Raw genomic sequence first — 115343 nt, forward strand, 5'->3', positions numbered from 1 at the left:
CCGCGTCGACCAGGGCGGCGGCTGACCTCGTTCGGTCCTAGCCTGCCCGCCATGAACCGGACGATCGACTGGAACACCGAGCTCGGCGAGCAGCTGACGTTCCACTGGGAACAGCTGCTCCGCCCCCGGCTCGCCGGGCTCACCGACGACGAGTACCTCTGGGAGCCCGTGCCCGGCATGTGGAGCGTGCGCCCCCGGGGCTCCTCGGTGACCCCGCCGGGGGCCGGCTCCGGCGACCGGGTGATCGACTTCGCCTACCCGGTGCCGGAACCGCCCCCGGTCACGACGATCGCCTGGCGGCTGGTGCACGTGATCGTCGGTGTGCTCGGCATGCGGGTGCACGCGCACTTCGACGGCCCACCGGTCGACTACGACTCGCACACCTGCGCCGGGACCGCCGATCTGGCCCTCGCCCAGCTCGACGACGCCTACCGCCGATGGACGGCCGGTGTCGCGGCGCTGGGCACCGCGGGCCTGGCCCGGCCGTGCGGGCCCGCCGAGGGCCCCTACGCCGACGCGCCGATGGCCACGCTGGTCCTGCACATCCACCGCGAGGTCATCCACCACGGCGCCGAGATCGCCCTGCTGCGGGACCTGTACGCGGCCGCGCCGCCGGTACGTGGCTGACCCGGCCGCCGGGCGCCACGCACCGCGTGCATTGTCACCAGTTCCAGTTACGCATGTCGCGCTCCTTTCCCGAATGTGTTCCGACGTTCTCCGCACACGGTCACCAGTTCCAGTTGCGCATGTACCCGATCCCCTTTCGGTGCGTGCCTGCATCCACCCGTTCCCGGGCATTCGTCACCAGTTCCAGTTGCGCATTCCGAGTCACCTCCCCGCGAACGGACCGGGAGCCCCACCCGGTGTCCCGGCGGCCCGGGACGCCGCCGACCGTCACTGTCCGCAGCGTCGACACTCGTCTGGGTGAGGTCCGTGAACAAGGGTAAACACGACTTCGCCATGTCAGGCACACTGTTGATCTTCAGCGGCCGGTTCGCCGCACCGGCCGGACCCACCCGCGGGCCGAGTCCGGCCCCGCTGACCAGCGCCGAGTCCGGGGCCCCGGCCGCTATGCTCGACAAGAGAAACGATCAGAGGTTCGGCACCGTTGTCTGGAGATCCGTCGGCATCCGGCGCCCGGGTACCGGGTTCCGGCGACGCGCCGCGCCGCCCGTCGTTCCGGGGGCTGCCACTGCGTGTACGCGGGCTGCTCGTGGCGGTCGAGCTCACCGCCGTACTGCTGCTGGCGGGCGAGATCGCGCTGCGCGGCCCGGAACTGCTCGAACCGCGATCGTGGATCGTCGTGGCGGCACTTCTCGTGGCGGCCGCGCTGCACGCGGAGCTCTCGCTCGGCGCGGAACGGATGCGCCGCCGGATAGCGGACACCCGCTACATCGACCTGAGCTCGGTGTGGACCTTCGCCGCCGCGCTGGTGCTGCCCGCCGCGCTGGCCGCGGCCACCGTCGTGGCCCTCTACACGCACCTGTACTTCCGGGTGTTCCGCCCGGCCGGGACACCCCCGCACCGGCAGCTGTACTCGACGTCGACCGTCGTGCTCGCGGTGTACCTGGTCGCGATGCTGCGCGGGCTGACCGGGGTGGGCGACGACTACGCCTCGGTCGCCGGCGCCGCCACCCTGGCCGGCTGCCTGCTGGCCTACACGCTGACGAACACCCTGCTGGTGGTCGCGGTGATCCGGCTGTCGCAGCCGCGGTCGTCGTTCCTGGCGATCCTGGCCGGCGGCGAGATCGCGCTCGAGCTGGCGACGCTCAGCCTGGGTGCGCTGGTCGCCGTGGTGGTGCTGCCGGACCACTGGCCGCTGGTCGTCCTGCTGGTGCCGTTGCTGCTGCTGCTCGAACAGACGACGCTGGTCCGCCAGCTGGAGGACAAGGCGAACACCGACCCGAAGACCGGCCTGCTCAACGCCGACGCCTGGCGGGCCCGGGCCACCCGGCTGCTCGCCGGCGCCCGCCGGGACCGGGTCGCCGCCGGGGTGCTGATCCTCGATCTCGACCACTTCAAGGACGTCAACGACCGGCACGGCCACCTGGTCGGGGACGCCGTGCTGGCCTCCATGGCCGAGGTGCTGACCGGTGAGGTCCGCGGCGCCGACGTGGTCGGCCGGTTCGGCGGCGAGGAGTTCGTGGTCGCGATGGGCACGATGAAGCAGGACCCGGCGGCCGGCGCGACCGCGGTGCACGAGATGTGCGAGCGGATCCGGCGCCGGGTGGAGTCGCTCAGCGTGGACGTGCCCTCGCCGACCGGCGACGTGCGGATCGACCGGCTCAGCGTGTCGGTCGGGGCCGCCGTCGCGCCCGGTGCGGGCACCGAGCTCGATCGGCTGCTCGCCGCCGCGGACGAAGCGCTCTACACCGCGAAACGGGCCGGCCGGAACCGGGTCCGGGTGCGCGCGAACGGCGCCGGGCAGGCCGGCCCGGCGCGCTGAGCGGGGCGCGCGGCTACCGCTCCCGGCTGATCCGCTTGAGCACCGGCGGGAGCTCGCCGGAGTGCAGCACGCCGAGCCGCTGGGTGGCCCGGGTGATCGCCACGTAGAGGTCGCTGAGGCCGCGCGGCGACTCGGTGAGCATCTCCTGCGGCTCGACGACGAGCACGGCGTCGAACTCCAGGCCCTTCGATCCGGTCACCGCGAGCACGACGACCGCGGTGTCCAGCTCGTCCGGGTCGGTCGCGGCGTCGATGATCCCGGCGGCGACCAGCGCGTCCCGGGTCTGCTGCAGCCGCGCGGCCGGGACGAGCACCGCCGTCCGGCCCTCGCCGACCGCGTCCCGCTCGGCGACGACCCGGTCGGCCAGCACCCGGTCCCGCTCGGCACCGGCGACCGGCAGCGGCGCCGCCCACGGCGGCACCCCGGTCGAGCGGACCGACGACGGCGGCTGCAGCGACGGGTCGATCTCGGCGAGCACGTCGTCGGCGACGTCGGCGATCTCGGCGGGCGTCCGGTAGTTGACGGTCAGCTGTTCCAGCCGCCAGCGCCGGGCCACGAACGGCGACAGCACCTCGTTCCACGATCCGGCGCCGCCCCGGTCGCCGGTCTGCGCGATGTCCCCGACCAGGGTCATCGACCGGGCGGGCGCCCGGCGCATGACCATCCGCCAGGCCATCGCGGACAGCTCCTGCGCCTCGTCGACGATCACGTGCCCGTAGGTCCACTCGCGGTCCGCGGCGGCCCGCTCGGCGGTGGAGTCGTAGCGGGCGACCTGCATCCGCTCGGCGAGCCGGTCGGCGTCGATGATGTCGGTGGCGCGCAGCAGCTCCGGATCGAGGTCCTCCTCGAGATCGAGCACGTCCAGCACGCCCTGCGCGTACTCGACCTCCTCGCGCAGCGCGGCGGCCTCGGCCGCGGCCTGCGCGGCGCCGTCGTCGCCGAGCAGCTCGGCGGCCTCGTCGAGCAGCGCCACGTCCGCCGCCGACCAGCGCTGCTCGTAGGGCACGTCGGGACCGGGCGCGTCACGCTCCAGCAGCACCCGCTCGTCGGCCGGGATCCGCCGGGCCACCGAGTTCAGCCGCCTGCGGTCGGCGAACAGGTCGGTGAGCAGCTGCTCGGGCGACAGCGTCGGCCACAGCTGCTCCAGCTCCTGCTGCAGCGCCGGCGACTCGGTGAGCTCGTCGCGGATGTCGTCGACGTCGAGCCGGTCCAGCAGCTCCGCGCCGACCCGCCGGGCGACCTGCTGGGCGAGCAGCCGCAGCAGCTCCTTGCGGAACGTCCGGCGGGCCTCGTTGTGCGGCTTGCGGGAGCGCCGCGCGCGGGTCCTGGCCTGGGTGACGGTGTCCCGGTCCAGCACCACCCGCTGCTGCTCGACGACCAGCTCGATCGGCTTGCGCGGCACCTGCTGGCGGTCCCGCACGGCGGCCGCGACGACGGCCGCCATGTCCGCGCGGCCCTTGAGCTCCGCGGTCGCCGGGTCCTCCGGGCGGCGCGCGTCCAGGCCGGGATAGAGCTGGGCGACGGTGCCCAGCACCACCGAGGTCTCCCCCAGCGACGGCAGCACCTGCCCGATGTAGCGCAGGAACGTCGGGTTCGGCCCGACGACGAGCACGCCGCGCCGGGCGAGCCGGTCGCGGTGGGTGTAGAGCAGGTAGGCGGCACGGTGCAGGGCCACCGCCGTCTTGCCGGTGCCCGGCCCGCCCTGCACGACCAGCACCCCGGACGGCTTGGACCGGATGATCCGGTCCTGCTCGCCCTGGATGGTGGCGACGATGTCGCCCATCCGGCCGGTGCGCGCCTCGGACACCGCGGCCAGCAGCGCCGCCTCGCTGGTCAGCCCGGCCCCGGCGCGGGCCCGCTCGTCGTCGTCCATCTCGGCGAGGTTGAGCGGCTCGTCGTCGATCGCGACGACCTGGCGGAGCCGGGTCCGCAGGTGCCTGCGCCGGCGCATGCCCTCCGGGTTCGCCGCCGTCGCGGTGTAGAACGGCCGGGCCGCCGGCGCCCGCCAGTCCATCAGCAGCGGCTCGTACTCGTTCTGCTCGTCGAGCAGGCCGATCCGGCCGACGTAGCGGATCTCGCCGTCGTCGGAGTCCAGCCGGCCGAACGCGAGGCCGTGCTCGGCGGCCCGCAGCGCGGCCAGCCGGTCGGCCAGCAGCGCCGCGGCCGCGTCCCGCTGGGTCAGCGCCTGCGGGGTGCCGACGGTCTCCTCGCGCAGCGTGTCGGCGAGCCGCCGCGCGGTGTCCCGGCGGCGGTCCTCGAGCTGCTCGTAGAGCATGCCGACGTAGGTCTGCTCGTGGAGCAGCTCCGGATCGGTTCCGGCATCGGCCCCCTGGTCGGCGGGAGGACCGACGGACGGGTCGGGCGTGGGTTCGGGCACGGCGCGGGGATCCTCCACCGAGGGGACGAGCACGGTCGCGACGCCTGCCGGTGCGGGCTCCTCCGTGGACCCTGCACCCGTCGGGCGGCGCGACGTATCAACGTACCAGCGCATAGCCGACGACCTGTGGCGGTTCCACCGGTGTCAGCTCACGGCAGTCGCGCCTCGATCCCGTCGAGCACGGTCGTGATCATCGTCCGGTAGTAGTGCACGAACGCCCGCTCGGCGGCGTCCGCGGAGCCGGTGTAGCGGTCGACGTACTCCCCCAGGCCGGTGCCGAAGGCGCTGTCCGGGCCGCGGTCGCGCAGGTTCTGCCGCAGTGCGGCGTGTCCGGCCGCGCCCCCGCCGGGGCTGGTCACCCGGTCGTCCGCGATCGCGATGGTGGTCAGGACCGAGTTCATGAGCAGGGCGAAGACCAGCCCCGCGTCGTCCCCGAAGCCCGCGTCGCGCAGCATCGTGAAGACCGCGTCCATCTGGTCGGCGGCATCGGCGGTGCCGGGGGCCGGCACCCCGTGCCGCAGGATCCACCAGGCGACGCCCGGGTACTCGCGCAGTCGCGCCTCGAGCGGCAGCAGCACCTCGGTGAACCAGCTGCGCCAGTGCGCCCCGGGCGGGACCGGGGCGTCCCGGAACGGCAGCACCCGCAGCACGACCCGCCCGCAGACGGCGTGCCGGTCGCCGATCCGGTGGTAGACCACCGACGGCGAGGTCCCGACCTCGGCGACCAGCTCGCGCATCGTCCAGCCGTGCAGCCCGCGGCTCCGGGTCAGCCGGACGGCGGCGTCCACGATCGCCGCCTCGGGTATGCCCACCCGGTACTTCCTGGCCACCCGGCCCACCTCCGTTCGCCTCGACCGGACCGGTCGGTCCCGGACGGCACGGGACCGATCATGCACTCCGGTGCCGACTGTGCCGCAGATCACTCCGTCCGGCCGGGCAGGTCATGCCACCCTCACAACTCCTAACGTTGTTACAAGCTGGGGGGACGCATGGCCACGGTGCGCGAGCTGGTCGCCCCGGTCCGGGCCCGGCTGGTGCTCGGCGCCGCGCTCGGTGGGCTCGGCGCGGTGGTCGGGGTGCTCCCCGCGATCGCGGTCGCCGAGATCGCCCGGGGGCTGCTGTCCGGCACGACGGCCCTCCTCTGGCCGTGGGCGGTGACGGCCGTCCTGGCGGTACCCGCCGGATCGCTGCTGACGTTCGCCGGGATCGGCGTCACCCACCGGGCCGACGCCCGGTTCCGGCTGCTCACCCGGCGCCGGATCGTGCAGCATCTCGCGCGGCTGCCGCTGGGCTGGTTCGGGCAGCACGGCTCCGGCGCGGTGAAGAAGGCGGTCGCCGACGACGTCCTGCGGATGCACACCCTGGTCGCACACACCACGGTCGACGCGGTGGCCGCCGTCGTCGGGCCGCTGACCGCGCTCGGGTACCTGGCCTGGCTGGACTGGCGGTTCACGGTGCTCGTCCTGCTGTACCTCGCCGGGGTCGTCGCCGCACTGACCCCGGCCTTCCGCCGCGCGGGCCGGGAGCACGCCGAGGACCACGAGCGGGCGACCACCCGGCTGGGGGCGGCCGCCGTCGAGCTCGGCGACGGCGTCGAGGTGGTCAAGACCTACGGCAGCGGCTCCGGCGTGTTCCGCCGGTTCACCGACGCCGTCGATCGCGTCTCCGAGGTCACGCTGCGTTGGATGTCGATCATCGGCGTGCCCTACACGGCGCTGACGATCCTGTTGTCCCCCGCCGCACTGCTGCTCTGGATCACCTCGACCGGAACGCTGTTCGTGCTGCTGGGCTGGGCGTCCGCCGGGACCGTCGCCGGCGTGCTGGCCGTGGCGATCGGGCTGCCGTCCGGGATCGAGCAGCTGATCCGGCTCGGCTACCACGTCGACGACGCCCGCCGCGGAGCCGCCGAGATCGGCCGGGTGCTCGACCAGCCGCCGCTCCCCGAGCCCGCCGACCCGCGGCCCCCGGGCGACGGCCGGGTCGAGTTCCGCGACGTCGGCCTCGTCCACGACGACGGCACCCGCGCCCTGGACGGCGTCTCGCTCGTCCTGGAACCCGGCACCTGCACCGCCGTGGTCGGCGCCTCGGGCGCGGGGAAGAGCAGCCTGGCCGGGCTGCTGCCGCGGTTCCGGGACGTGACCGAGGGCGCCGTCCTGATCGGCGGGGTGGACGTCCGGGAGATCGCCGCCCGGGACCTGCTCGGCTCGGTCTCGTTCGTCTTCCAGGACACGGTCCTGCTGCGCGACACGGTGCGCGCGAACATCCGGCTCGGGCGGCCCGGCGCGGACGACGCCGACGTCGAGACCGCGGCCCGGGCGGCCCTGATCCACGACCGGATCGTCCGGCTGCCGCAGGGCTACGACACGGTGCTCGACGGCCGTGGCGGCGGGCTCTCCGGCGGTGAGGCGCAGCGGGTCGCCGTGGCCAGGGCGATCCTGCAGGACGCACCGCTGGTCGTGCTCGACGAGGCCACCGCGCACGCCGACCCGCAGAGCGAGGCGGCCGTGCAGGAGGCGCTGCGCCGGCTCGTCCGCGGCCGCACCGCCCTGGTCATCGCGCACCGGCTGCACACGATCACCTCCGCGGACCGGATCGTGCTGCTCGACGCCGGCCGGATCGCCGAGCAGGGCACCCACGCCGAGCTGCTCGCCCGGGACGGCCGCTACGCCCGGATGTGGCGGCTCGCGCGGCGACCCGCCGTCCTCGGGAGCGCCGGATGAGCACCGTGAGCAGGCTCGAGGAGCTCACCGGTCCCACCGGACTGCGCCGGCAGATCGCCGGGTACGCCGTCGCCGGGTTGCTGCAGGGCACCGCGATCGCCGCCCTCGTCCCGATCCTGCGCGCGCTCGGCTCCGCCGACCCGGCCGCCGCCGTGGCGTGGCTGGCCGGATCGGCGGCGGCCTTCACCGGGTACGCCGTGGTGCTCGCCCGGACGAACCGGCGCGGTGACCGGATCGGCGTGTACACCGTCAGCGACCGGCTGGCGAAGCTGCTCGCCGCCCGCGTCGTGCAGCTCCCGCTGGGCTGGTTCGGTGCCGACCGCACCGGCTCGCTCGCGGTGCGCGTCCGGGCCGCGCAGGAGATCGGCGGTTACCCGGCCATGGTGCTCCAGCAGGTCACCGGTGCACTCAGCACACCGCTGCCGGTGCTCGTCGCCGCCGCCGTCGTCGACTGGCGGGCCGCGCTCGCGTTCGTCGTGCTCACCCCGCTCGGGCTGCTCGCGTTCCGCTGGATCCGGCGCAGCACCCGACCAGCCCGGGAGGAGGAGGCCGCGGCACTGACCGAGGTGGCCGACCGGGTGCTGGAGTTCGCCAGGGCCCAGCCGGTGCTGCGGGCGACCGGCAGCACCGGCACCGGCCTGGCCAACCTGGACGCCGGCCTGCGCGCCGACCGGCACGCGACGCTGCGGGTGCTCTCCCGGCAGAGCCACCCCGGTCTGGCCTACGCGCTCGTCGTGCAGACCGGGCTCGCGCTGGGTGTGCTCGTCGCCTGCCTGCTGCTCACCGCCGGGACGATCGACCCGGCGGCCGGTGCCGCGCTGCTGGTGCTCGCCGTGCGGTTCGCCGAGCCGCTGACCCTCGCCGGCTTCTACGGCACCGGGCTCCAGGTCGCCGCGAACGGGCTGCGCGGCATCCGGGAGGTGGTCGGGACCCCGGCCCTGCCCGAGCCGGAGTGTCCGCGGGAACCGGCGGGCGCCGGGATCGAGTTCTCCGACGTCACGTTCGGCTATCCCGGCGGGGATCCGGTGCTGCGCGGCTTCTCGCTGGTCTGTGCACCCGGCACGATGACCGCGCTGGTGGGCCCCTCGGGCGCCGGGAAGACCACGGTGACCCGGCTGGTCGCCCGCTTCTTCGACGTCGACGCCGGTGCCGTCCGGATCGGCGGGACCGACGTCCGGGACATGACCACCGCGACCCTGATGCGCCAGGTCGCCATGGTGTTCCAGGACGTCTACCTGTTCGACGCGACGATCGAGGAGAACGTCCGGCTCGGCCGGCCGGACGCGACCGACGCCGAGGTCCGGGCCGCCGCCCGGGCGGCCCGGCTCGACGAGGTCGTCGAGCGGCTCCCGCTGGGCTGGGCCACCACCGTCGGCGAGGCGGGTGGGCGGCTCTCCGGCGGGGAGCGGCAGCGCGTCTCGATCGCCCGCGCCCTGCTCAAGGACGCGCCGGTGGTGCTGCTCGACGAGATCACCGCGGCGCTCGACGTGGAGAACGTGGCCGCCGTCGCCGAGGCGCTCGGCCGGCTGGCCGGGGACCGCACCGTGCTGGTGGTCGCGCACCGGCTCACGACGATCGCGGCGGCCGACCGGATCGCCGTGCTCGCCGACGGCGGGATCGCCGAGCTCGGCACGCACTCGGAGCTGGCCGCCGCCGGCGGTCGCTACGCCGGCTACCTGGCCCCGGCCGTCCCGGCGCACCCCGCGGAGGACCCCCGGTGACCGGCAGCGGGCCCGGGTGCGGGCGCCGCGGCCGGCCTCAGCCGCGCTGGCGCGGCGCCCGCCCGGCCGGCTGCTCCACCGGCTCCACCCACTCGGTGGTCGGCGTCGGGGCGGTCACCGGGCCCTCGCCGTCCAGCGCGATCGGCTCGTCGTGGTGCCGCAACCGCATCGGCGCGCCGTCGAGCAGCTGGTACTCGACCTCGTCCGGGGTGATCGTGACCCGGAGCCTGCGGCCCTGCCACTTGAGCCCGAACGAGATCCGGGACAGCGACGGCGGGAGCACCGGCGCGAACGACAGGCCGTCGGCCTCGCAGCGCATCCCGCCGAAGCCCAGCACCACCGCCGACCAGGTGCCCGCCATGGACGCGATGTGCATGCCGTGGTCGGTGTTGCCGGCCAGGTCCTGCAGGTCGACCAGGGCCGCCTCGGCGAGGTACTGGTGGGCCAGCTCCAGGTGCCCGGTGCGGGCGGCGAGCACCGCCTGGGTGCACGCCGACAGCGACGAGTCCCGCACCGTGATCGCCTCGTAGTAGGCGAAGTTGCGGCGCTTCTGCTCCTCGGTGAACTCGTCCGGGAAGATCTGCATCGCCAGCACGAGATCGGCCTGCTTGACGACCTGCTTGCGGTACAGGTCGAAGTACGGGTAGTTCAGCAGCAGCGGGTACCGCTCGGCCGGGGTGTCGTCGAAGTTCCACCGCTGGTGGTCGGTGAAGCCCTCGGACTGCGGGTGCACGCCGAGCCGGGAGTCGAACGGGATCAGCATCGCGGTCGCCGCGTCCCGCCAGGAGGCGATCTCCTCGGAGTCGACGCCCAGCCGGGCCGCCGACCGCGGGTGCTTGGCCGCGACCTCCGCGGCGTAGCGCAGGTTCTGCCGGGCCATCAGGTTGGTGTAGACGTTGTTGTCGGCGATCGAGGAGTACTCGTCCGGCCCGGTCACGCCGTCGATCCGGAAGTTCCCGGCCGAGTCGTGGTGGCCCAGCGAGCGCCACAGCCGCGCGGTCGCGACCAGCAGCTCCAGCCCGACCTCCAGCTCGAACTTGGTGTCGCCGGTCGCCGCGACGTGCCGCTTCACCGCGTCCGCGATGTCGGCGTTGATGTGGAACGCCGCGGTGCCGGCCGGCCAGTAGCCCGAGCACTCGTGCCCGCGGATCGTCCGCCACGGGAACGCGGCGCCCTTGAGGCCGAGCGTCTCGGCCCGCTCGAACGCCTGCGGCAGGATCGAGCGGCGCCAGCGCAGCGCGTCCGCCGCCGCGTCCGGCGCGACGAACGACAGCACCTGCAGGCAGAACGTCTCGGTGTCCCAGAAGGTGTGGCCGTCGTAGCCGTCGCCGGTCAGGCCCTTGGCCGGGATGCAGCGCCGCTCGGCGCGGGCACCGGCCTGCAGGATGTGGAACGTCGCGAGCCGCACCGCCTGCTGCAGCTCGGCGTCGCCGTCGATCTCGACGTCGGCGGTGGCCCAGAAGTCGTCGAGGTACTCGCGCTGCTCGCGGACCAGGCCGTCCCAGCCGGTGTAGCGGGCCGCGGCGATGGCCGCCCGGACCTGGTCGTAGACCGCGGGCAGGCTGCGCCGCGACGACCAGCCGTAGGACAGGTACTTGACGACGCGCAGCGTCTCCCCCGGCCGGACCCGGGCGATGATCGTGGTGCGGGCCAGGTCCTCGTTCGCGTCGGTGCTGACCTGGATGCCCTCCGGGCCGCTGACCTCGTGCTCCATCGCGGCGCCGCAGCGCAGGCCGGACTTGCGGGTGGAGTGCACCAGGGTCGCGCCGGCGTCACCGGCCCGGGACTGCTCGGGCTCCAGGACGTTGTCCAGCGCGGTGTCCAGCCGCGGATCGTCGGCGTCGCGGCCGGGGAGCTGCTCGTTGGCGACCAGCTCGGACTGCAGCACCAGCAGCGCGCCGTCGTTCTCGTCGCCGGTGCCGTTGCTGACCAGCTCGACCTCGTAGCAGATCGCGGCGATCGCCCGCTGGGTCAGCGACACCAGCCGGGTCGAGCGCACCTTGACCGCGCGGCCGGCCGGCGACTCCCACTCGACGTCGCGCTCCAGGGTCCCGGCCTGCATGTCGAGCACCCGCTCGTGCCGGCGCAGGGTGCCGTAGCGCAGGTCGAACGGCTCGTCGTCGACCAGCAGCCGGATCAGCTTGCCGTTGGTGACGTTGACGATCGTCTGCCCGGACTCCGGGTAGCCGTAGCCGCCCTCGGCGTAGGGCAGCGGGCGCACCTCGTAGAACGAGTTCAGGTAGGTGCCGGGCAGCACGTGCGGCTCGCCCTCGTCGAGATTGCCGCGCAGGCCGATGTGCCCGTTGGACAGGGCGAACACCGACTCGGTCTGGCCCATCGCGTCCAGGTCGAGGCGCGGCTCACGGATCACCCACGGCTCGGTGGTGAACGTGGGCAGGTGGTCGGGCTTCACGAGCGCTCCAGCAGGTCGGCGAGATCGGTGACGACGACGTCCGCGCCGTGCTCACGCAGCGCGGCGGCCTGGTCGAGGCGGTCGACGCCGATGACGGCGCCGAAGCCTCCCGCGTGGCCGGCCTGCACGCCGGCCAGCGCGTCCTCGAACACCACGGCGGCGGACCGGTCGACGTCGAGGTCCGCGGCGGCGGCGATGAAGGTGTCGGGGGCCGGCTTGCCGGGCAGCCCGCGCTCCCGGGCGGTGACGCCGTCGACCCGGTGGTCGATGAACGTCTCCAGCCCGGTGACCCGCAGGATCTGCTCGGCGTTCGCCGACGAGGAGACGACGGCGGTGACCAGCCCGGCCTCCCGCACCGCCTCCAGGTAGCGGCGCGATCCGGGGTACACCCGGACGCCCTCGGTGATCTTGACCTGGACCAGGTCGTTCTTGCGGGTCGACAGGCCCCAGAGGGTCTCGGTGTCGGCGTCGTCGTCCGGGGTGCCCTCGGGCAGCGCCACCCCGCGCGAGGCGAGGAAGCTGCGGGTCCCCTCCAGGCGCGGCTTGCCGTCCACGTACGGGCCGTAGTCGGCGGCGACGTCGAACGGGGTGAAGTCCTCCCCGTCCCGGCGTCGCAGGTACTCGTCGAACATCTGCTTCCACGCCGCGGCGTGGACGCTCGCGGTGTCGGTCAGCACGCCGTCGAGATCGAACAGGCACGCGCGTGCGCCGTCGGGCAACCCCAGCATGGCGCGCACGCTATCCGGATCGATGAAGGTCCGTCGCCCCCGGGAGTGCCCCGGGTACCCGCGAATCGGAGATCACAACCCTGCCGGGGCGTCCAGCGGCAGGCTGAACAGGACGAACGGGGCACGGGTGGCGTGGGTGACCTCGATCCGGCAACCCGGTCCCTCCGGCGGGGTGACGAGCTGCACGTGCACCGCGCCGCCGCCGGGCACCGGCTCGATCTCCTCCTGCACGGCGCGGCGCACCGCGGCCAGCACGGACAGCGGCGGCACCGCGGCACCCGGGTCGACGCCCGCGGCGGCCGGGTCGTCGATCTCGGCGGTCAGCCGGGCGCCGAACCGGGTCCGCTCGATCTGCAGGTACGCCCGGACCGCGGCCAGCTCCTCGTCCAGCCGGATCGCGGGCTCCTCGGCCCGGTCGGCCGCCCGGGACAGGTCGGCGAAGCCGAGCAGCAGCTCGCGGGCCCGCGGCGGGTCGGTGCGCACCAGCGAGGCGATCGTGTTCAGCGTGTTGTAGACGAAGTGCTGCTCCAGCCGCCGGGACAGCGGGCCGTGCCAGGTGCCCGCGGGCCCGGGCTCGGCCCCGGGCTCGGTCCCGGCCGGCGCCGGCGCGGGCGCGGGCTCGGCGGGGGCGGCGGGGGCGGCCGGGACGGTCGCGGCTGCGGCCGGCACCTCGAACAGCTCGTCGTCCTGCTCGTCGGCCGGCACCAGCCCCCGCCAGGACGGCAGCGCGAGCAGCCCGGCCGCCGTCCGGCCGCGGTGCTCGACCGCGCAGGCCAGCCCGGGCGCCAGCCACCGGGCGTCCGCGGCGACGCCGTCCGGGACCCCGGCCGGCGGCGCGCCGGGCGCGGCGGCGCGGACGGTGCGCGCGTCGGCGTCCGCGGCGCCGATCCCGACCCGGCCGACGTACTGCGGGCCCTCCGGCCCGGGCAGCGCCAGCAGCACCGCGGCGATCCGGTCCGGCCGCCCGGGTGCGGGCACCCAGCCCGCGACCAGCGCCTGCCTGCGCCTGCGCAGCGGCACCCGCAGCCAGTTCCGGGTCCGCCTGCCCGGCTGGTACGGCACGTCGAGCCGCTTCAGGTGCAGCCCGTCCAGCCCGTACTGCTCGGCGGTGCGTACCACCAGGTCGGCCTCGTCCAGCCCGAACGACGGCGGCACCAGGATCGCCGGACCGGCCAGCGCCAGCTCCTCCAGCTCCGCCCGCCGGCGCCGGTAGGGCAGCTCCAGCACCCGCCGCCCGTCGCACCAGAGCAGGTCGGTCACCACGTAGCCGACCGGGACCTCGGCGCGCAGCGCGGCGTCCGGCGCGAGCGTCGCGGTGCGGCGCAGCAGCGGCCCGCGCGACGGGCGGCCCGCCTCGTCCAGGGCGACCACGGTGCCGTCGAGGACCAGCCCGCCCGGCGGCGCCTGAGCGGCCAGCACGCCGAGCTCGGGGAACGACCCGGTGACGCTGCGCGCCGTCGACGACAGCAACCGGACCCGCCCGCGGCTGACGTAGGCGACGCAGCGGTGGCCCTCCCAGCCGAACTCGACGGCCCACCGCGCGGGATCGGTCGCGTCGGACAGCTCGCCGGTCGCGGGCAGCATCGGCGGGACGAGTTCGGGCATGGTCGGGCGGGACCCGCCCGACACCCCACCCCCGGTCACGGGCCCACGGTAGTCGGGCCGACGGCGCCGGGTTCCAGCCGCGGTCGCCGCGTCCGGGCCACCAGGCACAATCGGGGCCATCATGACGCTCACCGACCGGCTCCCCCGCAGCTCCGGCCCCGACGACCCGATCGACCCCGCCGACCTGGTGGAGATCTTCGCCGACTGGGCGTTCGACGAGCGCGGGCTGTCGCTGTACCCGGCGCAGGAGGAGGCGCTGCTGGAGCTGGTGACCGGCGCGAACGTCATCCTGTCCACCCCGACCGGCTCCGGGAAGTCGCTGGTCGCGATGGGCGCGCACGCCGCGGCGCTGGCCCGCGGCGAGCGCACCTTCTACACCGCGCCGATCAAGGCGCTGGTCAGCGAGAAGTTCTTCGCGCTGTGCGAGGTGTTCGGCGCGGACAAGGTCGGCATGCTGACCGGCGACGCCGCGGTGAACGAGAAGGCACCGATCATCTGCTGCACCGCCGAGATCCTGGCGAACCTGGCGCTGCGTACCGGGTCCGGCGCCGACGTCGGCTCCGTGGTGATGGACGAGTTCCACTTCTACGCCGACCCGTCCCGCGGCTGGGCCTGGCAGGTGCCGATCGTGGAGCTCCCGCAGGCCCAGTTCCTGCTGATGAGCGCCACCCTGGGCGACACGTCGTTCTTCGCCGAGGACCTGACCCGGCGCACCGGCCGGGAGACCGCCGAGATCACCTCGGTGGACCGGCCGGTGCCGCTGCACTTCCGCTACGTCGTCGAGCCGCTGCACGAGACGATCGCCGAGCTGCTCGCCACCCGCGAGGCGCCGGTCTACATCGTCCACTTCACCCAGCAGGCCGCCGTCGAGCGGGCGCAGGCGCTGATGAGCGTCAACGTCACCTCCCGGGAGGACAAGGCGGCCATCGCCGAGACGATCGGCGCGTTCCGGTTCACCTCCGGGTTCGGCCGCACGCTGTCCCGGCTGGTCCGGCACGGCATCGGCGTGCACCACGCCGGGATGCTGCCCCGCTACCGGCGGCTCGTGGAGACCCTCGCCCAGGCCGGCCTGCTCAAGGTCATCTGCGGCACCGACACGCTCGGCGTCGGCATCAACGTGCCGATCCGCACGGTGCTGTTCACCGCGCTGTCCAAGTACGACGGCCGCCGGGTCCGCCCGCTCAAGGCCCGCGAGTTCCACCAGATCGCCGGCCGCGCCGGCCGCGCCGGGTACGACACCGTCGGCACCGTCGTCGCCCAGGCCCCCGAACACGACATCGAGAACGCGAAGGCGCTCGCCAAGGCGGGCGACGACCCGAAGAAGCGCCGGAAGGTCCAGCGCAAGCAGCCGCCGGAGGGCTTCGTCGGCTGGTCCCAGACGTCGTTCGAGAAGCTGCAGCAGGCCCGGCCCGAGCCGCTGACCAGCCACTTCGAGGTCACCCACGCGATGCTGCTGAACGTGATCTCGCGCGGCGGCGACACCTACGCCGCGATGCGGCACCTGCTCACCGACAACCACGAGCCGCGCCGCCGCCAGCTCCGGCACATGCTGCGGGCGATCGCGATCTACCGGGCGCTGCGCAGCGCGGGCGTCGTCGAGGAGTACACCGTGGAGGGCGCCGCCCGGCCCCGCGCCCGGGTCGTCGACGAGCTGCAGCTGGACTTCGCGCTCAACCAGCCGCTGTCGCCGTTCGCGCTCGCCGTGTTCGAGCTGCTCGACCAGGAGTCCCCGGACTACGCCCTGGACGTGCTGTCGGTCGTCGAGTCCACGCTGGACGACCCGCGCCAGATCCTGGCCGCCCAGCAGAACAAGGCCCGCGGCGAGGCGGTCGCGGCGATGAAGGCCGACGGCATCGAGTACGAGGAGCGGATGGCCCGGCTGGAGGAGGTCACCCACCCCAAGCCGCTCGACGAGATGCTGCACGCGGCGCTGGAGACCTACCGGCGCGGCGCACCGTGGGTGGCCGACGCCGTGCTCTCGCCGAAGTCCGTGGTGCGCGACATGAGCGAGCGGGCGATGACGTTCACCGAGTACGTCTCGCACTACCAGCTCGCCCGCTCCGAGGGGCTGGTGCTGCGCTACCTCGCCGACGCCTATCGGGCGCTGCGCCAGACCGTGCCCGAGCACGCCCGCACCGAGGAGCTCACCGACCTGATCGAGTGGCTCGGTGAGCTGGTCCGGCAGACCGACTCCTCGCTGCTCGACGAGTGGGAGAAGCTCGCCGCAGGCGCCGACACCGGGGACGGCGAGATCACCCCGCCCGGCGCGGACGTCGGGCTCGCCGCACCGGCCGGGGTCACCGGCAACGCGCGGGCGTTCCGGGTGCTGGTCCGCAACGCGCTGTTCCGCCGGGTGGAGCTGCTGGCGCTGGGCCGCTACGAGGAGCTCGGCGCGCTCGACGGCGAGGCGGGCTGGACGGCGCAGCGGTGGCGGGACGCGGTGGCGCCCTACTTCGCGGTGCACGACCGGATCGGCTTCGGGCCGGAGGCCCGCGGGCCCGCGCTGTTCGACCTCACCGAGGAGGCCGACCGCTGGCTGGTCCGCCAGGTGCTCGACGACCCGGCGGGCGACCGGGACTGGGCGATCACCGCCGAGATCGATCTCGCGGCCTCGGACGAGGCCGGGGAGGCCGTCGTCTGGGTGACGGGAGTGACCGACGGGTCACCGTCCGACGTGTACGACCCGCAGGCGTAACCCGGTCGGCCCCATCGGACGGGCCGCATCGGTTACGGTGTTCCACGATCGAGAGGGCAGTCCCTCCACCGGAGCGAACGGGGGTCGGTGGATGCAGCAGGCCGATGTCGCCGCTGCATGCGTCGACCACGGCCGGGCACTCGCCGCCGACGAGCTGCCCGCGCCCTCGGAGCTCGTGGCCGCCTGGACGGCCGCGCTGGCCCGCCGGTGCGCGCAGCCCGCCACCGAGCTGCGCCCGCTGCTGGAACGGCTGACCGGGCGGCTGCGGCGGGCCGCGACCGCCGAGATCCTCGATCCGGCCGAGGTCACCGAGGCGGGCCGCGAGCTGGTCCGCGCGCGGATCACCGACCCGGCCTGCCTGGAGGTCTCGATGACCGTGGTCGGCGCGCACCTGGAGCGGGCGGCGGGCACCGGCGACCGGGTCCGGCGGACCGCCGCGGTGCAGGCGTCGTTCGTCCGCGGCTTCACCGAGGCACTGCGGCTGCAGGTGCTCGCCGACCAGGAGCAGGTCACCCGGGCCGCGCTGGACGCCCGCCAGGTCGCCGAGCGGGCCCGCTGGGCGTCCGAGACCCGGTTCTCGGCGATGTTCGACTCGGCCGCGGTCGGCATCGTGATCTTCGACCCGCACGGCCGGTCGATCGAGGCGAACGACGCCGCCGCGGCGATGCTCGGCTACTCCCGCGAGCAGCTCACCGGGATGAGCGTCGGCGACTTCGTGTCCGTCCAGCAGGCCCCCGAGCTGTGGGCGGAACGGCCCCGGCTGCTCGACGGCTCGCTGGACCGGCTGCGCGTCGTGCGCCCGGTGCGCCGTGCCGACGACGCCGAGATCTGGATCGATGCGGTGGTCACCCCGCTGCGCGAGGACGACGGCGCGACCGACCACCTGGTCGCCGTGCTCAGCGACGTCACCGAGCAGCGCGAGCTGCAGCGGCGGCTGGAGCACCAGGCGTCGCACGATCCGCTGACCGGGCTGCCGAACCGCTCGCTGTTCTTCGGCCGGCTGGCCGCGGCGATCGCCGAGCCCCGCCCGGACGGCACCCGGCCGGGCATCTGCTATCTCGACCTGGACGGGTTCAAGGTCGTCAACGACACGCTCGGGCACCAGGCGGGCGACCGGCTGCTGGAGGTGCTCGCCGCCCGGCTGCGCGCCGCCCTGGAGCCGGAGGGGCATCTGGTCGCCCGGATGGGCGGCGACGAGTTCGTCGTGCTGGTGCCGCGGACGGCCGACCGGGCCGACCTGGAGGAGGTCGCCGGCCGGGCGCTGGGCACGGTCCGCAGGCCGGTCCGGATCGACGGCCGGGACATCGTGATCTCGGCGAGCGTCGGGGTGGTGCGGCACGACGGCGAGCTCGGCGCCGACGAGCTGCTGCAGGCCGCCGACACCACGCTGTACTCGGCCAAGCGGGCCGGCCGCGGCCGCTACCTGCACTACGACCGGGAGCGGCACCGCTCGGACGTCCGCCGGTTCGAGCTGTCGTCGCAGATGCCGGAGGCGCTGCGCCGCGACGACTTCGTGGTCGTCTACCAGCCGCTGGTCCGGCTCGCCGACGAGCAGACCGTCGGGGTCGAGGCGCTGGTGCGCTGGCAGCGCCCGGACGGCGAGCTGCTCGGCCCGGACCGGTTCATCCCGCTCGCCGAGGAGACCGGGCTGGTCGTCCCGCTGGGCAGGCGGGTGCTGGACGAGGCGTGCCGGCAGGGCCGGACCTGGGCCGACGCGCACCCGGAACGGCCGCTGCTGGTCAGCGTGAACGTCGCCGCCCGCCAGATCGTCGAGTCCGATCTGGTCTCGGACGTGGCGGCCACCCTGGACCGCTACGACTGGCCGGCCGAGCGGCTGCAGATCGAGCTGACCGAGTCCGATCTGATGGGCTCGCCGGGCGGGCCGCCCGCGACGCTGCGCGAGCTCGAGCGGATGGGCGTGCGGATCGCGATCGACGACTTCGGTACCGGCTACTCCAACCTCGCCTACCTGCGGCACCTGCCGGTGCACGTGCTGAAGCTGGCCGGTCACTTCGTGGCCGGCTCCGCCGAGCGCGACGACGTCATCCTGCGCACGCTCATCTCGCTGGCCTCCGCGCTGGACCTGGAGGTCACCGCGGAGGCCGTCGAGACGCGGGAGCAGGCGCTGCGGCTGCGCGAGTACGGCTGCGCGAACGCCCAGGGCTGGTACTACGCGCCCGCGGTCGTCCCGGAACGGATCCCGGACCTGCTCCGCGACCCGTTCCTGCGCGACGGCGGCTGAGCGGCGGGCCGGTCAGCCGTTGCGCTCGTCGCGCCAGGCGAGCCAGTCCTTCAGCCGGCTCAGGTCGTAGCCGCCCTGGCCGTCCTGGCCGACGGTGAACAGCCGCACGCCGGCGTCGTACAGGGCCGGGCCGAGCTCGTCGGGCCCGTGCTCGACGGCGACCGAGCGCTCGATCTCGGCCGGGTCGCGGCCGATGTCGCGGCAGTGCGCGTCCAGCACGCCGCACTTGTGGGCGACGGTCGCGACGTCGCCGAAGCCGTGCCAGATGGTGGCGTGCTCGGCGGTGTAGCGCAGCGTCTTCTTCTCGCCGCCGCCGCCGACGAGCACCGGGATGTCGCGGGTCGGCGCCGGGTTCAGCTTCGCCCAGCGGGCCCGGATCCGGGGCAGCGCCGCGGCGAGGTCGCGCAGCCGGTCCCCGGCGGTGCCGAACTCGTAGCCGTACTCGTCGTAGTCGCGTTCGAACCAGCCGGCACCGATGCCGAGGATCAGCCGGCCGTCGGAGATGTGGTCCACGGTGCGTGCCATGTCGGCGAGCAGCTCGGGATTGCGGTAGCTGTTGCAGGTCACCAGGGCGCCGATCTCCACCCGGGAGGTCGCCTCGGCCCAGGCGCCGAGCATCGTCCAGCACTCGAAGTGCCGGCCGTCGGGCTCGCCGTAGAGCGGGAAGAAGTGGTCCCAGTTGAAGACGACGTCGACGCCCGCCTCCTCGGCGGCCGCGACCGTTCGGCGGATGTCGGCGTAGTCGGTGTGCTGGGGCTGCAGCTGCAGCCCGACGCGGACGGGGCGCGGATCGGTCATGGGTCCATCCTGGCCGACCGGGCCGGGTCGCGCCGGGCGGATCCGGGGCCGGTGCCTGCCCGGTCCCGGATCAGAGGTTCCGCAGCCCGGAGAGCACCCGGTCCATCAGCGCCATGCTCGGCCCGTCCTCGGCCGAGGAGACGCCGTGCACGGTCAGCCTGCCCTCGCCGGCCAGGTCGTCGATGAGCACCCGCGCGACGCCGAGCGGGATCCCGGCCAGTGCGGCCACCTCGGACACCGACCGGGTCTGCGCGCAGAGGCTCAGCACGGCCGCCTGCTCGGTGCCGAGCACCGGTGCCGGGCCCGGCACCGGCCGGACCGAGACCAGGGTCTCCAGCCGCAGCTCCATCCGGACCCGGGTCCGGCCGCCGGTGATGACGTACGGGCGGACCGCGGTGAACGCGGCCTGCGGGGCGGGCTCGGCGGTACCGCCGAGGACCGGGAGCGGCGCGGTGTCGGACTCTGTGCCGAAACCGGCGTCGGGGTCCGGGCCGGAGCCGGTACCGGGGTGGGGATCGGGGCCGGTGCTGCTGCCGGCACCGGCAGCGCCCGCGTTCCCGGTCCGCTCCCGTTCGGCCGCCGCGGCGCGCTCCGCGGCGCGCTGCTTGCGGGTCTTGCGGCTCCGCTTGGCCGAGTGCCCGCCGAACCGCGCCCCGGTGACGCCGATCAGGTTCTCGTCGGCCTCCGGCTCCGGGGGCTCGGGCTCGGCCGCCTCGGCCGGGCGCCCGTGCGGGTGGTCCGGATCGGGGGCATGCCGGGACGGGCGGGCCCCGAACCGGGCACCCGTCCGCCCGATCTCCGACGGTGCCATCCACCCCTCCGCTCCCGAGCCGCCGGTGGCGGCGGCGTCGTGCTCTCGATCGCCGGGAGTGATCATCGCCGGGACGTGATCACTGTGGGCGATCAGGAAGACGCACAGGGTGCACCGACTTCGCTACCGAGCGGTGTCCAGCGTGTCACGGGCGTGTGACACGGACGAGGATCCGCAGGTCACGAACCCGAAAAAGCGCCCGATCGGAGCACGACACACCCCGGCCGTTCAGCCCAGCGGGCTGCGCGGGAGGAGCCGGTCGGCGATGATCTTCTTCTGGATCTCGCTGGTCCCCTCGAAGATCGTCGTGAGCCGGGCGTCCCGCCAGTGCCGCTCCACCTGGTGCTCGGTGGTGTACCCGTTGCCGCCGTGCAGCTGGATGCCGTCGGCGGTGACCTCGGCGGCCATCTCGGTCGCCACCAGCTTGGCCATCGCGGCCTCCCGGGCGCACGGTTCGCCCTGGTCGAGCCGGTGCGCGACGTGCTGGTAGAACGACCGCGCCTGCTCGACCCTGGCCGCCATCGTCGCGAGGGTGAACCGGACGGCCTGGAAGTCGCCGATCGGGTGCTCGAACTGCCGCCGCTGCTGCAGGTACCGCACGCAGTCCTCGACGGCCGCCCTGGCCAGCCCGACCGCGCGGGCGGCGGTGTGCACGCGGGCGATGTTCAGCCAGGCCTGCGCGTCGGCGAAGCCCTCGCCGCCGTCGCCGAGCTGGTTCGTGACCGGCACCCGCAGGCCGTCGAACTCGAGATCCCAGGTGACGAAGCCGTGGTAGCCGATCTTGTCGATCGGGCTGCCGGTGAGCCCGGCCGGGAAGCTGTCCCGCTCCTTCTCGACGACGACGGTGGCCAGCCCGGCCGAGCGCTTCTCCCCCGGCGCCGGGTCGTCGGTGCGGACCAGCACCTGGATGAAGTCGGCCGCCTTCGCGTTGCCGGTCCAGCGCTTCCGGCCGGTGATCACGAACTCGTCGCCGTCGCGGACGGCGCGGGTCTCCACCGCGGCGAGATCGGAGCCCGCGTCCGGCTCGGACAGCGCGATGGCGCCGATCCAGTCGCCGCGCGCGCTGCGCCGCAGCAGCTCGGCGCGCCGGTCCGGGTCCGCCACGGCGGTGCCGGCGCCCTGCGCCCTGGCGATGATCGACCCGACGCTCATCCAGGCCCTGGCCAGCTCCTCGGCGACCATGCAGTACTCGAAGGCGCCGAGGCCGAGGCCGCCGTGCTCGCGATCGACCGTGATCCCGAAGTAGCCGAGCTCACCCATCTCGTCGAGCAGGTCGCGCGGGATCTCGCCCCGGCGCGGATCGAGCTCGTTCGCCACCGGGAGCACCCGGGCCGTGGCGAACTCGCGGGCCTGCTTCTGCAGGGCCTCCCGCTCCGGCGTGTGGTGCGGCGCGGTCAGCACCGGGACGGGCGGCTCGCGGAGGTCGTCGGTCATCCGCGCAGTATCACCGCCGGGGCCGTGATCCGCTGCGGGCGCGGTCACTCCGGTGCGCCCCGTAGGTGCGCTGCACCCGTGCGCGATGCATCCAGCCATGCGCACGTCGGCATCCTGTGTCACGGTCGGGAACGGCGGCGCGGCCGGCGCGGGGGCGGCACCCGGGCGCGTCCGCCGGTTCCGGTCCGCGACCGCGGACCGCACCGATCGTGAGGGGAGCCAGTCTCATGCCCGACAACCGCGTGGTCGTCTACAAGTCTCCGGGTGAGGTCGCCGTCGAGTCGATCGACTACCCGAAGCTGGAGCTCCCGACGGACGTCGTGGACGGCCTGAAGATCAAGAAGAAGGCCCCGCACGCCGCGATCCTGAAGGTCGTCACCACCAACATCTGCGGTTCCGACCAGCACATGGTGCGCGGCCGCACGACCGCCCCGGCCGGCCAGACGCTCGGCCACGAGATCACCGGCGAGATCGTCGAGGTCGGTGACGACGTGCTGTTCGCCCGGCCGGGCGACATCTGCTCGGTGCCGTTCAACATCGCCTGCGGCCGCTGCCGGATGTGCAACGAGGGCAAGACCGGGGTGTGCCTCAACGTCAACCCGGCCCGGCCGGGCGCCGCCTACGGCTACGTCGACATGGGCGGCTGGATCGGCGGCCAGGCCGAGTACGTGATGGTGCCGTTCGCCGACTTCAACCTGCTGCGGTTCCCGGACCGCGACCAGGCGCTGGAGAAGATCCTCGACCTGACGATGCTGTCCGACATCTTCCCGACCGGCTACCACGGGGCGCTCACCGCGGGTGTGACGACCGGTTCGACCGTGTACGTGGCCGGTGCCGGGCCGGTCGGGCTGGCCGCGGCGCACGCCGCGCAGCTGCTCGGCGCGGCCACCGTGGTCGTCGGCGACATGGTCGCGTCCCGGCTGGAGCAGGCCCGCAGCTTCGGCTGCGAGACCGTCGATCTCACCGCCGGTGGCACCCTGCCCGAGCAGCTGGAGCAGCTGCTCGGCGAGCCGGAGGTGGACGCGGCCGTCGACGCCGTCGGGTTCGAGGCGCGCGGGCACGGCAAGGACGCCGACGAGGCGCCCGCGACGGTGCTGAACTCGGTCATGGAGGTGACCCGGGTGGGCGGCGCGCTCGGCATCCCCGGCCTGTACGTGACCGGCGACCCGGGCGCGGTCGACGACGGCGCGAAGGAGGGGACGCTCGGCGTCCGGATCGGGCTGGGCTGGGCGAAGTCGCACAGCTTCACCACCGGGCAGTGTCCGGTGAAGAAGTACAACCGGCAGCTGATGCAGGCGATCCTGTCCGGCCGGGCGGACATCGCGAAGGCGGTCAACGCCACCACGATCTCGCTCGACGACGCCCCGCAGGGCTACCGGGACTTCGACGGCGGCGCCTCGCGCAAGTACGTGATCGACCCGCACGGGTCGGTCGCAGCCTGATCCCCGCCCCGCCCCCGCCCCGCCGCACGGGCTGCGGCGGCTCGGGGGCCGGGGTTCAGGGCCGGTCGGCGGCCCGGCGGTACAGCTCGGCGGCGGCCCGCGAGAAGCCGTCCGGGACGTCCACCGCCGCGAACGCGGCCGCGGCCTCGTCCATCTCCCCCGCCCAGCGCCAGCCCTTCGCCGCGGCCTTCGCCCGGACGTCGGCCAGCGCCCCGTCGTGCTCGATCCCGCCGCGGGCCAGCTCGTCGTGCAGCGCGTCGGTCACCCCGAACCGGGCCGCCGCCTCGGCCATCGCCAGCCACAGCGTCGGCAGGGCCTTGCTCTGCAGCGCGAAGCACGCCTTGAGGCCGCTGGCGGCGCCGAGCCCGTCGAGCGTCCGGACGTCGAACGGACTGCCGTCGAACAGGCCCGCCAGCGCGTCCGCGCCGGGGCCGGAGAGCCACAGCACGGTCGTCCCGCGCTGCCACGCGGGCGGCCCGATCACCGCGCCGTCGCACACCACGGCCCGCTCGCCGAGCAGCTGCGCGATCGCCCGGACGGTGTCCGGCGCGATCGCGTTCGCCTCCAGGTAGACCGGCCGGTCGGTGCGGCCGGCGAGACCGGCCGCCACCTGCTCGGCCACCTCGCGGGCGGCGTGCGGCGGGCAGATCGAGACGATCACGTCGGACCGGGCGGCCAGCTCCGCGACGTCCGGCACGGCGACCAGGTCGGCGAGCTCGGCGCGCTTGGCCGTGGCGTGGCTGCGGCCGGCGTCGGCCCAGATCACCGCGCCCGCGCGGGCCTTGAGCGCCGACCCGATCGCGGCCCCCATCGCTCCGGGGTGCAGGATCCCGATCACCGGTCGGGGCGGCAGGCTCGTCGGCATGGGGATCATGATGCCCCGCACGACCCGCCGGTGGCGCATCGCGGCGCGGACGGGCACGGTCGGTCCATGAGCGTTCCCAGTACCGACCCGATGTTCACCGGCGACGCCGTCGGTGGCTGGCTGCAGCTGCCCTCCCCCGCGGTCGCCGAGATCGTCGGCTCGGCCGGGTTCGACAGCGTGTGCGTCGACACCCAGCACGGCCTGATCGGCGACGACAGCGTGCTCGGGATGCTGCAGGCACTCACCGCTTCCGGCACCCGGTCGCTGGTCCGGGTACCGGGCCACGGTGCGGAGGCGATCGGCCGGGCGCTCGACCGCGGCGCCGACGGCGTGATCGTCCCGCTGGTCGACACCGCCGAGCAGGCCGCCGCCGCGGTCGCCGCCTGCCGGTTCCCGCCGGCCGGGAACCGCAGCTTCGGTCCGGTCCGGCCGTCCTGGCTGGGGCGCGAGCCGCTGGCCGGTGGGCGCTGCGTGGTGATGGTGGAGACGGTCGCCGCGGTCGCGAACCTGGAGGAGATCCTCACCGTGGAGGGGCTCGACGCGGTCTTCGTCGGCCCGTCGGACCTCGCCCTGGCCTACGGGCTCCCGCTCGCCGCGCAGGCACCGGACGCGCCGGACGCGGCCCGCTACGGCGAGCTGATCGAGGGGATCACCTCGCGCTGCGCGGCGGCCGGGGTGCCGGTGGGGATCTACTGCAACTCCCCCGCGCACGCCCGCCGCTTCCGCGGGCTCGGCTGCACCTTCACCATGCTCGCCGCCGAGCAGGCCATCCTGCGGGCGGCCTGTGCGGAGCAGCTCGCCCAGGCCCGCGCGAGCTGAGCCCGCGACTCGCCGACGGCGGCAGCCGCGGCGTGGAGTGGCGGTGCGCGAGTTGCCGGCTCGCCGCGCGCGGCTCGCACCCCGGCGGCGGGGCCCCGCACCCCCAGCAGCTCGGTCTCGCACCCCAGCGGCTCGGTCTCGCACTCCCGGCGGCTCGGTCTCGCACCCCAGCGGCTCGGTCTCGCACCCCGGCGGCCCGGCCCGCACCCCCAGCTCTCCGCCGCACCGGTTCCAGCAGGTGCGCCGACGAGCGCGGGGTGCGGCACCCGAGGGGCGGGGTGCGGGCTCCGGCCGCGGTCCGGGCCGGATCGCGACCGGGGTGTCAGCGCAGCGCGTCCAGGATGGTCTGCGCGGCCAGGGTCGGGGTGAGCCCACCGGTCCGGACGTCGGTGGTGAGCGCGGGCAGCTTCTCCTGCAGGCCCGGGTCGTGCAGCAACCGGTCCATCAACCGGTCCCGCACCATCTGCCACATCCACTCGACCTGCTGGTCGGCCCGCCGGGTCGCCAGCTCACCGGCCTCGTCGAGGGCGGCCCGGTGCTCGCGGACCTTCTCCCAGACCGTGTCCAGGCCCATCCCGGTCTGGGCGGAGCAGGACAGCACCGGCGTCCGCCAGGTCGACGACGTCGGCGTCATCATGTGCAGCGCCCCGGCGAGCTCGCGGGCCGCGGCCCGGGCGTCCTGCTCGTGCCGCCCGTCGGCCTTGTTGACGGCGACGACGTCGGCGAGCTCCAGGATGCCCTTCTTGATCCCCTGCAGCGAGTCGCCGGTGCGCGCGATGGTCAGGAACAGGAAGGTGTCGACCATCCCGGCGACGGTCGTCTCGGACTGGCCGACACCGACCGTCTCGACCAGCACGACGTCGTACCCGGCGGCCTCCATCACCACCATCGTCTCCCGGGTGCGGCGGGCGACCCCGCCGAGCGTCCCGGCCGACGGGGACGGCCGGACGAACGCGTGCGGGTCGACGGCGAGCCGGGGCATCCGGGTCTTGTCGCCCAGGATCGACCCGCGGGTCCGCGTCGACGACGGGTCCACCGCCAGCACCGCGACCCGGTGCCCCTGCCCGGTCAGCCGGGTCCCCATCGCCTCGATGAACGTCGACTTGCCGACGCCGGGCACGCCGGAGATGCCGACCCGGACGGCGCCGCCGGACTTCGGGGTCAGCTCCAGCAGCAGCTCCTGCGCGGCGCGCTGGTGGTCGGGCCGGCTGGACTCGACGAGCGTGATCGCCCGGGCCAGCCGGGTGCGGTCGCCGGCCAGCACCCCGCGGGCGAGGTCCGCGGGATCGGGGACACGCGGGGCCATCAGGACCTCCGGTTCTCGGGGTTCGGGACGGGGCCGCACCCGGACAGGGGGGAACGGGGGCCGGCCCGGTCGTCGGGCACGTCCGGTCGTTCCCCCCTGCCGGGGATCAGTCCGCGTAGACGGTGCCGGTCCCGGCCGCCTCGTCGGGGTCGTCGTGGCCGAGCGCGGCCGAGAGCTTCCCGAGCAGGTCGACGGCCGCCTCGGCGATGACCGTGCCGGGCGGGAACACCGCTGCCGCACCCATCTTCAGCAGCTCCGGCACGTCGGCGGGCGGGATGACGCCGCCGACGACGACCATGATGTCCTCGCGGCCCAGCTCGGCCAGCTCGTGCCGCAGCTCCGGGACCAGCGTGAGGTGTCCGGCGGCCAGCGAGCTGGCGCCGATCACGTGCACGTCGGACTCGGCGGCCTGCTTCGCGACCTCGGCCGGGGTCTGGAACAGCGGGCCGACGTCGACGTCGAAGCCGATGTCGGCGAACGCCGTCGAGATGACCTTCTGGCCGCGGTCGTGGCCGTCCTGGCCCATCTTGGCGACCAGGATCCGGGGCTGGCGGCCCTCGGCGGCGGCGAAGGTGTCCACCAGCTCGCGGGCGCGGTCGATCGCCGGGTTCTTCCCGGCCTCCGAGGAGTACACACCGGAGATGATCCGGATCTGACCGGCGTGCCGCCCGAAGACCTTCTCCAGCGCGTCCGAGATCTCACCGACGGTGGCCTTGTTCCGGGCCGCGTCGACGGCCAGCCCGAGCAGGTTGTCGGCGTCGTCGCGCCGCCCGCCCTCGGCGATCTTCTCGGCGACCGCGGTGAGCCGGCGCAGCGACTCGTCGAGCGCCCGGTCGTCGCGCTCGGCCCGCAGCTTCTGCAGCTTCTCCAGCTGCTCGCGGCGCACCCCGGCGTTGTCGACCTTGAGCACGTCGATCTGCTCGTCGACGTCGACCACGTACTTGTTGACGCCGATCACCGGCTGCCGGCCGGAGTCGATCCGGGCCTGGGTGCGGGCCGCGGCCTCCTCGACGCGCATCTTCGGGATGCCCGCGTCGATCGCCTCGGCCATCCCGCCGGCCTTCTCGACCTCGTCGATGTGCGCCCACGCCCGGCGCGCCAGGTCGTAGGTGAGCTTCTCGACGTAGTAGCTGCCGCCCCACGGGTCGACGACGTTCGTCGTGCCCGACTCCTGCTGCAGCAGCAGCTGGGTGTTGCGGGCGATCCGCGCGGAGAAGTCGGTGGGCAGCGCGAGCGCCTCGTCGAGCGCGTTGGTGTGCAGCGACTGGGTGTGCCCCTGGGTGGCGGCCATCGCCTCGACGCAGGTGCGGACGACGTTGTTGTAGACGTCCTGCGCGGTCAGCGACCAGCCGGAGGTCTGCGAGTGCGTGCGCAGCGACAGCGACTTCGCGTTCTGCGGCTCGAACCGGTTCACCAGCTTCGACCAGAGCAGGCGCGCGGCCCGCATCTTGGCGACCTCCATGAAGAAGTTCATGCCGATCGCCCAGAAGAAGCTCAGCCGGGGGGCGAACTTGTCGATGTCGAGCCCCGCGTCGACGCCGGCCCGCAGGTACTCCACGCCGTCGGCGAGGGTGTAGGCGAGCTCCAGGTCGTTCGTCGCGCCGGCCTCCTGGATGTGGTACCCGGAGATCGAGATCGAGTTGAACTTCGGCATCTTCGCGCTGGTGAAGCCGAAGATGTCGGAGATGATCTGCATGGACGGCTGCGGCGGGTAGATGTAGGTGTTGCGGACCATGAACTCCTTCAGAATGTCGTTCTGAATGGTCCCGGTCAGCTTCTCCGGCGCGACGCCCTGCTCCTCGGCCGCGACGATGTAGAGCGCGAGCACCGGCAGCACGGCGCCGTTCATGGTCATCGACACCGACATCCTGTCCAGCGGGATGCCGTCGAACAGCTGGCGCATGTCCAGGATGGAGTCGATCGCGACGCCGGCCATGCCGACGTCGCCGGCGACCCGCGGATGGTCGGAGTCGTAGCCGCGGTGGGTCGCCAGGTCGAACGCGATCGACAGGCCCTTCTGCCCGGCGGCCAGGTTCCGGCGGTAGAACGCGTTCGACTCGGCGGCGGTGGAGAACCCGGCGTACTGGCGCACCGTCCACGGCTGGTTGGTGTACATCGTCGGGTACGGCCCGCGCAGGTACGGGGTGATGCCCGGGTAGGTGTGCAGGAAGTCGACGTCGGCCAGGTCGTCCGCGGTGTACAGCGGCTTGACGCCGATGCCCTCCGGGGCCTCCCAGGTGGGGGCGGATCCCGCCCAGGCCGACGACGGTGTGCTGCCCGAGTGCAGCGGCACGGAGCTGAAGTCGGGAATCCGGGTCACTTCGATCCCTCCAGCGAGGTGTGCACGTCGTCGATCACGGCCAGGGCGTCGCAGCCCGCGAACAGGTACCCGTCCACCCCGGGGACCTCCTCCTTCGGCTTCCCCGCCAGCAGGATGCGGGTCGCGCCCGCCGCGCGCAGCGCGGCGGCGGTGTCGGCGGCCCGCTCGGCGTAGAGCTCGTCCGACGAGCACAGCACGGCGACCGCCGGGCGGTCACCGGCCAGGTAGGCGTCGGCGACGGCCTGCGCGGTCTCGGTCGGCCCGGCCTCGGCGGCGTCGATCCCGCCGGCGCCGAGCAGGTTGCGGGTGAACCCGGCCCGCGCGGTGTGGACGGCCAGCGGGCCGATCGTGGCGAGGAAGACGGTGGGGCGGCGGCCGTCCCGCTCCAGCGCGGCGTCCGAGCGGTCCCGCTGGATCTCGTACGCCTCGGCGGGCCGGTAGAGCGGCAGGCCGCCGCGGGCCACCGGGGCCGGCAGCGGATCCCGGACGACCGGCTTCTCGTTCAGGTCGGGGAACTCGGAGACGCCGGTCAGCGGGGTCTTCCGGCGGGCGACGTCGGCCTCCCGCTTCGCCCGGACCTGCCCGACCCGCTCGGCCACCAGCCCGGAGTCGAGCGCGGCGACGGCGCCGCCCGCGCCCTCGATCTCCTGGAAGAACTCCCAGGCGACCCGGGCGAGATCGTCGGTGAGGTGCTCGACGTACCAGGAGCCGCCCGCCGGGTCGATGACGCGGGCCAGGTGCGACTCCTCGACCAGCAGGTTCTGGGTGTTGCGGGCGATCCGGCGGGAGAACGGCTCGGCGGCGCCGATCGCGGCGTCGAACGGCGGCACGGTGACCGCGTCCGCCCCGCCGACGCCGGCGGCGAAGCCGGCCACGGTGCCGCGCAGCATGTTCACCCACGGGTCGCGGCGGGAGAACAGCACCTCGCTGACGACCGCGTGCTGGCGCTGCGGGACGTCGGTGCTGCCGGCCGCCTCCAGCACCCGCGCCCACAGCCGGCGCGCGGCGCGCAGCTTCGCGATCGTCGGGAACTGCTCGGGGGTGGCGGCGTAGCGGAACTCCAGCACCCGGGCCGCGGCGGGCACGTCCAGCCCGCCGGTGGTGCCGTCCACCAGGGCGCGCAGGTAGGCGACGCCGGCGGCGAGCGACCAGCCCAGCTCCTGAGCGTCGGATCCGCCGGCCTCACGGATCACCCGGGCGTCCACGGTGACGGCGGTGACCTTCGGGAACGACCCGGCGACCCGGCGGGCCAGCTCGGCGACCGATCCGGTGTCCGGCCCGGACCCGGTGCGGGCGCGCAGGCCGATCGGGTCGGCGCCGAGCGAGCCCAGCAGCTCGGCGTCCTCGACGCCGTTGCGGGCGGCCAGGTCCAGGTACGCGCCGCCGGCCTCGACGGCGTCGGCGCCGGCGTCCAGCGCGACCGCGGCCAGGTCCAGGTAGACGCCGTCCACGGCGGCGGCGATCGCGTCGATCGGGATCCCGCCCTCGCCGACCCGCAGCCAGACCGAGTTGACGCCGCACTCCAGGTCGGCGAGCAGCGCCTCACGGACCGCGGCCGGATCGGTGCCGGTGTGCCGCTGGCGGATGTCCCAGCCGCCGGGGACGTGCCCGTCGGTCAGCGCACCGCGGGTGAAGGGCCACGCCCCGGGCACCCCGGTGGCGGGCAGCTCCGCCACGTCCTCGGACGCGTAGAGCGGGGCCACCCGGATGCCGTCGGCGCTGGTCCGGGTCAGCGCGGCGACCCCGGCCCCCGGTTCCGCGTCCTCGCCGATCCGGCCGGACCTCCGTACCACCGCGTCGACGGCGGCGGTCCACTGCTCGCGGGTCACCGGGTCGAACCCGCCCGCGAGGACCAGCTCGTCCGGCTCCGCCGGACCGTCACCTGCGTCGACCGCCGCCCGGTCGCTGCCCGTCATCCGCTCAGTTCTCCTCACCGGCCCGCGGGCGGCCTCGTTGCCCCGCCCGGCGCCGCCGTGATGACGCCGCCGAAGTGCAACGGAGTCTAGTGACGGCACCCGGCCGGGGGCATCGGCTGTGGTGAGACGCGCACGGCCTGTGACGCACCCGACGGCCTGGAACACAGCGGGCCGGTGCGGCATTGTGCCGTCCATGCCACCCGTGACCCGAGGCTTCGTCGGCAGGCGCAAGCGGGACCCGCGACTGCCTCCCGGCCAGTACGACGTCGGCGACCAGTGGCCGGTGCTGACCGCCGAGCCCGCGCCGAACCTGGACACCGCCCGCTGGACGTTCCGCATCGACGGCCTCGTCGAGCGCCCGGCCGAGTGGACCTGGGACGAGATCCGGGCGCTGCCCCGCGAACGCTGGGACGGCGACATCCACTGCGTCACCACCTGGACGAAGTTCGGGATGACCTGGGAGGGGATCCCGGTCGACACGCTGCTGGAGGCGGCCGGCCCGCTGCCGGGGGCCCGCTACGTGGTGGCGCACTCGCACACCGGGTACACCACGAACCTGCCGCTGGCCGACATCACCGGCGGCCGCGCCTGGCTCGCCTTCGCCGCGGGCACCGCGCCGGCGGCACCGGCCCCGCTCACCCGGGAGCACGGCGGCCCGGCCCGGCTGCTGGTGCCGCACCTCTACTTCTGGAAGAGCGCGAAGTGGGTGGCCGGGCTGCGGCTGCTCGCCGAGGACGAGCCGGGGTTCTGGGAGCGCAACGGCTACCACGACCGCGGCGACCCGTGGGCCGAGCAGCGATTCCAGGGGGACTGATGGAGACGACCTCCCGCCGGACCCTGCGCTGGCAGCTCGCGACCGTGCTGGAGATCCGCGACGAGGCGCCGAAGGTGCGCACCTTCCGGCTCGCGCTGGCCGAGCCGGCCACCCACCTGCCCGGCCAGTACTACGTGGTGCGGCTGACCGCCGAGGACGGCTACACCGCGCAGCGCTCCTACTCGGTGGCCTCGGCGCCGGACGGCCGCGCGGAGATCGAGCTGACCGTGGAACGGCTCGACGACGGCGAGGTGTCGGAGTTCCTGCACGACGTCGTCGTGCCCGGTGACGTGCTGGAGGTGCGCGGGCCGGTCGGCGGCTGGTTCGCCTGGGACGGCTCCGGGCCGGCGCTGCTCGTCGGCGGCGGCTCCGGGCAGGTGCCGCTGGTCGCGATGCTGCGGCACGCCCGGGCGCTGGGCCGGCCGGACCTGGTGCGGATGGTGCTGTCGGTGCGCACCCCGCGCGGCCTCTACTACGGCGACGAGCTGCGCGGCCCGGAGGTGCATCCGGTGTTCACCAAGGTCGCGCCGGAGGGCTCGGCGCGCCCCGCGGGGCGGTTGCGGCTCGACGACGTCGCACCGCTGGTCCGCGGCGGGGAGACCGCGTTCGTGTGCGGGAGCCCGGCGTTCGCCGACGCCGCGGCGGCGCTGCTCGCCGAGGCCGGCCTGCCCGCCGCGGCGATCCGGATCGAGCAGTTCGGCCCGACCGGCAGCTGATCCCCCCGGGCGACGCCTCGGCGTGACAGGCCGGGCGCGCTGCACCACCATGATCGGCGCGGCCGTGCCGGTGACCACCGGGCAGGACCGCCGGGCAGGACCACCAGCCAGGGAGCGCCGATGACCGTCACCCCCGTCGAGACGTCGTTCACCAGCGCCGGCACCCGGTGCGCGGCCTGGCACCTGACCGCGTCGTCGGACGCGCTGGCCGGGCGCCGGGGGCGGCCGTGCGTGGTGATGGCGCACGGCTTCGGCGCCACCCGGGACTCCGGGCTGCTGCCGTTCGCGCAGCGGTTCGCCGCGGCCGGCTGCGACGTGCTGCTGTTCGACTACCGCGGCTTCGGCACCAGCGACGGCACCACCGACCCGGCGCTCGCCCACGACGTGCACCACCTGCGGCACCGGGCCGACTACCACGCGGCGATCGCGCACGCCCGGACGCTGCCCGGGGTGGACCGGGAGCGGATCGTGCTGTGGGGCAGCTCGTACTCCGGCGGGCACGTCGTCCCGGTCGCCGCCCGGGACGGCCGGGTCGCCGCGGTGATCTCGCAGGGTGCGGCGATGGACGGCCTCGGCGCGCTGTGGGCGGTCGTGCGCCACGCCGGTCCCGGCGGGCTGCTCGCGCTCACCGGGCACGGGCTGCGCGATCTCGCCGGGTCGCTGCTGCGTCGCCCGCCGCACCGGATCGGGGTGTACGGCCCGCCCGGCTCGGTCGCCGCGATCACCGCGCCGGACGCCGAGGCCGGCTACTCGTCGATCACCGGGCCGTCGTTCCGCAACACCGTGCGGGCCCGCGCGGCGCTGCGCATCCCGGCCAACCGCCCGGTGACGGCCGCCCCGCGGCTGCGCGCGCCGATGCTGGTCGTGGTGGCCGCCCGGGACTCCATCGCGCCGCCCGCGGCGGCCCGGCGGGCGGCGGCCCGGGCGGGGGCGGGCGCCGAGGTGCTGGAGCTGCCGTGCGGGCACTTCGACATCTACACCGGCGCCCCGTTCGAACGCTCGGTGGCCGCCCAGGTGGACTTCCTCACCCGCACGCTCTCCCCGGCGCCCGCCGGCACCTGAGCCGGCCCGAGCCGGCCCGAGCCGGATCCCGGGAGAACCCGGCCGCCGTTCCCCCGGACGGCTCAGCGCAGGCCACCGACAGCGGCAGCGGAGCGGGCTCCGACTGCGCGCAGCGGGACAGCGTCACCCTGTCGGCGCAATTTCGCCGTAACATCGTCGCCCTCCGTCGTCGACATACCCGGTGCACCACGGCGTCCCGGCCGAGCGGCTCCCCGACCTCCCCTGCTCCGCGCCCGGTCCGGCGCGCCGTCGTCCGAGGGAGTTGACGGCACGTGACGATGTCCCCGCCCCGCGCGGGCCGCGCCACCCCGCGCACCGGCCCGCACACCGGACCGCACACCGGTCCGGGGCCGCAGCGGCATCCGGACCGGCTGCACCGGTTCTTCGAGGCCACTGTGGCCCGCACACCGGACGCGGTCGCGCTGCAGGACGGCGCGCTGGAGCTCAGCTACGCCGAGCTCGACGCCCGGGCCGCCCAGCTGGCCCGCTACCTGCGCAGGCACGGGGCCGGGCCGGGCGGCCGGATCGGGATCCTGCTGCACCGATCCTGGCGCACCTACGCCGTGCTGCTGGCCGTGCTGAAGACCGGCGCCGCGTTCGTCCCGATCGATCCGGCCGCGCCACCGGACCGGGTCGGCTACATCCGGTTCGACGCCGGCCTGGACCTGCTGGTCACCACCTCGGACCTGGCCGCCGAGCTGGACCGGGACCGGCTGGTGCAGCTCGACCTGTGCACCGCCGAGGTGGCCCGGCTCCCCCGGCACCCGGTCGAACCGGTCCCGCCCGGCGCCGATCCGCTCGCCTACATCATCTACACCTCGGGCTCCAGCGGGCGGCCCAAGGGCGTCGCCGTCGCGCACCCGAGCATCTGCAACTTCGTGCACGTGATCACCCGGGTCTACGACGTCCGCCCGCACGACCGCGTCTACCAGGGCATGACGATCTCGTTCGACTTCTCGATCGAGGAGATCTGGCCGACCTTCGCGGCCGGGGCGACGCTCGTCGTCGGGCCCACCGACTCCCGGCGGATCGGCGCCGAGCTCGGCGAGTTCCTGGCCGGCACCGGCGTGACGGTGCTGTGCTGCGTCCCGACCCTGCTCGCGACCATCCCGGTCGAGCTGCCCGCGCTGCGCACCCTGCTGGTCGGCGGCGAGGCGTGCCCGGCCGGGCTGGTCGAGCGCTGGGCCCGGCCCGGGCGCCGGATGCTGAACACCTACGGCCCGACCGAGGCCACCGTGACCGCGACCTGGGGCGAGCTGCGCCCCGGCCGGCCGGTGACGATCGGTGTCCCGGTGCCCACCTACTCGGTGGTGATCCTGGACGACGCGCTGCGCGAGGTGCCCCGCGGCGAGGTGGGCGAGATCTGCATCGGCGGGCCCGGCGTCGCCGTCGGCTACGTGAACCTCCCGGAGAAGACGGCCGACCGGTTCGTCCGGCACCGCGCCGCACCACCCAACGGCGACGGCCGGCTCTACCGGACCGGTGACCTCGGCCGGATCGACGACCGCGGCGAGATCGTCTACCTGGGCCGGGCCGACGACGAGGTGAAGATCCGCGGGCACCGGGTGGACCTCGGCGAGATCGAGAGCGTCGCACTGGAGCACCCGGGCGTGGAGAGCGCGGTCGCCGCGCTCAGCACGCCGGCCGACGGCACCGGCGAGGAGCTGACCGTCTACGTGGTGCCTGCCGGGCCGGCGCACCCGGACCGGGCCGCGCTGCACGGGCTGCTGCGCACCCGGCTGCCCGAGTACATGGTCCCCGGCTACCTGGAGGTCATCGACCGGCTGCCGATGATGCCCAGCGGCAAGGTCGACCGCCCGAAGCTGCCGCCGCCGTCCGGGCCGCGGATCGTGCTGTCCGCAGGCCCGGTGGTGGGGCCGGCGACCGGGCTGGAGACCCGGGTGCGCGACGTGCTCGCCGAGGTGCTGTCGCTGGAACCCGGCCAGGTGTCGGTGACCGCCGACTTCTTCGACGAGCTGGGCGGGCACTCGCTGCTCGCCGCCCGCGTGGTGACCCTGCTGCGGGAACGCGCCGTCGGGCGGACCGCCGCGGTGCGCGACCTCTACGACCATCCCACGGTCCGCGGGCTGGCCGGGGCGCTCGATCCGGCGGCCGGCCCCGCGGCGGACGCGGCCCCGCCGCCCCCGCCGCGGCCGCAGCCGCTGCGCCACTCGCGCGGCCGCTACTCGCGCGCCGGGACCGTCCAGGCCGCGGCACTGTTCGTGCTGCTGCTGGTGATGACGCTGCCCGCGGCGGCCGTCTACGCCTGGCACGGCGGCCGGGTCGCGCCGGACGTGCTGGCCCAGCTCGCCGTCGGCGCGACCGCGGTGTTCCTGCTGCAACGCTGGGTGCTCGCGCCGCTGGCGGTACGCGCGCTGACCGCGCGGGTGGCGCCGGGCCGGTACCCGATGTGGGGCGCGGTGCACCTGCGGCTGTGGGCGGCCGACCAGCTGCTGGCGATGTCGCCGCTGCCGGTGCTCTCCGGTGGCCCGCTGGCCGCGCCCTATCTGCGGATGCTCGGCGCCCGGATCGGCCGGGACACCCACCTCGGCACGTCGGTGCTGGCGCTGCCGCGGATGCTGCAGGTCGGCGACGGCGCCACCATCGGCTACGGGGCCGCGCTGCGGCCGTGGACGCTCGGCGACGGATGGGTCACGGTCGCGCCGATCGCGGTCGGCGAGGGCGCGCACGTGGGCGCCAGCGCCGTCGTCGAACCGGGGGCGGTGATCGGCGCCGACGCGGTGCTCGGCGAGCAGTCCGCGGTCGCCGCGGACCAGGTGGTGCCGCGCGGGGAGCACTGGGCCGGTTCGCCCTGCGTGCCCGACGCCGCCGACGCCGCGGTGGCCGAGCTGACCGAACGCGGGCCGGCGCCGTCCTGGACCCGGCCGCAGCTGGCCGCCGCCGTGGCCGGCGTGCTGGCCCTGGAGCTGGTCGCGCTGGCCTCGCTGGTCCCGGCGGTGCTGCTGGTGTGGACCTCGCTGCTGCTGTTCGGCAACGGACCGGCGCTCGCCGTCGCGGTGGCGGTGGGGCCGGTGTTCGTGCTGACCGTCTGCGCGCTGGTCGCGGTCGGCCGCCGGGTGGTCGCGCCGCGCACCGGGCCCGGGGTGTTCCCGGCCCGGTCCGCGCTGGGCCTGCGGAAGTGGTTCGGCGACAAGCTGCTCGAGATGAGCCTGACCTACACCAACGCGCTGTACTCGACGCTGTACACGGTCGGCTGGCTGCGGCTGCTCGGCGCGAAGGTGGGCCGCGGCGCCGAGGTGTCGACGGCGTCGCACATCGACCCGGAGATGCTCACGATCTCGCAGGGCAGCTTCGTCGCCGACATGGCGAGCGTGGGCAGCGCGACCTTCCACAACGGCTGGATGGTGCGCCGCCCGACACTGGTCGGCCGGCGGGCGTTCGTCGGGAACGCCGCCGTCGTACCGGCCGGTTCGACACTCGGTGACGAGTCGCTGATCGGGGTGGCGACGGTGCCGCCGCCCTCCGGTGTCCCGCAGGACAGCACCTGGCTCGGTTCACCCGCGATGCACCTACCGGTGCGGCAGGACTCAGGCGACCATCCGGAGTCGATGACGTTCCGGCCGTCCCGCGGCCGGGTCGCCGAGCGGCTGGGCATCGAGTTCCTGCGCGCCACGCTGCCCGCGTCGGCGATCTCGGTGTCGATCTACCTGTTCCTGCAGTGGCTCTCCGACGTCGCCCGCACGGCGCCGTCCTGGGTCGTGGTGCTCGCCGCGCCGGCACTCGCGCTCGGCACCGCGCTGCTGCTGGTGCTGCTGGTCGCGGCGGTGAAATGGCTGGTCGTCGGCGCGTACCGGGTGCGCACCGAGCCGCTGTGGAGCCGGTTCGTGCGCCGCTCCGAGTTCGTCACCGGGCTGTACGAGGCCGCGGCCGTGCCCGGTCTGCTGACGATGCTCTCCGGTTCGCCGATGCTCCCGCCGCTGCTGCGCCTGATGGGTGCCCGGATCGGCAGGCGCACCTGCGTGTCGACCACCTACCTGACCGAGTTCGACCTGGTCGACATCGGTGACGACGCCGTCGTCGGGCGGGACGTGTCGTTGCAGACGCACCTGTTCGAGGACCGGGTGATGAAGATGTCCACGGTGACCGTCGGGGCCGGGGCGACCGTCGGCGACCGGGCGATCGTGCTGTACGACGCGGTGGTCGGCGCCGGGGTGCGGCTGGAGCCGCTGTCGCTGGTGATGAAGGGCGAGCACCTGCCGCCCGGCACCCGCTGGCGCGGGATCACCGCCCAGCCGGTCTCCGACGCGGCGCCGCCCGTCCCGGCCCCGGCCGCGGGCCCGGGCCCGGTCGCGGTCGCGCAGGCGGAGCCGACCGTGCGGACCGCCGCGGTGGACGCGCAGCGGACGACCGTCCTCACCCGGGTCGGCCCGGCCGTCGATCCGGGTCGGACCGTGCGGATGCGCTCGGTGCAGGCGGCGCGTTCGGCGCCGCGCCCGTCCGGGCCGCCGACGTACCGGGTGCCGGCGCCCCGGCCCGGCGGCGCGCGGCACCGCAGGTCCGACCGGTGAGACTGCCCCGCCCGTTCCGGCGGCCGGGCCGTCGCGCGCGGCCCGGCGCACCGCTCGCCCTGGTCCGGCGCGGCCCGGACGCGGTGCCCGGCTGCGCGGAGTCGGTGGCGGCCCTGCTCGCGTCCTCCCGGCACGGGTTCGACGTGCGGTTCGCCGGGCGCGGCGAGGAGCTGGACCTGTCCGCGGGGACGCTCGCCGCGGCGGCGCTCTACGCCGAACCCGGCGGCGGCGACCTGGACGCGGCCTGGCCGGTGGTCCGCCGGGTCCGCGGCCCGGTCCGGGACCTGGTCGCCGGCGGCGGCCGCTACCTGGGCTTCTGCCTCGGCGGCTATCTCGCCGGGGCGACCCCCGGCTTCGGGCTGCTGCCCGGCGACACGGACCGCTGGATCGGCACCCGCGGCGCCACCGTCGAGCACGACGGCGACGCGCTGGTCCGGATCGACTGGCGCGGCCGGGAGCGCACCCTGTTCTTCCAGGACGGGCCGCGGTTCCTGCTCGATCCCGGCGCCGCGGGCGGCGTGCTGGCCCGCTACCCGAACGGCGAGATCGCCGCGGCGGTGCTGCCGTTCGGCGCCGGGCGGATCGGCGTGGTCGGCCCGCATCCCGAGGCCGGACCGGACTGGTTCGACGACGCCGGGCTCCCCCGGGCCGACGCCCGCGACCTCGGCCACCAGCTGATCGACGAGGTGATGGCATGACCCGACCGACCCCACCGCCGGGACCGCGGGTGCCCGCGCCCCGCATCGACGGGCCGACCGTGCGCACCGCGCCCGGCCGGATGCCCCCGCCCGCCCGGGTGCCCGCACCCCGCGGTCCGCGGCGCCCGGCCCACGGGGCGCCCGAACCACGACACCCGGTCCCGCGCCCCCGGTCCCGCACGGCACCCCCGGCCCTCCCGGTCACAGCACCGCCGGCCCGCCCGGTCACAGCCCCGCCCACCACAGCACTCCCCACCACGGCGCCGGCCACGGCACCGCCCACTGCACCGCCGCCCACTGCACCGCCGCCCACCACAGCACTCCCGGCCACAGCCCCGCCCACCACAGCACTCCCCACCACAGCACTCCCCACCACAGCACCGCCCACTGCACCGCCGCCCACCACAGCGCTCCCGACTGCAGCACTCCCCACCGCAGCGCCGCCCGGTGCAGCGCCACCCACCACGGCACTCCCTGCCGCAGCGCCGCCCACCACAGCCCCGCCCACCACAGCCCTCCCCACCACAGCACTCCCCACCGCAGCACCGCCGCCGGCTCCCCCACCCACCGGCACGTCCGGCCCGCCGGCCGCCACCGCCGAACCCCGCCGTCCCGCGCAGCGGTCCCGGCTGATCGGCGTGGACGCCGCCCGCGGCGTCGCGCTGCTCGGGATCATCGCCGTGCACGCGCTCGTCGAGACCACCGACGACGGCGTCTCCACCGCCAGCTACCTGATCTTCGGCGGCCGCTCGGCCGCGCTGTTCGCCGTGCTCGCCGGGGTGTCGTTCGCGTTCCTGACCGGCCGGGCCCGGGTCCGGCCCGGACCGGACCTGTGGTCGGCCGCCGCGATGCTCGCCACCAGGGCCGGCATGCTGATGCTGATCGGGCTGGCGCTGAGCTGGACCGATCCGACGATCGCCGCGCTGATCCTGCCGTACTACGCGATCGCCTTCCTGCTCGCGATCCCGCTCGTGGCGCTCCCGACGGCGGTGCTGGCACCGCTGGCGGCGGCGCTCTGCCTGGGCGTCCCGGTGCTCTCGCACCTGGTCCGCCCGGCCCTGCCGGTGCCCGACCTCGGCAATCCCTCGCTCACCGGCCTGGTCACCGATCCGCTGGGCCTGCTGTCCGAGCTGACCGTCACCGGCGCCTACCCGGGCGTCGTGTGGCTCGCCTACCTGGCGGTGGGGATCGTCGTCGGGCGGCTGCGGCTGTCCTCGGCGCGGACCGCGGCCGGGCTGCTGGTCGGCGGGACCACCGCCGCACTGGCCGCGACCGCGGCGTCGATCTGGCTGCTCGGGCCGGGCGGCGGCTACGCCGCGATCGCCGCGGCGGGCCCGCCGGAGCTGCTCGACTCGGCACCGACGATCGCCGACGCGGTCACCGGCTACCCGGACGGGGTCACCCCGACCACCACCTGGTGGTGGCTCGCGACGGTGGCGCCGCACTCGGGCACCCCGCTCGACGTCGTGCAGACCAGCGGATCGGCGCTCGCCGTGCTGGGCGCGATGCTGCTCCTGGCCGGGATCGGCACCCGCGGCGTGTCGACGGTGCTGGGGCACCTGCTGCGCCCGCTCGCCGCGGCCGGCTCGATGACATTGACGTTCTACGTCGCGTCCATCCTGTTCATGAACTCGCCGCTGGACACGTTCGGCCCGCTGGAGGGCTACCTGTGGCAGGTCGCCGTCGCGCTGGCGGCCGGGCAGGCCTGGCGGCGGGCGGTCGGACGCGGCCCGCTGGAGACGCTGGTGTCCGCCCCGGCGCACGCGGTGCGCGACCGGGTGCGCTCGGCGAGGCGCACCGGCACGCCGGCCGCCGCGGGCCGGCACCGGGGCTAGCCTCGTCGCATGATCGACCCGAGCGGCCGGTGGTACCGCGCGTTCGTCGTGCTCGCCGTGGTCCCGGCGGTGCTCGGCGGGTGCGCCGCCGCGGGGCCGGGTGCCGGGCGGGCCGCGCCGGACCCGGACCGGCCGGTCGTCGACGCCGCCCTGGACCTGGCCCCCGATCTCGGCTCGGCGACCGGCACCCAGTCCGTCCGGTTCACCCCGGACGACCGGACCTGCGAGCTGGTGTTCCGGCTGTGGGCGAACCGGCCGCCCACCGTCGCCGACGGCACGTCGTCCGAGATCACCCGGGCCGCCGTCGACGGCATCCCGGTCACCCCGGTGACCGAGCAGGCCGGCGCCCCCGAGGGCGCGCCGGGCACCCTGGTCGAGCTGCCGCTGCCGGCCTGCGTCGACGCGGGCACCCCGGTCACCGCCGAGCTCGGCTTCCGGATCACCCTGGGTGCGGACTCCGGGCAGCGGATCGGCCGGTCGCCCGCCGCCGGGACCGCCTGGCTGGGCTCCCCGCTGCCGCTGCTCGACCACGTGCGCGGCCGCGGCTGGGTCCGCGGGGACGCCGTGCCGCTGGCCGGTGAGACGGTGGTGTCGGAGGACTTCCGGCTCGCGTCGCTGGCCGTCACCGTCGACGACGACCAGCAGGTCGTCGGGGTCGGCACCCCGGCCGGCCGGACCGCGGCGGGCCCGGGCCGCAACACCCACACGTTCACCGCGGACGCGATCCGCGACGTCGCGATCGCGGCGGGCGACTACACGATCACCGGGTCCACCGTCGGGACCACCCGGGTGCGCGTCGCGCTCCCCGCCCCCGGCGGGCCCGGGGTCACGGACGGCACGGGCGGGCTGCGCGGCACCGCCGCCGACTGGACCGCCGCCGTCGCCGAGTACCTCCCCCGGCTGGAGGCGCTGCTCGGCCCGCACCCCTACCCGGACCTGTGGCTGACGATCGTGCCCACCCAGAGCGACGGCGTCGAGTTCCCCACCCACCTGCAGTTCGGCGACGTCGACGACGACACCCGATCCGCGCTCACCGCGCACGAGCTGGCGCACATGTGGTTCTACGCGCTCGTCGGCAACGACCAGGGCCGCGACCCGTGGCTGGACGAGTCGTTCGCCACCTGGGCCCAGGCCGTCGTCGCCGACCAGGCCGGGTACTACCGGCCGGAGCGGTACTCCCCCGCCGCGGACGGCCGGATCGGCGACCCGATGACGGCGTGGGACCGGCGCGGCGGCGGGTTCTCCGGGTACGTCACCGGCGTGTACGACCAGGGGGCCGCGGCGCTGCTGGAGGGCCGCCGCCGGGTCGGCGCGGACCGGTTCGACGCCGCCGTACGGGACCACATCGACCGCAACGCGCACCGCGTCGTCGAGCCGGCGGACGTGCGCGAGTCGTTCGCCGGGCTGCCCGAGGTGCTCGAGGTCCTGCGGGAGCACGGCGCGTTCGACGGGCGCTGAGCGAGCGGACCGGTGACCACCCGGGGGTGGCGCGCACACCACCCCCGGGCTGTCGCCGGGGATCCCGGGGCCGGGTCGGCGCTGGTCAGCGTTCGTCGACCACCCGGCGGGCCTTGAACGTGGTCTCCGGCAGCGTGCCGGGTGCGAGCAGCACCGCGGGCACCCGGATGCCGAGCACCCGGCTCAGGGCGGCCTCCAGCTCGGGCTGCAGCGCCGGGTCGCCCTCGGCCTCGACGGTCATCTCGTCCAGCGCGCCCGGCCGGGTCACCCGGATCCGGAACTCCGGGCCGAGGCCGGGCACCGAGCGCACCGCGGTGTCGACGGCGCTCGGGTAGATGTTGGCGCCGCGGATCACCAGCATGTCGTCCAGCCGGCCGAGCACGCCCTCCGGCAGCCGCGGGTAGGTGCGGCCGCAGGGGCACGGGTCGTCGGCGAGGTAGGACTCGTCGCCCGGGGCGAACCGGATCATCGGCTGGGAGTCCCGCCACAGGTGGGTGTAGACGACGGCGCCCCGGGTGCCCGCCGGGACGGCCGCGTTCGGGTCGTCGGCGTCGACGATCTCGGTGAACACCTCGTCGGTGAACAGGTGCGTCCCGGTGCCCGCCTCGCAGCCGACGTTGGTCTGGAACGGGTACATCTCCGACGTCGATCCGGCGTCCGCGACGACCGCACCCCAGCCGTCCTCGATCACCCGGCGGGTGCCCGGCAGCGAACCGCCCGGCTCGCCGCCGACCAGCAGGTGCGCGACGGTGTTGGCGCGCAGGTCGAAGCCGTGCTTCTCGGCGACCGAGAGCAGGTGCACCGCGTACGACGGGGTCGCCGAGAACACGGTGGACCCGAGCCGTTCGATCAGCTCCAGGTGCCGGACCGAGTCGGTGATCCCGATCGGGAACAGGGTCGCCCCGATCCGCTCGGCGCCCTGCACGACGCCCCAGCCGCCGAAGAACAGCCCGAACGGGAAGCCGACCTGCACGACGTCGTCCGGGCGCACCCCGGCGCACCACTGCGCCATCGCGTGCACCTCGCCGGCCCGGTCCCAGTCGCCGCGGGAGACCGCGTACATGGTCGGCGTCCCGGAGGTGCCGGACGAGCCGTGGATCCGGGCGATCCCGCCGGTCGGCCGCTCCGGGGTGTAGCTGCCGAACGGCGAGTGCTCGGCCTGGTCGGCCACCAGCATCGCCTTGGTGATCACCGGGACCTTCGCGGTGAAGTCGGCGAGCGAGCGGACCTGGTCGGGATGGAAGCCGTGCGCGTCGTAGTGCCGGCGGTAGAACGGCAGGCAGTGGTAGACGTAGCCGAGCTGGGCCTGCACCCGTTCCAGGATCAGCCCGTCGCGTTCCGCGGGATCGCGGGTCTCCCGCTCCGCGTCCCAGTACCGGGGCCAGTCCCGCCCGTCGGCATCGGCCATCAGGCGATGCCGAGGGCGACGTTCGCCATCCGCTGCCTGCGGTCGAGCCGCTCCCGCCGGGTGAACTGCGGGACGACGTAGCGGGCGAACAGCTCCAGCGAGCGGTTCCACTTGTCGGTGGTCACCCAGTCCCGGCAGTTGATCAGCAGCGTGCCGAAGCCGCCGACCTCCTCCTCCAGCTCCTTGAGCTGGCGGGTGCAGTCCTCCGGGCTGCCGATGATCCACGGGATGTTGTCGACCATCCAGTCCAGCGTGAGATCGGCGTCGGACATCTCCTCGCCGATCAGCATGAGGCCGCCGAGGCCGAGCCCGAACAGGTAGTCGTAGGACCGCTTGACGCCTTCCCGGATGTCGCGCAGCGCCTGGTCCCGGTCGTCGGTCACGTAGACCTCGCGGACGATCCGCCAGTTGTCCCGGGTGACGGCCGGGTCGATGCCGGACCGGGCGCCGGCCTCCAGCATCGCCGCGCCCATCGCGCGCAGGTCGGGGGCGTGCGGGTAGGTGCCGTTGTCGATCGGGGCGAAGTGCACCGACAGCGGCTTCCAGCCGCGCTCGCCGCACTTGGCGTAGTTGTGCACCCCGGTGAGCCCGGCGATCGCGAACGGCGGGACGTCCTGGTAGGGGCCGACCTGGAGCTGGCGGTTCTCGTACTTCCAGTACAGGCCCTCGTAGCTGACCGGGTCGTCGGAGGTCAGCAGCTGCCAGATGATCTCCAGCGCCTCGTTGGTCCGGGGGGCGGCCTCGGCAGGCTCCAGCCCGAACAGCGCCTTGTCGGTGGGCAGCCCGCCGCCGCCGAAGCCGTACTCGAGCCGGCCGTGCGTCAGGTGGTCGAGGAACGCCATCCGCTCGGCCACCATGAACGGGTCCTGGTAGGGCAGGTTGATGACGCCGGTCCCGAGCCGGATCCGGTGCGTCAGCGCGCTCGCCTTCGCGATCATGAACTCCGGCACCGGGACGTTCTCGAAGCCGCCGGTGTGGTGCTCGCCGATCCAGAACTCGTCGAACCCGAGCCGCTCGGCCTCCACGATCGCCGCGATGTCGCGGTCGTAGGACAGTGTCCAGTTCTCGATCGGCGGGTGCTCCGGCATGGTGAAGAAGCCGAACTTCATCGGTCGGGTCCTTTCGGGCGGTCCGCGGAGCGGCAGGTGGACAAACATATGTTTGGCGTCAGCGCTGCAACGAGCCTGTCGGGGATCAAGGTGACTGTCAATAATGCCTGCGGGGTCAAATGCCTGCCGTTGATAGTCGAACCACTGTTTGCTTTCATACGGCTGTGACCATCGTCGATCCCCGGCCCCGCATCGTCGCAGCACCGGACGGTGCCGGAGTCGTGGCCGGAGTCCGCTGCACCGACCACGAACGGTGCCCCGGCCGGGCGGCGTTCGACTGGCCCGCCTGCCCCAGCTGCGGCGGCACCGTCGAGCCCGCCGAGTTCGGGCCCGGCGGCACCGTGTGGAGCAGCACCGTCGTCCGGATCCAGGTGCCCGGCCGCACCCCGCCCTACGCACTCGCCTACGTCGATCTCGACGACGGCCCCCGGGTGCTCGCGCACACCGCCGAGCAGCAGCCGGTCGGTTCCCGGGTGCGGCTGCTCGGCCCCAGCACCCGGCACCTGATGGGCCACCCCTGCGACGGGGACGACGGGGACGTGCGCGCCGAGCCGTCCCCGTGAGCAGCCCGCCGATCGCCGCCGTCGAGGGGGTCGGCACCTCCCGGTTCGGCAGGCAACCCGGGACCGGGCTGGTCCGACTGGCGTTCCAGGCCGTCGACGAGGCGTTCCGGGACGCGGGCGGACCGCGCGCGGTCGACGCCGTCTGGGTCGGCTCGGTGTTCGCGCCGGCCGGCACCGCGCAGCGGGTGCTGCGGGCGATCGGGATCTCCGGCGTCCCGGTGCTGAGCGTGGAGAGCGCCTGCGCCAGCGGCACCTCGGCGTTCGCCGAGGGCTGCGAGGCGATCCGGACCGGCCGGTACCGGCGGGTGCTGGTGCTCGGGCTGGAGCAGATGAGCACCGCGTTCGACGGCGCGATCGTGCCCGAGCCGAGCGACCCGGAGGGCTGCTCCGGACTGGCCCTGCCCGCGCTCTACGCGATGGCCGCCACCCGCTGGCTGGCCGAGGACCGGGTCACCGCCGGGCAGCTCGCCGCGGTGTCGGTCAAGAACCACGCGCACGCCGTGCACAACCCGCGCGCCCAGTACTCCGGGCGGCACACCGTCGAGGAGGTGCTGGGCTCGCGGATGGTCGCCGATCCGCTGACCCTGCTGCAGTGCTGCCCGGTCTCCGACGGCGCCGCCGCGGCCGTGCTCGGACCGCCGGCCCCCGGCCGGGTCGGGGTCCGCGCCGTCGCCGCCCGGTCCGGGCGGCCGTGGGACCACACCTCGGACCGGGTGTGGGGGCACGACCTGGTCCGCGACACCGGCGCCGACGTGTGGGCGGCGACCGGCGTCGATCCGCGCGAGGTGGACCTGGCCGAGGTGCACGACGCGTTCACCATCGGCGAGCTGGTGACCGCCGAGGCGCTGGGGCTGAGCGCCCCCGGTGCGGCGGGCGCGGACGCCGCGGCCGGCCGGACCGCGCTCGGCGGGTCGCTCCCGGTGAACCCGTCCGGCGGGTTGCTCTCCCGCGGGCACCCGCTCGGCGCGACCGGGCTGGCCCAGGTGGCCGAGATCGTCTGGCAGCTGCGCGGCGCGGCGGGCGGGCGGCAGGTGCCCGGCGCCCGGCTGGGCCTGGTCGAGACGATGGGCGGCGGCGTCAGCGTGCTCGACGGCAACGCCTGCGTGGTCGCACTGCTGGAGCGCGGGTGAGCGCGCCCCCGGAGACCCTGGAACTGCTCGACGACGCCGCCGTCGCCGATCCGTACCCACTGCTCGCGCACTGGCGGGAGCACGATCCGGTGCGCTGGAGCGAGCGGTACCGGTCATGGTTCGTGACCCGCTACGCCGACGTCGACGCCGCCCTGCGCGATCCGCGCTTCTCCTCCGACCGGATCTCGCCGTACCGCCGGGCCCGCGGGCGCGCCCCCGGCGACCCGCGGGTGGAGGCCGCGTTCGCGGTGCTGGAGGACTGGATGGTGTTCCAGGACCCGCCCCGGCACGGCAGGCTGCGGCGGCTGCTCGGCCGGGCCTTCACCCCGCGCGCGGTGCAGCGGCTGCGGCCGCGGATCGCCGAGCTGACCGACCGGCTGCTCGACGACGTCGCCGCCGCCGGGTCGGCGGACCTGATCGCCGATCTCGCCTATCCGCTGACCGCGTCGGTGGTCGCCGAGCTGCTCGGCGTGCCCGCCGACGATCTCGACCGGTTCAAGTCCTGGTCGGACCGGATCACCGGCCTGGTGTTCGGCGGCCTGGGCGACCCGGACCGGCACACCGACGGCGCCGAGGGGATGGCCGAGCTCACCGGGTACCTGGCCGGGCTGGTCGAGCGGGACCGCACCGAACCGGCGGGCGGGCTGCTCGGCGCGCTGCTGCGGGCCCGCGACGGCGACGACACGCTCACCCACGACGAGGTCGTCGCGACCGGTGTGCTGCTGCTGTTCGCCGGGCACGAGACCACCACCAACCTGATCGGCAACGGGGTGCTGGCCCTGATCCGCCATCCCGGCCAGGCCCCGGACGCCCCCGGCACCGTCGAGGAGGTGCTCCGGTTCGACGGCCCGGCCAAGACGATCGCCCGGCTGATGATCGCCGACGTCGAGCTGGGCGGCCGGACGCTGCGCCGCGGCGACCGGGTGTTCCTCTGCCCGGCGGCGGCCAACCGCGATCCGGAGGTCTTCCCCGACCCGGACCGCTTCGACGTCACCCGCACCCCCGGCCGTCAGCTCGGGTTCGGGCTGGGCCTGCACTACTGCCTGGGTGCGCCGCTGGCCCGGCTGGAGGCGTCGATCGCGATCCCGGCGGTGTTCGACCGGCTCGGCAGCCCGGTCGTCGACGGCCCGCTGCGCTGGCAGCCGGTGCTGCTGTCCCGGGGGCTGGACCGGCTGCCGGTGCGGATCACCCCGGCGTGAGCGCTCAGCGCGCGCTCCACCCGCCGTCGACGGCCAGCGTCGTCCCGGTCAGGTAGGACCCGGCGTCGGAGGCGAGCAGCAGCAGCGGCCCGTCCAGCTCGTCGGGGCGGCCGATCCGGCCGAGCAGCGCGCAGTCCGCGATCCGCCGGGCGTGCCCGTCGGAGGCGAGCAGCGGGCCGGTCAGCTCGGAGGCGAACCAGCCGGGGGCCAGCGTGTTCACCCGGATCCCGTGCCGGGCCGACCACTGGGCGGCCAGGTCCCGGGTCAGGCCGGCGATCCCGGCCTTGGACGCCGAGTAGGCCGCCTCGGGCAGCGGGCCGGTGGCCGAGCCCAGCGCCGATCCGATGTTGACGATCGACCCGCCGCGCCCGCCGGCGATCATCGCCCGTCCGGCGTGCACGGCCATCCGGTAGGCGCCGAGCAGGTTGACCGCGAACAGCGCCGCGGCCCGGCCGGGATCGTCGTCGGACTCGGCCCGGGCCGCGTAGCCGGTCCCGGCGTTGTTCACCAGCACGTCGAGCCGGCCCAGCTCGCGCACCGCGGCGTCGGCCAGCCGGGCGCAGTCGCCGTCGTCGGTGACGTCGGTCGGGACCGCGACGCAGCGCCGGCCGGCCGCCCGGACCGCGTCCTGCGCGGCGGCGAGTCCGTCGGCGCGGCGGGCGCCCACCACCACGTCGGCGCCGGCCGCGGCGAGCACCCCGGCGAACCGCAGGCCCAGCCCGGACGACGCCCCGGTCACCACGGCCACCCGCCCGTCCAGCCGGAACGACGGGTTCGCCTGCGGGGTCACAGCCCGTGCTCGTCCCCGAAGGAGCGCGAGATCCCGAGCATCCCGGAGCCCGCCACCAGGCCGCCCAGCAGCTGCGCGAACAGCTGGTCGGCGAGCGCCCGGTCGGCCTCGGGGCCGCGCGGGACGAACCAGTGCTGCATCCAGCCCAGCGTGCCGACGACGACGTAGGCGGCGGTGCGCGGCTCGCCGGCCAGCGCGAGCTCGCCGGTCCGGACGCCCTCGGCGAGCAGCGCCTCCAGCGCGTCCATGTACTGCTCGTCCATCTCGCGGAACTCGGCGAACCGGGGCGAGGGCATCCGGCCGAGGTGCTGCAGGTAGACGAACGCGGCCGGATGGCAGTCGGCGAAGATCCGGACCTGCATCCGGATCAGCTCCCGCAACCGGACGGTGACGGTGCGGCCGGAGGAGGTGCGCAGCCGTTCCAGCTCGGCGAGCAGCTGCCGGGCCGGCTCCTCGACGACGGCCAGCAGCAGCTCCTCCTTGGAGGCGACGTAGTTGTAGATGCTGCCCTTCAGGATCCCGACCCGGGCGCCGATGCTCTCCAGCGTCGCGTTCTCGTAGCCGCGGTCGCGGAACTCCTCGCTGGCAGCGGCGACGATCTCCGACCAGCGGCTCGGGCGGGGCACCCGGACAGCCTAGTGCCACGGCGGCCGTGTCGGGGGCCACGCCACCCCGTCCACCATCGATCTTCTACTTCCGGTAGAACTACTACTGGACGTAGAACTTCGCGGAGACGAGGTCCGGATGGACGCGCTCGACCTGGCACGCTGGCAGTTCGGGATCACCACGGTCTACCACTTCCTGTTCGTGCCGCTGACCATCGGACTGTCGGTGATCGTCGCGTCGCTGCAGACCGCCTGGTACCGCACCGGCCGGACCGAGTACCTGCGCGCGACCAAGTTCTTCGGGAAGCTGTTCCTGATCAACTTCGCGATGGGCGTGGTCACCGGGATCGTCCAGGAGTTCCAGTTCGGGATGAACTGGAGCGCCTACTCCACCTTCGTCGGCGACGTCTTCGGCGCCCCGCTGGCGATGGAGGCGCTGATCGCGTTCTTCCTGGAGTCCACCTTCATCGGACTCTGGATCTTCGGCTGGGACCGGTTGCGCAAGGGGGTCCACCTGGCCTGCATCTGGGCCGCGGCGATCGGCTCGAACCTGTCCGCCTACTTCATCCTGGCCGCGAACGCCTGGATGCGGAACCCGGTCGGCTACGAGGTCGACGAGGCCACCGGACGGGCCCGGCTCACCGACATCGGCGCGGTGCTCACCAACCCGCAGGCCTGGTCCACCTACTTCCACGTGATCGCCGCGTCGTTCGTGATCGCCGGCCTGTTCGTCGCCGCGGTCAGCGCCTGGAAGCTGATGCGCGAGCGCTGGCCCGGCCCGCAGGACGGCGCCCCGCACCACACCGAGCACGAGCTGTTCCGCAAGAGCCTGCGCGCCGGGTTCCTGGTCACCGCGATCGCCGGTGCGCTGGTGGTGGCCTCCGGCGACCACCAGGCCAAGCTCGCCGCCACCTACGAGCCGATGAAGCTCGCCGCGGCCGAGGCGCTCTGGGAGAACGAGCAGTCCGCCGGCTTCTCGCTGTTCGCCGTCGGCGACGTCCAGGGCAGCCGCAACCACGTCAACGTCCAGATCCCGGGCGTGCTCAGCTTCCTCGCCACCGGCAGCCCGTGGGGTGAGGTGCAGGGCATCGAGAACGTCCAGGCCCAGTACGAGCAGCTCTACGGCCCCGGCGACTATCGGCCCAACATCGCCGTCCTGTACTGGTCGTTCCGGCTGATGATGGGGCTCGGGCTGGCCGGGGTGGCGGTCTCGGTGGCCGGGCTGTGGCTGACCCGCCGGGGCGCGCTGCCCGGCCGGCGGTGGATGTACCGGGTGGTCGTCGCCGCGCTGCCCGCCGCGCTGGCCGGGAACATCTTCGGCTGGATCCTCACCGAGATGGGCCGCCAGCCCTGGACGGTGCGCGGCGAGCTGCTCACCGCGGCGAGCGTCTCCCCCGGCGTGAGCCTGGGCCAGGTCGCCTTCTCGCTGGCGACGTTCACCCTGCTCTACGGCGTGCTCGCGGCGGTCGAGGCCGGCCTGCTGTTCCGCTACGTCAAGGCCGGGCCGGGCGCCGCGCTGCCCTACGAGCCCGATCCCGAACCGCAGGAACGCCGCGACCCGGCGTTCAGCTACTGACCGCACCGCACCCACGAGGAGATCCGGGATGGACCTGCCCACCGTCTGGTTCCTGGCCGTCGCCGTGCTGTGGACCGGCTATCTCGTCCTGGAGGGCTTCGACTTCGGGGTCGGGATGCTGCTGCGGGCGTTCGGCCGCACCGAGGACGACCGCGAGGTCGCCCTCGGCGCGATCGGCCCGGTCTGGGACGGCAACGAGGTCTGGCTGATCGCCGCCGTCGGCGCCATGTTCGCGGCGTTCCCGGCCTGGTACGCCGCCACCTTCTCCGGCTTCTACCTGCCGGTGCTGTTCGTGCTGCTGGCGCTGATCGTGCGCGGCGTCGGCCTGGAGTACCGGGCCAAGCGCGACGACGCCCCCTGGCGGGCCCGCTGGGACCTGATGATCGGGCTGGGCTCGCTGGTGCCGTCGTTCGTCTGGGGCATGGTGCTGGCCAACCTGGTCCGCGGCCTGCCGACCCGGGTCACCGAGCCGGGCAGCGGGGCGAACACCGTCGTCACCGCCTCCCCCGGCGGCCTGTTCAACGGCTACGCGGTGCTCGGCGGGGTGCTCACCACGGCGCTGTTCCTGCTGCACGGCGCGGTCTTCCTGGCGCTCAAGACGGACGGCCCGGTGCGGTACCGGGCCCGCCGGTTCGCCGTCCGGGCGGTGCTGCCGGTGCTGCTGGTGACGGTCGCCTTCCTGGCCGCCACGCTCGCCCTGCGCGACCCGTCCTGGACCACGCCGGTGGCCTGGGCGGCCGGGACGGCGCTGGCGGTGGCCGGGATCGCCCTGCTGCTGGGCCGCGAGGGCTGGGCGTTCACCGCCACCGCGACCGCGATCGGCGGCCTGTCGGTGGTGCTGTTCGGGCAGCTGTTCCCGGAGCTGCTGGTGTCGGCGACCGATCCGGCGCACACCCTGACCGTGGCGAACGCGGCGTCCGCCCCCTACACGCTGACCGTGATGAGCTGGGTGGCCGTGGTGTTCCTGCCGCTCGTGCTGGGCTACCAGGCCTGGAGCTACTGGGTCTTCCGCAGGCGGCTGGGGGGCGAACGGGTCGAACCGGGCGGGACCGACGGCCCTGCCGGGGCCGCGCTCCCGGCGCCACGATGAACGGCGTGACCCCGGCCGCCCCAGCCGCCCCACCGGCCGCCGCCGGACCACCGGTCGATCCCCGGCTGCTCCGCTCGGCGAGCGCGGTGCGGCTGCACCTGCTCGTGGCCGCGGGCTGCGGTGTCGCCGCGACCGCGCTGATCCTGGCCCAGGCCTGGCTGGTGTCCCGGGTGATCGCCGGCGCGACCCCGCAGTGGGGGCTCGACGGCAGCCCGATCGGCCCCGGTTCCGGCCTGGACACGCTGTTCTGGCTGGTCGTCGCCGTCGCCGGGATCGCGGTGGCGCGGGCCCTGCTCGCCTACGGCGCCGAGGCCGCCGCGCTGCGCAGCGCCGCCCGGGCGAAGTCGCAGCTGCGGATGCAGCTGGTGCGCAGGCTGGCGGCGGCCGGGCCGGACCCGGGGCGCTCCACCGGCACCACGGTCACCCTGGCCACCCGCGGGCTGGACGCGCTCGACGACTACTTCGCCCGCTACCTGCCGCAGCTGGTGCTCGCCGTGCTCGTCCCGGTGGCGGTGCTGGTCGTGGTCGCCGACGCGGACTGGATCTCGGCGGTCGTCATCGGGGTGACGCTGCCACTGATCCCGATCTTCATGGCGCTGGTCGGCATGCACACCCGGGCCCGCACCGAGCGGCAGTGGCGGATGCTGTCCCGGCTCGGCGGGCACTTCCTCGACGTCGTGCAGGGGCTCCCGACGCTGGCCCTGTTCCGGCGGGCCGGGATCGTCGCGGAGAAGGTCCGGGACACCACCGACGAGCACCGGCACGCGACGATGGGCACGCTGCGGGTGGCGTTCCTGTCGGCGTTCGTGCTGGAGCTGCTCGCGACGCTGGCGGTCGCGCTGGTCGCCGTCGAGGTCGGGCTGCGGCTGCTCTACGGCAACCTCGACTACGCCACCGCGCTGTTCGTGCTGATCCTGGCCCCGGAGGCGTACCTGCCGCTGCGCGAGGTCGGCGCCCGGTTCCACGCCAGCATGGAGGGCGTCGCCGCCGCCCGCCAGGTGTTCGACGAGCTGGACCGCCCGGCCGGTGGCCCGGCCGGCGGCACCGGCACGCCGCCGCCCGCGGCACCGGCCGGGCGCGGCCTGGCCGTGCACGACCTGCGGGTGCGCTACCCGGGGCCGGACGGCGGCCCCGGCGGCCCCGGCGGCACCGACGCGCTGTCCGGGCTGTCGCTGACCGTGCGGCCGGGCGAGTCGGTGCTGCTGCGCGGGCCGTCCGGGTCCGGGAAGTCGACGCTGCTCGGCGTGCTGCTCGGGTTCGTCGCCCCGGCCGCGGGCACCGTCCGGATCGACGGCCCCGGGGACGGGCCCGGGGACGGCACCCCGCTCGCCGGGCTCGATCTCGACGCCTGGCGGCGGACGGTCGCCTGGGTGCCGCAGCAGCCGCACCTGTTCGCCGGATCGGTCGCCGACAACGTCCGGCTCGGCGAACCGGACGCCCCGGACGCCGCGGTGCACGCCGCCGCCCGCCGGGCCGGGCTGGACGCCGTCGTCGCCCGGCTCCCGCAGGGCTGGGACACCCCGCTCGGCGAGGGCGGGGCCCGGCTGTCCTCGGGCGAGCGGCAGCGGGTCGCGCTGGCCAGGGCGTTCCTGCGGGACGCGCCGCTGGTGCTGCTCGACGAGCCGACCGCGCACCTCGACCCGGACTCGGCCGAGGCGGTCCGGGCCGCGGCCGCCGAGCTGCTGCGCGGGCGCACCGCGATCGTCGTCGCGCACGACGCGGGCTGGACCGAACACACCGACCGGACCGTCCGGATCGACCGGATCGACCGGCCGGCGGGTCCGGAGCCCGAGCCGGGGCCGGAGCGGGAGCCGGAGCCCGCCGGGGCGGCCCACCGGGAGGCGCACCGATGACCCGCGACACCACCGTCCCCGGCTCCCCCTGGGCGCTCGCCGGCACCGTGCTGCGCCCGCGGGCCCGTGGCATCGTCGGCGGCGCGCTGCTCGGCGCGCTCGCCACCGCCTGCGGCGCCGGGCTGCTCAGCCTCGCCGCCTGGCTGCTCGCCACCGCCGCGCAGCACCCGTCGGTGACCGCGCTGAGCATCGCCGTGGTGCTCACCCGCGCGCTCGGGGTGGGCCGCGGCGTCGCGCGCTACGCCGAACGGCTGGTCGGGCACGACGCGGCGCTGCGCGCGCTGGCCGACATGCGCAACCGGGTCTACGCCCGGCTCGCCGCCGCCGAGCCGATCCGCCGGTTCCGCTCGGGCGACCTGGTGTCCCGGCTGGTCAACGACACCGACTCGGTGCAGGACCTGGTGGTGCGCGGCGTGCTCCCGCCGGTCGCCGCGCTGGTCGCCGGGTCCGGCGCGGTGCTGCTGGCGACCGCGCTGCTGGTGCCCGGCGGCGCCCTGCTCGCGACCGGCCTGCTGCTCGCCGGGGTGGCGGTGCCCGCGGCCGCCGCGGCGCTGTCCCGGGGGCCCGCCGCGCGCTCGGCACGCGCCCGGTCGCGGCTCGCGACCGGCCTGGTGGACCTGCTCGACGGCGCCCCGGACCTGCTGGCGCACGGCGCCACCGGGCGGATGGTCGCCGAGGTCGAGCGGGCCGACGCGGAGCTGACCCGGGCCGCCCGCCGGGACGCCGGGCTGCTCGGCCTGAGCGCGGGCGCCGGCGCGCTGGTCGCCGGGCTGACGCTGGCCGGGATGCTGCTGCTCGGGGTCGCCGCGGTCGACGCCGGGACGCTCGGCTCGGTCCCGATGGCGGTGCTGGTGCTGACCGCGCTGGCCGCGTTCGAGATCGTCGCGCCGCTGCCGGCGGCGGCGGCGAAGCTGGCGGCCGTGCGGGCCGGTCTCGCCCGGCTGGTCCCGGTGCTGCGGGCGGAGCCCGCGGTCCGGCACCGCGAGCCCGGCGGCACGCCGCTGCCGGCCCGCGGCGACCTGCGGATCCGCGGGCTGACGGTGACCCACCCCGGTGCGCAGGACCCGGTGCTCGACGGCCTGGACCTGGACCTCGCCGACGGCGAGCACGTCGCGCTGGTCGGGGCGAGCGGCTCGGGCAAGTCGACGCTGGCGGCCGTGCTGTTCCGGTTCCTGGACCCGGTCGCCGGGTCGGTCACCCTGGGCGGCGAGGAGCTCACCACCCGCCCGCCGGACGAGGTCCGCGCGGTGGTGTCCGGGGTCCCCGCCGATCCGCACGTGTTCGACTCGACGGTGCGCGAGAACCTGCGCCTCGCCGCGCCGGGGGCCGGCGACGACGAGCTGGCCGCCGTCCTGCGCCGGGTCGGCCTGGGCGCTGATCTCGGCCTGGACGACGAGGTGGGCGCGCACGGCGCCCGGCTCTCCGGTGGCATGCGCCGCCGGCTCGCGCTGGCCAGGGCGCTGCTCGTCGATCCGGCCGTGCTGGTGCTCGACGAGCCGACCGCGCACCTGGACCCGGACACCCGCGACGCCGTGCTGGACGACCTGCTCGCCGCCGCGGCGGACCGGTCCGTCCTGCTGATCACCCACGATCCGGCCGTCCTGCACCGGCTCGACGCCGTGTACACGTTGCGTGACGGACGGTTGCACGCCCGCACGGGGGTTGTGGTCGGCGCGACCGAACCACGGCAATACCCTGATGCGAACGTCTGAGGGCGGTTGCCGCGGTTCCTGCTCTCAGTCGGGTCACAGGAGCCCACTGCAACCCTGGGGTCCGGCCCCCGGGTGACACGGTCTCGTCCGGTGGTCGTGAACCCCCCGTGTCAGCGACCGTGTCAGAACGTGAGGTCCCACCCCGTGCGAGCGTCCCGCCATCCATCCCCGACGTCCCCGGCGCGGTCCCTGCCGTCCGGCCCGTTCCGGATACGGCGGGTGCCCGCCCTGGCCGCCTTCGTCGTCGGCCTGCTCGCCGTGGCGTCCTGCACACCGGGTGACACCGGCACGACGGAGAACCCGCCGTCGACCTCCCTGGAGGCGTCCGCCCGCGCCGTCGACCTGGACGCGGGCTGGACCTGGGACCGCCAGCCCGGGCCGATGGAGCTGGGCGTCACGCACACCCAGAACAGCCTGGACGACACCGAGCCCGCCGAGGCCCGGCAGCGCGGCGTGGACATCCTGTCCAGCCTCGGCGAGGAGTACCAGAACCACCACCTGATGGGCTTCGGCACGCTGAACCCGGAGCCCTCGCCCGGCGAGTTCGAGTGGGGCTCGCTGGACCGCCGGATGGAGCTCACCGAGGAGACCGGCGGCAAGGCGATGCTCACGCTGTGCTGCTCGCCGGACTGGATGAAGGGCGGCCCGCCCGGCGTCACCTCCTGGGAGCGGATCGAGATGGCGCCGCTGCCCGAGTACTTCCGCGACTACGCGAACCTCGCCCGCGAGGCCGTGCAGCGCTACCCGCAGGTCGACCGGGTCCTCGTCTGGAACGAGCTCAAGGGCTTCTACAACGAGGAGGAGAACCGCTGGGACTACGAGGGCTACACGGCCTTCTACAACGAGGTCTACCAGGCGGTGAAGTCGGTCCGGCCGGACATCCTGGTCGGCGGGCCGTACGTGGTGATGAGCAGCCTGCCGGTGGACTCGCCGGACGCCTCGGACATCCGCGGCCCGTGGGGCGCGCTGGACCAGCGGCCGCTGGACGTCATCGAGTACTGGCTGGAGAACAACGTCGGCGCCGACTTCATGGTGGTCGACGGCGCGACCACCAACCGCGGCCAGCAGGACGCGATCTCCCCGGTCGACGTCGGCGCCGAGAAGTTCTCGGTGATCGACCGGTGGATCCAGGAGCGCACCCAGCTGCCGATCTGGTGGGCCGAGTTCTACGCCAACGTCCCGGCCGACTCCGAGGCCGGCTTCGGCACCGAGGCCAGCGCCGTCTCCACCCTCGCCGTGATCCAGGCGATGGCCCGCAGCGGCACCCAGGGTGCGCTGCTCTGGGGCCCGGAGGGCAGCGAGTCGCTGGACTACTCGTCGCTGTGGAGCCCGGCCACCGAGCCCGACGGCGGGCAGCCGACCCCGCTGACCGACGCCTGGCGCTGGCTGGTGCCGAAGATGCGCGACGGCGACGTCGAGCTGGGCCGCGCGCAGGGCGACTCCACGCTGGCCGCGTTCCGCACCGCGGACGGCTCGGTGCTGATGATGAACCTGGCCGCCGAGCCGGTCGCGGTGCCCGGCCAGGAGGACATCCCGGGCTGGGCGATCATCCCGATGGACAACTCCGCCTGACCGCCCGGGCGGGCCGGACCGGACCGGTCCGGCCCGCCACCGGGCCGGGGCGTCGTCAGGTCTTCGGGCCGCCCGCCACGTAGACGACCTGCCCGCTGACGAACGACGACCGCTCGTCGACGAAGAACGACACGGCGTTCGCGATGTCCTCCGGCGCGCCCGGCCGCTGCACCGGGATCTCGGCGGCGCGGGCCGCCTTGAACTCGTCCCAGTCCACGCCGAGCCGCTCGGCGGTCGCCTTGGTCATCTCCGAGGCGATGAACCCGGGCGCGATGCAGTTCGCGGTGACGCCGAACTTGCCCAGCTCGATCGCCAGGGTCTTGGTGAAGCCCTGCAGGCCGGCCTTCGCGGCGGAGTAGTTCGCCTGGCCGCGGTTGCCCAGCGCCGAGGTGGACGACAGGTTGACCACCCGTCCCCACTTCGCCTCGACCATGTACTTCTGCACGGCGCGGGTCATCAGGAACGAGCCCTTCAGGTGGACGCCCATCACCGCGTCCCAGTCGCCCTCGGACATCTTGAACAGCAGGTTGTCCTTGGTGATGCCGGCGTTGTTGACCAGGATCGTCGGGTTGCCGAGCTTCTCCACGACGGCCCCCACGGCGGCCTCGACGGCGGCCGCGTCGGCCACGTCGGCGCCGAACGCGGCCGCGGTGCCGCCCGCGCCCTCGATCGCCTCGACCGTCGCCTTCGCGGCCGACTCCTCCAGGTCGAGCACCGCGACCCGGTGCCCGTCGGCGGCCAGCCGGACCGCGGTGGCCGCCCCGATCCCGCGGGCGCCTCCGGTGACGATCGCGGTCCTCTGCTGCTGGGTCATGTCTCTCCTCGCGTGCGCGCGTGCCGCCGGTGCCCGGCGGGCCGGATTCCGGGTGGCCCCGGTTCGGCGCTCCGCCGGACGGACGTCCCGGGCACGGACATCCCTCAACACGGACATCCGGTACTCCGACATCACGGACACGGCGGCGGCGCCGGGTCGATCGTGTCACTCCGGCCCGCCCGGTGCGGCGCGGGCGGTGCGGTGTTGGTCACGCCGGACGGGGGGCGCCGGTTCGACTACCGTCGGAGGACCCGTTCCCGACCAGGAAGGTGCTTCTATGGCCGTCGAGCGTTCCGAACTCCCGTACCGGCTGGCCCTGCCGGAACCCACGGAGACCTACGAGCAGGACGTCGAGTACTGCGTTCTCGACACCGGCGAGGGCTGGCAGGAGTACCGCTTCCACGACTACGACGCGCTCTACCGGATCCCCGGGCTCTACGAGAAGCTGTTCTACGAGATCCTGCAGTGCCAGTCGCCACCGGTGGTGTGCGATCTGCTCGTCGAGCAGCTGCGGGCGCACCAGGTCGATCCGTCCGGGCTGCGGGTGCTCGACGTCGGCGCCGGCAACGGCATCGTCGCCGAGGAGCTGCGCACCCGTGGCCTGGGCAAGGTGGTCGGCGTCGACATCATCCCGGAGGCCCGGGAGGCCGCCGAGCGGGACCGGCCCGGCGTCTACGCCGACTACCACGTGGTGGACCTCACAACGCTCGACGAGGAGCAGAGCGAGTCCATCGCCTCCGGCGGGTTCGACGCGCTGACCTGCGTGGCGGCCCTCGGCTTCGGGGACATCCCGCCCGCCGCGTTCCGGGCCGCGTTCGACATGGTCGCGGTGGACGGCTTCGTGGCGATCACGATCCGCGACGACTTCCTCTCCGACGGCGACACCTCCGGCTTCGCCGGCCTGATCGGTGCGCTGCTCGACTCCGGCGAGCTCGAGCAGCTGGGCTCGACCGTCTACCGGCACCGGCTCGCGACCTCCCGCGATCCGCTGCTGTACCGGGCCGTGGTGGCCCGCAAGCGCCGCCCGCGCGGCTGATTCCGGCGCGCCCGCGTCGGGGAGCAACGAGGCGCTCGACGCGGGCGCGAGCAGCACAGGTAAGGCTGCGCTAATGTCCGGCCGTGATTCGAAAGATCCTTGTCCTTCCGGCCCTGCTCGCGCTGGTCGCCGGATGCTCGGCCGCCCCCGACGATCCCGCCGCCCCCGGCGGTGAGGCCGGCGGCTCCTTCCCGGTCGGCGTGGAACACGTGTTCGGGACCACCGAGATCCCCGAGCGCCCGGCCCGGGTGGTCGCGCTCGGCGTGACCGACGCCGATCCGGTCCTCGCGCTCGGCGTCACCCCGGTCGGGCTGGCCTCCTACACCTTCTACGAGGAGACCGGCGGGCTCGGCCCGTGGGCCCGTGATCTCGTGCAGGGCGAGCCGCCGGTGGTGCTGGCCGGCGAGCCGAACCTGGAGCAGATCGCCGCCCTCGCGCCGGACGTGATCCTTGCCGTCAGCGCGGGCATCGAGCAGCCGATGTACGACCAGCTGTCCGCGATCGCGCCGGTCGTGGCGCGGCCGGTCGGGACGATCGCCTACGGCGTCCCGCGCGACGAGCACACCCGGATCGTCGCGACCGCGCTCGGCGAGCCGGAGCGCGGCGAGGAGCTGATCCGGCAGGCCGACGCCGCCTTCACCGACGCCGTCGCGGCCAACCCGCAGTTCCAGGGCCGGACCGGGGCGACCGTGCTGCCCTTCGACGGCAAGTACGGCGCCTTCACCACCGCCGACAACCGCGGCCGGTTCATGACCGGGCTGGGCCTCGTGCAGCCGCCGCGGATCGACGAGCTGGACACCGGCGAGAGCTTCTACGTCGAGGTCGCCTCGGAGCAGGCCGGACTGCTCGACGGCGACGTGCTGGTGATGCTGGCCGACGAGGGCGCCGCCGCCGAGCAGGTCGCCCGGGACGCGGTGCTCGCGCAGGTCCCGGTCGTCGCCCAGGACCGGATGATCGTTCCGGACGCCGACACCCGCGGCGCGATGACCTACAACAGCGTGCTGTCCGCGCCGTTCGCGCTGGAGCGGCTGGTGCCCGAGCTGCAGGCCGCGCTCGGTTCCTGATCGCCTGCACGGGGGCGGCCCGGTTAGGGTCGCTCCCGTGAGCGTGATCGAACGATTCCGACTGGACGGCAAGGTCGCCGTCGTCACCGGTGCGTCCTCCGGGCTGGGCGTGGCCTTCGCCCGCGGCCTGGCCGAGGCGGGCGCCGACCTGGTGCTCGGTGCCCGGCGCACCGACAAGCTGGCCGACACCGTGAAGCTGGTGGAGGACGCCGGGCGCCGGGCCGTCGCCGTCGCCACCGACGTGGCCCGGCCCGAGGACTGCCGGGCGCTGGCCCAGGCCGCCGTCGACGAGTTCGGCCGGCTCGACGTGCTGGTGAACAACGCCGGGATCGGCACCGCCGTCCCGGCGCTCAAGGAGACCCCCGAGCAGTTCACCCAGGTCATCGACATCAACCTGAACGGCAGCTACTGGATGGCGCAGGCCTGCGCGGCACACATGGGCCCCGGGTCGAGCGTCGTCAACATCTCCAGCATCCTCGGCCTGACCACCGCGGCGCTGCCGCAGGCCGCCTACTCGGCGTCGAAGGCGGCCGTGATCGGGCTGACCCGGGACCTGGCCCAGCAGTGGTCCGGCCGCAAGGGCATCCGGGTGAACGCGATCGCCCCCGGCTTCTTCGCCTCCGAGATGACCGACCAGTACCAGCCCGGCTACCTGGAGAAGATGGCCGAGCGGATCCCGATGGGCCGCAAGGGCGACCCGGAGGAGCTGACCGCGGCGGTGCTGTTCCTGGCGTCCGACGCCGGGGGGTACGTCACCGGGCAGACCTGGGCGGTCGACGGCGGGCTCACCATCACCTGAGCCGCGCCGGCGCCTTCGCGATGGGGTGTTCGCAGTCGGTCACGAGGTGCTCGACGCCGACGTCCGGCCGGGCGCCGCCTTCGCCGCGCAACTCCCCCGAGGTCGTCGTGCACCTGGCCTCGGTCGTCACCCCGGGCCGGGACTCCGACCGGGCCCGGGGTGACGCCGTCGACGTCGACGGGTCCCGCAACGTCGTCGACGCCTGCCTGGCGCACGGCGTCCGCCGGATCGTGGTGTCCGCCAGCGGCGCCGCCTACGGCTACCACGCCGACAACCCGGTCCCGCTGCGCGAGGACGATCCGCCGCGCGGCAACCCGGAGTTCGCCTACAGCCACCACACACGCCTGGTCGAGGAGCTGCCGGCGGCCGCCCGCGACGCGCATCCGGAGCTGGAGCAGGTGGTGCTGCGGATCGGCACGATCCTCGGCGAGCGGGTCGACAACCAGATCACCGCCCTGGGTCGCCGCGCGCCTGCGTTCCGGCGCGCCGGTGACGGCCCGCCGTTCTAGGCTCCCGACGTGCCCGACATCACGACGCTGATCCTCGACGATCACGCCTGGTTCCGGCGCCGGTTCGCGGCGCTCGACGAGCTGCAGGCCCGGGCCGGCACCGATCCGCGGGAGCTGGCGCGGGTCTGGGACCCGCTCGCCGCCCGACTGGACGTGCACGCCGTCGCCGAGGAACGGATCTTCTACCCGCAGCTGCTGGCCCGCGGCGAGGACCCGCGGGAGGAGACCGTCGACGCGATCGGGGACCACAACGAGATCCGGGACGGGATCGCGCAGGCGCAGCGCAGTCCGGTCGGGTCCCGCGGCTGGTGGGACGGCGTGTGGAACGCCCGGCGGGCCAACGACGAGCACATGGGCGAGGAGGAGAACGAGGGGCTGGCGAACTTCCGGCTGCACGTCGCGCCGGAGCTGCGGGAGTCGCTCGGAGCCCGGTTCGCCGAGTTCATGGACGCCCATCCCGATCCCGCCGACCTCACCGGTCTCGACGGACCGGACGGCACCGACCTCGATCCCGAGGACTACGTCGAGGCCCGCCTCGACCAGCCCGACCAGGCCGGTCGCGGCCTGGGGATCGGCCACCTGAGAGGACAGAGCCAGTGACCGTGCAGGACCACCTTCTCCGCGACAAGGCCCCGATCCCGGTCACCGCCTGGAAGGCGATCGACGACGAGGCGCGCGAGCGGCTCACCCCGCTGCTGGCCGGGCGCCGGCTCGCCGACTGGGGCGGGACCGCGGGCTGGAACGCCTCGTCGGTCTCCACCGGCCGGTCGCACCGGCTGGACGGCCCGCCGCCCGGGGTCAAGGCGGACGGGTTCCGCGCCCGGCTGCGCGAGGTGCAGCCGCTGGCCGAGTTCCGGGTGCCGTTCACGGTCGCCCGCGACGAGATCGACGACATCCAGCGCGGCGCGCAGGATCCCGAGTTCGACGACCTGGCCCGGGCCGCCCGGGAGGCCGCCGAGGTCGAGAACCGGGCGCTGTTCCACGGCTGGCCGGACGCCGGCATCCGGGGCATCGCCGCCTCGACGCCGTACGACGTGCTGGCCCTCGGCGCCGAGCCCGACCACTATCCGGCGGTCGTCGCCCGGGCGGTGGACGTGCTGCGCCGCAACGGGATCGAGGGGCCGTTCGCGCTGGCGGTGGCGCCCGAGGGGTTCACCAGGATCGCCGAGACCGCCGAGCACGGCGGGTTCCCGCTGTTCGACCACCTGACCCGGATCCTGGGCGGGCAGATCCTGCGGGCGCCCGGGCTGGACGGGGCGCTGGTGGTGTCCCAGCGCGGTGGGGACTTCGTGCTCGACGTCGGGCAGGACCTGGCGATCGGCTACACCGACCACGACGCCGACGACGTCCACCTCTACCTGGAGGAGTCGTTCACCTTCCGGGTCACCGAGCCGGACGCGGCGGTGGTCCTGCGCTGAGCCGGACGCAGCAGCCGTCCTGCGCCGAGCCGGACACAGCAGCCGTCCTGCGCCGAGCCGGACACAGCAGCCCTCCTGCGCCGAGCCGGACACAGCAGCCCTCCTGCGCCGAGCCGGACACAGCAGCCCTCCTGCGCCGAGCCGGACACAGCAGCCCTCCTGCGCCGAGCCGGACACAGCAGCCGCACTGCGCCGAGCCGGACACAGCAGCCGCACTGCGCCGAGCCGGCCCCGGCCCCGGCGCCGGCCCGCCTCAGTCCAGCAGCACCGTGCGCAGGTCGAGCCGGCGCAGCACCCGATCGGCCGCGTGCGGGTCCACCCCGGGCTCCCGGCGGGCGGCGAGCACCTCGGCCCGGGCCGCGGCGAGCGCGGCGGCCTGCGCCTGCGCCACCTGACCGCGCACCGTCTGCAGTGCCGCGATCCGCTGCCGTTCCTCCTCCGACGGCGTCTCCCCGGACAGCACCGCCTCCAGCCGGTCGGCCCGCTCCCGCAGCGCGGCGCCGACCTCGTCGGGCAGCTCGCGGACCCGCTGCTCGAACTCGATCGTCGCCACCGCGGCCCGCCGGGCCCGCCGGACGATCTCCCGTTCGGCGCGTTCCTCGGCCTCCGCCTCGTCGTCGACGTCGAGCGCGCGGACCAGCGCCGGCAGCGTGAAGCCGGGCACCAGCAGCGTCACCAGCAGCACCGACACCGCGATCAGCACCAGCTCGGCGCGCGCCGGGAACGGCTCGCCCGAGGCGGTGACGACCGGCAGCGACAGGGCGAGGGCGAGCGTCGCGAGCCCGCGCATGCCGCACCAGGACAGCAGCACCGCCTCCCGTCCGGTGACCGGCGCCGCGCCCTCGTCGGCGGCGCCGGGCCTGCGACGCAGGATCCGCCAGGCGGCGGTCATCCACAGCACCCGCACCACGATCACGACCAGGCAGACGATCGCCGCGTGCCCGAGCATCCGGGGCAGGTCGTCGCCCGCGTCGGTCACCACCTGGCGCAGGTCCAGCCCGATCAGGCCGAACGCGAGGCCGGTGACCAGCAGTTCGACCACGTTCCACAGCGAGGTCTGGGTGAGCCGCTCGGCGGCCTCGTCGGCGTCGGCGCCGGCCCGCAGCTGCAGGGCGAGCACGACGACGGCGATCACCCCGGACGCGTGGATCTCCTCGGCGGCCAGGTAGGTCGCGAACGGCAGCACCAGGGTGAGCGCGCTGCGGCCGACCGTGTCGGTCAGCCGTCCGAGCACCCGGCGCGCCAGCCAGGCCACGCCCAGCCCGACGACGACCGCGCCGGCCGCCCCGGCCACGAACCGCACCCCGAGCCCGAGCGGGCTGAGCTCGTCGCCGGCGACCGTCGCGAGCACCGCCGCCTGGAAGATGACCAGCGCGGTGGCGTCGTTGAACAGGCCCTCGCTCTGCAGCACCGACACCAGCCGGCGCGGGATCCGGACCTGCCCGGCGACCGCCTCGACGGCGACCGGATCGGGCGGCGCCACCATCGCGCCCAGGGCGATCGCGGCGGTGAGCGCGATCCCGGGGACCAGCAGCCAGGCGGTACCGGCGACCGCCGTGGCGGTGACCAGGACCAGCCCGACGGCGAGCAGCGCGATCGTCCGCCACCGGGCCCGGAACAGCGCCCACGACGTCCGCTGCGCGGTCGCGAACAGCAGCGGTGGCAGGAACAGCGGCAGGATCAGGTCGGGCTCGACCCGGAACCCGTCCGGCAGGCCCGGGGTGACCGCGACGCCCGCCCCGAGCACCACCATCAGCGCCGGCCACGGGAGCCGCAGCCGCTCGCCCACCCCGACCAGCACGACCGTCGCCACCATCAGCCCGACGACCACCAGCAACATCTGCACGGCGGACAGACTCTCCCGCTCTCCGGCAGGACGGGTGGTGGCGCGCCGTGCCAGGATTCGGCGGACATCCACCCGAGACGAGGAGGACGCCCACGTGCCCCGCAATCCCTACGACGAGCTCCCCCCGGTCCCGTCGTTCGAGCTGACCAGCACCGACCTCAACGACGGCGCGGCGCTCGCCGCCCCGCAGCTGTCCGGCATCTTCGGTGCCGGCGGCGAGGACGTGTCCCCGCAGCTGTCCTGGTCCGGTGCGCCGGACGGCACGCAGTCCTACGTGGTGACCTGTTTCGACCCGGACGCGCCGACCGGCTCCGGGTTCTGGCACTGGGCGGTGCTGAACATCCCGGCGTCGGTGACGTCGCTGCCGTCCGGTGCGGGTGACGAGAGCGGCTCCGGGCTCCCCGAGGGTGCCGTGCAGCTGGCGAACGACGCCGGCCTGGCCCGGTACCTGGGTGCCGCGCCGCCGCCCGGACACGGGCCGCACCGCTACTACTTCGTGGTGCATGCGGTCGACGGCCCGTCGCTGGACGTCCCGGCGACCGCGACGCCGGCGTTCCTCGGGTTCAACCTGTTCGGCCACACCGTGGGCCGGGCGACCCTGGTCGGCACGCACGCCAACCTGAGCTGACGGACGCCCAGGTGGGCTCGGACCCGGACGGCGGCGCGGGCGACAACCCGGACGACGACCCGGGGGGCAACCCGGCCGACAGCCCGGACGGCGGCCCGGACGACGGCCCGGGTGCCCGCCCGGCCGACAACCCGGGGGGCAACCCGGCCGACAGCCCGGCCGGCGGCCTGGACGCCCGCCCGGGTGCCGGTGGTGCGCCGGCACCCGGGGCCGGCCCCGGCACGCCCGGCCCGGCCCGGGGGTCCGGTGCGCCGGCCGGTCCCGCGCCCGTCGTCGCCGAGGCCGCCGCGCGGTTGCAGCGGATCCCGCCGGAGGACTTCGTCGCCGAGCGGGACGCACTCGTCGCCGACGCCCGGGCCGCCGGGGACCGCGCCGCCGCGAAGGAGATCGCGTCGTTCAAACGGCCGACCCGGGCGGCCTGGCTGACCAACCTGCTCGTCGCCGAGGTCCCGGACGAGGTCGACGGCCTGCTCGGCCTCGCCGGCCCGCTCGCCGAGGCGCAGCAGTCACTGGACGGCGCGGCCCTGCGCCGGGTGTCGGCACAGCGGAGCACGCTCGTCGGTTCCCTCGCCCGGCGGGCCGCGCAGCTCGGCCGGGAGACCGGCCGCCGGATCGAGCCCGCGCTGGAGCGCGAGGTGCGGGTGGTGCTGGAGTCGGCGCTCGCCGACGAGGAGCTCGCCGAGCGCGTCCGCTCCGGGCGCCTGGTGCGGTTCGAGCGGCACAGCGGCTTCGGCCCGCTGGCAGCGTCGTCCGATCAGGACGGGCCGCAGATCTCCGGCAGCCACACCACACCCGACCAGGCAGCACCGTCCGACAGCCACACCAGACCCGACCAGCCACCCGCATCGGGCACGCCGGCCACCCCGGACCGACCGGGCGCGTCCCGCAGCCGCGCCATCCCGGACCAGGCAGCACCGTCCGGCAGCCACACCACCCCGGACCAGGCAGCACCATCCGGCAGCCACACCACCCCGGACCAGGCAGCACCATCCGGCAGCCACACCTCACCCGGCCAGCCACCGGAATCCGGCACGCCGGACCGGCGTACGGCATCCCGCAGCCGCCGCGCGACCCCGGACCGGCCCGCAGCGTCCGGCAGCAGGGCCACACCGGACCAACCGTCGTCAGGCGAACCCGGCGCGCTACGTCGACAGGAGCGGGCACAGGCAGAACGGGCGCGGCGGGAGAAGGCGGTCGCCGACGCCGAGGCCCTCCTCGAACAGGCCCGGCTCGCCGCACACGACGCGGCCCGGGAACGCGACGACGCCCGCGAACGTGCCGACGCGGCGGCCACGCGGCGCGACGACGCGCACCGCCGGGTCGAGGACCTGCGTGCCGAGCTCGACCGTGCGCGCAGCGCGGTCACGGCCGCCGAGCGGGAGGCCAGATCCGCGGAGCGGGCGGCCGGCGACGCGGACCGCCGGGCCCGGTCGTCCACAGCGGCGGTGGCCCGGGCAGAGCAGGCCGTCGAGGACGCCCGGGAGTCATGACCGGCCGCGGGTGTCCGGATGCGGCCATCGGCGTCTGACACCGTCGGGATCGCCGTCAACGCCGTCGCCGGTGCCGGTGTCGCCGGCACACACCCGCCGGCGGCCCGGCCAACCACGTGATGGTCGCGCAGCTGCCTCCACCGTGGAGCCGGCACCGGCAGGGGCAGGGGCCGGCCGGACCGAGGCCGGGCCCTCGCCGCCGTGGTCGCGAGCCGGCGCAGAAACTCGTTCACCATTGCAAACGATCATGGTCGGACGCTCGCGAGCACGACCCGGACCACCCTAGAATCGAATGCATGTTCGATCTCACGGACCCGACAGAGGTGGTACTCGACCGCCCACACTGGGCCGATCGCGAACCTCCCGACATCGAGCCAGAGTTCGATTCCGAGTTCGACCCAGAGTTCGACCCCGAGTTCGACCCAGAGTTCGGCCCCCAGTTCGAAGCCGAGGCCGACCCAGAGTTCGGACCCGGGGCCGATCCGGACCTCGCCGCCCACCAGCCGGCATCCGGCATCCCGGTCATCGATCCCGGCGACCCACCCGGGTCCCGCCTGGCTCTGCACATCGAGTACGCCGCCGCCGTGGCCGGCCAGCTCACCGACACCCAGCTGCTCGAAGTCGTCGCCGCGACCGCCCGCCACCGCAGCTGGCTCGCCGCCCTCGAGCACCGCATGATCGCCGCCTACGCCGACCGCCACCCCCGCGACAGCCACGCCACCCGCCCCTGCGCCGCCACAGCCACCCCCGTCGAACAGTGGGTGCCCGACGAACTCGGCCTCGTCCTGGCCATCAGCCGCGAACGCGCCCGCGGCATCATCGCCGATGCCCAACGCCTCACCCACGTCCTGCCCGCCACCCTCGACGCCCTCCAGACCGGGCTGCTCGACCAGAGCAAGGTCGACACCGTGCTCCGCGCCACCGACGTCCTCGACGACGACCAGGCCCACCAGGTCGAAACCATCGTGCTCGCCCGAGCCGCCGGAGCCACCCGCCGCCAGATCTACGACCGGCTCCGCCGCGCCGTGGCCAGGATCGACCCGGACGGCGCCGAACGCCGCCACCAACGATCCCTGGCCGACCGCCGGATCGGCCTGTCCAACGGCGAGGACGCCATGGCCACCCTCTGGCTCACCAGCTCCGCCCACGACACCCAGGCCTCCTGGCGCTCGCTCGATCGCCTCGCCCGCTCACTGGGCACCGACGACCCACGCACCCTCGAACAACGCCGCGTCGACCTCGCCCACCAACTCCTCCAAGGCACCCTCACCACCACCGACCTCGGCCAGGTCCACGCCGCCGTCGACAGCGTCCTCACCGCCGCCCGCACCTCTCTCGCCACTGCCGACACCTCCCCGGCCGGCACCTCCGTCGCCGACACATCCACCGCCGGCTGCGCTCTCTCCACCGCCCGCACCTCCCTCGCCACTGCCGACACCTCCGCCGCAGTTGCCGCCGGCACCACCACAGGCGCCGCAGCTGTCGTCGCCCCCGCCGCTGCGCCCGCCACACCCATCGCTCCCACCGCGGCGGCCGGCGACATCCCCACCGCCGGCACCCAGGTCGCACCCGAGGTGCTCGCCGAGGCCGTCATCCAGGCCCTGGCCCGGAAGCCCGATCCCAACAGCACCATCGGCCGCACCCCGCTGATCCAGGTGGTGGTCGCCCTCGACACCCTCATCGGCACCACCGACCGCCCCGCCGAACTCGCCGGTCACGGCCCGATCCCCGCCACGACGGCCCGTGCGCTCGCCGCCGGCGGCGTCTGGCAGCAACTCGTCACTCATCCCGCCACCGGCCGCATCCACAACGTCGGACGCACCCGCTACTCCCCGCCCGCCGCGATGGCCGACCACGTCCGCGCCCGGGACGGCCACTGCCGCGGCCCCGCCTGCGACCGCCCCATCCGCGACCTGGACCATCACATCCCCTGGGCACACGGCGGCCAGACCAGCACCGACAACCTGCACGGCTACTGCCGTGGCTGCCACACCCTCAAGGACCGGCCCGGCTGGCAGGTCCTCACCCACCCCGACGGCTCCGTCGAATGGATCAGTCCGCACGGCTGGACCAGCACATCCCAACCGCGCGACTACCGGGACCTCACCGATCCGTATCCGGCCCCCGACGTCGTCACCGCCTCCCTGCAGACGCCTCCGGCACCCACGTGTCCCGGCCGGGACCGGACGCCTGACGGCTCCACCGGATCGACCGTCCCCGGGTACGACGCGAGCGAGGATCCCGCGCCGTTCTGACCACCCGGACGGGACACACGACCTCGAACACCCGCCACAGCGGTCCGCCACCGGAAGCCACCGGCGGCACCGCCGATTCGATGACACACTGGACTGCGTACGCCGTACTGAGCTATTCCTCGACCGGCACCGACTCATGGAGGCCCCATGGACCGCACGTCCGATCCCCGCTCCCGGATCCGTGCCCCGCGCGAGCTCAAGGAGATGAACGACGAGCTCCTCGCCCAGCGCGAGGCCGGGACGCTCGGGTTCGCGCTCCCGGTGCTGACCGTGCCCGGACGACGGAGCGGCCGCCCCCGCCGGACGCCGTTGACCGTGTACGAGCGCGACGACGCCCGCTTCGTGGTGGGCGGGTTCCCGGCCGCCGACTGGATCGCGAACCTCCGAGCAGCGGGCGGCCGCGCGACCCTCAGCAGCGGGGCCTCGATGGCCACCGAGGACGTCGTCCTCACCGAGCTGCCGATCGACGAGGCCCGCCCGATCCTCGCGGCGTGGCCGGAGGTGACCCCGGACGGAGTCGAGATCATGGTTGCGAGCGGCATCGCAGCAGCACCGACCCCGAGGCGCTGGCGGACCTCGCCGGTACCTGCCCGGTCTTCCGGGTCGATCCCGGCTGAGCAGGCAGGAGCAAACCCTCCCACCCGAGCACGCCGGGACGCCGGGACGCCCGATCCCCGCCAGGTCGTTCGCTCACCGCAACGATCGTGGCCGGTCTCACCGTTGCACGCGGCACGGCGCGGGACCGTGCCGCATACGCTCGGTCCGTGATCGTGCGGTGACGGCGCTCCGGCGCCTGCGGAACGTCCCCTGGTGGCGGTGGCTGCTGCTCGCCGCCCTCACCGTGCTCGGCACGATCGGTCTCGGCGCCCTCGGCGTGCCCTCCCCCGCGCTGTTCGCCGGGCTGCTGGTCGCCACCGTGCTGGCCCTGTCCGGGCTCGGCCCGAGCCGGGTCGCGCGGCCGCTGACCGCGGGCGCGCAGGCGGTGATCGGCGTCGTCATCGGGCTGCTCGCCCGGCCCGACACGCTCGCCGCGATCGCCTCGAACTGGCTGCCGGTCCTGCTGATCAGCCTGGGGACACTCCTGGTCAGCATGGCCGCCGGCCTGCTCATGGGCCTGCAGCGCGGCGTCACCCCGCTCACCGGGATGCTCGCGCAGACGGCGGGTGGTGCCTCCGGGCTGGTCGCGATCAGCCGCGAGCTGGGCGGCGACGAACGCATGGTCGCCGTCATCCAGTACCTGCGGGTCGGCCTGGTGACGGCCACCATGCCGGTGGTCGCCGTCGCGCTCTACGGAGCGCAGCACGCCGCACCCGGCGCCGAACCGGACCCGGCCACGTCCGGGGCGCCGTGGTGGATCGGGCTCGGGGTGCTGGCGGTGTGCGTCGCCGTCGGCGTCCCGCTCGCCCGGCTCGCCCGGGTGCCGGCCGGCGCGCTGCTCGGCCCGATGGTGGTGGCGCTGGTGATCAGCCTCGCCGGGTTCTCGTTCGACGCGTCGGTGCCGCTGCCCATCGTCGACCTCGCCTACGCGCTGATCGGCTGGCAGGCCGGGCTGCGGTTCACCCGCCGGGCGCTCGCCACCGTGGCCCGGGTGCTCCCGCTGGCCACCGTACTGATCCTGGCCGTGGTCGCCCTGTGTGCCGGGCTCGGTCTGGTGCTGTCGCACTTCACCGGCATGACGCTGCTGGAGGGCTATCTCGCCACGACGCCCGGCGGGGTGTACGCGGTGCTGGCGACCGCGATCTCGTCCGGTGTCGACGTCACGTCGGTGGTCGCCGTCCAGGTGCTGCGGGTGGTGCTGATGCTGCTCGTCGCGCCGTGGATCGCCCGGTTCGTCGGCCGGTGGCTCGGGCCCGGCAGCCGGGCCGACGACGATGAGCCCGAGCCGGCCGGGCCTGCGGGGCCGGCAGGGCGGGCCGGGCCGGCAGCACAGGCAGGCCCGACCAGGGCCGGGACGGGCGGGGAGACCGGACCGGCGGGGCACGCCGAACCGGCGGGGCACGCCGAACCGGCGGACACCCCGGGCAGGGAGCGCCGCGGCAGGTAGGCCCGACCGCTCCGGTCCGACCTCGCCGACCCGGCCCGACCCCGGCGACCCGACCCCGCCGGTGCCGGACGTCCGCACGAGCGGCCGGCGCAGGCCCCGTTCAGCGGACCCGGGCGATCCGTCCCGCCGGCGGCTCCGGCACCGCACCCGGGTGCAGTGCGGCGGCGATCGCCTCGATCCCGTCCACCAGCCGCGGCCCGGCCCGCACCACGTACGACGCCGAGTCCAGCGCGTACACCGGGACCCGGGCCGGGAGCCGGTCCAGCACCGCGCGGGCCTGGGCCTGCGCACCCTGCTCCCCCGCCAGCCCGAATCCGCAGGGCGCGACCAGCACGACGTCGACCGGGCCGGGCAGCGCGTCCCATCCGGTCGCGACGCTGCGGCCACCGGCGATCGCGCCGACCGCCGTCCCGCCGGCCGCGGTCACCAGGTCCGGCACCCAGTGTCCGGGCAGGAACGGCGGGTCCGTCCATTCCAGCACCAGCACCCGTGGCGCCGGCCGGTCGTGCACCGCCGCGGCGACCGCGTCCAGTCGGGCGGTCAGCTCCCCGACCAGGGTGGCGGCCACCTCCGGCACCCCGGCCGCCGTCCCGACGGCGGTGATCACGTCCAGCACGTCGGGCAGCCGGTGCGGGTCCAGCGACAGTACCTGCGCGCGGGTCCCGATCGCCGCCTGCGCCTGCGCGACCGAGGATCCCGGCAGCGCGCACACCGCGCACAGGTCCTGGGTCAGGATCAGATCGGGATCGGCGGCGGCCAGCGTCGCCCGGTCCAGGTCGTAGAGCGGCAGCCCGGCCGCCGCCCGCTCGCGGACCACCGCGTCGATCTCGGCGGGCGTCCCGGACGCGGGCAGCGCCGTGTCGACCACCACCGGCACCCGGTCCCGCACCCCCACCGGGTCGTCGCACTCGAAGGTCACCCCGACCAGCCGGCCGGCCAGGCCGAGCCGCCCGGCGATCTCGGTACCGGCCGGCAGCAACGAGGCGATCCGCACGGACGAGAGCGTAGGTGCTGCCGACATCCCCGCCCATGCGGCAGGGTGGGCGGCGACCGCACTCCGGAAGGACAGGACATCCATGACCGTGCACGAGCGCGCCGGCACCCCGGCCCGCCCCGAGGACCTGGTGGACGTGCCCGCGCTGCTCGCGGCGTACCGGGACGTCCACCCGGACCCCAAGGTCGACCTCCAGCGGGTCGCGTTCGGCACCTCCGGCCACCGCGGGTCGGCGTTCACGGCCACCTTCAACGACGACCACATCGCCGCCACCAGCCAGGCGATCGTCGAGTACCGGGCGGCCCAGGGCATCGACGGGCCGCTGTTCCTGGGCCGGGACTCGCACGCGCTGTCCGAGCCGGCCTGGCGCACCGCGGCCGAGGTGTTCACCGCGAACGGCGTCGAGCTGGTCGTCGACTCCCGGGACGGCCTCACCCCGACCCCGGCGCTGTCGCACGCCATCCTGGTCGCCAACGCGGGAGCGGGTCGGCTCGCCGGCAGTGCCGGAACTGGTCGGCTCGCCGACGGTGCCGGAACTGGTCGGCTCGCCGACGGTGCCGGAACTGGTCGGCTCGCCGACGGTGTGATCGTCACCCCCTCGCACAATCCGCCCGCCGACGGCGGCTTCAAGTACAACCCGCCGGACGGCGGCCCGGCCGGCACCGACGCGACCAGCTGGATCGCGGAGCGGGCCAACGAGCTGCTCGAGGCCGGCCTGTCCGGGGTGCGCCGCACCGCGACGATCGATCCGGGCCGCTACGACTTCCTCGGCGAGTACGTCGCCCAGCTCGACCAGGTCCTCGACATGGACGCGATCCGGGACGCCGGCGTGACGATCGGGGCGGACCCGCTCGGCGGCGCCTCGGTCGACTACTGGGGCGCCATCGCCGAGCGCTACCGGCTGGACCTGACCGTGGTCAACCCGGACGTCGACCCGACGTTCGGGTTCATGCCGCTGGACTGGGACGGCAAGATCCGGATGGACTGCTCGTCGCCGTACGCGATGGCGTCACTGCGGAAACGTATGGAAGCCGGCAGTGCCGATGCGCGTTCCGCTGACGCTCCACGCACTGCCCCCTTCCGGATCGCCACCGGGAACGACGCCGACGCCGACCGGCACGGCATCGTCACCGCCGACGGCGGCCTGATGAACCCCAACCACTACCTGGCCGTCGCGATCGGCTACCTCTTCGCGCACCGCCCCGGCTGGCCGGCCGCCGCCGGGATCGGCAAGACCGCCGTCAGCTCGTCGATGATCGACCGGGTGGCCGCCGATCTCGGCCGCACGCTGGTCGAGGTGCCGGTCGGGTTCAAGTGGTTCGTGCCCGGCCTGCGCTCCGGGGAGATCGGCTTCGGCGGCGAGGAGAGCGCCGGCGCGTCGTTCCTGCGCCGGGACGGCTCCCCGTGGACCACCGACAAGGACGGCCTGCTGCTCGCCCTGCTCGCCGCCGAGATCACCGCGACCACCGGCCGCACCCCCAGCGAGCACTACCGCGACCTCACCGCCCGGTTCGGCGAGCCCGCCTACGCCCGCACCGACGTGGCCTGCACGCGCGCGGAGAAGGCGGCGCTGGGCCGGCTCGACGCGGACGCGGTCACCGCCACCGAGCTCGCCGGTGACCCGATCACCGCGAAGCTCACCCGGGCCCCCGGCAACGACGCCCCGATCGGCGGCCTCAAGGTCGTCACCGGGTCCGGCTGGTTCGCCGCCCGCCCGTCGGGCACCGAGGACGTCTACAAGGTCTACGCCGAGAGCTTCCGCGGGCCCGACCACCTGGCTCAGATCCAGGAACAGGCCCGCGACGTGGTGTCGGCCGCGCTGGCCGGCTGAGGGAGGATCGCCGACGTGAGCAAGAAGCACGAACACGGGTTCGGGATCGACATCGGCGGCTCCGGCATCAAGGGCGCCCCGGTGGACCTGGCGACCGGCAGGCTCGCCGGCGAGCGGGTCCGCATCCCCACCCCGCAACCGTCCACCCCGGAGGCGGTCGCCGCGACCGTCGCCGAGATCCTCGACGACTTCGGCTGGAAGGGGTCGTTCGGCTGCACCTTCCCCGCCGTCGTCCAGCACGGCGTCACCCGCACCGCCGCCAACGTCGACGACTCCTGGGTCGACTGCGACGCCGCCTCGGTGCTGCGCAAGGTCACCGGCCGGGACACGGTGCTGGTCAACGACGCCGACGCGGCCGGCGTCGCCGAGGTCGAGTTCGGCGCGGCCGGGGCGAAGTCCGGCGTGGTGCTGCTCGCGACGCTCGGCACCGGGATCGGCACGGCGGTGATCGCACACGGCCGTCTGGTGCCGAACACCGAGCTGGGCCACGTCGAGCTGGACGGGTACGACGCCGAGACCCGCGCCGCCGACTCCGCCCGCGAGCGCGACGGGCTCGGCTGGGAGGAGTGGGGCGAGCGGTTGACCCGCTACTTCCGGCACGTGGAGAACCTGCTGTGGCCGGACCTGATCGTCGTCGGCGGCGGGGTCAGCAAGAAGTTCGACAAGTGGTCGCCGTACGTGTCGACGCGGACCCCGATGGTCCCGGCGAAGCTGCTCAACGAGGCCGGGATCATCGGGGCGGCGCTGCTGGCGCACCGCTGAGCCGGGGCGTCACACCGGCGGGCCGTAGGTCATCCGGACCACGCCGTTGTCGTACGGCTCGGTCTCGATCAGCCGCAGCGGCACCTGCGGCCCGTCGGTGAACAGCTTCAGGCCCGATCCCAGCGCCACCGGGTAGACGAACAGGTTGAGCGTGTCGACCAGGCCGTCGGCGAGCAGCGCGCGGACCAGCGTGACGCTGCCGCTGACGTAGATGCCGCCGTCGACCGAGTCCTTCAGGTCCTGGATGCGCTTCGGGTCGTACGGCCCGAGCACGGTGGAGTTCTCCCACGCCAGCGGGTCGTCCAGGGTGGACGTCACGACGTGCTTCGGCGATCCGTTGAAGAACGCGCCGCCGGACTCGACGTCGTGCCCGCGCGCCGACCACGCCGGGTGGAACGCCTCGTAGGTGGTGCGGCCCAGCAGGATCGCCTGGTCGCAGAGCTTCCCGATGGCGTTGCCCATCGCCTCGGTGAAGCCGTACCCGGCGGTCCAGGACGGATCCTCGACGACGCCGTCCAGGCTGATGAACTCGTGCACGTCGATGGTTCCCATGGCGGTCTCCTGTCTGCGGCGGGCTTCCCCGGTGCTGACCGGCGGACCACCCGGAACTCATCGGCGCGGCCGCGGACCCACCGGCCCGGCGGCGGACCCACCGGCCCGGCCGCGGGCCCACCGCTCAGCCGAGATCGGCGACCGTCGCCGCGGCGCCGCGGGCGTACAGCGACTCCAGCGCGGTCCGGAACGCGGAGGAGAACCGCTCGTCGTCGGCCAGGTCGCCGAAGACCGCCCGGTGCCGCAGGAACGACAGCGGCTCGTCCCGCTCGCGCAGGGCAAGCGCGGTCAGCTCCGCGGCGAGCCGGTCCTGCTGCTCGATCGGCGTGCCCTGCTCGTCGGCCCCCTCGGCGTAACGGCACCATCCGGCGACGACGGCGGCGGCCCGCTGCACCGGGCCGCCCGCGGCGAGCTGCTCGCGCACCACCGGCAGCAGGAAGATCGAGATCCGGTCCGAGCTGCCGTAGTTGATCCGCATCAGGGTGTCGGCGACGCCGGCGTTGGCGAACCGCTCGATCAGCGTGTCCTTGTAGCCGTCGAGATCGATCCCCGGGACCGGGCGCAGGGTCGGGGTGGCCTCGTCGTCCATGTAGCCGCGCAGGAACGACGCGAACACCGGGTCCTGCGCGACCTCGTGCACGTACCGGTGGCCGGCCAGGTAGCCGAGGTAGCCGAGCGCCTGGTGGGTCGCGTTGAGCAGCCGCAGCTTCATGAACTCGTAGGGCACGACGTCGTCGACGAGCTGCACGCCGACCCGCTCGAAGTCCGGGCGGCCGGCGGCGAAGTCGTCCTCCAGCACCCACTGGGTGAACGGCTCGCAGACCACCGGCCAGCCGTCGCGCAGGCCGAAGCGGTCGGCGAGCGCCGCGCGGTCGGAGTCCGCGGTGGCCGGGGTGATCCGGTCGACCATCGAGTTCGGGAAGCTCACCCGGTCGGCGACCCAGGCGCCCAGCTCGGGATCGCGCAGCTGCGCGACGCCGGTGAACACCCGGCGCGCGGCGTCGCCGTTGCCCTGCATGTTGTCGCAGCTCATGATCGTGAGCGGGCCGGTGCCGCGGTCCCGGCGGCGGGCCAGCGCCTCCACCACCAGGCCGAACGCGCTCGACCCGTCCCGGACGCCGGGGAACTCGGGATCGAACTCGCCGGTCTTCTGGTCGATCGCGTAGCCGCCCTCGGTGATCGTCAGCGACACGATCCGGGTGTCGGCGTGCGCGATCCGCTCGATCACCGCCTCCGGGTCGTCCGGCGCGAACAGGTAGTCGACCAGCGAGCCGACGACGCGCGGCGCGAGCGACCCGTCCGGCTCCTTGCGGACCAGGGTGTACAGCCCGTCCTGGGCGGCCAGCACGTCGCGCATCCGGGCGTCGCCGGGCAGCACCCCGACCCCGCAGATCCCCCAGTCCCGGGCCTCCCCGGCGATCAGCAGCGAGTCGACGTACATGGCGAGGTGCGCGCGGTGGAACCCACCCACTCCGATGTGCACGATGCCGGTGCGGATGCCGGTCCGGTCGTAGCCGGGGACGTCCACCCCCGGCACGCCCTCGTTCCAGATCGCGGCCTCGTCCAGCGAGCGCATGGCTCCCTCTCCCCCGGGTCGACTCCGTACCGACGCGCGACCCTACCGGTGATCGCGACACCGGCCACCCGGTCCGGGAGCGCAAGCTGACCGGTGCGCCGGACAGGTCCCCGCAAGGGGCCTGTACGCAGCGCGGTCGATGATCAAACGTTGCGAAATACGCAAGTCTGGCACTACCGTGCTCCGCGATGACCGATCCCCGCTCCGTTCCCGCCGTGGCCGCACGGGTGCGTGAGCTGCTGGACCGGGACGGGTGGACGCAGCGCCGATTCGCGGCCGCGATCGGGCTGGACGAGACCAAGCTGTCGAAGTCGCTGGCCGGCCGCCGCCGGTTCGCCGCGGCCGAGCTGGTCGCGATCGCCGACGTCACCGGGGAGACGGTGAACCGGCTGCTGCACGGCCGCGACGACGCGCGCACGCACACCGCGGTGCCGGGCGGCGCCGCAGCCACGGTCGTCTCCACAGGCTCCACAGGCTCCACAGTCGCCGCAGCATCCGCGGCCTCCGGCGGCAGGCCGGACGGCACGGACGCCGGGACGCAGGGCGCCCGGCGGACCCGGCGCCGGATCCTGGACGCGGCCTGGCGGCTGATCGCCGACCACGGCTACCACCGGGTGCGGACGGCCGACGTGGCCCGCGAGTGCGGCACCAGCCCGGCGGCCATCCACTACCACTTCCCCACCCGCTCCCAGCTGCTGGACGAGGCGCTGCGGCACAACGTGAAGCTCGCGTTCGACCGGCAGGTCGCCGAGCTGGACGAGATCACCGACCCGCACCGGCGGCTGCTGCGGCTGATCGACCTGCAGCTGCCGCAGGGCGAGCTGCTGCGCCGCGAGTGGTCGATCTGGATCCAGGTGTGGGCGGAGTCGGCGATCGACCCGGCGCGCCGGGAGCTCTACTGGGACTCCTACGACCGCTGGTACCGCAGCGTGCTGATGACGCTGCAGGACGGCGCGTCCACCGGCGTGTTCGTCGCCGGCCGGGCCGAACCGCTGGCCCACCAGCTCACCGCGCTGATCGACGGCCTCGGCATCCAGGTCATGGCGGGCACCCCCGGCACCGGGGCCGCCGAGATGCGCGCGGTGCTGCACGACTTCATCGACCGGGCCGTGCTCGCGGCGCCGGAGGACACCCACCGGACGGAGACCGGATGAACCGTGACGTCATCATCACCTGCGCGGTGACCGGGGCCGGGGACACCGTGGGCCGCAGCCCGCACGTCCCCGTGACCCCGGCCGCGATCGCCGCCGACGCGATCGCGGCCGCCCGCGCGGGCGCCGCCGTCGTGCACATCCACGTGCGCGATCCCGAGACCGGCGACCCGTCCCGGGCCGTCGAGCTGTACCGCGACACGGTGACCCGGATCCGGGACGCCGGCGTCGACGTCGTGCTGAACCTGACCGCCGGCATGGGCGGTGACCTGGTGATCGACGCCGAGGACCCGCTCAAGCCGGTGGACGGCACCGACCTGGTCAACGCGCTCGAGCGGCTCCCGCACGTGGAGGAGCTGCTGCCCGACATCTGCACGCTCGACTGCGGCTCGCTGAACTTCGGCGAGGGCAACCAGCTCTACGTGTCCACCCCGGACATGCTGCGCACCGGCGCCAAGCGGGTGCAGGAGCTCGGCGTGAAGCCGGAGCTGGAGATCTTCGACACCGGCCAGCTGTGGTTCGCGTCCACGATGGTCGCCGAGGGCCTGATCGACGCGCCGCCGCTGTTCCAGCTGTGCATGGGCATCCCGTACGGCGCCCCCGCCGATCCGGGCGTACTCGCCGCGATGGTGAACCTGCTGCCGCCCGGCTCGAACTTCGCGTCCTTCTCGATCGGCCGCGACCAGCTGCCCTGGGTGGCGCAGTCGATGCTGCACGGCGGGCACGTCCGGGTCGGGCTGGAGGACAACCTCTATCTCGCCCGCGGGGTGAAGGCGACCAACGAGCAGCTGACCGAGCGGGCCGTCGAGATCGTGCAGAACCTCGGCGGGACGGTCGCGACGCCGGACCAGGCCCGCGAGAGCCTGGGACTGAAGGAGCGGGCCGGTGTCTGAGCGCCCGGTGAGCGGCATCCGCACCGTCGCCTGCATCGGCGCCGGGGTGATCGGCGGCGGCTGGGCCGCCTACTTCCTGGCCCGCGGGCTGCGGGTGCGCGCCTGGGACCCGGCGCCGGACGCCGGCGACCGGCTGCGCCGCACCATCGACGCCGCCTGGCCCGCGCTGACCGAGCTGGGCCTGGCGCCCGGCGCCGACCCGCACGCGCTGGAGCTGTTCCCGACCGCCGCCGAGGCCGTCGCGGGTGCCGACTTCGTGCAGGAGAGCGCCCCGGAGGACCTCACCCTGAAGCGGGCGCTGCTGGCCGAGCTGGCCGCCGCGGCCGGGCCGGACGTCGTCGTCGCCTCGTCGACCTCGGGTTTCCCGATGTCGGACATGGCGACCGAGGCCGCCGACCCGGGCCGGCTGGTCGTCGGGCACCCGTTCAACCCGCCCTACCTGATCCCGCTGGTCGAGGTGGTCGGCGGGAACGCGACCGAGCCCTGGGCGAGCGCGCGGGCGGCGGAGTTCTACCGGCACATCGGCAAGTCGGTGATCGAGATGGACCGGGAGCTGCCCGGCTTCATCGCGAACCGGCTGCAGGAGGCGATCTGGCGGGAGGCGCTGCACATGGTCGCCGAGGGCGAGGCCACCCCGGAGGAGATCGACCGTTCGATCACCGACGGGCCCGGCCTGCGCTGGCCGGTGCACGGCCCCTGCCTGACCTTCCACCTGGCCGGCGGCGAGGGCGGCATGGCGCACATGCTCGACCACTTCGGACCGTCGCTGAAGGCCCCGTGGACCCGGCTGGACGCCCCCGAGCTCACCTCCGCGCTGCGCGACGACATGGTGGCGGGTGCGCAGGTCAGCGCCGGTGGACGGCCGATGGCCGAGCTGGTCGCCGAGCGGGACCGGGCGGTCATCGCCGTCCGGCGCGCGGTCGAGGCGGCCCGCGCGGCCGGGGCGGCCGGGGGCGACCGTGGCTGAGCCGGCGGAGCCGCTGGTGCACACCGACACCGTGCGCCCGGAGTGGATCGACTACAACGGGCACCTCTCCGAGCCGTACTACGTGCTGGTGTTCGGCGACGCGACGACCGCGCTGATGGAGCGGACCGGGATGGACGCGGCCTACCGGGCGGCGACCGGCTGCTCGCTGTACACGGTGGAGGCGCACGTCCGGTACCTGGCCGAGATCGGTCCGGACGCGCCGCTGACCGTGCGCACCCGGGTGCTCGGCCGGGACGCCAAGCGGCTGCGGCTCTGGCACGAGCTGTACGTGGACCCGGCCGGCGCGCCCTCGGCGACCGAGGAGCTGATGTGCCTGCACGTCGGCCCGGACGGGACGCTGCCGTTCCCGGACCCGGTCGCCGCGGCACTGGACGCGCTCACCGGGGACGGGCCGCAGCCCACGCACGCCGGACGCGCGATCGCCCCGGTCGGCCCGGCCGGTGCCGAACCCGACGGGACGGTGGTGCGCCGGCCCCCGACCTGAGCCCGCGACCGCGGCCCCGGGGCAGGACTCCGGGGCCTTGCCCGGAGGAGAAGTTCATGATCAGCCCGACAGCGGCGCCGTTCTCGCGGCGCCGCCTGCTCGCCGGCGCGGCCGGCCTGGGGGCGGTGGCACTGCTCGCAGGCTGCGGCGGTCCCGCCGCGGCCCGGGACGCCGGGCCACCCCGCCGCGGCGGGGTCCTGCGGGTGGGGGTGACCGGCGGCGGAGCGTCGGACACCCTCGACCCGCACAGCCCGGCCACCAACCCGGACATCGCCCGCACGCTGAGCCTCTACGAGCCGCTGCTGCACTGGGACGACGCGTACACCCTGCAGCCGGCCGTCGCCGAGGCGGTCCGCCCCGAGCCGGGGGCGCGCGCCTGGACCGCGACGATCCGGGCCGGCATCACCTTCCACGACGGTCGTCCGGTCACCCCGGACGACGTCGTCGCCACCTTCCGCCGGATCACCGACCCGGACGACCCGAAGTCCGGGGCGTCCCAGCTCGGGGTGCTGGACGACATCGTCGTCGCGGGCGAGCGGGAGGTCCGGTTCGTGCTGAGCGAGCCGTCGCCGGTGTTCGACCAGTACCTCGGCGAGTACTCGTGCGGCATCGTGCCCGCGGACTTCGACGTGACGCGGCCGGTCGGGACGGGGGCGTTCCGGTTCGAGTCGTTCAGCCCGGGCCAGCAGAGCGCGTTCGTCCGGCACGACGGCTACTGGCGTCCGGACCAGCCCTGGGTGGACCGGCTGGAGCTGATCAACTTCTCCGAGGACGACGCGCGGATCAACGCGCTGCTGTCCGGCCAGGTCGACGCGATCGACCAGGTGCCGCTGTCGCTGACCGAGGTCGTCGGGTCCTACGAGTCGATCCGGCTGCTCACCTCGGGGACCGGGGCGTGGCTGCCGATCACGATGCGGGTCGACGTCGAGCCGTTCGACGACGTCAGGGTGCGGCAGGCGCTGCGCCTGGTCGCCGGCCGCGAGCAGATGGTGAACCAGGTGCTGTCCGGCCTGGGCGCCCCCGCGGTCGACCTGTACGCCCGGTTCGACCCGGAGTACCTGGACCCGCAGCGCGAGCAGGACCTGGAGCGGGCGCGCGAGCTGCTCTCCGCGGCCGGGCGGCCGAACCTGTCGCTGGAGCTGGTGACCTCGCCGATCCAGGCCGGCACCGTCGAGGCCGCGCAGGTGTACGCGACGCAGGCCCGCGCGGCCGGCGTCGAGATCGGGCTGCGCCGGGTGGACACCTCCACCTTCTTCTCCGACCAGTACCTGCAGTGGGAGTTCGCGCAGAGCTTCTGGAACACCCGCAACTACATCCCGCAGGCGTCCCAGTCGTCGATGCCGGACGCGCCGTTCAACGAGACCCACTGGGACGACGCCGAGTACCAGGCCGTCATCCGGCGGGCCCGGTCCGAGGTGGACCCGAACCTGCGGGCGCAGCTGGTGCGCCGGGCCCAGCAGATCGAGTTCGACCGCGGCGGCTACCTCATCTGGGGCTTCCCGGACCGGGTGGACGCGCACCAGGGCTACGTCGGCGGGCTGGTCCCGAACCGCACCGGCCTGTCGCTGTCCGGATACGAGTTCCGGAAGGCGTGGGTGGCCGCATGAGCCTGCTGACGAAGATGATCGTGAAGCGGCTCCTGGTGAGCGTGCTGGTGCTGCTCGTCGTGTCGCTGCTGATCTTCGCCGCGACGCTGCTGCTGCCCGGCGACCCGGCCCGGGCGATCCTCGGCCAGCAGGCGACCCCGGAGCGGGTGGCGGCGCTGACCGAGCAGCTCGGCCTCGACCGGCCGGCCTGGGAGCGGTACCTGTCCTGGCTCGGCGGTGTGCTCACCGGCGATCTCGGCTTCTCCGCCGCCACCCAGGGCCCGGTGTCCGAGCTGCTCGGCGGCCGGATCGCCGCCTCGGCGCTGCTGCTGGTGCTGACCGCGCTGATCAGCACCCCGGTCGCGCTGGCGCTCGGCGCCTGGGCGGCGACCCGCCGCGGCACCCGGACCGACTCGGTGCTCTCCGGCTCCAGCCTGGTGCTGGCCGCGCTGCCCGAGTTCGTGATCGGTGTCCTGCTGGTCGTCCTGTTCGCCACGTCGGTGCTGCAGATCCTGCCGTCGGTGACGATCGCGCGGCCCGGGGAGCCGGTGTGGGCGCGGCCCGAGCAGCTGGTGCTGCCGGTGCTCACCCTCGCCCTGGTGGTGATCCCGTACGTGGTGCGGATGACCCGGGCGACGCTGTCCGAGGCGCTGGACGCCGGGTTCGTCGAGATGGCCCGGCTCAAGGGCCTGCCGGAGCGCACGGTGCTCGTCCGGCACGCCGTCCCGCACACCATCGGGCCGGTCGCGCAGGTGATCGCGCTGCAGCTCGCCTGGCTGGCCGGCGGCGTCGTCGTCGTCGAGTTCCTGTTCCGCTACCCCGGGATCGGGCAGGCGCTGATCGACGCCGTCGCGAACCGCGACGTCCAGGTGGTGCAGGCGATCACGCTCATCATCGCCGCGTTCTACGTGCTGGTGAACCTCGCCGCGGACGTGGCCGGGATCCTGGCCGATCCGCGGATCCGTCACGCGTCGGGAGGTGGCGCATGAGTGCCCCCGCTGTTCCTGCAGGACTGCTGCGGCGCACGTTCCGCCGCCGCCAGGCCCGGATCGGGGCGGTGCTGACGCTGGTCGTCGTGGCGGTGGCGCTGCTCGGCCCGCTGCTCGGCCCGCTGCTCACCGGCTACGGGGTGGACGACTTCGCCGGCCGGCCGTTCCAGTCCGACGGGGTCGCCGGCACCGACGATCTCGGCCGCGACGTGCTCACCCGGTTCCTCGCCGGTGGCGGGCCGGTGCTGCTCTACGCGCTCGCCGCGACCGCGATCGGCATCGTCGGCGGCGCGATCGCCGGGATGCTCGCCGGGTACTCCGCCGGTGACCGCAGCAGCCGGCTGGACGCGCTGATCATGCGCGGCGGCGACGTGCTGCTGTCGTTCCCGCAGCTGGTGCTGGCGCTGCTGGCGGTGGCCGTGCTCGGCTCGTCGGGCTGGCTGCTGGTGCTGGTCATCGGGATCACGCACATCCCCCGGGTGGCCCGCGTCGCCCGGCAGGCGACGCTGTCGGTCGCCGGGCAGGACTACGTGCTGGCCGCCCGGATGTACGGCGTGCCGCGGCGGCGGATCCTGGCCACCGAGGTGCTGCCGAACATCACCGGGCCGCTGATGGTCGAGCTCGGCCTGCGGCTGACGTACTCGATCGGCTACGTCGCGTCGCTGTCGTTCCTCGGGCTCGGGGTGCAGCCGCCCGCGTCGGACTGGGGCCTGCAGATCAACGAGAACCGGATCGCACTGATCGTCACGCCGTGGGGGGTGCTGCTGCCGGTGCTCGCGATCGCGGTGCTGACCGTCGGCACGAACATGATCACCGACGCGCTGGCCAAGGAGTCGGCCGACACGACCGGGGAGGCCGCATCATGACCGGGAACGACGCGAGCGGACCGGGCGGCACGGCCACGGCCACCGCGACGATCGCCTGCAGCGGGCTGCGGGTCGGGACCACCGGCGGCCGGGAGGTGCTGCACGGGGTGGACTACGCCGTCGCACCCGGCGAGATCCTCGCCCTGGTCGGCGAGTCCGGATCGGGCAAGACGACCGCGGCGCTCGCCGCGCTCGGCCACTTCCGCACCGGGCTGGTGCACACCGGCGGGACCATCCGCTTCGACGGCCACACCGAGTCGCACGACGACCTGCTCACGGTGCCGCCGGCCACGATCCGCGGGATCCGCGGGCGGCTGGTCAGCTACGTGCCGCAGGACCCGGCGCTGTCGCTGAACCCGCTGCTGCGGATCGGCACCCAGGTGGCGGAGGTGCTGGAGGCGCACGGCTACGACGGCGACGTCGGTGCCCGGGTGCAGGAGGTGCTGACCGACGTCGGACTGGACTGCGACGACGCGTTCCTCGGCCGCTACCCGCACCAGCTCTCCGGCGGGCAGCAGCAGCGGGTCGGGATCGCGGCCGCGTTCGCGAACCGGCCGGACGTCGTCGTGCTCGACGAGCCGACCACCGGTCTCGACGTGACCACCCAGGACCTGGTGCTGGACACCGTCCGCGAGCTGGTCACCCGGTCCCGGACGGCGGCGCTGTACATCACCCACGATCTGGCCGTCGTCGCCGGGCTGGCCGACCGGGTGTCCGTGATGCAGGCCGGTGAGGTGGTGGAGACGGGGACGGTGCGCCAGGTGCTCACCGCACCCGAGCACCCGTACACCCAGAGCCTGATCGCGGCGGTGCCCGATCTGGACCGGATCGTCGAGCGGGACGCGGCGCCGTCCGGTGCGGACGCGGGCGCCCCGCTGCTGCAGGTGACCGGCGCCGGGAAGAGCTACGGGCCCAGGACCGTGCTCGACGGCATCGACCTGGAGCTGTGGCCCGGCGAGTGCCTGATGCTGCTCGGCGAGTCCGGCTCCGGGAAGACGACCCTGGCCCGCGGGCTGGCCGGGCTGCTCGATCTCGACACCGGATCGCTGACCCTGCGCGGCGAGCCGCTGGCGACCCCGCGCAGCTACGCGCAGCTGCGCAGCGTGCAGTACGTGTTCCAGAGCCCGTTCGCCTCGCTGAACCCGCGGCGCACGGTCGCCAGCTCGCTGGAGGTGCCGCTGCGGCACCTGACCGATCTCGACGCCGACGCCCGCCGGGCCCGGGTGCTGGACATGCTCGGCCAGGTCCGGCTGGACGACACGTTCGCCGGGCGCTACCCGGGCGGGCTGTCCGGCGGCGAGCGGCAGCGGGCGGCGATCGCCAGGGCCCTGGTCACCGCGCCGGACGTGCTGGTGTGCGACGAGGTCACCTCGGCGCTCGACGTGTCGGTGCAGGCGGCGATCGTGGACCTGCTCGCGACGGTGCGCCGCGAGCTGGGCACGGCGATGCTGTTCGTGACGCACAACATCGCGCTGGCCCGGCAGGTCGCGGACCGGATCGCGGTGCTGCAGGGCGGCCGGATCGTGGAGCAGGGCACCGTGGAGGACGTGCTGGCGGACCCGCAGCACGCCTACACCCGGCAGCTGCTGGAGCACACGCCGTCGATGGCCGCCGTGCGGTGAGCGGGGATCCGGCGGCCGCGCGGTCCGCGCCGCGCGGCCCGGTCGCGCCCGGGTTCTCCGCGGTCGCGGACGCGTTCGCCGACGTGCTGGCCGGCGCGCGCGGCGGCGCGGCGTTCTCGGTGGTCCGGGACGGGGTGCCGCTGGTCGAGCTGCACGGCGGGCTCGCCGACCCGGTGACCGGGCGGCCGTGGACCCGGGACACGGTGGCGGTGCTGTTCTCCGGCACCAAGGGGCTGGCCGCGACGGCCTGCGCGGCGCTCGCCGACCGGCTCGACCCGGACGCGCCGGTGGTCCGGTACTGGCCGGAGTTCGCGGCCGGCGGCAAGGCGACCGCGACCGTCGCCCAGGTGCTCGCGCACACCGTCGGGCTGCCCTACGTCGATCCGGAGCCGCCGGCCGCCGACGCGCTCGACGACCGGGCCTGCGCCGTCGCGCTGGCCCGCCAGACACCGCTGTGGGAGCCCGGCAGCCGGGTCGCCTATCACGCGCTGACCTGGGGGAACCTGGTCGCCGAGCTGCTGCGCCGGGCGACCGGCGGCGCCGATCCGCGGGTCGTGCTGGAGGAGGTCGTCGGCCGGGTGCCGGGTGCCCGGGTGTTCCTGGCGACCGCGCCGCCGGAGCCCGCCCGGATCGTCCGGGCGCCCGGCTACCGGATCTCGACGTTCCTCGACGATCCGCGGCGCCGGCGGGTCGTCGAGCGGATGTACCGGGTGCTGCTCGACGACGCCGACGCCGTCAACTCCCCCGGCTGGTACCGCTCGGGTGCGCTGGCCGGTGCGGCGGTGGCCGGCGCGCCCGCGATGGCCCGGGCCTACGCGGCGCTGACCGATCCGGCGCGGTCACCGGTCCGGCCGGCCGCGCTGGCCCGTGCGGTGCGCACGCACGCGACCGGCACCGACGCGGTGAACGACCGGCCGCTGCGGTTCGGGCTCGGCTTCGAGCTCGCCGACCGGCTCGGCACGTTCGGCCCCGAGCCGGTCGCGTTCGGGCACAGCGGCGCGGGCGGCGGGCGGCACGGCGCCTGGCCCGAGCGGCGGATCGGCTTCTCGTTCCTGACCAACGAGATGCGCGCCGAGGACGTCGACGACCGGGCCGACCGGCTGCTCGGGGCGCTGCACGGCTGCCTGCGAGCGGCGTGACCCGCGGGCTCAGGCGAAGGTGAGGACGTCCTCGGCGGCCAGCCGCGGCAGGCGCGGGAACCAGGCGTCCGGGCCCGGGTGTCCGATGTTCACCACGAGCAGCGCGCGGTGCCGGCCGCCGGGCAGGAACTCCTCGGTGACGGCGTCGGCGTCGAACCCGGCCATCGGGCCGGTGGCGAGGCCGTGCGCGCGGACGGCGAGCAGCAGGTAGCCGATCTGCAGGCCGGCGTTGAACCGGGCCATGCCCTCACGGCCCTCGCGGCCCTGCGCCTCCATGCCCTCCCGGAAGTCCGGCTTGACCGGGAAGGTGACCGGCGAGTGCTCGTGGAAGTCCAGGTCGGCGGCCAGGATCGCGATCACCGGGGCCTGCTCGGACTTGCCGCGGTTGCCCTCGGCGAGCAGCGGCAGCAGCCGCTGCTTCGCCTCGGCCGTGCGCACGAAGGTCACCCGCAGCGGCTGGGTGTTCGCCGCGGTGGGCGGCCACTGGGCGAGCTCCCAGATCGAGCGCAGCGTCTCGTCGGACACCGGCTCGTCGGTGAAGGTGTTCGCGGTGCGGGCCTCGGTGAACAGTGCCGTGCGGCCGGCGTCGTCGAGGACGGGCAGGGGGAGCTGGGCCGCAGCAGTCGCAGCAGTCTCGGTCGTCGCAGTCGTCGCAGTCACAGAAGGTAGAACGCTCAACCATCGACCGGGATTCCGCGCCGTCCGGTGAAGTGGATCACCCGGTGGCGGTGATCCCCCAGTGCAGCACCTGCGGCTCGCCGGGGACCAGCTCGATCAGGTCGGTGCCCGAGTTCAGCGCGTCCGGCGGGCACGTCATGGGCTCCACCGCGACCGCCCGGGCCGCGGTCACCACCCCGTCCGGGCCGTGCCGCGGGAAGTCCGCCGGGGTGAAGACCTGGACCCAGCCGAACGCCGGGTCCGCCCACAGCTCGGTGCCGCCGCCGTCCGGGGCGACCACCCGGTGCCGGACCAGGTCGTCGCCCTCCACGGGCACGCAGCCGCCGAACGCGTCGTCCAGCTCGGTCCCGGCCAGCCGGGTCCCGGCGAACGGGCGGTCCAGCGGCTCCGGCGGACCGTCCGGGAGCTGCTCGCGCAGCGGCAGCCGGGTCCGGGCGGCCAGGGTGAGCTCCAGGTCGTCGGCCGGGACGTCACCGACCCGCAGGTAGGGGTGGAAGCCCAGGCCGAACGGCACCGGCGCGGACCCGAGGTTCTCCACCTCGGTCTCGACGCCCAGCCCGCCCGCACCGACGGTGTAGGTGATCCGGACCCGCACCGGCTGCGGCCAGCCCGGCTGGACCGGCGCCACCGCCGTCAGCACCAGCCGGTCGCCGGCCCGGTCGGCGAGCGTCCACGGCACGTGCCGGAGCAGCCCGTGGATCGCGTTGCCCGCCGCGGGCTCGGTCAGCGCGAGCTGCTGCGTCGCGCCGCGCAGGCTCCACCGGCCCCCGCGGACCCGGTTCGGCCACGGCGCGAGCACCGCGCCGGAGCCCTTCGCCGGCCGCGCCGTCGGCGGATGCGGCTCCACCCGGACCCGGCCGCCCTGCACGAACCCGGCGAGGCCGCCGCCGACCTCGTCCACCTCGGCCCGGCAGTCCCCGGAGACGATCACGAACCGCTCACCACACGCGTCCATCCACGCAGTGTGCGGACCGCGGCGGATCAGCCCGCGAGCGGGGTGGCGCGCGCGGCGCCGGCGTCGAGCACGGGCTCGATCCGCGACGGCGGGCCCAGCTCGGCGACGGTGAACTCGACGCCGGTGCCGCGGGCCAGCCCGACCAGGTGCTCGTGGTGGGTGAACAGCAGCACCTGGGCGGACCCGGCCAGCTCGGCGAGCACCCGGATCGCGGCCGGGGCGCGCTCGTCGTCGAAGGTCATCAGGACGTCGTCGAGCACCACCGGCACCGGCGGCAGCCCGGCCGCGGTCCGGTCCGCCTGCAGCTGCTCGATCCCGGCCAGCCGCAGCGCCAGGTGCACCTGGTCCGCGGTGCCCTCGGACAGCGTCGGCGGGGTCAGCTCCTCGCCGTCGGCCCGGACCGCGACCAGCGTCCGGGCGCCCGCCCCAGGCTCGGACGGCGGCCGCAGCGCGACGAACCGGCCGCCGGTCAGCCGTTCCAGCAGCGAACCGGCCCGCACCAGCAGCGGCGAGGCGTGGCTGCGCTCGTAGGCGTCCAGCTCGCGGCGCAGGATCTCGCGCTGCAGGTGCAGCACCAGGTAGCGCTCGGCGGCGTCGGCGACCCCGGCGAGCTCCTCCTGCGCGCGGGCGTGCAGCTCGGCGGCGCCCTCGGCCTCCTCCAGCTCGCGGCGCCGGGCACGCAGACCGCCCAGCTGCTCGCGGATCCCGTCCTGCTCGGCGCCCAGCTCCCGCTCGTGCGCCTCGGCCCGGTCCAGGGCCTCCGCGAGCGCCCCGGGATCGGCGCTCAGGCTCACCCCACCGGTGCCGGCGGGCGGCTCCGCACCCGGATCGGCCGCGGACGCGACGAGCTCGCCGGCGTCGAGATCCGGCGCGGCGGCGGCCAGCAGCCGCGACTGCTCGGCGATCCGGGCGTCCAGCGCGGCCACCACGGCGCCGCGCTCGGCCGCCGCCTCCAGCCCGCCGGGCTCCATCGCCTCGGTCAGCGCCAGCTCGACGGCGAGCCGGTCCAGCACCGCCCCCGCCGCGGCGACGTCGCGGGCGGCCCGGGCCGCGGCGTCCTCGGCGTCGACGATGCCGTCGTCGAGGTGCCCGGCCGAGACCGCCGCCTTGGTGACCTCGCGGACCCGGTCGGCCAGCTCGCCGAGCCGGTCGGCCGGCGCGGTGCCGGTCGGCGCCCGGTCCAGGTGCCGTTCGACGAGCGCGGTGACCGCCCGGCGGTGGCTGTTCACCGCCCGTTCCAGGCGGGTCGCCTCCTGGTCGTCCTGGCGGGCCAGCGCCCCGGCCTGCTGGGCGTCGGCGACGGTGTCCCGCCGGGTGCCCCAGCCGGACGGTTCCAGGTCGGTCGGCAGCCCGGCCCCGCGCAGCGCGAACCGCCAGCGCTGGGCCGCGAGCTCGCGGTCGTGCCGGGCGGCGTCGGCCGCTCCCCCGGCCCGCTCGGCCTCGCTGCGCAGCCGGGCCAGCAGCACCTGGCGGTCCCTGGCGTGCCCGGCCTCGACCGCCAGGTCCTCGGCGGCGACCAGCAGCACGTCCAGCGGGGCCCCGTCGCGCGGACGCCCGGCGGCGGCCAGCGCCGTGCCGAGCGCCCGCTCCTGCTCCTGCGCCTGGTCCCGCAGCCGGGCCAGCCGCTCGTCGGCGCGGGCCACCTCGTCCTGGGCGCGGGTCGCCTCGGCGAGGGCGGCGACCACGGTGTCGGCGTCGTCCGGATCGGGCACCGCGACGCCGTGCGCCCGCCACAGCGTGGTCCAGGCCGATCCGGCGGCGTCGGCCTGCCCGCGGGCCCGCCCGACCGCCGCACCGGCCTCGGCCAGCGCGTCCGCCGCGGCGGCCAGCTCGGACTCCTTCTGCGCGAGCTCGGCGACCCGGTCCGCGGAGGCGATCATGTCGTCGGCGACCCGGTCGGCCGCCGCGACCGCCGCCGCGACCCGCCCGGCCGCCGCCGACGCGGCGCGGTCGTCGTCGACCAGCAGCCGGGCCACCGCGTCGTCGCGCTCGGCGCGGGCCGCGGCCAGCGCGACCGGACCGACCGGGCGGCCGCGGCCGGCGCGCGGGTCGCGGGCGGTGCGGGCCCGGTGCTCGCGCTCCGCGGCGTCGGCGGCCGCGCGCTCGGCGGCCCGCAGCTCCTGCTCGGCGGTGCGCAGCGCGGTGCGGGCCGACCGGACCTCGCGCACCGGTGGGGCGAGCACCGGCACGGCGCCACCCGGCGCAGTGCTGTCCGGCGCAGTGCTGTCCGGCGCAGTGCTGTCCGGCGCAGTGCTGTCCGGCGCAGTGCTGTCCGGCAGAGCCTGTCCATGCCTGTCCGCGCCCGGCCCGCGGTAGCCGGCCGCGGCGAGCGCCTCGGCCCGGCGGGCGCGGGCGGCGTCCCGCTCGACCACCGCGGCCCGGCACAGCGCCGCCGCCGAGCCGTCGGCCTCGATCGCCCGGCGCACCTCGGCGACCCGGCCGACCCGGTCCGGATCGAGCCCGCCGGGCACGTCGGCGGCCTCGCGCACCTCGGCCAGCGCCTCGGCGTACACCCGCTCCGCGCGGTCCTCCTCGATCTGCGCGTCGTGCAGCCTGCGGGCGATCTCGTCGAGATCGCGGGCCCGGTCGGCGGGCAGGTGCACCGCGGCGAGCCGCTCCCCGGCGCTGCGGCCGTCGTCGGCGACCAGCCCGGCCAGCGCGGACTCGGCCCGCCGGTGCGCCTCGGCCGCGTCGGCGCGCAGCCGGGCCGCCCGCTCGGCGTCGGCCCGGCGGGCCTGGGCGGCGGACTCCAGCTCGCGCACCCGGCTGGCGTCGGCCAGCAGGTCCTCGTCGAGGTCCAGCTCGGCCCGGGCGGCCCGCAGCTCGTCGGCCCGCGCGCGGTGGGTGTCCCGCTCCTGCTCGGCGGCGGCCCGGTCCGCGGTGGCCCGGGTGTACTCGGCGAGCGCCTCCGCGCCGAGCGCGGCACCGGTGGCGCACTGCGCGGCCCGCTCGGCCTGCAGCGCGGCCAGCTCCCGGGCCGGTTCCCTGGCCCGCAGCGCCTGCCGCGCCCGGTCGGCGCCGTCGGCCGCGGACCGGCGGGCGCGGGCCAGCTCCGCCGCGCGGCGCTCCAGCCGGGCGATCTCGTCGGCGACGGCGCTGACCTCACCGGCCCGCGAGGTGCGCTCGCCGGCCAGCTGCTCGGTCTCGGTGAACCGGGCGAACGCGGCCCGCACGGCCACCGAGCGGTTCCCGCGGTGCTCCTTGAACAGCGCGTCGGCCTCGGCGTCCAGTGCGGCGATCAGCGCGCGCGCATCGCGGCCGCTGCGGGCGGTGAACACCAGCTCGGCGAGGTCCCCGCCGCCGGCGCACAGCTTGCGGCCGCCCTCGCGCAGCTGCTCGTGGCCCAGCCCGAAGCCCTCCCGCCAGCGCCGGCGGGCCTCGGCGCCCCCGGGGCCCCACGGCGCGTCCACCGCGATCTCCGCGGGACCGTCCGGATCGCCGGGCACCCGGTGCAGGCCGCGGGTGGTGCGGCGCAGCAGCTGCTCACCGTCCGGGCCGTCGACCAGCGCGGACACCGCCAGCCGGGCCGGGCTGAACGCGTAGGCGTGCCGGACCGGGCGGGGCATCCCCCACAGCAGATCGGACAGCGCGTCGAGCAGGGTCGTCTTGCCGGCCTCGTTCGGGCCGGACACGACGGTCAGGCCGCGGCCGAGCGCCAGCTCGCGGCCCTCGTAGGCGCCGTAGCGCTCCAGGACCAGGGTCCGCAGGTTCACCGGTCGCCCTCCGTCCCGGCCATCCGGGCCAGCAGCTGCTGCTCGGCCTGGTGGGCGAGCGCGGCCAGCCGCGCGTCGTCGCGCAGGTCCAGCAGGCCGGCCTCGCGCAGCCGGCGGCCCACCTCGCGGTCCAGCGGGGCGGCCAGCTCCCGGATCCGGTCCGGGTCCCCGGCCAGCCCGGCGGCGGCCGCGGACACCGCGGCGGTCAGCTCCGGGTCGACGGCGAGCGCATCGGCCGGCGGGCGGGTCCGGTTCCGGATCTTCTCCAGCACCGCACCGGCCTGCCCGGCGGCCAGGTCCAGCTCGGTGCGCACCCGCTCGGTCTCGGTCAGCCCGGCCGCGGCCGGCCCGGCGCCGTGCAGCGTCACCTGGGCGACGACGGCCCGCGGTGCCGCCTGGACGCACCGCTCGCGCAGCGCCGCCGCGGCCGCGTCGAACACCTCGTCGGCGCCGGCCAGGCCGGTGATGTCCACCTCGACCAGCTCCCAGCGCGCCACGTCCAGCACCAGCGGCTCGATCGACGCCGCGCCGCCCGGCTCGACCTCCACCAGCAGCGCCCCCTTCGGGCCGCGCTCCTGGGGGTGGCGGCCCTGCAGGTTCCCGGAGAACGCGGCCTTGTGCGGCCCGTCGCAGACGGTGCGCCGCTCGTGCACGTGCCCGAGCGCGAAGTACTCGTAGCCGCAGCCGGACAGGTCCTCCGGGCGGCACGGGGCGTAGGTGTCGTGCCGGTCGTCGCCCTGCACCGAGGTGTGCAGCATCCCGGCGTTGACCAGGCCGGGGATCCGGTCCGGGTAGGCGGGCACCAGGTTCTCCAGGACGGCCCGGCGGGCGAAGCCCTGGCCGTGCACGGCCAGGCCGAGATCGTCGAGCACCACCGTCTCCGGGTGCTCGACGGACAGCCGGTGGGTGTTCGGCGGCAGCCGCAGCGACCGGGTGATCTCGGACTCCGCGTCGTGGTTGCCGTTGATCAGGAACACCGGGACGCCCTCGTCGTGCAGCCGGGACAGCTGCCGGACGAAGAAGGCGCCGGTGGCGTAGTCCTTCCAGTCGCCGTCGTAGACGTCGCCGGCCAGCAGCAACGCGTCCGCCCGCAGGTCGACGACGGCGTCGACCAGGTTCTCGCAGGCCCGCCGGGTCGCCGCGCGCAGGGTGCCGGCCAGCTCGGAGTCGCCGAGCCGGGCCAGGCCGCGCAGCGGGCTGTCCAGGTGCAGGTCGGCGGCGTGCACCAGGCGCATGGCGGCTCCGTCCTGTCCCGGTCCGGTCCTGCCCGGGTGATCGTCGAGGGGGCGCGCCGAGTGTAGGAGAGCGCACCGACAGCGACCGCGACGCGACCCGGCGCGTCCGCGAACCGCCGTGAAATCCCAGCTCAGGTGCCCCAGGACACAGAGCGGCGCGGACCACATTCAGGTGTGAGGTAAGGGTGCCCTGAGCAACAATGGTGGATCCGACTCCGACAGCTCCCCGGGAGCCGTGAACGATGATCCTCCTCTGCGAACGGTGCTACGCACCGATCGATCCCGACACCGAGGGCCACTACCGGCTCTCGCACATCGACCACGCCGACGCGGCGGGCAACGTCACCTGGCGGGACGCGGTGGTGCACACCGCGCCCTGTGCGGCGGCGGGCAGCCACTGGGCGCACGAGCGGCAGGACCGCGCGGCATGACCGGCGACCTGCTCTGCGAGCGGTGCTGGAACCCGATCGACCGCACCGCGGAGCCGCTGCGGATGAACACCCTCGGCGGCGTCGCGCCGGACGGCGCCCCGGTGCGCACCTTCGTGCACGCGCTGCCGTGCCAGTCGCCCGACACCGGCGACTGGGACGCAGGCCGGCGCGGCCTGTCCCCCGCCGCGGTCCGGCACGCCGCCGCCCGCGCCGACCACCGCTGACCCGGACGGGCTCCGCCGAACCGTCGAAACTGGGTATGGACGCCGCGGCCGGTCCCGCGCTGTCGTCGTCGGATGACCACCGTGCGACCGACCACGGAACCGTTCGTCGGGCGGGTCGCCGAGCTCGCCGCCGTCGACGACGCCTGGGCCGCGGCCTGCGCCGGGCGGCCCGCGCTGGTGTGGGTGGACGGCCCGGCGGGCGCCGGCAAGAGCGCGCTGATCGCCCGCTGCGCGGCCCGCACGTCCGGCACGGTGGTGCTCGCCGCGGACGGCGACGAGGACGAGACCGCGCTCGCCTACGGCTATCTCGACCAGCTCGCCACACAGCTGCCCGGCCGGACGTCGTCGCTGCTGGGGACGCCCGCCGGGCGGCGGGCGGATCCGCTGGCCGTCGGCGCCGAGCTGCTCGCCGCGCTCGGCACGCTGCCCGCCGCGGATCCGGTGCTGCTGCTGCTCGACGACCTGCAGTGGGCCGACCGGCAGTCGGTCGGTGCGCTGCTGTTCGTGCTGCGCCGGCTGCGCCACGACCGGGTGCTCGTGCTCGCCGGCTCGCGCCCGGCCGGGCCGGATCCGGCGGACGCCCCGGACCCGCCCGATCCGCGCTGGGAGCGGCTGCTCGGCCCCGGCCGGGACGTCCGGCGGTTGCACCTGGACGGGCTGAGCCCGGCCGAGGTCTCCGACCTGGCCGCCGCGCTGGGCCGCCCGCTCGGGTCGACCGGCGCCGCCGAGCGGCTGCGGGCGCACACCGGCGGGAACCCGCTGTACACCCGCACGCTGCTGGAGGAGCTCCCGCCGGAGGTGCTGGCCGGCACCTCCGGCGTGCTGCCGGCGCCGCGCCCGTTCGCCGCGCTGGTGCAGGCCCGGCTGGCCCGCGCCGGGCCGGACACCGACGCGCTCGTGACGGCGGCGTCGGTGCTCGGCGCCGGCTGCCCGCTCGGCCTCGCCGCGGCGGTCGCCGGGATCGGTGACCCGGCCCCGGCGCTGGACGGCGCTGTCCGCCTCGGGCTGCTCCGGGAGCGGGCCGGGACCGCGCCGGCCCGGATCGTGTTCGCCCATCCGCTGGTGCGGGCGGCGGTGCTGGGTGGCCTCTCGGCGGTGCGCAGGCGGGAGCTGCACGCGGCCGCGGCCCGGCTGCTGCCCGGCCGGGACGCCGTCCTGCACCGGGTCGCCGCCGCCGCGGGCCCCGATCCGGAGCTGGGCGACGAGCTGGCGGCGCTGGCCGCCGACCGCGGGACGCCGGGTGCCCGGGCGGCCGATCTGCTGCGCGCGGCGGCCGACCTGGCGGTGCACCCGGACACCCGGGAACGCCGGACGCTGGCCGCCGCCCGGATGCTGCTCGACCACGGCGAGATCGCCAGGGCCGCGGCCGCCGAGCCGGTGATCGCCCGGTGCGCCCCGGGTCCGGGGCGGGATCGGCTGCTCGGCGAGATCGCCCTGCTGACCGGCCGGTTCGGCCGGGCCCGGGAGCTGCTCGACGGGCTCCCCGGGTGCGGGGCGCTCGCCCTGCTCGACGTGATCGAGGGTGCCCCGGAGCGCGCGGTCCGGCGCGGCGGCGCCGCGCTGTCCGCGGCACCGGGCCCGGCCGGACGCCGGATGGCCGGGTTCGCCGTGGTGCTCGGGCTGGCCGCCGGTGGCCGCCGGGACGCGGCCGGTGCGCTGCTCGACGGGCTCGGCGCCGGCCCGCGGGCACCGGTCGACGCGCTGGTCGCCCGCGGGGTGCTCGCCGCGGACGACGAGGACGCCGCGCTCCGGCTCGACGCCGCCGTGGAGCGGGCCCGCGCCGGCGAGCCGGTCCGCGGGCTCGCGCTGGCCCTGGCCTTCCGGGCGGCCGCGCACGACCGGCTCGGCGAGCCGGGCGCGGTGGAGGGCCTCGAGCTGGCGGTGGCCGCCGCCCGGGACGGCGGGAACCGGCTGGCCGGGACGCTGGCGCACGCGTTCGCGGCGGAGGCGCTCGCCGCCCGCGGCCGGCTGGTCCCGGCCCGCGCACACCTGGCCGCCGACACCGGTCCGCGCTGGTGGGGCGCCGATCTCGGGACCGGTGTCGGCGCGGCCGCGGTGGCCGCCGCGGACGGCGACCCGGGCGCGGTGCTGGCCGCGCTCGATCCGCTGACCCGGCCCGAGCTCGCCGCCCGCGCCGACGGGCTGGGGCTCCTCGCGCCGCGGGTGCTGCGCGTCGAGGCGCTGCTGGCGACCGGTCTGCGGGACGCGGCGGCGGCCGAGCTGGAGGTGCTGGACGCCCGGCTCGCCGGGCGCGCACCGACCCGGTACACCCTCGACGCCGTCCGGCTGCGCCTGCTGCTCGCCGCGCCGGACCGGCCGGTACCGCCGCTGCCCGGCCGGCCGGCCCGGGCGCCGCTGGCCCGCGGCCGGCTGGAGTACGAGGCCGGACGACGGCTGCTCGGCACGGGTGCCCGGCGGGCGGGTGTCGATCTGCTGCGGGCCGCCCGGGAGCGGTTCGCCGGGCTCGGCGCCGTGCCGGACCGGGTCCGCTGCGACACCGTGCTGCACGACGCCGGACTCACCCCGCCGGGACCGGCCGGGCCGTCCGGGGTGCTCGGCCTCACCCCGCACGAGCGGGCCGTCGTCGGGCTGGTGGTGCGCGGCCTGACCAACCGGGAGGTGGCCGAGCAGCTGTTCGTGACCCCGCGGACGGTCGCCTACCACCTCAGCAACGTGTACGCGAAGCTCGGCGTCACCGGCCGCCGCCAGCTGCGCGCCGTCACCGCGCGCGCGGGCGGCTGACCCGGACTGGAAGGTCGGCTGGAAGGTCCGGCCGGTGCGCGGGCGTCCGGGACGGCGGGACGCTGCCCCGATGCACCGGGTCGTCGCGGCGGGCCGGCCGTGAGCCGGGGCCCCGCCCGCCTGGCCGCGGCCACCGGCCTGCTGTTCGCGGCACTGTTCGTGGCCGCCCTGGTGCTGATGCACCGGGCCCCGGGCCTGGCCGACCCGGACGCCCGCTACGCCGCGTTCCAGGCGAACGGCGGGGACGGGATCCTGGTCGCCGTCGGGCTCTACCTGGTGCCGCTGGCCGGGGTGGCGTTCCTGTGGCACATGACCGCGATGCGGGCACTGCTCGACACCCTCAGCCCGCCGCCGTCGACGATGGCGCACGGGCTGAACCTGCTCGCCGGGGTGCTGTTCGTGGCGATGCTGTTCGCCGGCGCCGCGGCGGCCGGGGCCCCGGCCACGGCGTCCTACCTGGGCGACGCGGCACCGCTCGCCCCCGACGTGACGCGGGCGCTGACCGCCGTCGGGTACGGGTTCGTGTTCGTGTTCGCGGTCCGCGGCGCCGGTATGTACGCGCTGACGACCACCACGCTGCTGCGCACCGCCGGGGTGCTCCCGCGCGTCGTCGGTGTGCTCGGCTACCTGCTCGCCGCGTTCCTGCTGCTGACCGCCAGCACCCGGCCCGCAGCCGCACTCGTCTTCCCGGCCTGGGTGGTCCTGGTCGGCGTGAGCCTGCTCGCGCACGCCCGCCGGGCCCCCAGCACACCGGTGACCGCATCCGCCGCCACCTGAGCGGCGTCCAGCCGAGGAGCCCGCCATGGCCGCACCCACCCGTCCCGCCGCCGTCGGCGGGGTGCCCGGACCGCGGCCGCTGCCGCTGATCGGGAACGCCCTCGACGTGCCGTCCGGACGGACCGTCCAGGCCCTGATGGAGCTCACCCGCCGCTACGGCCCGATCTTCCGGCTGAGCACCCCGGGCGGCGAGCGCTACGTCGTGTCCGGCCTGCCGATGATCGACGACATCTGCGACGACGAGCGGTTCACCAAGCAGGTCGGCCCGGGCCAGCGGCAGCTGCGCAGCCGGTTCACCAGCGCGGGCCTGTTCACCGCGGAGTCCGACGATCCGCTCTGGCGGAGCGCGCACGACATCCTGCTGCCCTCGTTCAGCACCCGCTCGATGCGCGGCTACCTGCCGGAGATGACCGACATCGCGCAGCAGCTGATGCTCAAGTGGGAGCGGACGAACCCGGGCGAGCCGGTGGACGTCACCGCGGACACCACCCGGCTGACCCTGGACACGATCGCGCTGTGCGGGTTCGGCTACCGCTTCAACTCGTTCTACCGGGAGAACAACCATCCGTTCGTCGACGCCATGCTCGGGGCGCTGTCGGAGAGCCAGACCCGGTCCCGGCTGCCACCCGCGGTCGTCCGGCTGCGCCGCGGCGCCGAGCGCCGGTTCGCCCGCGACCTGACACTGATGACCTCGACGGTCGGGACGCTGGTCGCCGAGCGCCGGCGCCGGTCCGATCCCGGGCAGGACCTGCTGGGCCGGATGCTGTCGGGCACCGACCGCGAGGGCAGGCCGCTGCCGGACCACAACATCGTGTCCCAGTGCATCACCTTCCTGATCGCCGGGCACGAGACGACCAGCGGCCTGCTCTCCTTCGCGATCGCCTACCTGATCAAGGACCCGGCGGTGGTGGCCAGGGCCCGGGACGAGATCGACCGGGTGCTGGGCACCGATCCGCAGGTGCCGCCGACCGCGGAGATGCTCGGGCGGCTCGGCTACGTCACCCAGATCCTGGAGGAGACGCTGCGGCTCTGGCCGACCGCGCCCGTCTTCACCCGCAGGCCCTACGCCGACGACACCGTGGGCGGCCACCCGATGCCCCGGGACACCGCGATCATCGCGCTCACCCCGATGCTGCACCGGCTGCCCGAGGTCTGGGGCGCCGGCGCCGAGGGGTTCGATCCGGACCACTTCGCGCCCGAGCGCCGCGACGCCCTGCCGCCGAACGCGTTCAAGCCGTTCGGCTCCGGGCAGCGGGCCTGCATCGGCCGGCAGTTCGCGATGCAGGAGGCGGTGCTCGTCCTGGCGATGCTGCTGCAGCGCTTCGAGCTGGTCGACCACGCCGACTACCGGCTGCGGATCACGGAGTCGCTGACCCTCAAGCCGGCCGGCCTGACGGTGACCGTCCGGCCGCGCACCGGCCGCACGCCGGGCGCGGTGGCGGCGGTGCCGCAACCACCGGCCCCGGCGCCCGCGGCCGGGCCGGCGGCGGACCGGCACGGGACCCCGCTGCTGGTCCTGTTCGGGTCGAACCTCGGCACCGCGGAGGACGTCGCGGCCCGGATCGCCCGGGACGCCGCGGACCGCGGCTACGCCGTGCGCACCGCGCCGCTGGACTCCGCGACCGGCGCGCTGCCCACCGGCGGCGCGGTCGTCGTCGTGTCCGCGTCCTACAACGGCCTGCCGCCGGACAACGCGGCCGCGTTCTGCGGCTGGCTGCAGGATCCGGGCACCCCGGGCGACGCCGCCGCGGGGGTCCGCTTCACCGTGTTCGGCTGCGGGAACCGGGACTGGGCCTCGACCTACCAGGCGGTGCCCACCGCGATCGACGCCCGGCTGGCCGCGCTCGGCGGTACCCGGGTGTACCCGCGCGGGGAGGGCGACGCCCGCGGTGACTTCGACGGCCGGTACGCGCAGTGGTGCGGCGGGCTGTGGGACGCGCTGGGGGCCGCGCTCGATCTCGGCGGGCGGGCGGTGGCCGCGACCGGCGGGCCACGGCTCGAGCTCAGCTACGAGAACCGCCGGGCGGACGCACCGGTGGTGCGCTCCTACCGCAGCGTGCCCGCGGTGGTCCGGGTCAACCGGGAGCTGACCTCGGGCCGCGGGCCGCGCTCGGTGCGGCACCTGGAGATCGCGCTGCCGGCCGGCACCGGCTACCGCACCGGTGACCACCTGGGCGTGCTGCCCCGCAACGACCGGACCGTCGTCGAACGGGTGCTGCGCCGGTTCGGGCTGGACGCGGCCACCTACGTCACCGTCGGCACGTCCGGCCCGGCGCCGACGCACCTCCCGACCGGCGAGCCGTACCCGCTGCTGGCCGTCCTGACCGGCTGCGTGGAGCTGCAGGACCCGGCCGGCCGGGCCGGGATCTCCGCGCTCGCCGCGCACCTGCCCGACGGCGCCGGGCGGGCCGCGCTGGACGCGCTCACCGGCACCGACGAGGAGTCCCGCGACCGCTACCGGGAGCGGATCGCGCTCCCCCGGCGGACCCTGCTCGATCTGGCCGAGGAGCACCCGGCGTCGACGCTGCCGTTCGCCGAGTTCCTGGACGCGCTGCCGCCGCTGCGCCCGCGCTACTACTCGATCTCGTCGGCACCGGGCACCGGCCGGGACCCGTCGATCACGGTCGGGGTGCTGGAGGGCCCGGCCCGGTCCGGCGACGGCGTCCACCGCGGGGTCTGCTCCACGCACCTGCGCGACGCCCCGGTCGGCGGGACGGTGTTCGTGCTGGTCCGCGAGCCGGGCATCGCGTTCCGGCCGCCGGAGAACCCGCACCTGCCGATGATCATGATCGGGGCCGGGACCGGGATCGCCCCGTTCCGCGGGTTCTGGCAGGAGCGGGCCGGGCTGCAGGCGCAGGGGGTGCCGGTGCCCGAGTCGCTGCTCGTGGTCGGCTGCCGGGACCCGCAGGACGACCTGCTCTACGCCGAGGAGCTGCGCCGGCACGTGGCCGGCGGGACGCTGCGGCTGCTGCCCGCCTGCTCGCGGGTGCCCGGGCGTCCCCGCTACGTCCAGCACGTCGTCGCCGCCGAGGCGGAGCTGGTCTGGTCGCTGCTCGGGGCGGGCGCCGTGGTGTACGTCTGCGGGAACGCGGCCACGATGGCGCCGGCCGTGCGGGCCGCGCTGATCGAGGTGTACCGCGACCGGACCGGCGCCGACGCCGCAGGCGGCGAGCGGTGGCTGGCCGGGCTGCGGGCGGAGGGCCGCTACCTGGAGGACATCTGGGGCGAGACCGCGGCGCCCGGCTGACCGGCCGGCCGGCTCACGGCCCGTCGCGCCCCTCGGCGAGCCGCCGGTGGTGGGCGTTGCGGATCCGCAGCACCACCGTCGCCAGCAGCACCGCGGTCAGCGACCCGGTCAGCACGCCGATCTTGACGTGGTCGTCCTCCGGGGTGCCGGTGCCGAACGCCAGCTCGCCGACCAGCAGCGACACGGTGAACCCGATCCCGGCGAGCTGGGCCAGCCCGAGCAGGTCCCACCAGCCCAGGTCGTCGGAGAGCCGGGCCCTGGTGAACCGCTGCACCAGCCAGGTCGAGCCGAGCACGCCGACCGTCTTGCCGAGCACCAGCCCGGCGACGATGCCCTGGGTGACCGGGTCGGCGAGCGCGGCACCGATCCCGTCGCCGTCGACGATCGACACGCCGGCCGCGAAGAAGGCGAACACCGGCACCGCGATCCCGGCCGAGATCGGGCGGACGGTGTGCTCGATCCGTTCGGCGGGCGAGCGCTGCCCGGGGCCGGGCCGTTCGCCGCCCCGGGCCAGCACCGGCACGGTGAAGCCGAGCAGCACCCCGGCGACGGTGGCGTGCACGCCGGACTCGTGGACCAGCACCCAGGTCAGCGCGGCGAGCGGGAGCAGCAGCCACCAGGCCCGGACGCCGCGCTGCACGGCCAGCGCGAACAGCGCGAGCGGGACCAGTGCCAGCAGCAGCGGCGGGAAGGACAGGTCGTCGGTGTAGAAGATCGCGATGATGGTGATGGCCAGCAGGTCGTCGACGACGGCCAGGGTCAGCAGGAACATCCGCAGCGCGGACGGCAGGCTGCTGCCGATCACCGCGAGCACGGCGAGTGCGAACGCGATGTCGGTCGCGGTCGGGATCGCCCAGCCGACCAGCGCGTCCGGGTTCGCCAGGTTGATCGCGACGTAGATCAGCGCGGGGGCGACCATCCCGCCGACGGCGGCGGCGACCGGCAGCAGCGCCTTCGCCGGGTCGCGCAGGTCGCCGGCCAGGAACTCGCGCTTGAGCTCCAGCCCGACGACGAAGAAGAAGATCGCGAGCAGCCCGTCGGCGGCCCAGGCGGCGACCGTGAGGTCCAGGTGCAGCGCGGCCGGGCCGACGGTGGTCCCGGCGAGCCCGAAGTAGGCGTCGCGCCACGGCGAGTTCGCCAGCACCAGCGCCAGCACGGCGGCGCCGACCAGCAGGAACCCGCCGACGGACTCGCCCCGGAGGGCGTCGGCGGTGCGGGCGAGCGGGTTCGAGGTCTTCACGGGGCTCCGGGGGTCGGCGGGCATGCGTCGTCCATCGCCGACCAGACTTCCCGGCACACCGGGCAGGACCCTATCCCAGCGCCGCCGCGGCGGCCGCGAGGGACCGGATCCGGTCCCAGTCCCCGGCCGCGACCAGGTCGGGCGGGGTGAGCCAGGAGCCGCCGACGCAGGCCACGTTCGGCAGCGCCAGGTAGCCGGGCGCGCTGTCGGCGGTGATCCCGCCGGTCGGGCAGAACCGCAGGTCCGGCAGCGGTCCGGCGACCGCGGAGAGGAACGGGCGGCCGCCGGCGGCCTCGGCCGGGAAGAACTTCATCGCGGTGAGCCCGCGCTCGGCGACGGCCAGCATCTCCGAGATCGTCGAGGTGCCCGGCAGCAGATCGAGCCCGGAGTCCTCCATCGCGTCCAGCAGCCGCGGGGTGGCGCCCGGGCTGACCAGGAACCGCGCCCCGGCGTCGACCGAGAGCCGCACGTCGGCGGGCGTGCGGACGGTGCCGGTGCCGACGACGGCATCGGGCACCTCGGCGGCGATCCGGCGGACCGCCTCGGCGGCGGCCGGGGTGCGCAGGGTCACCTCGATCACCGGCAGCCCGCCGTCGACCAGCGCGCGGGCCAGCGGGACGGCGGCACCGGCGTCGTCGAGCACGACGACCGGCACGACGGGGGCCAGTTCCAGCAGCTTCTCGCTCATGGTTCCTCTCAGGATCCCGGGGCGGCGACGACCGCGCCCTCGTCGGCCGGTCCGACGGCGGCGCGGAACACGCCGAACAGCTCCCGGCCGGTGCCGAAGGCCGGCCCGGACGGGGCGGCCGGGCGGGCCGGCTCGCGGGCGTCGAACTCGTCGGCGTCGACGAGCAGGGACAGTGTGCCGTTGAGCGTGTCCAACCGGATCGGGTCCCCGTCGCGGACCTTCTGCAGCGGGCCGCCGCGGGCCGCCTCCGGGGTGACGTGCAGGGCGGCCGGGACCTTGCCGGACGCGCCGGACATCCGGCCGTCGGTGACGACGGCGACCCGCTGCCCGCGGTCCTGCAGCACGCCGAGCGCGGGGGTGAGCTTGTGCAGCTCGGGCATCCCGTTGGCGCGCGGGCCCTGGTGCCGGACGACGGCGACGAAGTCCCGCCCGTCCAGCTCGCCGGCCCGGTAGGCGGCGAGCAGGTCGTCCTGGTCGTCGAAGACGACGGCGGGTGCCTCGACGAACCGGTGGTCCGGCTCGACGGCGGAGGTCTTGACCACCGAGCGGCCGAGGTTGCCGTGCAGCACGCGCAGTCCGCCGTCCGGCGAGAACGGGTCGCCGACGCCGCGCAGCACGGACTTGTCCAGGCTCTCGGCCGGGCCCTCCCGCCACACCGGCCGCCCGTCGTCGAGGAACGGCTCGCGGGTGTAGCGGTGCAGGCCGGGCCCGTCGACGGTGCGCACGTCGTCGTGCAGCAGGCCGGCCCCGAGCAGCTCCCGGACCAGCAGCGACATCCCGCCCGCGGCCTGGAAGTGGTTCACGTCGGCGTGCCCGTTGGGGTAGATCCGGGCGAGCAGCGGGACGACCGCGGACAGGTCGGAGAAGTCGTCCCAGGTGATCCGGACGCCCGCCGCCGCGGCCATCGCGACCAGGTGCATGGTGTGGTTGGTCGAGCCGCCGGTGGCGAGCAGCGCGACGATCCCGTTGAGCACCGCCCGCTCGTCGACGATCTCGCCCATCGCCCGGTCCGGGTCGTCGGCGGCGGCGAGCGCGCGGCGCGCGGTCTCGGCGGTCAGCGCCGCCCGCAGCGGGGTGCCGGGATTGACGAACGAGGAGCCCGGCAGGTGCAGGCCCATGACCTCCATGAGCAGCTGGTTGGAGTTCGCGGTGCCGAAGAACGTGCAGGTCCCCGGCCCGTGGTAGCTCTGCGACTCGGCCTCCAGCAGCTCGTCGCGGCCGACCTCGCCGGCCGCGAACGCCTGCCGGATCCTGGCCTTCTCCTTGTTCGGCAGGCCGGACGGCATCGGGCCGGCCGGGGCCAGCAGCACCGGCAGGTGGCCGAACGACAGCGCGCCCATCACCAGCCCGGGGACGATCTTGTCGCAGACGCCGAGCAGCACCGCGGCGTCGAACATGTCGTGGCTCAGGGCGACCGCGGTGGACATCGCGATGACGTCGCGGGAGAACAGCGACAGCTCCATCCCGGCGCGGCCCTGGGTGATGCCGTCGCACATGGCGGGCACGCCGCCGGCGACCTGGGCGACCCCGCCGGTCTCGCGGACGGCCGAGCGGATCAGCTCCGGATAGCCCTCGAACGGCTGGTGCGCGGACAGCATGTCGTTGTAGGCGGTGACGATCGCCAGGTTGCGGGCCGGGGTGGCGGTGAGGGTCAGCTTGTCGGGGCCGCAGGCGGCGGCGCCGTGCGCGAGGTTCGCGCAGCCGAGGCTCTCCCGGCCGGGACCGGCCGGGGCGGCCCGCCGGGCCGCACGGATGCGCTCGAGGTAGGCGGCGCGGGTGGTCGCCGAGCGGGCGACGACCCGCCGGGTGACCTGGTCGAGGACGGGATGCGGTTCCGGGATGACGGTCACGATGCGTCCCTCTCCTGGGGGTGGTGGGCGGAGGTGCCGGACCGGGCGGAGCGTGCCCGTGATCTGCACTCTAACGAGGTAGTTAAGTACTCACAAGACGTTAGTGTCAGCCGATCGGCGTTTTGCCAGCTCAAAGCCCTGTGGTTGACTGGACGAATGCGAGGACGCACCCCGACCAGCGCGCCCGCGACGGCGGGCGAGATCTTCCGGCTGGTCCGGGACGGCACCGCGGCCACCCGGACCGAGATCGGCCGGGAGACGGGGCTGTCCCGGACCGCGGTCGCCGCGCGGGTCGACCGGTTGCTCGCCGACGGCCTCGTCACCGAGGTGGTGGGCGCCGCGGCGACCGGCGGGCGGCCCGCCGCGCGGCTGGAGTTCAACGCGGCGGGCGGCACCGTGCTGGCCCTGTCGGTCGGGGTCAGCCGGAGCAAGGCGGCGGTCTGCGACCTCACCGGCGCCGTGCTGGCGGAGGCGGTCGTCGACCTGCCCGCCTCGGTGGGGCCGCACCGGCTGCTCGGCGACGCTGTCACCACGCTGGAGAAGCTGCTGCTCGACGCGGGCGCCGACGACGCGGGGATCCGCGGGCTCGGCCTGTCCGTCCCGGGCACCGTCGACGACCGCAACGGCTGGTCGGTGGGCGTGCCCTCGCTGCCCGGCTGGGAGCGGATCGCGCTGCCGCCGCTGCTGACCGAGCGCTTCGCGGTGCCGGTCCGGGTGGACAACGACGTGAACGTGATGGCGCTCGCCGAGCACGCCGCGCATCCCGACGTCGACGACCTGCTGATGGTGAAGATCGGTTCCGGGGTCGGCGCCGGGCTGGTGTCCGGCGGGTTCCTGCAGCGCGGGGCCTGGGGCGCCGCCGGGGAGATCGGGCACATCCCGGTGCACGACGGCCCGGGGATCGGCTGCGGCTGCGGCAACATCGACTGCCTGGAGGTGCTGGCGTCCGGCCGGGCGCTGGTGCGGGACCTGTCGGCGGGCCGGCCGGACGGCGAGGTGACCTCGATCGCCGACGTGGTGGCGCTGGTGAAGCAGGGCGACCCGGACGCGGTCCGGCTGGTGCGGATCGCCGGTCGCAGGCTCGGCGAGGTGCTGGCCGCCGCGGTGAACCTGGTGAACCCGGCGCTGGTGGCGATCGGCGGTGACCTGGTCGGCGCGTTCGATCCGCTGGTCGCCGGGGTGCGCGAGGCGATCTACCGGCGGTCGATGGCGACCGCGACGCAGAACCTGCGGATCGAGCCCGGCCTGCTGAGCGGGCGCAGCGGCGTGATCGGCTGCGCGATCCTGGTGCTCGACGAGGTGCTCTCGGCGACCGCGGTGGACCGCGCGGTGAGCGCCCCGGCGGGCCGCGCCGGGTGACCCCGGCCGGCCGGGGTCACCCGCCGTCCGGGGTCCGCAGCAGGTCGAACCGCATCTCCCGGCTCACCTCGAAGCCCATCTGCCGGTACAGCCGGATCGCGCCGGTGTTCACCGCGGAGGCGTGCAGCAGCGGCCGTTCGCCGCGCGCGACGATCCCGGCGATCACCGCCCGGACCAGCCGCCCGGCCAGGCCCTTGCCGCGGAACAGCGGATCGGTGCAGACGGCGCTGATCTCGGTGGCGCCGGCACCGCCGGTGCCGCCCAGGCGCATCCGCTCCCCCGCCATCGCGACCAGCCTGCCGTCGTGCCGGATGCCGAGGAACCGGCCGAGCTCGGCGGTGCGGGCCAGCCACGGGCCGGGCTCGGTGCGGGCGGTCAAGTCGGCCATCTCGGCGCGGTCGGCGGGGCCGAGCTCGATCGCGTCGTCGTCCGGCTCGCCGGGCGCGGCGGAGCCGTCCATCTGGACGCCGGGGAAGGCCCGCTCCAGCCGCCAGCCGATCGGCAGGGCGGGCGGCCCGTCGCCGGCGCGGACCAGGACGACCGGCTCGCCGGGCCCGCAGAGCGCCGCGAGATCGGCCCAGTCGCCGTCCTCGGGGTGCAGCGGCATGCCGCCGAACGGGGAGACGTCCGGCGCGAAGCGGGCGGCCCGGCCGCGGACCGTGCCGAACTCGCGCAGCCGGCCGTTCAGGGTGTCCGGGACCGGATTGCGCAGGGCGGCGTCGAGATCGGCTGGCACGCCCCGATCCTGCCCCGGCGGCGCCCGGCCCGGGCCCGCGGGGCATGCTCGCCCGCACCCGTCGCAGTGAGGAGCGTCGCGATGTCCACCGAGGCCGCGCCGTCCGGGGTCTGGTTCGCCCCCGGCCGGGTCAACCTGATCGGCGAGCACACCGACTACAACGAAGGGTTCGTGCTGCCGTTCGCGCTGCCGCACCGGGCGGTGGTGACCGCGTCGGCGGTGTCCGGCGGGTCCAGCCGGGTGCGGTCGGCGCAGCAGGACGGCGTGGTGGAGTTCCGGGCGGCCACGGTGGCGCCGGGCGAGGTGACCGGCTGGGCGGCGTACCTGGCCGGGACCTGCTGGGCGTTCCGGGAGGCCGGGTTCCCGGTCGGCGAGGTCGACCTGCGGCTGGACTCGGACGTGCCGGTCGGGGCGGGCCTGTCGTCGTCGGCGGCGGTGGAGTGCGCGGTCGGGGTGGCGCTGGCCGGGCTCGCCGGGGTGCCGGTCGACCCGACCGGGCTGGCCCGGATCGCCCGCCGCGCGGAGAACGCCTTCGTCGGCGCGCCGACCGGCGGGATGGACCAGATGGCGTCGATGCACGGCAGGCCCGGCCGGCTGGTCTTCCTGGACACCCGCGACGACACCGTCGAGCTGGTGCCGTTCGATCCGCCCGCGCACGGCCTGGAGCTGCTGGTGATCGACTCGCGGGCGCCGCACGCGCACGCGGACGGCGAGTACGGCGCCCGGCGGGCCGACTGCGAGGCGGCGGCCGCGGCGCTCGGCGTGCCCGCGCTGCGCGACGCGCGCCCGGCGGACCTGCCGCGGATCGCCGACGAGCGGATCCGGCGCCGGGCCCGGCACGTGGTCACCGAGAACGAGCGGGTGCTGCAGGTGGTGGCGCTGCTCTCCGGTGGCGCGGATCCGCGGGAGATCGGCCCGCTGCTGGACGCCTCGCACGCGTCGATGCGCGACGACTTCGAGATCACCGTGCCGCACGTGGACGTGGCGGTGGCGGCGGCCCGGGCCGGCGGGGCGGTCGGGGCCCGGATGACCGGCGGCGGTTTCGGCGGGTGCGTGATCGCGCTGTGCGACACCGGCCGGGTCGGCGCGGTGACGGCGGCGGTGCGCGCCGCGTACGCCGAGCGCGGCTGGCCGGCGCCGGTGGTGTTCCCGGGACGGCCGAGCGAGGGCGCGGGCCCGCTGCCCGGTTAGGCTTTTGAAAGCCCGATCGGAATCGGTACAGTACGGAAGGGCTGCCCTGAGCGGCGCTCCGACAGGCACCTCTGTTCCCGATCGATCGAGGAGACGGCTCGTGCCGCATCCACATCCCGTCATGGATCCTGCCGACATCGTCGTGTTCGGCGGCACCGGCGATCTCGCCATGCGCAAGCTCCTGCCCTCGCTTTACCTGCGCGACCGCGACGACCAGCTGGCGCCGGGCACCCGGATCGTCGCGGTGTCCCGGTCCGGTCTCGACGACGCCGGCTACCGGGACAAGGTCGACGCCGAGCTGCGGGCCACCGCGCCGCGCTGGGCCGGTGTGGACGTGTGCGCCGACGACGCGGTGCACCAGCGGTTCCTCGGCCGGCTGCACCACGTGACGCTGGACGTCGCCGACGACGACTGGTCCGCGCTCGCCGACCTGCTCGGACCGCAGGACCGGCGGATCCGGGTGCTGTACCTGGCGTCGGCGCCGCAGCTGTTCGGCCGGATCTGCGTGGGCAGCGCGGCGGCCGGCATCGTCGACGACCGCACCCGGGTGGTGCTGGAGAAGCCGCTGGGCCACGACCTGGCCTCGGCCCGCGCGATCAACGACGAGGTCGGCTCGGTGTTCGCCGAGGAGCAGATCTTCCGGATCGACCACTACCTCGGCAAGGAGACCGTGCAGAACCTGCTGGTGCTGCGCTTCGGGAACTCGCTGTTCGAGCCGCTGTGGAACGCCGGCCAGATCGACCACGTGCAGATCACCGTGTCCGAGTCGATCGGCGTCGGGAACCGGGCCGACTACTACGACGGCAGCGGCGCGCTGCGGGACATGGTGCAGAACCACCTGCTGCAGCTGCTGTGCCTGGTCGCGATGGAGCCGCCGGCCCGGATCGACGGCGAGGGCGTCCGCGACGAGAAGCTGAAGGTGCTGCAGTCGCTGCGCCCGCTGGACGGCCCGGACGTGGTGCGGGACACGGTGCGCGGGCAGTACACCGAGGGCCTGGTCGACGGCGCCGCGGTGCCCGGCTACGCCACCGAGCTGGCCGAGTCGCGGGCCGGCACGGCCCGCGAGCGGGAGCGGTCCACGACCGAGACGTTCGTCGCGCTGCGCGCCGAGGTCGCGAACTGGCGGTGGGCGGGGGTGCCGTTCTACCTGCGCACCGGCAAGCGGCTGGGCACGCACGCGTCGGAGATCGTGGTGCAGTTCAAGCCGGTCCCGCACTCGATCTTCCCGGCGTTCGGCGAGGAGCTGCCGGCGAACCGGCTGGTGCTGCGGCTGCAGCCGGACGAGGGGGTGCGGCTGCACATGACCGCCAAGCAGCCCGGCCCCGGCGGGATCCGGCCGATCCCGGCGCCGCTGGACCTGTCGTTCGCCCGCACCTTCGGCGACCGGCTGCCGGACGCCTACGAGCGGCTGCTGATGGACGTGCTGCGCGGCAACCCGACGCTGTTCATGCGGCGCGACGAGATCGAGGCCGCCTGGACCTGGGCGGAGCCGATCCTGCGCACCTGGGAGGCGACCGGCCAGCACCCGCGTCCGTACGCGGCGGGGAGCAACGGCCCGGCCTCGGCCACCGCGCTGGTCGAGCGGGACGGCCGGGCCTGGCACGAGGACTACTGAGGCAGGTCCCGGCAGCGGTCGTTCGAGTACAGGTGCGAGTCGGGGAAGTGCCGGGCGGCCAGCGCCTCCCCCACGATGATCACCGCGGTGCGCTCGATGCCCGCCTCCCGGACCGCCTTGGGCATCCCCTGCAGGGTGCCGCGCAGCACGATCTCGTGCGCCCGGGAGGCGTGCGCGACGACCGCGGCCGGGCAGTCGCCGCCGTAGGCGGGGGCCAGCGCGTCGACGGCCTCGTCGATCCGGTGCACGGCCAGGTGCAGCACCACGGTGCCGCCGGCCTTCCCGAGCGAGGCGAGGTCCTCGGCGGGCGGCATCGGGGTGGCGCGGGCGGCGACCCGGGTGAGGGTGACGGTCTGCGCGACCGTCGGGACGGTCAGCTCCCGGCCCAGCGCGGCGGCCGCGGCGGCGTAGGCGGGGACGCCGGGGCACACGTCGTAGGGCACGCCCGCGATCTCCAGCCGGCGGATCTGCTCGGCCATCGCGGAGAACACCGACGGATCGCCGGAGGCGAGCCGGGCGACGTCCAGGCCGTGCCGGTGCGCCCGGACCATCTCGTCGAGGATCTCGTCCAGGGTCATCAGCGCGGTGTCGACGGTGCGCGCCCCGGGCGGGCAGATGTCCAGCATCTCCGGCGGCACCAGGCTGCCCGCGTACAGGCAGACCGGCGCGGCGGCGATCAGGTCCCGGGCCCGCAGGGTCAGCAGATCGACCGCGCCCGGGCCGGCCCCGATGAAGTGCACCGTCACGGCGCGTCCCCCTTCTCGTACGTCCAGATCGTCACCGGCATCGACGGCCGCCAGCCGTGGAACCCGGCCCCGCCCGGAGCGGCCGTGCCCCGGCCGATCGGCTCGGCCACGGCCACCTGCACCCGGACCAGCTCGCCGCCGTGCCCGGCGTGCGCGGCGGCGAGCAGCGCCTCGGTCTGCACGGTCACCGCGTTGGCGACCAGCCGGCCGCCCGGGCGCAGGGCGTCCAGGCAGGCGTCGAACACGCCGTCCCGGGTGAGACCGCCGCCGACGAAGACCACGTCCGGTTCCGGCAGCCCGGCCAGCGCGCCGGGGGCGCTGCCGGTGACCACCCGCAGGCCGGGGACGCCGAGCGCGGCGGCGTTGCGCACGATCCGCTCCGCGCGTTCCGGCCGGGACTCGACGGCGATCGCGCGGCACGCCGGATGGGCGCGCATCCACTCGATCCCGATCGAGCCGGAGCCCGCGCCGACGTCCCACAGCAGCTCGCCGGGCCGTGGCGCCAGCCGGGCCAGGGTGACGGCGCGGACGTCGCGCTTGGTGAGCTGGCCGTCGTTCTCGTAGACGCCGTCGGGCAGGCCGGGGGTCTCGCCGGGCGGGTGCAGGCCGTCGTCGGGGACGCACTCGAGCGCGACCACGTTGAGCGGGTCGCTCCCGCCGCGCCAGCCGGCCGCGGTGCCGGTGACGGTCCGCTCGTCGCCGGCGCCCAGCCGTTCCAGCACGGTGAGCCCGGACCGGCCCCAGCCGGCGCCGGTGAGCAGCGCGGCGATCTCGGCCGGTGATCCGGCGCCGGCCGAGAGCACGAGCAGCCGGGCGCCGGGCGCGAGGGCGCGGCGCAGCGCGTCGAGCGGGCGGCCGACGACGCTGAGCACCCGGACGTGCTCGGCGGCCCAGCCCAGCCGGGCGCAGGCCAGCGCCACCGACGACGGGTGCGGCAGCACCCGCAGCCGCTCCGGCCCGGCGATCCGGGCGAGCGTGGCGCCGATCCCGAAGAACATCGGGTCGCCCGAGGCGAGCACCGCGATCCGGCGGCCGGCGAGCTCGTCGAGGATCCCGGGCAGCGCCGGGACCAGCGGGGACGGCCAGGCCCGCCGCTCCCCCGCGACGTCGGCGGGCAGCAGGTCGAGCTGGCGCGGTCCGCCGAGCAGCAGCTCTGCCTCGCGCAGCGCCGCCCGGGACGGCTCCGCCAGCCCGGCCCACCCGTCGGCGCCGATCCCGACGACGGTGATCGGCGGGTCACCCATCGGTCTTGTCCGTGACCCCTGCGCTGTCGAAGGTCGCGACGTCGGCCATCGCCCGGGCCGCGCCCTGCAGCACCGGGAGCGCGAGCAGCGCGCCGGTGCCCTCGCCGAGCCGCATGTCCAGCTCCAGCAGCGGGGTGAGGCCCAGGTGCCGCAGCGCGGCGGCCCCGCCCGGCTCGGCGGAGCGGTGCCCGGCCAGGCAGTAGCCGGTCGCGTCGGGCGCGAACGCGGCCGCGGCGAGCGCGGCCGCACCGGCCGAGACGCCGTCGAGCAGCACCGGAACCCGCAGCGCGGCGGCGCCCAGCACCAGCCCGGCGAGCCCGGCGTGCTCGAACCCGCCGACCGCGGCGAGCACGCCGAGCGGATCGGCCGGATCGGGCCGGTGGCGCTCCAGCGCCTCCCGCACGACCGCGGTCTTGAGCGCCAGCGTCTCGTCGTCGACGCCGGTCCCGCGGCCGGTCACCTCGGCCGGGTCGGCGCCGGTGAAGGCGCAGATCAGGGCGGCCGCCGCGGTGGTGTTCGCGATGCCCATGTCGCCGGTGAGCAGGCAGCGGTTCCCGGCGGCCACCAGGTCACGGGCCACCTCGATGCCGTGCTCGAGCGCGGTGCGGGCCTGCTCGCGGGTCATCGCCGGCCCGGCGGTCATGTCGGCGGTGCCGCGGGCGACCTTGCGCGGCAGCAGCCCGGGGACCGGGTCCAGCTCGCCGGCGACGCCGACGTCGACGACCTGCACCTCGACGCCGAGCTGGCGGGCGAACGCGTTCACCACGGCGCCGCCGCCGGTGAAGTTCGCGACCATCTGCGCGGTGACCTCCTGCGGCCACGGCGTCACGCCGCGGGCGTGCACGCCGTGGTCGGCGGCGAACACCGCGACCGCGGCCGGCACGGGCACCGCGGGCACCGGCTCCCCGGCGATCCCGGCGAGTGCGACGGCGACGTCCTCGACCCGGCCGAGCGCGCCGCGCGGCTTCGTCATCCGGTCCAGCCGGTCCGCGGCGGCGGCCCGGGCGGCCGCGTCGACCGGCCCGACGGCGTCCACCGTGGACTCCAGCAGGGCGGCCGGTGCGGCGCCGGGCAGCCCGCGGTTGCCCCAGGTCCCCTGGTGCACCGCCCAGTCCAGCGGGCGGCGCCGGGCCCAGCCGTGCTGCTCCAGCTCCGGCCGGTCCGGGAACTCCTCGACGTGCCCGACGCACAGGTAGGCGACGAGCTGCACGTGCCCGGGCAGGCCGAGCAGCTCGTGCACGGCGGCCAGCCCGGCGTCGTCGAAGAAGCTGACCCAGCCGACGCCCAGGCCCTCGGCGCGGGCCGCCAGCCACAGGTTCTGCACGGCCAGCGCCGCCGAGTACGTGCCCATCTCGGGCCGGCCGTGCCGGCCGAGGGTGTGCCGGCCGCCGCGGGTCGGGTCGGCGGTGACGGCGACGTTCAGCGGGGTCTCCCGGATCGCCTCGATCCGGATGTCGCGCAGCGCCTCCGCCCGCGCGCCGGGCAGCGACGCGGCGTACCGCTCGCGGTGCTCGGCGACCAGTGCGTGCACCCGGTCCCGCACGGCGGCGTCGTGCACCAGCACGAAGTCCCACGGCTGGGAGAACCCGACGCTCGGCGCGGCGTGCGCGGCCGCCAGCACCCGGGTGAGCACGGCGTCGTCGACCGGGTCCGGCCGGAACCCGGTGCGGACGTCGCGGCGGGAGTGCAGCACGTCGTAGAAGTCCCCGTGCACCCCTGGCCTCCTGATGGTCCCCTGCGCAGCTGATCCGTGATCGACGGCGAACGAGCCGACCACACGCCGCACGGGGCGGTCAACCGGACCGGGTGGGCCGGTCGGGGAGGTCACATCGGGCGTTCACCCGCCGCACGGACCGTCGCCAGGTCGCAGTCGTACGGGACGGGGCCGTCGGTGAGCACCAGCTCGGGCGCCGAGGCGCCGGTCCAGGACGACCAGGCCCGCTCGAAGCCGGCCGCGGTGCCGTCCGGGGCGAACACGGCGGGATCGACGAGCAGCGCGTCACCGCTGCCGTCCGGTCGTGCACGCAGCACGCCCGCGGTGGCCGGGACGGGGCCGCCGCGGAGCAGCACGGGGGTTCCGAGGATCGCGGCCCGGCGCAGCAGCGGGGCCAGCGCGTCGGCCGGCGCCGGTCCCGGCTCGTCGGACTCCCAGACGAGCAGCCGGGTCGCCCCCGCCTCCACCTGTGCCGACGCCAGACCGGCCAGTGCGTCAGCACAGTCGGTGACCAGCTCCGGGTCCGGCGTCCCCCCGCCCGCGAGTGCACGGGCCAGCGCGACGGGACCGGTGAGCGAGGCCGCCACCGCCGTGCGGGGGAACAGCCCGGCGAGCACCCGGGTGAGCTCCAGCAGCGGCGCGACCGCGGCGGAGCCGGGCAGCGGGCGGTCCAGCGGATCACCGCCCGCCGCCCGTACGGCGTCCGCCTCGGCTTGTGGGTCGTGGTGGGTCACCACCCAGTCCGGCCGGGCGAGCGCGGCCGCGTCCCGCACCCGGTAGGCCCAGCGGGCGGGATCGGTGCGGGCGCCGACAGGTACGCCCCCGATGCGGGCGGCGACCTGGTCGAGGACGGGGACGAACAGCACCGCTCAGCCCTGCCCCTCCGGCCACTCCCAGGACCCCAGGAAACCCAGGTGCTCGGGTGGGGTGTCCGCGCGCCAGCCCGCCACGAAGTCGTCGTAGCGCCGGCCGCGGGCGATCCGGTCGGCGCGTTCGGCGGTCCGGGCCGCCTCGGTCGCCGCCCCGTCGAGCTCCATCCGCTGCGGGTCCCACACCAGCCGGTACACCTGGCGCGCCACCTCGGGGCTGATCAGGCCACGCCGCAGGTCGGTCATGGCGTCGCGCGGATCCCGTTCGAGCGGGTCGCCGTAGCCGCCACCGCCGCCCATCCGCTGGATCCAGATGTCACCCTCGGCGACCGGGTCGGCGGGCTGGACGGGGTTGCCGACCTCGTAGGTCCCGGGCAACGGGCGGTCGGCGACCATGGACGGCCCGTCGTAGGTGATTCCCTTCGCGCCGCCCGCCAGCCAGGCGCGTACCGCCTCGATCCCGCCGTCGGGCCGGATCCGGGTCAGCGGCGTGCAGCTGCCGCCGTAACCGCCGAACATGCCGGCGGTCACCGGGAACCGGCCGCCCATGCTGGTGATCCCGAACCCGAACATCTGGCTGCCGTAGAGCATGTACGCCCACTCGACGGATGCGCCGCCGCGGAACCGCCCGAAGCCGTGGTTGTCGGCCGGGATCTCGCGCCACAGCCCGAGCAGCGGGAGCTCGGACTCGCGGGTCTCCATCTCACCCCAGTCCGACACCGGCGCGAACACCGGGCCCGCGGCGTGCTCGCCGTCGGCGTCGCAGCGCGCCCCGCCACCGGCGGCGTTCATCTCGGTGGAGACGTTCGCGGTGACCTGCATGTGCTGGGTCAGGCCGCCGTACTGCAGGGTCGGGATCATCGCGTACCAGGGCGCCATCGGCTTGGCCGGGCCGGGCGCGGCGAACATCGCCTTGGTGACGGCCTGGTGCAGCGCCGCGTTCAGGCAGAACATGGTGGTCAGTGACAGCGACGAGGGGTGCTCGGTGTCGGCGGTGAGGATCGAGCCCGGTTCCAGGTCGTAGTCGAGTGCGGCGATGAACCCCGCGGTGCGCGGCAGGTCCCCGTAGAGGAAGTTCATGAACAGGTTCGCCACCATGGCGCGGGTGAAGTGCGCCTGCGTGTTGAGCGCCCGGTCGATGGCCGGGGCGCTGCCCGCGGTCCGCACGGTGAGGGTGTCGCCCCGCTTGTCCAGCTCGACGTTCAGCTTGAACAGGCGCTCCTCCAGCAGGGTCGTGTCGCCGAAGTGGACACCGCGGTAGGTGCCGTCCGGCCAGGCCGAGATCCGGCGGCGCACCTCGGCCTCGGTGTTCTCCAGCACCGAGCGCAGAGTGGCGATCAGGAGCTCCGGCGAGCGTTCGGCCATGAACTCGTGCATCCGGCGTTCGACGGCGCGGGCGCCGGCGAGCTTCGCGCGGATGTCGGTGAGCCACAGCAGCGGGTCGCGGACCTGGTTCTGGAACATGTTCACCACGTCGCGGCGCAGCGTGTAGCCCTCACCGATCTTCATCGGCGGGATCCGGACGCCCTCGGCGTACTTGGTGGTGGCCCGCACGGCGAGCCCGCCCTGGTCCAGCGAGGCGCCGTTCTCGCCCTCGTGCACGACCGCGCCGATCCAGGCGATGTGCTCGCCCGCCCAGTACAGCGGCAGCAGCAGGGTGTGGTCGGGATTGTGCGTGCCGCCGTAGTTGGCGTCGTTGTGGTAGAAGACGTCACCCTCGGCGAGCCCGACGGTGGGCTCGTCGGCCCAGTACCGGTTGACGAACTTCGGCACCGGCGAGGTCGTCGCGGAGAACATGTTCACCCCGCCGGAGGTGGCGACGGCGAAGTCGCCCTCCCGGGTGTAGATGCCGACGATGAGGTCGCCCCACTTGGCGGCGGAGGAAGCGCTGATCTGCTGGAGCATCTGCATGCTCGACTCGAGCACCGCCTCGACCCGGCCGAGCCCGACGGCCAGGTCGGTCGGGTCGGTCACGGCGGCGAGTGCCTCGTCCTCGCGGTCGGTGCGCGGGCGCAGCCGGAACTCGCCGGTCAGCTCGGCGTCCGGGCCGTACATCACCGGCCGGTTCTCCAGCAGGTCGTCGAGGAACGCCTCGGTGTCGTCGCTGCCGGTGGTCGTCTCGGGGGTGCTCATCGGTGGTCCTCTCGCCGCATCCGGAAGAAGCCGTGGGTGTCGAGCTCGCCGTGCCAGCCGGGCTCGACGACGATCGTGGTGTCGGGGGCCTCGAGGATCGCCGGCCCGGCGATCCGGTGTCCGGGGGTCAGGGCCGGATAGGCGTAGACGTCGGTGGTGACCGGCTCGGCGCCGCCCCACCGGCAGTCCCGCCGGCCGCGCAACGCCGCGCGCGCATCGGATCCGTCGGCGGTACGCGCCCTG

Annotated in this window: 89 protein-coding genes and 1 pseudogene (1 of these 90 only partly in view); 54 read left to right on the forward strand and 36 right to left on the reverse strand. The window is 75.4% G+C overall.

Annotated elements, in window-relative coordinates; translation table 11 throughout:
- Positions 1-51: 51 nt before the first annotated feature.
- Together ABD160_RS01765 and ABD160_RS01770 are read left to right on the forward strand one after the other, a co-directional pair.
- Positions 52-627 carry a DinB family protein gene (locus tag ABD160_RS01765; RefSeq protein ID WP_344017765.1) on the forward strand — a complete coding sequence of 192 codons (576 nt, stop codon included), beginning with the start codon at positions 52-54 and terminating at the stop codon, positions 625-627.
- Positions 628-1213: 586 nt separating this feature from the next.
- A complete protein-coding gene (locus ABD160_RS01770) occupies positions 1214-2446 on the forward strand; it encodes a GGDEF domain-containing protein (RefSeq protein WP_344017766.1) in 1233 nt (410 codons plus the stop codon).
- A 13-nt stretch (positions 2447-2459) separates the two neighbouring features.
- On the opposite strand, the gene ABD160_RS01775 is transcribed toward ABD160_RS01770, so the two are convergent.
- Entirely contained in the window at positions 2460-4721 is a 2262-nt protein-coding gene (locus ABD160_RS01775; RefSeq protein ID WP_344018005.1) for a HelD family protein, read from the reverse strand.
- Between the two features lie 251 nt (positions 4722-4972).
- Positions 4973-5653, reverse strand: coding sequence for a TetR/AcrR family transcriptional regulator (locus tag ABD160_RS01780; protein ID WP_344017767.1), 681 nt, complete (start codon positions 5651-5653; stop codon positions 4973-4975).
- Between the two features lie 159 nt (positions 5654-5812).
- Here ABD160_RS01780 and ABD160_RS01785 point away from each other — a divergent pair, with 159 nt between their 5' ends.
- Both ABD160_RS01785 and ABD160_RS01790 read left to right on the forward strand, forming a co-directional pair.
- Entirely contained in the window at positions 5813-7543 is a 1731-nt protein-coding gene (locus ABD160_RS01785) for an ABC transporter ATP-binding protein (RefSeq protein WP_344017768.1), read from the forward strand.
- Positions 7540-9264, forward strand: coding sequence for an ABC transporter ATP-binding protein (locus ABD160_RS01790; protein ID WP_344017769.1), 1725 nt, complete (start codon positions 7540-7542; stop codon positions 9262-9264). Before ABD160_RS01785 ends, ABD160_RS01790 begins: the two co-directional genes overlap by 4 nt.
- A gap of 37 nt (positions 9265-9301) precedes the next feature.
- On the opposite strand, the gene ABD160_RS01795 is transcribed toward ABD160_RS01790, so the two are convergent.
- The 3 genes from ABD160_RS01795 to ABD160_RS01805 form a co-directional block, all read right to left on the reverse strand.
- Positions 9302-11677 carry a glycoside hydrolase family 65 protein gene (locus ABD160_RS01795; RefSeq protein WP_344017770.1) on the reverse strand — a complete coding sequence of 792 codons (2376 nt, stop codon included), beginning with the start codon at positions 11675-11677 and terminating at the stop codon, positions 9302-9304.
- Positions 11674-12405 carry a beta-phosphoglucomutase family hydrolase gene (locus tag ABD160_RS01800; RefSeq protein ID WP_344017772.1) on the reverse strand — a complete coding sequence of 244 codons (732 nt, stop codon included), beginning with the start codon at positions 12403-12405 and terminating at the stop codon, positions 11674-11676. Before ABD160_RS01800 ends, ABD160_RS01795 begins: the two co-directional genes overlap by 4 nt.
- A 72-nt stretch (positions 12406-12477) precedes the next feature.
- Entirely contained in the window at positions 12478-14049 is a 1572-nt protein-coding gene (locus tag ABD160_RS01805) for an ATP-dependent DNA ligase (RefSeq protein WP_344017774.1), read from the reverse strand.
- Between the two features lie 82 nt (positions 14050-14131).
- Between ABD160_RS01805 and ABD160_RS01810 the strand changes: the two genes are divergently transcribed.
- Both ABD160_RS01810 and ABD160_RS01815 read left to right on the forward strand, forming a co-directional pair.
- Positions 14132-16705 carry a DEAD/DEAH box helicase gene (locus ABD160_RS01810; RefSeq protein WP_344017776.1) on the forward strand — a complete coding sequence of 858 codons (2574 nt, stop codon included), beginning with the start codon at positions 14132-14134 and terminating at the stop codon, positions 16703-16705.
- A 91-nt stretch (positions 16706-16796) separates the two neighbouring features.
- Positions 16797-18947 (forward strand): putative bifunctional diguanylate cyclase/phosphodiesterase, encoded by a 2151-nt coding sequence (locus tag ABD160_RS01815; RefSeq protein WP_344017777.1) that lies wholly within the window; start codon positions 16797-16799, stop codon positions 18945-18947.
- 12 nt (positions 18948-18959) lie between these two features.
- Here the strand turns inward: ABD160_RS01815 and ABD160_RS01820 are convergent, their stop codons facing one another.
- From ABD160_RS01820 to ABD160_RS01830, 3 genes are all read right to left on the reverse strand, one after another.
- A complete protein-coding gene (locus tag ABD160_RS01820) occupies positions 18960-19745 on the reverse strand; it encodes an LLM class F420-dependent oxidoreductase (protein WP_344017778.1) in 786 nt (261 codons plus the stop codon).
- 70 nt (positions 19746-19815) lie between these two features.
- Positions 19816-20556 carry a DUF742 domain-containing protein gene (locus tag ABD160_RS01825; RefSeq protein ID WP_344017780.1) on the reverse strand — a complete coding sequence of 247 codons (741 nt, stop codon included), beginning with the start codon at positions 20554-20556 and terminating at the stop codon, positions 19816-19818.
- Positions 20557-20784: 228 nt separating this feature from the next.
- Positions 20785-21990, reverse strand: coding sequence for an acyl-CoA dehydrogenase family protein (locus ABD160_RS01830; RefSeq protein ID WP_344017782.1), 1206 nt, complete (start codon positions 21988-21990; stop codon positions 20785-20787).
- Positions 21991-22217: 227 nt separating this feature from the next.
- On the opposite strand from ABD160_RS01830, the gene fdhA reads away from it, so the two are divergent.
- Complete coding sequence (gene fdhA, locus ABD160_RS01835; protein WP_344017783.1) at positions 22218-23432, forward strand: formaldehyde dehydrogenase, glutathione-independent; 1215 nt, start codon at positions 22218-22220, stop codon at positions 23430-23432.
- Between the two features lie 55 nt (positions 23433-23487).
- Here the strand turns inward: fdhA and ABD160_RS01840 are convergent, their stop codons facing one another.
- The gene (locus tag ABD160_RS01840; protein WP_344017784.1) at positions 23488-24297 is read right to left on the reverse strand and encodes a DUF1932 domain-containing protein; all 810 of its coding nucleotides are present in this window, start codon (positions 24295-24297) and stop codon (positions 23488-23490) included.
- A gap of 66 nt (positions 24298-24363) precedes the next feature.
- Here ABD160_RS01840 and ABD160_RS01845 point away from each other — a divergent pair, with 66 nt between their 5' ends.
- Complete coding sequence (locus ABD160_RS01845; RefSeq protein ID WP_344017785.1) at positions 24364-25116, forward strand: HpcH/HpaI aldolase family protein; 753 nt, start codon at positions 24364-24366, stop codon at positions 25114-25116.
- Positions 25117-25438: 322 nt separating this feature from the next.
- Here the strand turns inward: ABD160_RS01845 and meaB are convergent, their stop codons facing one another.
- The 3 genes from meaB to ABD160_RS01860 all read right to left on the reverse strand — a co-directional run bounded on the left by meaB (position 25439) and on the right by ABD160_RS01860 (position 30658).
- Positions 25439-26422, reverse strand: a complete 984-nt coding sequence (meaB, locus tag ABD160_RS01850; RefSeq protein WP_344017786.1) for a methylmalonyl Co-A mutase-associated GTPase MeaB — start codon at positions 26420-26422, stop codon at positions 25439-25441.
- A 106-nt stretch (positions 26423-26528) separates the two neighbouring features.
- Positions 26529-28715, reverse strand: coding sequence for a methylmalonyl-CoA mutase (gene scpA / locus ABD160_RS01855; protein WP_344018006.1), 2187 nt, complete (start codon positions 28713-28715; stop codon positions 26529-26531).
- Between the two features lie 23 nt (positions 28716-28738).
- Entirely contained in the window at positions 28739-30658 is a 1920-nt protein-coding gene (locus tag ABD160_RS01860; RefSeq protein ID WP_344017787.1) for a methylmalonyl-CoA mutase family protein, read from the reverse strand.
- Between the two features lie 193 nt (positions 30659-30851).
- Here ABD160_RS01860 and ABD160_RS01865 point away from each other — a divergent pair, with 193 nt between their 5' ends.
- From ABD160_RS01865 to ABD160_RS01885, 5 genes are all read left to right on the forward strand, one after another.
- Positions 30852-31472, forward strand: coding sequence for a sulfite oxidase-like oxidoreductase (locus ABD160_RS01865; RefSeq protein WP_344017788.1), 621 nt, complete (start codon positions 30852-30854; stop codon positions 31470-31472).
- Entirely contained in the window at positions 31472-32188 is a 717-nt protein-coding gene (locus tag ABD160_RS01870; protein ID WP_344017789.1) for an FAD-binding oxidoreductase, read from the forward strand. The genes ABD160_RS01865 and ABD160_RS01870 overlap by 1 nt, the downstream gene beginning before the upstream one ends.
- Before the next feature lie 120 nt (positions 32189-32308).
- On the forward strand, positions 32309-33250 hold the full coding sequence (locus tag ABD160_RS01875) for an alpha/beta hydrolase (protein WP_344017790.1): 942 nt from the start codon (positions 32309-32311) through the stop codon (positions 33248-33250).
- A gap of 278 nt (positions 33251-33528) precedes the next feature.
- Positions 33529-37779 (forward strand): Pls/PosA family non-ribosomal peptide synthetase, encoded by a 4251-nt coding sequence (locus ABD160_RS01880; protein WP_344018007.1) that lies wholly within the window; start codon positions 33529-33531, stop codon positions 37777-37779.
- Entirely contained in the window at positions 37776-38477 is a 702-nt protein-coding gene (locus tag ABD160_RS01885; protein WP_344017791.1) for a BPL-N domain-containing protein, read from the forward strand. Before ABD160_RS01880 ends, ABD160_RS01885 begins: the two co-directional genes overlap by 4 nt.
- 225 nt (positions 38478-38702) lie before the next feature.
- On the opposite strand, the gene ABD160_RS01890 is transcribed toward ABD160_RS01885, so the two are convergent.
- Positions 38703-39041, reverse strand: a complete 339-nt coding sequence (locus ABD160_RS01890; protein WP_344017792.1) for a hypothetical protein — start codon at positions 39039-39041, stop codon at positions 38703-38705.
- 74 nt (positions 39042-39115) lie between these two features.
- Between ABD160_RS01890 and ABD160_RS01895 the strand changes: the two genes are divergently transcribed.
- Both ABD160_RS01895 and ABD160_RS01900 read left to right on the forward strand, forming a co-directional pair.
- Positions 39116-40312: a heparan-alpha-glucosaminide N-acetyltransferase domain-containing protein gene (locus tag ABD160_RS01895; RefSeq protein WP_344017793.1), complete on the forward strand. Its 1197-nt coding sequence runs from the start codon at positions 39116-39118 to the stop codon at positions 40310-40312.
- A 9-nt stretch (positions 40313-40321) separates the two neighbouring features.
- On the forward strand, positions 40322-41770 hold the full coding sequence (locus ABD160_RS01900) for a M1 family aminopeptidase (protein WP_344017794.1): 1449 nt from the start codon (positions 40322-40324) through the stop codon (positions 41768-41770).
- Between the two features lie 85 nt (positions 41771-41855).
- Here ABD160_RS01900 and ABD160_RS01905 read toward each other — a convergent pair whose 3' ends face one another.
- Positions 41856-43178 (reverse strand): phenylacetate--CoA ligase family protein, encoded by a 1323-nt coding sequence (locus ABD160_RS01905; RefSeq protein ID WP_344017795.1) that lies wholly within the window; start codon positions 43176-43178, stop codon positions 41856-41858.
- On the reverse strand, positions 43178-44287 hold the full coding sequence (locus ABD160_RS01910) for an LLM class flavin-dependent oxidoreductase (RefSeq protein WP_344017797.1): 1110 nt from the start codon (positions 44285-44287) through the stop codon (positions 43178-43180). The genes ABD160_RS01905 and ABD160_RS01910 overlap by 1 nt, the downstream gene beginning before the upstream one ends.
- Before the next feature lie 221 nt (positions 44288-44508).
- Between ABD160_RS01910 and ABD160_RS01915 the strand changes: the two genes are divergently transcribed.
- From ABD160_RS01915 to ABD160_RS01925, 3 genes are read left to right on the forward strand one after another with little or no spacing between them, the layout of a single operon-like run.
- Positions 44509-44850 (forward strand): Zn-ribbon domain-containing OB-fold protein, encoded by a 342-nt coding sequence (locus ABD160_RS01915; RefSeq protein WP_344017798.1) that lies wholly within the window; start codon positions 44509-44511, stop codon positions 44848-44850.
- Positions 44847-45980, forward strand: a complete 1134-nt coding sequence (locus ABD160_RS01920) for a thiolase family protein (protein ID WP_344017799.1) — start codon at positions 44847-44849, stop codon at positions 45978-45980. Before ABD160_RS01915 ends, ABD160_RS01920 begins: the two co-directional genes overlap by 4 nt.
- Positions 45977-47179, forward strand: coding sequence for a cytochrome P450 (locus ABD160_RS01925; RefSeq protein WP_344017800.1), 1203 nt, complete (start codon positions 45977-45979; stop codon positions 47177-47179). The genes ABD160_RS01920 and ABD160_RS01925 overlap by 4 nt, the downstream gene beginning before the upstream one ends.
- Positions 47180-47183: 4 nt before the next feature.
- Here ABD160_RS01925 and ABD160_RS01930 read toward each other — a convergent pair whose 3' ends face one another.
- Both ABD160_RS01930 and ABD160_RS01935 read right to left on the reverse strand, forming a co-directional pair.
- Complete coding sequence (locus ABD160_RS01930; protein ID WP_344017801.1) at positions 47184-47969, reverse strand: SDR family NAD(P)-dependent oxidoreductase; 786 nt, start codon at positions 47967-47969, stop codon at positions 47184-47186.
- Positions 47966-48595 (reverse strand): TetR/AcrR family transcriptional regulator, encoded by a 630-nt coding sequence (locus tag ABD160_RS01935; RefSeq protein WP_344017802.1) that lies wholly within the window; start codon positions 48593-48595, stop codon positions 47966-47968. The genes ABD160_RS01930 and ABD160_RS01935 overlap by 4 nt, the downstream gene beginning before the upstream one ends.
- Positions 48596-48713: 118 nt before the next feature.
- On the opposite strand from ABD160_RS01935, the gene ABD160_RS01940 reads away from it, so the two are divergent.
- The 5 genes from ABD160_RS01940 (at position 48714) to ABD160_RS01960 (ending at position 56377) form a co-directional block, all read left to right on the forward strand.
- Positions 48714-50150, forward strand: coding sequence for a cytochrome ubiquinol oxidase subunit I (locus ABD160_RS01940; protein ID WP_344017803.1), 1437 nt, complete (start codon positions 48714-48716; stop codon positions 50148-50150).
- Positions 50151-50178: 28 nt separating this feature from the next.
- A complete protein-coding gene (gene cydB / locus ABD160_RS01945; RefSeq protein WP_344017804.1) occupies positions 50179-51240 on the forward strand; it encodes a cytochrome d ubiquinol oxidase subunit II in 1062 nt (353 codons plus the stop codon).
- 5 nt (positions 51241-51245) lie between these two features.
- Positions 51246-53093 carry a thiol reductant ABC exporter subunit CydD gene (cydD, locus tag ABD160_RS01950; protein WP_344017806.1) on the forward strand — a complete coding sequence of 616 codons (1848 nt, stop codon included), beginning with the start codon at positions 51246-51248 and terminating at the stop codon, positions 53091-53093.
- Positions 53090-54805 (forward strand): thiol reductant ABC exporter subunit CydC, encoded by a 1716-nt coding sequence (gene cydC / locus ABD160_RS01955; RefSeq protein WP_344017807.1) that lies wholly within the window; start codon positions 53090-53092, stop codon positions 54803-54805. Before cydD ends, cydC begins: the two co-directional genes overlap by 4 nt.
- 219 nt (positions 54806-55024) lie before the next feature.
- A complete protein-coding gene (locus tag ABD160_RS01960; RefSeq protein WP_344017809.1) occupies positions 55025-56377 on the forward strand; it encodes a GH39 family glycosyl hydrolase in 1353 nt (450 codons plus the stop codon).
- A 55-nt stretch (positions 56378-56432) separates the two neighbouring features.
- Here the strand turns inward: ABD160_RS01960 and fabG are convergent, their stop codons facing one another.
- Positions 56433-57191 carry a 3-oxoacyl-ACP reductase FabG gene (fabG, locus tag ABD160_RS01965; RefSeq protein ID WP_344017810.1) on the reverse strand — a complete coding sequence of 253 codons (759 nt, stop codon included), beginning with the start codon at positions 57189-57191 and terminating at the stop codon, positions 56433-56435.
- A gap of 277 nt (positions 57192-57468) precedes the next feature.
- Between fabG and ABD160_RS01970 the strand changes: the two genes are divergently transcribed.
- The 6 genes from ABD160_RS01970 to ABD160_RS01995 all read left to right on the forward strand — a co-directional run bounded on the left by ABD160_RS01970 (position 57469) and on the right by ABD160_RS01995 (position 62017).
- Entirely contained in the window at positions 57469-58227 is a 759-nt protein-coding gene (locus ABD160_RS01970; RefSeq protein WP_344017811.1) for a class I SAM-dependent DNA methyltransferase, read from the forward strand.
- Positions 58228-58310: 83 nt separating this feature from the next.
- Positions 58311-59291 carry an iron-siderophore ABC transporter substrate-binding protein gene (locus ABD160_RS01975; protein WP_344017812.1) on the forward strand — a complete coding sequence of 327 codons (981 nt, stop codon included), beginning with the start codon at positions 58311-58313 and terminating at the stop codon, positions 59289-59291.
- A gap of 37 nt (positions 59292-59328) precedes the next feature.
- The gene (locus ABD160_RS01980) at positions 59329-60090 is read left to right on the forward strand and encodes an SDR family NAD(P)-dependent oxidoreductase (protein ID WP_344017813.1); all 762 of its coding nucleotides are present in this window, start codon (positions 59329-59331) and stop codon (positions 60088-60090) included.
- 20 nt (positions 60091-60110) lie between these two features.
- Positions 60111-60599 (forward strand): NAD-dependent epimerase/dehydratase family protein, encoded by a 489-nt coding sequence (locus ABD160_RS01985; RefSeq protein ID WP_344017814.1) that lies wholly within the window; start codon positions 60111-60113, stop codon positions 60597-60599.
- Between the two features lie 9 nt (positions 60600-60608).
- Positions 60609-61199 (forward strand): hemerythrin domain-containing protein, encoded by a 591-nt coding sequence (locus tag ABD160_RS01990; RefSeq protein WP_344017815.1) that lies wholly within the window; start codon positions 60609-60611, stop codon positions 61197-61199.
- Positions 61196-62017 carry a family 1 encapsulin nanocompartment shell protein gene (locus ABD160_RS01995; RefSeq protein WP_344017816.1) on the forward strand — a complete coding sequence of 274 codons (822 nt, stop codon included), beginning with the start codon at positions 61196-61198 and terminating at the stop codon, positions 62015-62017. The genes ABD160_RS01990 and ABD160_RS01995 overlap by 4 nt, the downstream gene beginning before the upstream one ends.
- A gap of 253 nt (positions 62018-62270) precedes the next feature.
- Here the strand turns inward: ABD160_RS01995 and ABD160_RS02000 are convergent, their stop codons facing one another.
- A complete protein-coding gene (locus tag ABD160_RS02000; RefSeq protein ID WP_344018008.1) occupies positions 62271-63857 on the reverse strand; it encodes a Na+/H+ antiporter in 1587 nt (528 codons plus the stop codon).
- A gap of 100 nt (positions 63858-63957) precedes the next feature.
- On the opposite strand from ABD160_RS02000, the gene ABD160_RS02005 reads away from it, so the two are divergent.
- The 5 genes from ABD160_RS02005 to ABD160_RS02025 all read left to right on the forward strand — a co-directional run bounded on the left by ABD160_RS02005 (position 63958) and on the right by ABD160_RS02025 (position 70280).
- Entirely contained in the window at positions 63958-64491 is a 534-nt protein-coding gene (locus tag ABD160_RS02005; RefSeq protein WP_344017817.1) for a YbhB/YbcL family Raf kinase inhibitor-like protein, read from the forward strand.
- An 11-nt stretch (positions 64492-64502) separates the two neighbouring features.
- The gene (locus tag ABD160_RS02010) at positions 64503-65981 is read left to right on the forward strand and encodes a hypothetical protein (protein WP_344017818.1); all 1479 of its coding nucleotides are present in this window, start codon (positions 64503-64505) and stop codon (positions 65979-65981) included.
- A gap of 296 nt (positions 65982-66277) precedes the next feature.
- Positions 66278-68236 carry a DUF222 domain-containing protein gene (locus ABD160_RS02015; RefSeq protein WP_344017819.1) on the forward strand — a complete coding sequence of 653 codons (1959 nt, stop codon included), beginning with the start codon at positions 66278-66280 and terminating at the stop codon, positions 68234-68236.
- A gap of 147 nt (positions 68237-68383) precedes the next feature.
- A complete protein-coding gene (locus tag ABD160_RS02020; protein WP_344017821.1) occupies positions 68384-69004 on the forward strand; it encodes a nitroreductase/quinone reductase family protein in 621 nt (206 codons plus the stop codon).
- A gap of 7 nt (positions 69005-69011) precedes the next feature.
- A complete protein-coding gene (locus tag ABD160_RS02025) occupies positions 69012-70280 on the forward strand; it encodes an AbrB family transcriptional regulator (protein ID WP_344017822.1) in 1269 nt (422 codons plus the stop codon).
- Positions 70281-70380: 100 nt separating this feature from the next.
- Here ABD160_RS02025 and ABD160_RS02030 read toward each other — a convergent pair whose 3' ends face one another.
- The gene (locus ABD160_RS02030) at positions 70381-71274 is read right to left on the reverse strand and encodes a TroA family protein (protein ID WP_344017823.1); all 894 of its coding nucleotides are present in this window, start codon (positions 71272-71274) and stop codon (positions 70381-70383) included.
- 82 nt (positions 71275-71356) lie between these two features.
- On the opposite strand from ABD160_RS02030, the gene ABD160_RS02035 reads away from it, so the two are divergent.
- Positions 71357-73105 carry a phosphoglucomutase gene (locus ABD160_RS02035; RefSeq protein WP_344017824.1) on the forward strand — a complete coding sequence of 583 codons (1749 nt, stop codon included), beginning with the start codon at positions 71357-71359 and terminating at the stop codon, positions 73103-73105.
- 15 nt (positions 73106-73120) lie between these two features.
- Entirely contained in the window at positions 73121-73867 is a 747-nt protein-coding gene (gene ppgK, locus ABD160_RS02040) for a polyphosphate--glucose phosphotransferase (protein WP_344017825.1), read from the forward strand.
- Between the two features lie 9 nt (positions 73868-73876).
- On the opposite strand, the gene ABD160_RS02045 is transcribed toward ppgK, so the two are convergent.
- Positions 73877-74419, reverse strand: a complete 543-nt coding sequence (locus ABD160_RS02045) for a dihydrofolate reductase family protein (RefSeq protein ID WP_344017826.1) — start codon at positions 74417-74419, stop codon at positions 73877-73879.
- Between the two features lie 124 nt (positions 74420-74543).
- The gene (locus tag ABD160_RS02050) at positions 74544-75995 is read right to left on the reverse strand and encodes a mannitol dehydrogenase family protein (protein ID WP_344017827.1); all 1452 of its coding nucleotides are present in this window, start codon (positions 75993-75995) and stop codon (positions 74544-74546) included.
- Positions 75996-76183: 188 nt separating this feature from the next.
- Between ABD160_RS02050 and ABD160_RS02055 the strand changes: the two genes are divergently transcribed.
- The 9 genes from ABD160_RS02055 to ABD160_RS02095 are packed head-to-tail and all read left to right on the forward strand — an operon-like array spanning position 76184 to position 85713.
- Positions 76184-77149, forward strand: a complete 966-nt coding sequence (locus ABD160_RS02055; RefSeq protein ID WP_344017828.1) for a TetR/AcrR family transcriptional regulator — start codon at positions 76184-76186, stop codon at positions 77147-77149.
- Positions 77146-78039 (forward strand): beta-keto acid cleavage family enzyme, encoded by an 894-nt coding sequence (locus tag ABD160_RS02060; RefSeq protein WP_344017829.1) that lies wholly within the window; start codon positions 77146-77148, stop codon positions 78037-78039. The genes ABD160_RS02055 and ABD160_RS02060 overlap by 4 nt, the downstream gene beginning before the upstream one ends.
- The gene (locus ABD160_RS02065; RefSeq protein ID WP_344017830.1) at positions 78032-79006 is read left to right on the forward strand and encodes a 3-hydroxyacyl-CoA dehydrogenase NAD-binding domain-containing protein; all 975 of its coding nucleotides are present in this window, start codon (positions 78032-78034) and stop codon (positions 79004-79006) included. Before ABD160_RS02060 ends, ABD160_RS02065 begins: the two co-directional genes overlap by 8 nt.
- A complete protein-coding gene (locus ABD160_RS02070; protein WP_344017831.1) occupies positions 78999-79511 on the forward strand; it encodes a thioesterase family protein in 513 nt (170 codons plus the stop codon). Before ABD160_RS02065 ends, ABD160_RS02070 begins: the two co-directional genes overlap by 8 nt.
- A 56-nt stretch (positions 79512-79567) precedes the next feature.
- Positions 79568-81118, forward strand: a complete 1551-nt coding sequence (locus ABD160_RS02075) for an ABC transporter substrate-binding protein (protein ID WP_344017832.1) — start codon at positions 79568-79570, stop codon at positions 81116-81118.
- Complete coding sequence (locus ABD160_RS02080) at positions 81115-82086, forward strand: ABC transporter permease (RefSeq protein WP_425563565.1); 972 nt, start codon at positions 81115-81117, stop codon at positions 82084-82086. Before ABD160_RS02075 ends, ABD160_RS02080 begins: the two co-directional genes overlap by 4 nt.
- Entirely contained in the window at positions 82083-82952 is an 870-nt protein-coding gene (locus tag ABD160_RS02085; protein WP_344017833.1) for an ABC transporter permease, read from the forward strand. The genes ABD160_RS02080 and ABD160_RS02085 overlap by 4 nt, the downstream gene beginning before the upstream one ends.
- Entirely contained in the window at positions 82949-84574 is a 1626-nt protein-coding gene (locus tag ABD160_RS02090) for an ATP-binding cassette domain-containing protein (RefSeq protein WP_344017835.1), read from the forward strand. Before ABD160_RS02085 ends, ABD160_RS02090 begins: the two co-directional genes overlap by 4 nt.
- Positions 84571-85713, forward strand: coding sequence for a serine hydrolase domain-containing protein (locus ABD160_RS02095; RefSeq protein ID WP_344017836.1), 1143 nt, complete (start codon positions 84571-84573; stop codon positions 85711-85713). The genes ABD160_RS02090 and ABD160_RS02095 overlap by 4 nt, the downstream gene beginning before the upstream one ends.
- Positions 85714-85722: 9 nt before the next feature.
- Here the strand turns inward: ABD160_RS02095 and ABD160_RS02100 are convergent, their stop codons facing one another.
- Both ABD160_RS02100 and ABD160_RS02105 read right to left on the reverse strand, forming a co-directional pair.
- Positions 85723-86373, reverse strand: coding sequence for a malonic semialdehyde reductase (locus ABD160_RS02100; protein WP_344017837.1), 651 nt, complete (start codon positions 86371-86373; stop codon positions 85723-85725).
- A gap of 55 nt (positions 86374-86428) precedes the next feature.
- Positions 86429-87346: an aldose 1-epimerase family protein gene (locus ABD160_RS02105; protein WP_344017838.1), complete on the reverse strand. Its 918-nt coding sequence runs from the start codon at positions 87344-87346 to the stop codon at positions 86429-86431.
- A 1878-nt stretch (positions 87347-89224) separates the two neighbouring features.
- Between ABD160_RS02105 and ABD160_RS33265 the strand changes: the two genes are divergently transcribed.
- Positions 89225-89662 carry a pentapeptide repeat-containing protein gene (locus tag ABD160_RS33265; RefSeq protein ID WP_425563569.1) on the forward strand — a complete coding sequence of 146 codons (438 nt, stop codon included), beginning with the start codon at positions 89225-89227 and terminating at the stop codon, positions 89660-89662.
- A gap of 818 nt (positions 89663-90480) precedes the next feature.
- Here the strand turns inward: ABD160_RS33265 and ABD160_RS33270 are convergent.
- Together ABD160_RS33270 and ABD160_RS02115 are read right to left on the reverse strand one after the other, a co-directional pair.
- A pseudogene (locus ABD160_RS33270) lies at positions 90481-91059 on the reverse strand (AAA family ATPase); the annotation flags it as partial.
- Complete coding sequence (locus tag ABD160_RS02115) at positions 91056-92294, reverse strand: metallophosphoesterase family protein (protein WP_344017840.1); 1239 nt, start codon at positions 92292-92294, stop codon at positions 91056-91058. The gene ABD160_RS02115 and the pseudogene ABD160_RS33270, both read right to left, overlap by 4 nt.
- 242 nt (positions 92295-92536) lie before the next feature.
- On the opposite strand from ABD160_RS02115, the gene ABD160_RS02120 reads away from it, so the two are divergent.
- From ABD160_RS02120 to ABD160_RS02140, 5 genes are all read left to right on the forward strand, one after another.
- Positions 92537-92725 carry a hypothetical protein gene (locus tag ABD160_RS02120; protein ID WP_344017841.1) on the forward strand — a complete coding sequence of 63 codons (189 nt, stop codon included), beginning with the start codon at positions 92537-92539 and terminating at the stop codon, positions 92723-92725.
- Positions 92722-92949 (forward strand): hypothetical protein, encoded by a 228-nt coding sequence (locus ABD160_RS02125; protein ID WP_344017843.1) that lies wholly within the window; start codon positions 92722-92724, stop codon positions 92947-92949. The genes ABD160_RS02120 and ABD160_RS02125 overlap by 4 nt, the downstream gene beginning before the upstream one ends.
- A gap of 72 nt (positions 92950-93021) precedes the next feature.
- Positions 93022-95691: an ATP-binding protein gene (locus ABD160_RS02130; protein WP_344017844.1), complete on the forward strand. Its 2670-nt coding sequence runs from the start codon at positions 93022-93024 to the stop codon at positions 95689-95691.
- 99 nt (positions 95692-95790) lie between these two features.
- Entirely contained in the window at positions 95791-96468 is a 678-nt protein-coding gene (locus ABD160_RS02135; protein ID WP_344017845.1) for a hypothetical protein, read from the forward strand.
- Positions 96469-96493: 25 nt separating this feature from the next.
- A complete protein-coding gene (locus tag ABD160_RS02140; RefSeq protein WP_344017846.1) occupies positions 96494-99715 on the forward strand; it encodes a bifunctional cytochrome P450/NADPH--P450 reductase in 3222 nt (1073 codons plus the stop codon).
- 13 nt (positions 99716-99728) lie between these two features.
- On the opposite strand, the gene nhaA is transcribed toward ABD160_RS02140, so the two are convergent.
- Genes nhaA through edd form a run of 3 tightly spaced genes read right to left on the reverse strand, consistent with a single transcriptional unit; the run spans position 99729 to position 103493 of the window.
- Positions 99729-100979 carry a Na+/H+ antiporter NhaA gene (nhaA, locus tag ABD160_RS02145; protein WP_425563566.1) on the reverse strand — a complete coding sequence of 417 codons (1251 nt, stop codon included), beginning with the start codon at positions 100977-100979 and terminating at the stop codon, positions 99729-99731.
- Between the two features lie 46 nt (positions 100980-101025).
- Entirely contained in the window at positions 101026-101643 is a 618-nt protein-coding gene (gene eda / locus ABD160_RS02150) for a bifunctional 4-hydroxy-2-oxoglutarate aldolase/2-dehydro-3-deoxy-phosphogluconate aldolase (RefSeq protein ID WP_344017849.1), read from the reverse strand.
- Between the two features lie 8 nt (positions 101644-101651).
- On the reverse strand, positions 101652-103493 hold the full coding sequence (edd, locus tag ABD160_RS02155) for a phosphogluconate dehydratase (protein ID WP_344017850.1): 1842 nt from the start codon (positions 103491-103493) through the stop codon (positions 101652-101654).
- Between the two features lie 156 nt (positions 103494-103649).
- Between edd and ABD160_RS02160 the strand changes: the two genes are divergently transcribed.
- Complete coding sequence (locus ABD160_RS02160; RefSeq protein WP_344017851.1) at positions 103650-104852, forward strand: ROK family transcriptional regulator; 1203 nt, start codon at positions 103650-103652, stop codon at positions 104850-104852.
- Positions 104853-104868: 16 nt separating this feature from the next.
- Here ABD160_RS02160 and ABD160_RS02165 read toward each other — a convergent pair whose 3' ends face one another.
- Positions 104869-105588, reverse strand: a complete 720-nt coding sequence (locus ABD160_RS02165; protein ID WP_344017852.1) for a GNAT family N-acetyltransferase — start codon at positions 105586-105588, stop codon at positions 104869-104871.
- Between the two features lie 81 nt (positions 105589-105669).
- Between ABD160_RS02165 and galK the strand changes: the two genes are divergently transcribed.
- Positions 105670-106779 carry a galactokinase gene (gene galK, locus ABD160_RS02170; RefSeq protein WP_344017853.1) on the forward strand — a complete coding sequence of 370 codons (1110 nt, stop codon included), beginning with the start codon at positions 105670-105672 and terminating at the stop codon, positions 106777-106779.
- 121 nt (positions 106780-106900) lie between these two features.
- The gene (gene zwf / locus ABD160_RS02175; RefSeq protein WP_344017854.1) at positions 106901-108394 is read left to right on the forward strand and encodes a glucose-6-phosphate dehydrogenase; all 1494 of its coding nucleotides are present in this window, start codon (positions 106901-106903) and stop codon (positions 108392-108394) included.
- Here the strand turns inward: zwf and cobM are convergent.
- The 6 genes from cobM to ABD160_RS02205 all read right to left on the reverse strand — a co-directional run.
- Entirely contained in the window at positions 108388-109140 is a 753-nt protein-coding gene (gene cobM / locus ABD160_RS02180) for a precorrin-4 C(11)-methyltransferase (protein ID WP_344017855.1), read from the reverse strand. The genes zwf and cobM overlap by 7 nt on opposite strands.
- Positions 109137-110384 carry a precorrin-6y C5,15-methyltransferase (decarboxylating) subunit CbiE gene (gene cbiE, locus ABD160_RS02185; RefSeq protein WP_344017856.1) on the reverse strand — a complete coding sequence of 416 codons (1248 nt, stop codon included), beginning with the start codon at positions 110382-110384 and terminating at the stop codon, positions 109137-109139. The genes cobM and cbiE overlap by 4 nt, the downstream gene beginning before the upstream one ends.
- Positions 110377-112098 (reverse strand): nicotinate-nucleotide--dimethylbenzimidazole phosphoribosyltransferase, encoded by a 1722-nt coding sequence (gene cobT / locus ABD160_RS02190; protein ID WP_344017857.1) that lies wholly within the window; start codon positions 112096-112098, stop codon positions 110377-110379. Before cobT ends, cbiE begins: the two co-directional genes overlap by 8 nt.
- Positions 112099-112208: 110 nt before the next feature.
- Complete coding sequence (locus ABD160_RS02195) at positions 112209-112964, reverse strand: uroporphyrinogen decarboxylase/cobalamine-independent methonine synthase family protein (RefSeq protein WP_344017858.1); 756 nt, start codon at positions 112962-112964, stop codon at positions 112209-112211.
- A gap of 3 nt (positions 112965-112967) precedes the next feature.
- Positions 112968-115100 carry a hydantoinase B/oxoprolinase family protein gene (locus ABD160_RS02200; RefSeq protein ID WP_344017859.1) on the reverse strand — a complete coding sequence of 711 codons (2133 nt, stop codon included), beginning with the start codon at positions 115098-115100 and terminating at the stop codon, positions 112968-112970.
- Positions 115097-115343, reverse strand: the 3' end of a protein-coding gene (locus ABD160_RS02205; RefSeq protein WP_344017860.1) for a hydantoinase/oxoprolinase family protein. It continues 1928 nt past the right edge of the window; only the last 247 of its 2175 coding nucleotides appear in the window; the start codon falls outside the window, past its right edge — the gene reads right to left on this strand; it ends in the stop codon at positions 115097-115099. Before ABD160_RS02205 ends, ABD160_RS02200 begins: the two co-directional genes overlap by 4 nt.

Origin of the sequence: Pseudonocardia kongjuensis (assembly GCF_039526905.1) — a bacterium.
Lineage (GTDB): Bacteria > Actinomycetota > Actinomycetes > Mycobacteriales > Pseudonocardiaceae > Pseudonocardia > Pseudonocardia kongjuensis.

Coding starts and splice junctions, on each gene's coding strand:
- ABD160_RS01830 (WP_344017782.1), bottom strand. CDS start 21,990: ATGACCGACGACCTCCGCGAGCCGCCCGTCCCGGTGCTGACCGCGCCG.
- zwf (WP_344017854.1), top strand. CDS start 106,901: ATGGATCCTGCCGACATCGTCGTGTTCGGCGGCACCGGCGATCTCGCC.
- ABD160_RS02085 (WP_344017833.1), top strand. CDS start 82,083: ATGAGTGCCCCCGCTGTTCCTGCAGGACTGCTGCGGCGCACGTTCCGC.
- ABD160_RS01860 (WP_344017787.1), bottom strand. CDS start 30,658: ATGACGGGCAGCGACCGGGCGGCGGTCGACGCAGGTGACGGTCCGGCG.
- galK (WP_344017853.1), top strand. CDS start 105,670: ATGTCCACCGAGGCCGCGCCGTCCGGGGTCTGGTTCGCCCCCGGCCGG.
- ABD160_RS02200 (WP_344017859.1), bottom strand. CDS start 115,100: ATGAGCACCCCCGAGACGACCACCGGCAGCGACGACACCGAGGCGTTC.
- nhaA (WP_425563566.1), bottom strand. CDS start 100,979: ATGCCCGCCGACCCCCGGAGCCCCGTGAAGACCTCGAACCCGCTCGCC.
- ABD160_RS01970 (WP_344017811.1), top strand. CDS start 57,469: ATGGCCGTCGAGCGTTCCGAACTCCCGTACCGGCTGGCCCTGCCGGAA.
- ABD160_RS01800 (WP_344017772.1), bottom strand. CDS start 12,405: ATGCTGGGGTTGCCCGACGGCGCACGCGCGTGCCTGTTCGATCTCGAC.
- fabG (WP_344017810.1), bottom strand. CDS start 57,191: ATGACCCAGCAGCAGAGGACCGCGATCGTCACCGGAGGCGCCCGCGGG.
- ABD160_RS02035 (WP_344017824.1), top strand. CDS start 71,357: ATGACCGTGCACGAGCGCGCCGGCACCCCGGCCCGCCCCGAGGACCTG.
- ABD160_RS01785 (WP_344017768.1), top strand. CDS start 5,813: ATGGCCACGGTGCGCGAGCTGGTCGCCCCGGTCCGGGCCCGGCTGGTG.
- ABD160_RS02130 (WP_344017844.1), top strand. CDS start 93,022: ATGACCACCGTGCGACCGACCACGGAACCGTTCGTCGGGCGGGTCGCC.
- ABD160_RS01810 (WP_344017776.1), top strand. CDS start 14,132: ATGACGCTCACCGACCGGCTCCCCCGCAGCTCCGGCCCCGACGACCCG.
- ABD160_RS01865 (WP_344017788.1), top strand. CDS start 30,852: ATGCCACCCGTGACCCGAGGCTTCGTCGGCAGGCGCAAGCGGGACCCG.
- ABD160_RS01880 (WP_344018007.1), top strand. CDS start 33,529: ATGTCCCCGCCCCGCGCGGGCCGCGCCACCCCGCGCACCGGCCCGCAC.
- ABD160_RS01875 (WP_344017790.1), top strand. CDS start 32,309: ATGACCGTCACCCCCGTCGAGACGTCGTTCACCAGCGCCGGCACCCGG.
- ABD160_RS01900 (WP_344017794.1), top strand. CDS start 40,322: ATGATCGACCCGAGCGGCCGGTGGTACCGCGCGTTCGTCGTGCTCGCC.
- ABD160_RS33265 (WP_425563569.1), top strand. CDS start 89,225: ATGTCGTCGGCGACCCGGTCGGCCGCCGCGACCGCCGCCGCGACCCGC.
- ABD160_RS01820 (WP_344017778.1), bottom strand. CDS start 19,745: ATGACCGATCCGCGCCCCGTCCGCGTCGGGCTGCAGCTGCAGCCCCAG.
- ABD160_RS01825 (WP_344017780.1), bottom strand. CDS start 20,556: ATGGCACCGTCGGAGATCGGGCGGACGGGTGCCCGGTTCGGGGCCCGC.
- eda (WP_344017849.1), bottom strand. CDS start 101,643: ATGAGCGAGAAGCTGCTGGAACTGGCCCCCGTCGTGCCGGTCGTCGTG.
- cydB (WP_344017804.1), top strand. CDS start 50,179: ATGGACCTGCCCACCGTCTGGTTCCTGGCCGTCGCCGTGCTGTGGACC.
- ABD160_RS02120 (WP_344017841.1), top strand. CDS start 92,537: ATGATCCTCCTCTGCGAACGGTGCTACGCACCGATCGATCCCGACACC.
- cydC (WP_344017807.1), top strand. CDS start 53,090: ATGACCCGCGACACCACCGTCCCCGGCTCCCCCTGGGCGCTCGCCGGC.
- ABD160_RS01985 (WP_344017814.1), top strand. CDS start 60,111: ATGGGGTGTTCGCAGTCGGTCACGAGGTGCTCGACGCCGACGTCCGGC.
- ABD160_RS01870 (WP_344017789.1), top strand. CDS start 31,472: ATGGAGACGACCTCCCGCCGGACCCTGCGCTGGCAGCTCGCGACCGTG.
- meaB (WP_344017786.1), bottom strand. CDS start 26,422: ATGGCCCCGCGTGTCCCCGATCCCGCGGACCTCGCCCGCGGGGTGCTG.
- ABD160_RS02050 (WP_344017827.1), bottom strand. CDS start 75,995: ATGCGCTCGCTGGACGAGGCCGCGATCTGGAACGAGGGCGTGCCGGGG.
- ABD160_RS01845 (WP_344017785.1), top strand. CDS start 24,364: ATGAGCGTTCCCAGTACCGACCCGATGTTCACCGGCGACGCCGTCGGT.
- ABD160_RS01940 (WP_344017803.1), top strand. CDS start 48,714: ATGGACGCGCTCGACCTGGCACGCTGGCAGTTCGGGATCACCACGGTC.
- cbiE (WP_344017856.1), bottom strand. CDS start 110,384: ATGGGTGACCCGCCGATCACCGTCGTCGGGATCGGCGCCGACGGGTGG.
- ABD160_RS02055 (WP_344017828.1), top strand. CDS start 76,184: ATGACCGATCCCCGCTCCGTTCCCGCCGTGGCCGCACGGGTGCGTGAG.
- ABD160_RS02115 (WP_344017840.1), bottom strand. CDS start 92,294: ATGCGCCTGGTGCACGCCGCCGACCTGCACCTGGACAGCCCGCTGCGC.
- ABD160_RS02060 (WP_344017829.1), top strand. CDS start 77,146: ATGAACCGTGACGTCATCATCACCTGCGCGGTGACCGGGGCCGGGGAC.
- ABD160_RS02080 (WP_425563565.1), top strand. CDS start 81,115: ATGAGCCTGCTGACGAAGATGATCGTGAAGCGGCTCCTGGTGAGCGTG.
- ABD160_RS02020 (WP_344017821.1), top strand. CDS start 68,384: ATGGACCGCACGTCCGATCCCCGCTCCCGGATCCGTGCCCCGCGCGAG.
- ABD160_RS01815 (WP_344017777.1), top strand. CDS start 16,797: ATGCAGCAGGCCGATGTCGCCGCTGCATGCGTCGACCACGGCCGGGCA.
- ABD160_RS02140 (WP_344017846.1), top strand. CDS start 96,494: ATGGCCGCACCCACCCGTCCCGCCGCCGTCGGCGGGGTGCCCGGACCG.
- ABD160_RS02075 (WP_344017832.1), top strand. CDS start 79,568: ATGATCAGCCCGACAGCGGCGCCGTTCTCGCGGCGCCGCCTGCTCGCC.
- ABD160_RS02160 (WP_344017851.1), top strand. CDS start 103,650: ATGCGAGGACGCACCCCGACCAGCGCGCCCGCGACGGCGGGCGAGATC.
- ABD160_RS01910 (WP_344017797.1), bottom strand. CDS start 44,287: ATGAAGTTCGGCTTCTTCACCATGCCGGAGCACCCGCCGATCGAGAAC.
- ABD160_RS01790 (WP_344017769.1), top strand. CDS start 7,540: ATGAGCACCGTGAGCAGGCTCGAGGAGCTCACCGGTCCCACCGGACTG.
- ABD160_RS02000 (WP_344018008.1), bottom strand. CDS start 63,857: ATGTTGCTGGTGGTCGTCGGGCTGATGGTGGCGACGGTCGTGCTGGTC.
- ABD160_RS02015 (WP_344017819.1), top strand. CDS start 66,278: ATGTTCGATCTCACGGACCCGACAGAGGTGGTACTCGACCGCCCACAC.
- ABD160_RS02105 (WP_344017838.1), bottom strand. CDS start 87,346: ATGGACGCGTGTGGTGAGCGGTTCGTGATCGTCTCCGGGGACTGCCGG.
- ABD160_RS01765 (WP_344017765.1), top strand. CDS start 52: ATGAACCGGACGATCGACTGGAACACCGAGCTCGGCGAGCAGCTGACG.
- ABD160_RS02090 (WP_344017835.1), top strand. CDS start 82,949: ATGACCGGGAACGACGCGAGCGGACCGGGCGGCACGGCCACGGCCACC.
- ABD160_RS02045 (WP_344017826.1), bottom strand. CDS start 74,419: ATGGGAACCATCGACGTGCACGAGTTCATCAGCCTGGACGGCGTCGTC.
- ABD160_RS01840 (WP_344017784.1), bottom strand. CDS start 24,297: ATGCCGACGAGCCTGCCGCCCCGACCGGTGATCGGGATCCTGCACCCC.
- ABD160_RS02125 (WP_344017843.1), top strand. CDS start 92,722: ATGACCGGCGACCTGCTCTGCGAGCGGTGCTGGAACCCGATCGACCGC.
- ABD160_RS01775 (WP_344018005.1), bottom strand. CDS start 4,721: ATGCTCTACGAGCAGCTCGAGGACCGCCGCCGGGACACCGCGCGGCGG.
- ABD160_RS01905 (WP_344017795.1), bottom strand. CDS start 43,178: ATGGCCGATGCCGACGGGCGGGACTGGCCCCGGTACTGGGACGCGGAG.
- fdhA (WP_344017783.1), top strand. CDS start 22,218: ATGCCCGACAACCGCGTGGTCGTCTACAAGTCTCCGGGTGAGGTCGCC.